The organism is Micromonospora matsumotoense, assembly GCF_900091525.1.
GTDB lineage: Bacteria > Actinomycetota > Actinomycetes > Mycobacteriales > Micromonosporaceae > Micromonospora > Micromonospora matsumotoensis.
This window is the reverse complement of record NZ_FMCU01000005.1, coordinates 340,613-455,955: the sequence shown is the minus strand read 5'-3', so window position 1 is coordinate 455,955 and position 115,343 is coordinate 340,613. Positions and strand designations below refer to the sequence as shown.

Annotated in this window: 92 protein-coding genes, 1 tRNA gene and 3 pseudogenes (2 of these 96 running past the window's edge); 47 read left to right on the top strand and 49 right to left on the bottom strand. The window is 69.3% G+C overall.

Annotation, left to right across the window (positions count from 1 at the left end; all coding sequences use genetic code 11):
* The 4 genes from fxlM to GA0070216_RS13985 all read right to left on the bottom strand — a co-directional run.
* Positions 1-808 carry the start of a methyltransferase, FxLD system gene (fxlM, locus tag GA0070216_RS14000; protein WP_091245171.1) on the bottom strand. 1,277 nt of this gene lie to the left of the window's left edge, so 808 of the gene's 2,085 nt are visible here — the first part of the coding sequence; it begins with the start codon at positions 806-808; its stop codon lies beyond the left edge, outside the window.
* A 14-nt stretch (positions 809-822) separates the two neighbouring features.
* Complete coding sequence (locus tag GA0070216_RS13995; protein ID WP_091245166.1) at positions 823-2,085, bottom strand: lanthionine synthetase C family protein; 1,263 nt, start codon at positions 2,083-2,085, stop codon at positions 823-825.
* On the bottom strand, positions 2,082-5,111 hold the full coding sequence (locus GA0070216_RS13990) for a lantibiotic dehydratase (protein ID WP_091245162.1): 3,030 nt from the start codon (positions 5,109-5,111) through the stop codon (positions 2,082-2,084). The genes GA0070216_RS13995 and GA0070216_RS13990 overlap by 4 nt, the downstream gene beginning before the upstream one ends.
* 112 nt (positions 5,112-5,223) lie before the next feature.
* Positions 5,224-5,358, bottom strand: coding sequence for an FxLD family lanthipeptide (locus tag GA0070216_RS13985; RefSeq protein WP_091245159.1), 135 nt, complete (start codon positions 5,356-5,358; stop codon positions 5,224-5,226).
* Between the two features lie 523 nt (positions 5,359-5,881).
* Here GA0070216_RS13985 and GA0070216_RS13980 point away from each other — a divergent pair.
* Together GA0070216_RS13980 and GA0070216_RS13975 are read left to right on the top strand one after the other, a co-directional pair.
* Positions 5,882-6,757, top strand: coding sequence for a helix-turn-helix domain-containing protein (locus GA0070216_RS13980; protein WP_141723091.1), 876 nt, complete (start codon positions 5,882-5,884; stop codon positions 6,755-6,757).
* A complete protein-coding gene (locus tag GA0070216_RS13975) occupies positions 6,754-6,963 on the top strand; it encodes a DUF397 domain-containing protein (protein ID WP_091245154.1) in 210 nt (69 codons plus the stop codon). Before GA0070216_RS13980 ends, GA0070216_RS13975 begins: the two co-directional genes overlap by 4 nt.
* A 192-nt stretch (positions 6,964-7,155) precedes the next feature.
* Here GA0070216_RS13975 and GA0070216_RS13970 read toward each other — a convergent pair whose 3' ends face one another.
* A complete protein-coding gene (locus GA0070216_RS13970) occupies positions 7,156-7,551 on the bottom strand; it encodes a hypothetical protein (RefSeq protein WP_091245152.1) in 396 nt (131 codons plus the stop codon).
* A 1-nt stretch (position 7,552) separates the two neighbouring features.
* Complete coding sequence (locus tag GA0070216_RS13965; RefSeq protein WP_091245150.1) at positions 7,553-8,887, bottom strand: NsdA family TPR-like regulatory protein; 1,335 nt, start codon at positions 8,885-8,887, stop codon at positions 7,553-7,555.
* 1,081 nt (positions 8,888-9,968) lie between these two features.
* Here GA0070216_RS13965 and GA0070216_RS34530 point away from each other — a divergent pair.
* The 4 genes from GA0070216_RS34530 to GA0070216_RS13955 all read left to right on the top strand — a co-directional run bounded on the left by GA0070216_RS34530 (position 9,969) and on the right by GA0070216_RS13955 (position 13,996).
* On the top strand, positions 9,969-10,133 hold the full coding sequence (locus GA0070216_RS34530; protein WP_176738961.1) for a hypothetical protein: 165 nt from the start codon (positions 9,969-9,971) through the stop codon (positions 10,131-10,133).
* A 139-nt stretch (positions 10,134-10,272) separates the two neighbouring features.
* Positions 10,273-11,478 carry an ABC-three component system protein gene (locus GA0070216_RS33795; protein WP_141723090.1) on the top strand — a complete coding sequence of 402 codons (1,206 nt, stop codon included), beginning with the start codon at positions 10,273-10,275 and terminating at the stop codon, positions 11,476-11,478.
* Between the two features lie 11 nt (positions 11,479-11,489).
* A complete protein-coding gene (locus GA0070216_RS13960; protein WP_218108200.1) occupies positions 11,490-12,002 on the top strand; it encodes a three component ABC system middle component in 513 nt (170 codons plus the stop codon).
* Between the two features lie 14 nt (positions 12,003-12,016).
* Positions 12,017-13,996 carry a DUF3732 domain-containing protein gene (locus GA0070216_RS13955; RefSeq protein WP_245722495.1) on the top strand — a complete coding sequence of 660 codons (1,980 nt, stop codon included), beginning with the start codon at positions 12,017-12,019 and terminating at the stop codon, positions 13,994-13,996.
* A gap of 268 nt (positions 13,997-14,264) precedes the next feature.
* Here the strand turns inward: GA0070216_RS13955 and GA0070216_RS34525 are convergent, their stop codons facing one another.
* Positions 14,265-14,441, bottom strand: coding sequence for a hypothetical protein (locus GA0070216_RS34525; protein ID WP_176738960.1), 177 nt, complete (start codon positions 14,439-14,441; stop codon positions 14,265-14,267).
* Between the two features lie 29 nt (positions 14,442-14,470).
* Positions 14,471-15,730, bottom strand: coding sequence for a sigma-70 family RNA polymerase sigma factor (locus GA0070216_RS13950; protein WP_218108199.1), 1,260 nt, complete (start codon positions 15,728-15,730; stop codon positions 14,471-14,473).
* A gap of 963 nt (positions 15,731-16,693) precedes the next feature.
* Here GA0070216_RS13950 and GA0070216_RS33790 point away from each other — a divergent pair.
* The 3 genes and pseudogenes from GA0070216_RS33790 to GA0070216_RS13940 all read left to right on the top strand — a co-directional run.
* The gene (locus GA0070216_RS33790) at positions 16,694-17,044 is read left to right on the top strand and encodes a CU044_2847 family protein (RefSeq protein WP_141723089.1); all 351 of its coding nucleotides are present in this window, start codon (positions 16,694-16,696) and stop codon (positions 17,042-17,044) included.
* A 145-nt stretch (positions 17,045-17,189) separates the two neighbouring features.
* Positions 17,190-21,443 carry an nSTAND1 domain-containing NTPase gene (locus GA0070216_RS13945; RefSeq protein WP_091245140.1) on the top strand — a complete coding sequence of 1,418 codons (4,254 nt, stop codon included), beginning with the start codon at positions 17,190-17,192 and terminating at the stop codon, positions 21,441-21,443.
* An 82-nt stretch (positions 21,444-21,525) separates the two neighbouring features.
* Positions 21,526-22,564, top strand: a pseudogene (locus GA0070216_RS13940) (IS701 family transposase); the annotation flags it as partial.
* Positions 22,565-22,697: 133 nt separating this feature from the next.
* On the opposite strand, the gene GA0070216_RS13935 reads toward GA0070216_RS13940, so the two are convergent.
* A tRNA-Arg gene (locus GA0070216_RS13935) sits at positions 22,698-22,773 on the bottom strand.
* Between the two features lie 406 nt (positions 22,774-23,179).
* Here GA0070216_RS13935 and GA0070216_RS13930 point away from each other — a divergent pair.
* A pseudogene (locus tag GA0070216_RS13930) lies at positions 23,180-24,425 on the top strand (IS256 family transposase).
* 373 nt (positions 24,426-24,798) lie between these two features.
* On the opposite strand, the gene GA0070216_RS13925 reads toward GA0070216_RS13930, so the two are convergent.
* Complete coding sequence (locus GA0070216_RS13925; RefSeq protein ID WP_091245133.1) at positions 24,799-24,999, bottom strand: hypothetical protein; 201 nt, start codon at positions 24,997-24,999, stop codon at positions 24,799-24,801.
* A 170-nt stretch (positions 25,000-25,169) separates the two neighbouring features.
* Between GA0070216_RS13925 and GA0070216_RS13920 the strand changes: the two genes are divergently transcribed.
* The 4 genes from GA0070216_RS13920 to GA0070216_RS13910 all read left to right on the top strand — a co-directional run bounded on the left by GA0070216_RS13920 (position 25,170) and on the right by GA0070216_RS13910 (position 28,847).
* Positions 25,170-25,697, top strand: coding sequence for a ribosomal protein L7/L12 (locus GA0070216_RS13920; protein ID WP_176738957.1), 528 nt, complete (start codon positions 25,170-25,172; stop codon positions 25,695-25,697).
* Positions 25,694-28,195 (top strand): NACHT domain-containing protein, encoded by a 2,502-nt coding sequence (locus tag GA0070216_RS13915; protein ID WP_091245127.1) that lies wholly within the window; start codon positions 25,694-25,696, stop codon positions 28,193-28,195. Before GA0070216_RS13920 ends, GA0070216_RS13915 begins: the two co-directional genes overlap by 4 nt.
* Complete coding sequence (locus GA0070216_RS36595) at positions 28,126-28,350, top strand: IS3 family transposase (RefSeq protein WP_141723085.1); 225 nt, start codon at positions 28,126-28,128, stop codon at positions 28,348-28,350. The genes GA0070216_RS13915 and GA0070216_RS36595 overlap by 70 nt, the downstream gene beginning before the upstream one ends.
* Positions 28,351-28,445: 95 nt before the next feature.
* Positions 28,446-28,847, top strand: a complete 402-nt coding sequence (locus tag GA0070216_RS13910; RefSeq protein WP_176738955.1) for a DDE-type integrase/transposase/recombinase — start codon at positions 28,446-28,448, stop codon at positions 28,845-28,847.
* A gap of 672 nt (positions 28,848-29,519) precedes the next feature.
* Here the strand turns inward: GA0070216_RS13910 and GA0070216_RS33770 are convergent.
* Entirely contained in the window at positions 29,520-31,376 is a 1,857-nt protein-coding gene (locus tag GA0070216_RS33770; protein WP_141723083.1) for an ATP-dependent nuclease, read from the bottom strand.
* Between the two features lie 346 nt (positions 31,377-31,722).
* Here GA0070216_RS33770 and GA0070216_RS33765 point away from each other — a divergent pair, with 346 nt between their 5' ends.
* Both GA0070216_RS33765 and GA0070216_RS33760 read left to right on the top strand, forming a co-directional pair.
* The gene (locus tag GA0070216_RS33765; protein WP_141723082.1) at positions 31,723-32,244 is read left to right on the top strand and encodes a hypothetical protein; all 522 of its coding nucleotides are present in this window, start codon (positions 31,723-31,725) and stop codon (positions 32,242-32,244) included.
* Between the two features lie 51 nt (positions 32,245-32,295).
* Positions 32,296-32,511: a hypothetical protein gene (locus tag GA0070216_RS33760; RefSeq protein WP_141723081.1), complete on the top strand. Its 216-nt coding sequence runs from the start codon at positions 32,296-32,298 to the stop codon at positions 32,509-32,511.
* Between the two features lie 366 nt (positions 32,512-32,877).
* Here GA0070216_RS33760 and GA0070216_RS13900 read toward each other — a convergent pair whose 3' ends face one another.
* A complete protein-coding gene (locus tag GA0070216_RS13900; protein WP_091245116.1) occupies positions 32,878-33,759 on the bottom strand; it encodes a PfkB family carbohydrate kinase in 882 nt (293 codons plus the stop codon).
* On the bottom strand, positions 33,756-35,315 hold the full coding sequence (locus tag GA0070216_RS13895) for a helix-turn-helix domain-containing protein (RefSeq protein ID WP_091245113.1): 1,560 nt from the start codon (positions 35,313-35,315) through the stop codon (positions 33,756-33,758). The genes GA0070216_RS13900 and GA0070216_RS13895 overlap by 4 nt, the downstream gene beginning before the upstream one ends.
* Positions 35,316-35,981: 666 nt before the next feature.
* Here GA0070216_RS13895 and murC point away from each other — a divergent pair.
* Positions 35,982-37,427, top strand: a complete 1,446-nt coding sequence (gene murC, locus GA0070216_RS13890; RefSeq protein ID WP_091245111.1) for a UDP-N-acetylmuramate--L-alanine ligase — start codon at positions 35,982-35,984, stop codon at positions 37,425-37,427.
* A gap of 3 nt (positions 37,428-37,430) precedes the next feature.
* On the opposite strand, the gene GA0070216_RS13885 is transcribed toward murC, so the two are convergent.
* Entirely contained in the window at positions 37,431-38,816 is a 1,386-nt protein-coding gene (locus tag GA0070216_RS13885; protein WP_091245108.1) for a UDP-N-acetylmuramoyl-tripeptide--D-alanyl-D-alanine ligase, read from the bottom strand.
* An 874-nt stretch (positions 38,817-39,690) separates the two neighbouring features.
* On the opposite strand from GA0070216_RS13885, the gene GA0070216_RS13880 reads away from it, so the two are divergent.
* Positions 39,691-40,533 (top strand): hypothetical protein, encoded by an 843-nt coding sequence (locus tag GA0070216_RS13880; protein WP_141723079.1) that lies wholly within the window; start codon positions 39,691-39,693, stop codon positions 40,531-40,533.
* Positions 40,534-40,584: 51 nt separating this feature from the next.
* On the opposite strand, the gene GA0070216_RS13875 is transcribed toward GA0070216_RS13880, so the two are convergent.
* From GA0070216_RS13875 to GA0070216_RS13855, 5 genes are all read right to left on the bottom strand, one after another.
* Positions 40,585-41,679: an XRE family transcriptional regulator gene (locus tag GA0070216_RS13875; RefSeq protein WP_218108198.1), complete on the bottom strand. Its 1,095-nt coding sequence runs from the start codon at positions 41,677-41,679 to the stop codon at positions 40,585-40,587.
* A 20-nt stretch (positions 41,680-41,699) separates the two neighbouring features.
* Entirely contained in the window at positions 41,700-42,398 is a 699-nt protein-coding gene (locus GA0070216_RS13870; RefSeq protein WP_091245100.1) for a hypothetical protein, read from the bottom strand.
* A gap of 156 nt (positions 42,399-42,554) precedes the next feature.
* Complete coding sequence (locus GA0070216_RS13865) at positions 42,555-43,250, bottom strand: pentapeptide repeat-containing protein (RefSeq protein WP_091245097.1); 696 nt, start codon at positions 43,248-43,250, stop codon at positions 42,555-42,557.
* 54 nt (positions 43,251-43,304) lie between these two features.
* Positions 43,305-44,765, bottom strand: a complete 1,461-nt coding sequence (locus GA0070216_RS13860) for a tyrosine-type recombinase/integrase (RefSeq protein WP_091245094.1) — start codon at positions 44,763-44,765, stop codon at positions 43,305-43,307.
* Positions 44,766-44,940: 175 nt separating this feature from the next.
* Positions 44,941-45,264 carry a MerR family transcriptional regulator gene (locus tag GA0070216_RS13855; protein WP_245722485.1) on the bottom strand — a complete coding sequence of 108 codons (324 nt, stop codon included), beginning with the start codon at positions 45,262-45,264 and terminating at the stop codon, positions 44,941-44,943.
* 150 nt (positions 45,265-45,414) lie between these two features.
* Between GA0070216_RS13855 and GA0070216_RS35460 the strand changes: the two genes are divergently transcribed.
* The 4 genes from GA0070216_RS35460 (at position 45,415) to GA0070216_RS13840 (ending at position 48,804) form a co-directional block, all read left to right on the top strand.
* The gene (locus GA0070216_RS35460; RefSeq protein WP_245722484.1) at positions 45,415-45,693 is read left to right on the top strand and encodes a hypothetical protein; all 279 of its coding nucleotides are present in this window, start codon (positions 45,415-45,417) and stop codon (positions 45,691-45,693) included.
* Positions 45,694-45,715: 22 nt separating this feature from the next.
* Positions 45,716-45,949: a hypothetical protein gene (locus tag GA0070216_RS35455; RefSeq protein ID WP_245722483.1), complete on the top strand. Its 234-nt coding sequence runs from the start codon at positions 45,716-45,718 to the stop codon at positions 45,947-45,949.
* Positions 45,950-47,051: 1,102 nt separating this feature from the next.
* Entirely contained in the window at positions 47,052-48,353 is a 1,302-nt protein-coding gene (locus GA0070216_RS13845; RefSeq protein WP_091245327.1) for a DNA cytosine methyltransferase, read from the top strand.
* Positions 48,343-48,804 carry a very short patch repair endonuclease gene (locus tag GA0070216_RS13840; RefSeq protein ID WP_281190419.1) on the top strand — a complete coding sequence of 154 codons (462 nt, stop codon included), beginning with the start codon at positions 48,343-48,345 and terminating at the stop codon, positions 48,802-48,804. The genes GA0070216_RS13845 and GA0070216_RS13840 overlap by 11 nt, the downstream gene beginning before the upstream one ends.
* Here the strand turns inward: GA0070216_RS13840 and GA0070216_RS13835 are convergent.
* From GA0070216_RS13835 to GA0070216_RS13825, 3 genes are read right to left on the bottom strand one after another with little or no spacing between them, the layout of a single operon-like run.
* On the bottom strand, positions 48,794-50,518 hold the full coding sequence (locus GA0070216_RS13835) for a DUF1998 domain-containing protein (protein WP_091245088.1): 1,725 nt from the start codon (positions 50,516-50,518) through the stop codon (positions 48,794-48,796). The genes GA0070216_RS13840 and GA0070216_RS13835 overlap by 11 nt on opposite strands.
* A 10-nt stretch (positions 50,519-50,528) precedes the next feature.
* Positions 50,529-53,594 carry a helicase-related protein gene (locus GA0070216_RS13830; protein ID WP_091245085.1) on the bottom strand — a complete coding sequence of 1,022 codons (3,066 nt, stop codon included), beginning with the start codon at positions 53,592-53,594 and terminating at the stop codon, positions 50,529-50,531.
* Positions 53,591-54,802 carry a sigma-70 family RNA polymerase sigma factor gene (locus GA0070216_RS13825; RefSeq protein WP_141723078.1) on the bottom strand — a complete coding sequence of 404 codons (1,212 nt, stop codon included), beginning with the start codon at positions 54,800-54,802 and terminating at the stop codon, positions 53,591-53,593. The genes GA0070216_RS13830 and GA0070216_RS13825 overlap by 4 nt, the downstream gene beginning before the upstream one ends.
* A gap of 405 nt (positions 54,803-55,207) precedes the next feature.
* On the opposite strand from GA0070216_RS13825, the gene GA0070216_RS13815 reads away from it, so the two are divergent.
* The 3 genes from GA0070216_RS13815 to GA0070216_RS13805 are packed head-to-tail and all read left to right on the top strand — an operon-like array spanning position 55,208 to position 59,821.
* Positions 55,208-57,559, top strand: a complete 2,352-nt coding sequence (locus GA0070216_RS13815) for an ATP-binding protein (RefSeq protein ID WP_091245075.1) — start codon at positions 55,208-55,210, stop codon at positions 57,557-57,559.
* A gap of 17 nt (positions 57,560-57,576) precedes the next feature.
* Positions 57,577-59,223: a DEAD/DEAH box helicase family protein gene (locus GA0070216_RS13810; protein ID WP_245722482.1), complete on the top strand. Its 1,647-nt coding sequence runs from the start codon at positions 57,577-57,579 to the stop codon at positions 59,221-59,223.
* Position 59,224: 1 nt separating this feature from the next.
* The gene (locus GA0070216_RS13805; RefSeq protein ID WP_091245067.1) at positions 59,225-59,821 is read left to right on the top strand and encodes a hypothetical protein; all 597 of its coding nucleotides are present in this window, start codon (positions 59,225-59,227) and stop codon (positions 59,819-59,821) included.
* Positions 59,822-60,668: 847 nt separating this feature from the next.
* Here GA0070216_RS13805 and GA0070216_RS13800 read toward each other — a convergent pair.
* A complete protein-coding gene (locus GA0070216_RS13800) occupies positions 60,669-61,304 on the bottom strand; it encodes an EcsC family protein (protein WP_091245064.1) in 636 nt (211 codons plus the stop codon).
* A 370-nt stretch (positions 61,305-61,674) separates the two neighbouring features.
* Here GA0070216_RS13800 and GA0070216_RS13795 point away from each other — a divergent pair, with 370 nt between their 5' ends.
* The gene (locus GA0070216_RS13795) at positions 61,675-62,937 is read left to right on the top strand and encodes an ATP-binding protein (protein WP_091245061.1); all 1,263 of its coding nucleotides are present in this window, start codon (positions 61,675-61,677) and stop codon (positions 62,935-62,937) included.
* 271 nt (positions 62,938-63,208) lie between these two features.
* Here GA0070216_RS13795 and GA0070216_RS13790 read toward each other — a convergent pair whose 3' ends face one another.
* Together GA0070216_RS13790 and GA0070216_RS33755 are read right to left on the bottom strand one after the other, a co-directional pair.
* Entirely contained in the window at positions 63,209-64,384 is a 1,176-nt protein-coding gene (locus GA0070216_RS13790; RefSeq protein ID WP_091245058.1) for a metallophosphoesterase, read from the bottom strand.
* A gap of 88 nt (positions 64,385-64,472) precedes the next feature.
* Positions 64,473-64,565 (bottom strand): annotated as a pseudogene (locus GA0070216_RS33755) (IS5/IS1182 family transposase); the annotation flags it as partial.
* A 162-nt stretch (positions 64,566-64,727) separates the two neighbouring features.
* On the opposite strand from GA0070216_RS33755, the gene GA0070216_RS13785 reads away from it, so the two are divergent.
* Positions 64,728-65,402 carry a pyridoxamine 5'-phosphate oxidase family protein gene (locus GA0070216_RS13785; RefSeq protein WP_091245055.1) on the top strand — a complete coding sequence of 225 codons (675 nt, stop codon included), beginning with the start codon at positions 64,728-64,730 and terminating at the stop codon, positions 65,400-65,402.
* A gap of 35 nt (positions 65,403-65,437) precedes the next feature.
* Here GA0070216_RS13785 and GA0070216_RS13780 read toward each other — a convergent pair whose 3' ends face one another.
* Positions 65,438-66,340 carry a helix-turn-helix domain-containing protein gene (locus GA0070216_RS13780; RefSeq protein WP_245722481.1) on the bottom strand — a complete coding sequence of 301 codons (903 nt, stop codon included), beginning with the start codon at positions 66,338-66,340 and terminating at the stop codon, positions 65,438-65,440.
* 547 nt (positions 66,341-66,887) lie between these two features.
* On the opposite strand from GA0070216_RS13780, the gene GA0070216_RS13775 reads away from it, so the two are divergent.
* From GA0070216_RS13775 to GA0070216_RS34520, 8 genes are all read left to right on the top strand, one after another.
* Complete coding sequence (locus GA0070216_RS13775; protein WP_091245048.1) at positions 66,888-67,277, top strand: cupin domain-containing protein; 390 nt, start codon at positions 66,888-66,890, stop codon at positions 67,275-67,277.
* Complete coding sequence (locus GA0070216_RS13770) at positions 67,270-68,634, top strand: class I tRNA ligase family protein (protein WP_091245045.1); 1,365 nt, start codon at positions 67,270-67,272, stop codon at positions 68,632-68,634. Before GA0070216_RS13775 ends, GA0070216_RS13770 begins: the two co-directional genes overlap by 8 nt.
* Complete coding sequence (locus GA0070216_RS13765; protein ID WP_091245042.1) at positions 68,627-69,685, top strand: NAD(P)/FAD-dependent oxidoreductase; 1,059 nt, start codon at positions 68,627-68,629, stop codon at positions 69,683-69,685. Before GA0070216_RS13770 ends, GA0070216_RS13765 begins: the two co-directional genes overlap by 8 nt.
* Positions 69,686-69,699: 14 nt before the next feature.
* On the top strand, positions 69,700-70,959 hold the full coding sequence (locus GA0070216_RS13760; protein ID WP_091245037.1) for a lysine N(6)-hydroxylase/L-ornithine N(5)-oxygenase family protein: 1,260 nt from the start codon (positions 69,700-69,702) through the stop codon (positions 70,957-70,959).
* Between the two features lie 5 nt (positions 70,960-70,964).
* Positions 70,965-71,363, top strand: coding sequence for an avidin-fold protein (locus GA0070216_RS13755; RefSeq protein WP_245722493.1), 399 nt, complete (start codon positions 70,965-70,967; stop codon positions 71,361-71,363).
* Positions 71,356-72,045, top strand: a complete 690-nt coding sequence (locus tag GA0070216_RS13750) for a LysE family translocator (protein ID WP_091245031.1) — start codon at positions 71,356-71,358, stop codon at positions 72,043-72,045. Before GA0070216_RS13755 ends, GA0070216_RS13750 begins: the two co-directional genes overlap by 8 nt.
* Before the next feature lie 280 nt (positions 72,046-72,325).
* On the top strand, positions 72,326-73,189 hold the full coding sequence (locus GA0070216_RS13745; protein WP_141723077.1) for a hypothetical protein: 864 nt from the start codon (positions 72,326-72,328) through the stop codon (positions 73,187-73,189).
* A 227-nt stretch (positions 73,190-73,416) separates the two neighbouring features.
* On the top strand, positions 73,417-73,977 hold the full coding sequence (locus GA0070216_RS34520; RefSeq protein WP_176738953.1) for a hypothetical protein: 561 nt from the start codon (positions 73,417-73,419) through the stop codon (positions 73,975-73,977).
* Between the two features lie 137 nt (positions 73,978-74,114).
* Here GA0070216_RS34520 and GA0070216_RS13735 read toward each other — a convergent pair whose 3' ends face one another.
* Positions 74,115-76,544 (bottom strand): ABC transporter permease, encoded by a 2,430-nt coding sequence (locus GA0070216_RS13735; RefSeq protein WP_091245024.1) that lies wholly within the window; start codon positions 76,542-76,544, stop codon positions 74,115-74,117.
* Positions 76,538-77,302, bottom strand: a complete 765-nt coding sequence (locus GA0070216_RS13730) for an ABC transporter ATP-binding protein (RefSeq protein ID WP_176738952.1) — start codon at positions 77,300-77,302, stop codon at positions 76,538-76,540. Before GA0070216_RS13730 ends, GA0070216_RS13735 begins: the two co-directional genes overlap by 7 nt.
* Positions 77,303-77,470: 168 nt before the next feature.
* Here GA0070216_RS13730 and GA0070216_RS13725 point away from each other — a divergent pair, with 168 nt between their 5' ends.
* The 4 genes from GA0070216_RS13725 (at position 77,471) to GA0070216_RS13710 (ending at position 81,360) form a co-directional block, all read left to right on the top strand.
* Positions 77,471-78,628 carry a sensor histidine kinase gene (locus tag GA0070216_RS13725; RefSeq protein ID WP_245722480.1) on the top strand — a complete coding sequence of 386 codons (1,158 nt, stop codon included), beginning with the start codon at positions 77,471-77,473 and terminating at the stop codon, positions 78,626-78,628.
* Entirely contained in the window at positions 78,625-79,293 is a 669-nt protein-coding gene (locus GA0070216_RS13720) for a response regulator (RefSeq protein ID WP_091245012.1), read from the top strand. Before GA0070216_RS13725 ends, GA0070216_RS13720 begins: the two co-directional genes overlap by 4 nt.
* Before the next feature lie 84 nt (positions 79,294-79,377).
* Positions 79,378-80,232, top strand: coding sequence for a helix-turn-helix domain-containing protein (locus GA0070216_RS13715; protein ID WP_091245009.1), 855 nt, complete (start codon positions 79,378-79,380; stop codon positions 80,230-80,232).
* 183 nt (positions 80,233-80,415) lie between these two features.
* Positions 80,416-81,360, top strand: coding sequence for an NADP-dependent oxidoreductase (locus GA0070216_RS13710; RefSeq protein ID WP_091245006.1), 945 nt, complete (start codon positions 80,416-80,418; stop codon positions 81,358-81,360).
* A 342-nt stretch (positions 81,361-81,702) separates the two neighbouring features.
* Here GA0070216_RS13710 and GA0070216_RS13705 read toward each other — a convergent pair whose 3' ends face one another.
* The 3 genes from GA0070216_RS13705 to GA0070216_RS13695 form a co-directional block, all read right to left on the bottom strand.
* Positions 81,703-83,076: a glycoside hydrolase family 6 protein gene (locus GA0070216_RS13705; protein ID WP_091245002.1), complete on the bottom strand. Its 1,374-nt coding sequence runs from the start codon at positions 83,074-83,076 to the stop codon at positions 81,703-81,705.
* Between the two features lie 261 nt (positions 83,077-83,337).
* Positions 83,338-84,564 (bottom strand): hypothetical protein, encoded by a 1,227-nt coding sequence (locus GA0070216_RS13700; protein ID WP_091244998.1) that lies wholly within the window; start codon positions 84,562-84,564, stop codon positions 83,338-83,340.
* The gene (locus GA0070216_RS13695; protein ID WP_091245320.1) at positions 84,551-85,084 is read right to left on the bottom strand and encodes a SigE family RNA polymerase sigma factor; all 534 of its coding nucleotides are present in this window, start codon (positions 85,082-85,084) and stop codon (positions 84,551-84,553) included. The genes GA0070216_RS13700 and GA0070216_RS13695 overlap by 14 nt, the downstream gene beginning before the upstream one ends.
* Before the next feature lie 260 nt (positions 85,085-85,344).
* Here GA0070216_RS13695 and GA0070216_RS13690 point away from each other — a divergent pair, with 260 nt between their 5' ends.
* Positions 85,345-86,634 carry a sensor histidine kinase gene (locus tag GA0070216_RS13690; protein WP_091244995.1) on the top strand — a complete coding sequence of 430 codons (1,290 nt, stop codon included), beginning with the start codon at positions 85,345-85,347 and terminating at the stop codon, positions 86,632-86,634.
* A complete protein-coding gene (locus GA0070216_RS13685; protein ID WP_091244992.1) occupies positions 86,622-87,287 on the top strand; it encodes a response regulator transcription factor in 666 nt (221 codons plus the stop codon). Before GA0070216_RS13690 ends, GA0070216_RS13685 begins: the two co-directional genes overlap by 13 nt.
* Before the next feature lie 22 nt (positions 87,288-87,309).
* On the opposite strand, the gene GA0070216_RS13680 is transcribed toward GA0070216_RS13685, so the two are convergent.
* The 12 genes from GA0070216_RS13680 to GA0070216_RS13625 form a co-directional block, all read right to left on the bottom strand.
* The gene (locus GA0070216_RS13680; protein ID WP_091244987.1) at positions 87,310-88,053 is read right to left on the bottom strand and encodes an ABC transporter ATP-binding protein; all 744 of its coding nucleotides are present in this window, start codon (positions 88,051-88,053) and stop codon (positions 87,310-87,312) included.
* Positions 88,050-89,057, bottom strand: a complete 1,008-nt coding sequence (locus GA0070216_RS13675) for an ABC transporter ATP-binding protein (protein ID WP_091244985.1) — start codon at positions 89,055-89,057, stop codon at positions 88,050-88,052. The genes GA0070216_RS13680 and GA0070216_RS13675 overlap by 4 nt, the downstream gene beginning before the upstream one ends.
* Positions 89,054-89,941 (bottom strand): ABC transporter permease, encoded by an 888-nt coding sequence (locus GA0070216_RS13670; RefSeq protein ID WP_091244982.1) that lies wholly within the window; start codon positions 89,939-89,941, stop codon positions 89,054-89,056. The genes GA0070216_RS13675 and GA0070216_RS13670 overlap by 4 nt, the downstream gene beginning before the upstream one ends.
* Complete coding sequence (locus tag GA0070216_RS13665; protein WP_245722479.1) at positions 89,934-90,947, bottom strand: ABC transporter permease; 1,014 nt, start codon at positions 90,945-90,947, stop codon at positions 89,934-89,936. Before GA0070216_RS13665 ends, GA0070216_RS13670 begins: the two co-directional genes overlap by 8 nt.
* On the bottom strand, positions 90,944-92,539 hold the full coding sequence (locus GA0070216_RS13660) for an ABC transporter substrate-binding protein (protein WP_091244979.1): 1,596 nt from the start codon (positions 92,537-92,539) through the stop codon (positions 90,944-90,946). The genes GA0070216_RS13665 and GA0070216_RS13660 overlap by 4 nt, the downstream gene beginning before the upstream one ends.
* A gap of 91 nt (positions 92,540-92,630) precedes the next feature.
* Complete coding sequence (locus GA0070216_RS13655) at positions 92,631-92,885, bottom strand: hypothetical protein (protein ID WP_091244976.1); 255 nt, start codon at positions 92,883-92,885, stop codon at positions 92,631-92,633.
* A gap of 5 nt (positions 92,886-92,890) precedes the next feature.
* Positions 92,891-93,547: a superoxide dismutase gene (locus GA0070216_RS13650; protein WP_245722478.1), complete on the bottom strand. Its 657-nt coding sequence runs from the start codon at positions 93,545-93,547 to the stop codon at positions 92,891-92,893.
* 258 nt (positions 93,548-93,805) lie between these two features.
* Complete coding sequence (locus GA0070216_RS13645; protein WP_245722477.1) at positions 93,806-95,125, bottom strand: cellulose binding domain-containing protein; 1,320 nt, start codon at positions 95,123-95,125, stop codon at positions 93,806-93,808.
* 824 nt (positions 95,126-95,949) lie between these two features.
* On the bottom strand, positions 95,950-96,255 hold the full coding sequence (locus tag GA0070216_RS13640; RefSeq protein ID WP_091244970.1) for a helix-turn-helix domain-containing protein: 306 nt from the start codon (positions 96,253-96,255) through the stop codon (positions 95,950-95,952).
* 696 nt (positions 96,256-96,951) lie between these two features.
* On the bottom strand, positions 96,952-98,211 hold the full coding sequence (locus GA0070216_RS13635) for an ABC transporter permease (protein ID WP_091244965.1): 1,260 nt from the start codon (positions 98,209-98,211) through the stop codon (positions 96,952-96,954).
* A complete protein-coding gene (locus tag GA0070216_RS13630) occupies positions 98,208-98,864 on the bottom strand; it encodes an ABC transporter ATP-binding protein (RefSeq protein WP_091245303.1) in 657 nt (218 codons plus the stop codon). The genes GA0070216_RS13635 and GA0070216_RS13630 overlap by 4 nt, the downstream gene beginning before the upstream one ends.
* Before the next feature lie 26 nt (positions 98,865-98,890).
* Positions 98,891-100,189 carry an HlyD family efflux transporter periplasmic adaptor subunit gene (locus GA0070216_RS13625; protein WP_218108196.1) on the bottom strand — a complete coding sequence of 433 codons (1,299 nt, stop codon included), beginning with the start codon at positions 100,187-100,189 and terminating at the stop codon, positions 98,891-98,893.
* 519 nt (positions 100,190-100,708) lie between these two features.
* Here GA0070216_RS13625 and GA0070216_RS13615 point away from each other — a divergent pair.
* Both GA0070216_RS13615 and GA0070216_RS13610 read left to right on the top strand, forming a co-directional pair.
* Positions 100,709-101,509, top strand: a complete 801-nt coding sequence (locus GA0070216_RS13615; protein ID WP_091244957.1) for a SigB/SigF/SigG family RNA polymerase sigma factor — start codon at positions 100,709-100,711, stop codon at positions 101,507-101,509.
* Positions 101,510-101,541: 32 nt separating this feature from the next.
* Entirely contained in the window at positions 101,542-102,093 is a 552-nt protein-coding gene (locus tag GA0070216_RS13610; protein ID WP_091244954.1) for a hypothetical protein, read from the top strand.
* Between the two features lie 57 nt (positions 102,094-102,150).
* Here the strand turns inward: GA0070216_RS13610 and GA0070216_RS13605 are convergent, their stop codons facing one another.
* The 3 genes from GA0070216_RS13605 to GA0070216_RS13595 are packed head-to-tail and all read right to left on the bottom strand — an operon-like array spanning position 102,151 to position 103,750.
* Complete coding sequence (locus GA0070216_RS13605) at positions 102,151-102,534, bottom strand: hypothetical protein (RefSeq protein ID WP_141723075.1); 384 nt, start codon at positions 102,532-102,534, stop codon at positions 102,151-102,153.
* Positions 102,531-103,457 carry a class I SAM-dependent methyltransferase gene (locus tag GA0070216_RS13600; protein ID WP_091244944.1) on the bottom strand — a complete coding sequence of 309 codons (927 nt, stop codon included), beginning with the start codon at positions 103,455-103,457 and terminating at the stop codon, positions 102,531-102,533. Before GA0070216_RS13600 ends, GA0070216_RS13605 begins: the two co-directional genes overlap by 4 nt.
* On the bottom strand, positions 103,457-103,750 hold the full coding sequence (locus tag GA0070216_RS13595; protein WP_141723074.1) for a hypothetical protein: 294 nt from the start codon (positions 103,748-103,750) through the stop codon (positions 103,457-103,459). The genes GA0070216_RS13600 and GA0070216_RS13595 overlap by 1 nt, the downstream gene beginning before the upstream one ends.
* A gap of 55 nt (positions 103,751-103,805) precedes the next feature.
* Here GA0070216_RS13595 and GA0070216_RS13590 point away from each other — a divergent pair, with 55 nt between their 5' ends.
* Both GA0070216_RS13590 and GA0070216_RS13585 read left to right on the top strand, forming a co-directional pair.
* Positions 103,806-104,456 carry a TetR/AcrR family transcriptional regulator gene (locus GA0070216_RS13590; protein ID WP_245722476.1) on the top strand — a complete coding sequence of 217 codons (651 nt, stop codon included), beginning with the start codon at positions 103,806-103,808 and terminating at the stop codon, positions 104,454-104,456.
* A gap of 89 nt (positions 104,457-104,545) precedes the next feature.
* Positions 104,546-105,793, top strand: a complete 1,248-nt coding sequence (locus GA0070216_RS13585; RefSeq protein WP_091244931.1) for a PP2C family protein-serine/threonine phosphatase — start codon at positions 104,546-104,548, stop codon at positions 105,791-105,793.
* A gap of 6 nt (positions 105,794-105,799) precedes the next feature.
* Here GA0070216_RS13585 and GA0070216_RS13580 read toward each other — a convergent pair whose 3' ends face one another.
* On the bottom strand, positions 105,800-106,147 hold the full coding sequence (locus GA0070216_RS13580; RefSeq protein WP_245722475.1) for an STAS domain-containing protein: 348 nt from the start codon (positions 106,145-106,147) through the stop codon (positions 105,800-105,802).
* A 400-nt stretch (positions 106,148-106,547) separates the two neighbouring features.
* On the opposite strand from GA0070216_RS13580, the gene GA0070216_RS13575 reads away from it, so the two are divergent.
* On the top strand, positions 106,548-109,055 hold the full coding sequence (locus GA0070216_RS13575) for an LVIVD repeat-containing protein (RefSeq protein ID WP_245722474.1): 2,508 nt from the start codon (positions 106,548-106,550) through the stop codon (positions 109,053-109,055).
* Positions 109,056-109,340: 285 nt separating this feature from the next.
* Here the strand turns inward: GA0070216_RS13575 and GA0070216_RS13570 are convergent, their stop codons facing one another.
* Positions 109,341-110,012, bottom strand: a complete 672-nt coding sequence (locus GA0070216_RS13570) for a DUF305 domain-containing protein (RefSeq protein WP_141723073.1) — start codon at positions 110,010-110,012, stop codon at positions 109,341-109,343.
* Between the two features lie 262 nt (positions 110,013-110,274).
* Here GA0070216_RS13570 and GA0070216_RS13565 point away from each other — a divergent pair, with 262 nt between their 5' ends.
* Positions 110,275-113,277 (top strand): 3-keto-alpha-glucoside-1,2-lyase-like domain-containing protein, encoded by a 3,003-nt coding sequence (locus GA0070216_RS13565; protein ID WP_091244926.1) that lies wholly within the window; start codon positions 110,275-110,277, stop codon positions 113,275-113,277.
* A 69-nt stretch (positions 113,278-113,346) separates the two neighbouring features.
* Here the strand turns inward: GA0070216_RS13565 and GA0070216_RS13560 are convergent, their stop codons facing one another.
* Positions 113,347-115,343, bottom strand: the 3' portion of a protein-coding gene (locus GA0070216_RS13560) for an AfsR/SARP family transcriptional regulator (RefSeq protein ID WP_141723072.1). The gene runs 901 nt beyond the window's last position; only the last 1,997 of its 2,898 coding nucleotides appear in the window; the start codon falls outside the window, past its right edge — the gene reads right to left on this strand; its stop codon occupies positions 113,347-113,349.

The window sequence follows — 115,343 nt, the reverse complement described above, 5'->3', positions numbered from 1 at the left end:
GGTGGTGGAAGGTGACGGTCACGGCCGCCGTCGCGAGTAGCCAGGTGTCAGCGGCGGAGATGCCGAGCCGGTTGAACAGGAACAAAAGGTGGTGGGTCAGCACCTCGCGTAGGTCGCGAGTCAGCGCGCCGTGTCGGTCGAGGAAGCCGAGGTCCGCGCCCGCCTGCTCCTGGGCTCTCGGCCATTGCGGGGTGATGACCAGAGGGCTTGCGGCCGTGTCGTCGGCCGCGGTTTGTAGGCGCTGCACCGCCGCGATGAGCCGTGGGCTCGGCGCGGGGGCGTTTGGCTGGTGCCGGCGCGAGGCGAGAAGTCGCCAGACGTCGCCCTGCTCGGAGAACTCCAGTCCGGCGGCGCGTAGGAGGCGAGTGGCGAGCAGGACGCCGAGTTCACGCCGGTGGGTGCCGCCGGTGGTGGCGAGATGGCCGAGGATGTGGCGGCTGTCCGCGTGGAAGAGGGTGTGGGCGATCGTCATGGCCTGGTCACCGCCGAAGGCGTACGCCTCGGGGCGGTAGACGGGCTCGGTGACACCGCGGATGCGGTCGTCGTCGGTGATGGAGGCGAGGAGGGCGTAGACCTGGGCGAGCCGGTCGCCGGGCAGTAGCCGCAACCGCCACGTCTCGCTCTTGCGGATGAACCAGAAGGCGGTGATCGTCCGGTGGTCTTCCGCAGCGGCGAGCTCAGGGGCGAGCCGGGTTGCGGCGAAATCCTCAGCGCTCTGCCAGTCCGAGAGGGTCAGGTTGATCTGGCGCCATCGGCTCGCCGGCGCCACGCCTGGTGGCTCGGTGTCGGGTTCGGAGTCGAGATCCACGACGCTCTCCTCGTCTAGTTGATCAGCAGGCTGGTGGCCCAGCGGACGTCGGTGCCGGTCGCGATGGTGTGCAGGGTGAGGGCTATTCCGGCGGCGCCTGTGATCAAGCCGGATCGTGCCGGGGTGGTGTCCGTGGCGTGTTGGATCAGCAGGCGCACGACTTGGGGAAGCTGTTTCTGGAGGTCGGCGGTGCGGGCGTCGGCGGCGGCGTACCAGGCCGTAGCGGCGAGCCCTGCCCAGCCGTGGCACAGCGACGGATCGACGATCCGGCTGAGTTGGAGGGGGTCGGCCAGGCAGCGGGTCAGGGCCTCTTCTGCCGCCTCTTGGCGGGCGGCGTCGTCGAGAGCGATGCCGGCCAACTGTTGGGCGCGGGCGACTCCAGGGGTGCCGTAGCACCAGGACGGCCGCGCCGGTCCGCTCATGGAGGGTTTTCCGGCGCGCAACTCCGCGACGGTGATCTTCTCCGGCCACCACGGTCCCGCAGGGCTTGTCTGCTGCCAGCGGTCGAGCCACGTGCAGATCCGGCGGATCGCCTCCGCGTGCCTCGGCACCCGGATGTTCTGCCGCATGGCCAGGGCCAGGAGAGCCAGAGGGCCGGTGATGCGGTGCGCCATGCCGACGTTGGCGTGCCCGCCCTGCTCCGGACCTTCGCGGTCGGTGGGGTCTGCGCTCCACCAACCCGGCGCGAGTCGGCCCGCCTCATCGTCGGTGTGCACCGGCTCGGTGAGTTGGACCAGGTACGCCAGCACCCGCCGGAGCAGAGGTCCGTGCGAGGCGCGGCACAGCAGGTGGGCTCCCAGGCCGGTCAGCCCGCGTACGAGGTCGAACTCCGACAGCGAGGGCCGGGCACGCGCCGCGAGGCGTGCCGTAGCAGCGGCCAGGCGGCGTTCCACCTGGTCATCGAGGGCATGATCAAGCGTGTCCAGGGCTGCTGGGCGGGCGTGGGGCATGGCCGTGGTCAGCGCGTGGGTGACAGCGGGTGCGCCGAACCAGAGTCCGGCTCCGCTGCCGCTGTTCAGCGTGTCAGCGGTCGCGCGTCGCAGCCAGGCATGAACCGGTTCCCACCCACCGTGTCCTGTCTGCGCTCGCACCCCGTGCAGGAGTGCCACCCCGGCGGCACCCCGGGACAGCGACTGGGCGTACCAGCGGGAACTGCGTGGCCCGTAGTCGTCCGCTGCGAAATCCGGGGGCGGCGGCTCGGTCAGGGTGTCGGTGATGCACGCGGCCATCGCCTCAGCCGCCCGGAGCAATGGTGTCCTCAGCGGTGCTTCGGTCATCGGGATGCTCCTTTGGCGCGAACCCGGCGACGCACCGCCGCCAGCGCGACATGGCGAGCCAACCGGTAGGTGAGCTGTTCGGCGTCTTCGTCGGGACCGAGAGCGCGAACGACGTGCAGGTGCATCAGCGACGCGAGCACCGAGGCTGGGGTGAGCGGGCCGGCGACGGCGGACAGTTCGGCTACGTACCGGGCGGCGGCCCTGGAGCGCTCCCGCCATGCATGCTGGATGGGCTCGGGAAGTTCGCTCGGGTCGAGGGTGACCGCTTGGCGCAGCACGTCTCGCTGGACCGGTGCCTGCCCGGTCTGCTCGGGGCGCGCCACCAGCCACTCGCATCCGTCGGTGCGGCTGCCGAGCATCGAGGCGGTCAGGTCGACCATGCTCAGGGCGGTCAGCGCCTGCCGATTGATCCCAGACTCGGGCAGCGCTACCAGCTGTGCCAGGGCTGCGGTGGAGTCGGCGGCGAAGAGTTTCTCGGCCGCTGCCAGCGCGGTGCCGCAGCCGTACCGACCGGACTCGGGCTGGTAGGTGTCCAGGCTCCAATCGCCGGCAAGGCGCTGCTGTCGGAGCCCGCCGACCCATCGCCCGACCCGTACCGCCGCGTCGCCGTAGTCATCGGTGTGCAGTCGTAGTCGAAGCTGCGGGGTGGGGCGTCGCATGCGCACGAACCACCACAGCGGTGGCTCGGGCCAGTCGGCGAACAGCGCGGGCAGCTCTCGGGCCAAGACCAGCTCCATCGTCGAAGGGTCGACGGCCACCGAAGCGGACAGCAGGCCACTGGCACCCGGCATGATCGGCTCGGGGGGAGCGGGTGGCGGCCATGCGCCTCGCGCGGTAACCGCAGCCGGCGCGGCAGCGGGCGCAACCGTCGAGGCGACTGGCACGACGATCTCGTGGGCGCGGCCGGAGAGCCAACCGAAGTCCTTCGGACTCGCCGCGTCCACTACGGTGACCGGTCCGGCGCTGGCGTCCAGGTGGGCACGCAGCAGGGCACGATCCATGGACTGATCGAGGCGGAGCCGAAGCCGCTGGTCACCGTTGCCGACCTGCACCCATGCCGGCAGCCGCAGCCTCGTCCGCAGCGCCTCCCAGGCCGTCAACCATTCGCCATCGCTGGCGTCCGCACCGGGCAGGGCCGCCGGATCGACCCGCCACCGGGCCGCCGCCAAGAGGACGCGCCCGTACCTCAGCGCGGGTCGAAACGGCAAGCAGGAAGCCGCACCCCAGTCGAACGGTTTCAGCCGGGCATCCGTGGCTCGCGGCAGCTCCAGGAGGAACCGGCCGAGCAGCGGCATCGTGTGTACGGCGGCAGCGTGCGCCACCGTCGGCTCCACCACCCGCCGCCGCGACATCGACACCAACACCAGCCGATCCCGGCCGGCGGTCACACCGAGGTCGTCGAGGCCAATCACGTTCTCAGCCACGGGCCGGTGCTCAGCCAGGCTGACCAGCCACGGAAGTACCTGCCGGGAGCTGAGCACGTTTTGGCTGTGTAGCTTGCGCGGCGGGAAGCTCAGTTGCACTGGCATGGCCCCGTCCACCGCGACTGGAAGGCGGGCGAACTCCCGGCACATCAACTCCCGGTCGGCGTAGGGCAGCCCGTCGAGGAAACGCCCGCTCGTCGCCATCGCCGAGCGGCCCATGCCGGTCAGCGCGACAGTGAACCGTCCCTGTGTCAGCGCCTCCAGCGAGACCGCGCGTACCTCTGCCGAGACGTCGACGTGAGGGCTAACAGGCCCGATGACTCGGCCAGCGCCGGCGAGCCATTCGACGGCCGCGTCATCGAGAACCACCTCACGAACACCATCGATCACCGCCTGCTGAGCCATCGCGAGCAGACGCTCGTCACGGCCGGACAGTGGTGCCGCAGGCGCGTTGCCCAAAGCGCCGAAGTGTTCTGGGACGCCCAACCCGACGAGCGGATCTACCAGTCGAGCGAGCGGCACCACAGCCGTCATCCCGTAGCGGTCGACGAACCGGGCACGGTACACACGCCACTCGGGCCGCCCCGCCGGATCTGGCGTCAGCCGTCGCAGCACCTCCACCGATGCGGCGATCTCGGCGGCGACCTGCTCCGGCAGGGCGACCTGATCCGCGAGCTGAAGATCCACCGCGAGCGGCTGGTTGGCCGGTGCGACGCTGCGCATGCGGTCGGCGAGCCCACGAAGGTACGTCGCGCTCGCTGGCCTAGTACCACCGAGACGACCATGCAGCGAGCGCAGCTCGACCCGAAGGGCTCGCTGCCCCTCCGGATCACCGTCGAACGCCGCATCGAGGGTGTCCAGGACATGCCTGATCGGGTCCGTGCACGTCGATGGTGGTCGGAGAGCGGAGATCAACACGCCGTGGTCCACCAGGCCGGCAACCATCGTGTCAGCGGACGCGCGTGGGAAGCCGGGAAACGCAGCAGCGACCGCGTCGAGCAGCTCAGCCCACGGCAACGGGGAACGGGCGAGCGACACCGCCAGCCGTACCGCTGCGGTGCTCCTGACCGAGGTCGACTCCGTACGTGCAGAGGCGTGCGGCCGGCGCGCCACGACTATCCGAGGCCCGTTCACCAGCGCCAGGTTGTTCGCCTGCACAGGCAGACGGCGGCGCACGTCGGGCTCAACTTCAAGGCGCGCAATCAGGGACGCGAGCCAACTCGCGTCCGGCCGTACCCGAATCGCCGACTGCCCCGCCGGCACCACCGCAGCCACCGTGTCGAACCGCAGAGTCGCCACCCCCGAGAACAACCCGAAGGGCGTCGCACGCCGCTGCGCACGGACCAAGTACCGCGCCAACGCCAACGCCATCCGCCACCCTCGGTCTGGAGTCGCGCTTCCTGTGGCGAGGACCGCTTCTACGCGAGCAGCGAACTCAGGGCTGGCGGCCCAGACAGCCTCGGCCAAGCCGACCTTCCGCCACGTTGCTTGCAACCAGTCCGCGACACCGGAGGTGTCGCTCCGGTCCGGCCAAGGAGCCGGGCCGTCGGGCCATGAGTGAGCGGCAATGCGGATCGTCGCGGCATCGACCGACCGAAACATGAATCGTCCTCCTTCCGTCACGAGGCGCTCCTCCGGGGGCACGGCTGGATGTGGGGTGCTGGTTCCGGCAGGCATCGGGGGATCGCCTGCCGGAACCAGCGAGGGTGTTCGATCAGCAGTCGCTGCCCTTCACGGTGTCGCAGCCGTCGTCCGTGTCGGCCAGCAGCGCGGCGGCGACCGGACCGTCCGTGACGATCTGCACGTCGAGCTCGAACGGGTCGTTGCTGACGGCGAGCAGGCTGTTCATGGAAGCCTCCAATGGGACTGGGATGTTGGGTGGGCAGGTAGCCCCCGCAGCTACCGGCACGTTGGCAGGCGGATCGATCCGCCTTTCTAAAACGGCGTCCATGAGAACTCGCGACGTTCGGCCTGCCCGCCGCCACGCCCTCCCCGGCAGCGACAGCGGGCAGGGGCCTCAGGTATACCGAACGGCTATCAGCGTTGCGCTCGTGGCGTCCATGCCGTTCCTCCCGCACCTCGGATCGTCGGGACTCCGCCGCGAACCTGTCGCCGCGCGCCCCCATTACAAGCCGTAGACACATTGCTTGTGGTGCTTCCACGATCGCGGTTCTTGCGTAACCCCGGGAACACCGACAAATGGGGAAAGCTAGGGGGAGACTTACCGGTCGTCGTGCGCTTGAACTGGGGTTTCTTTGCGGAAAGCATGGTCGGCGCTAGCGATGATCGGTAAAACAGGCGTTACGCTCTCGTCGCCGGGGTCCAGGCAGGATGGATCACCGGGCTATTCGCGTCTCTCGCCGGAGGTATCGGTGATCAGTCCATATGTCCGTCGTCGCCGGCTCGCTACCGAACTCGTGCGACTACGGGAGGAACACGGCTACTCCGCTGAGAGGCTCTGCAAAGAGACAAAAATCGCCAAGCAAAAGCTGAGCCGTTTGGAAAACGCGAGAGTCCGACCAGATCAAGACGAGATCATGCGAGTCCTCGACCACTTTCGGGTTGGCGAAAAGCGGTGGGAAGAGATCATGGCCATCGCTCGTGAGTCCCAGGAGAACGGATGGTGGGAGAATTTCCGCGTCGAGATGGGACCACGCCAGGCCCTCTACGCGGACCTGGAAGCCGGTGCGGAGCACATCGCCGAGTACCACATCACCCTGCTGCCGGGTTTGTTGCAGATCCCGGCGTACACCGAGGTCCGCGCGGTGGCAGATCGTGCTGCCTACCCCCGGAGATTCACGGTGGAGCGAGCACTGGAAGCCCGAGCTGCCCGGCAACGGGTCCTGGACAGACCCGGCGGACCCACCTACGAAGTGATCATCGATGAGCTCGCGATCCGTCGGCACGCCGCACCGCCGGAGGTCGTCCGCGCGCAGCTCGACCACTTGATCAACGTCGGTCACGAGAAGCAGAAGACCACGATCCGGGTACTGCGGCTGACCGCGCGAATCGCTGGCAACGCGGTACCCCGGTCGTCGTACTTCAGCTACCGATACCCCGACCCGAGCGATCCGGTGGTCGTCGCGGTCGACACCATCACCAGCGACCTCGTCCTCACCGACCCGGACGAGGTTGCCAACTACGCCTCCCTGTACGAGCGCCTGCGTTCCGCGGCCCTCAGCCCCGCCGACAGCCTCGACTTCCTCGCCAGCGTGGCGGAGGAACTGCCCGACTACACCAGGAGATGACCATGCACCCCGAGAAGTTCACCAACTGGCGGAAGTCCAGCCGCTCCGGCGGTGGCGACAACTGCATCGAGGTCGCCTTCGCGCTCGACGGCACCGTGGGAATGCGGGACTCGAAGGACCGGAGAGGACCAGTGCTGGGGTTCACCCGAGGTGAGTGGACGGCGTTCACTGACGGCATCCGCGACGGTGACCTTGACGCACACTGAACTGCTGTCTCGTCGGCGCGCCCGGGAAGCCGGGCGCGCCGCGCTGACCTCGGCCGACATGAGTGTCACCGCTTGCATGTACTGATCATGCTGGTCGGTGCGCCCCGCCCGCCGACCTCGCGCCGACTCAGAAGCACCCGGACGGCGGGCATGGGAGTGAGAAGTGCGCGTTCCTGTCGACTTGTCTTCCGCTCAGCGCGTTGAGACGAGCGTCTGCTCGATGTGTTCGAAGATGTCCGAGTCCGTCTCTCGCTGCCACTCCGGCATGTCTGACCAGTCGGCCACGTAGGAAGCCTTCGGGTTCGGGAAGTGCTTGAATATCTGCGCGATCCAGGACAGGGCAACGAAGCGTCCTTTTTGTTCACGGGTCAGCTTCGCCGTCGCGCCGTCGGCTGCCTCGATGAACTGGCGGACCAGCTCATACACGGCAGCGGCACTCTCCCGTTCCCATTCGGGCGTATCTTGCCAGGGCGTGACGTAGCCCGGTTTCGGTTCGCCGGGGTAGTGCTTGCGGACTCCCGCGATCCATGCCTCGCGGAACACGCGCCCCGGTTCTTCGACCTGCACGCTGGTCCTCCCTCTGGTCATGTCAGTTCCCTGCCCTTACCAGGGCGCTGATCTGGCGGTTGAGATGCCGCACGTGAGTGTCGGCAAGGAACGGCCGCAAGCGGTGGTGAAGTTGGTTAAGTTTGGAGCCGACCACGCCCGAGCCGCTTTGGCGGGCAGTATCGAGGGCGGCGCTGCCGTAGAGCACGATCTGGTGTACGTCGCTCCGTTGAACTCCGACCAAGGCGAGGTCTGTCAGGACGGTTCCGCGTCGTCGTGTGGAGAGGCTTTGCGACAGAGCACCGGACAGCACCGGCTCGGCCAGGTCTGGGCGCCTCAACTCGACGTAGCAGGCTCCGCGTTCCTCGGCGAGCCGGGAGCCGTCGAAGCGTAACCATCCGCCGTTGTGCACCTGGCCGGGCAGGTGGTTGACCTCTTCGGCTTGGTCGAGCGCCTGCCGGCATCCGCTGAGGTCGCCGAGGCCCGCGAGAGCCTGTGCCCGCACAGTGTGTGCCCAGTGCCGGGTCGACAGCGCGCTGTCCCCGTTCTGAGCCAGGCTGGCGGCAACGTCCAGCATCGGTGCGGCGTGCCGGAAGTCGCGCTCGAAGACGCTGATGAAGGCGTGACGGATCATCGCGCACGCCCAGAGGTCGTAGGCAGCGGCTTCTCGGGCGGCGGTCGCTGCCAGGGTGTAGCAGTGCGCGGCCTCGCTGTACGCGTTCGCGTCGAAGGCGACCTCGCCAGCGAGCTGGAGCAGGTCGGCGGTGACCCCGCAGAGCCTGCGGTGCACGGGTGTCGTGTGGGAGCGGCGTAGGTTCGCCGTGAGCGTCGTCAGCTGACGGTTGACCAGCGGTGATACTGCTGCCTTGGACTCGGCCGCGCCGAAGGCCGCCCACAGCTGGGCGTTCAGCCCCTCGTACTCGTCGAGGGCCGCTGGGTCTAGTCGCCTGTTCCCGTCACCGGATGACTCGATGCGCGCCCAGTCGAGCTGGCTGGCCGGGACGGGCGCGGCCAACAGCGCACCTGTCAGGCTCAGCAGGCGTAGCAACTCGCGGCGGTTCATATCGCCAGTGTCCGTGATCTCCCCGCCGATCAGCGACTCGCCAGCGTGATCATCACCAGCGGTGAGCATCTCGCCAGGGGGTATCTGGTGCGCAACGGGATCAGAATGGCATTGGCCACGGGTGATGTAGAAGCCCAGGTCAGCGTCCCGTGGTGCCTTTAGCACCGCACGAAATGCCTCCCGGGTCGTGGGCTTGGGCCAGCGGTGCTCTCCTCGCTCAAGCTTCCCGACGTGGTTGGCGTCCATGCTGGTTCTCGTGCCGTAGGTGTCCCACAGGTAGTTGTTGACCGCCTCGGCGACCTCCTGCCTAGACATCCGTCGGCCTGAACCGCTCGGGGACAGAAGCCGGCGGCGGGCGTCACTGAGCAGGGTGTTGGGGCCATCTGGCGCACCCGACCTCGGTGCCAACCCCTCACCGCCCGTCGAAACTCGCTGGTAGCCCTCTCGGGCGGCTCTGCAAGATCGCTGCCACCCTCATCCCTCATCTTTGGTCCGCCGGACCTCGGCCTCCATTCGGCCGAACGAGGCGACCCGACGGTCCGGTTTGCCGGAATGCCACGCCAGCATGCCAGTGTGACTTCCTGATCACAAGACGAACTATCAACGGAACGTCAGGCTGACCGCAACCGTCCGGGTGGCCTGCTCGCCCCTGACGAGCACGGCAGCGCCAACAGGAGCTGCCGCAACCAAACGGGTCTACTAATCTGCCGCCGAGCGAGCGTCACGGTGAGCGATGGAGTTCGACGCGCGGTCATGTTTGATATGCAGGTTATCGCAGCGGGGCATGGAGGTGAAGAAGAAGTTCTGGAAATTCCAGAGGTGACGCAGCCACCCTTATACCCTGCCCCTGTGGGCGACCTCCGGGCGAACAGCAAACTGAGGCATCCTGCTACTCACCGACGCGGTATTGCCGGAATAGCTGGACGCCAGTTGACCACCTTCAAGTTGGGCCAGACTTACCAAGGAGTTCGAAAGTTCCTGGACTGTCCATGTTAGGCGTGGACGAATGACCGAATGGCGAGGAATGTCCGTAGATCGATTCATGAGGAACGTGTCCGTGCGGTCCAGTTAGGTGGAGTCCACCAACGGCAACTCAAGCTGTTCTTCCTGCCCGGGTACTCCCCGGAATCAACCCCGACGAGTAGGTATGGAAGAACGTGAAGCACGACCGGATCAAACGCGCCGCCCCATGAGCCAGGCGGACATGAAACGCCTCACTATCGGCGCGCTAAGACGCCTACAGAAGATGCCCTAGATCGTGCGTGGGTTCTTCGCTGCCCCACACCTCGCCTACATCAAGGCATAACACCCTAACCGCATCGACAGCCAAGAAACTAACGCTCGCCTTGGTAAGCTCCTAACGAGATCTGGTGAATCGACGCTGATCAGGACGGGGGTGAAGATCGGTCTCGTTCGGTCGGGCGTGAGCATGGCGTGGATCGTCGATGACGAGTTGTGGAAGCTGATCGAGCCGGTGCTGCCGAGCAGCTTTGGAACCCTCAACATTGGCCGGCGACGGCGCGGATCGCTGCTTCCGAAGCAACATCCAGCATGCGCCTGACGTCTTGCTGTTAGCTGGGCTGCGTGACGGCCGTCCCGCAGGTGACGCCCACCAAACCTGACCGGACCAAGATCGCGACGACATGCTGCGGGCATCAGGTTCTGGACCTGTCCGGTCGTCAGGGTGCAGACTAGGTGACATGTCGTCCGGGGAGCACAACGCCTCTGGAAGCATGGTGGGCTACCTCTACCAGGCGGATTGGTGCCTGCTTGAGTTGATCAGGCGTGGCCCTGATCGACCGGATCTCGCAATCAGCCTCGAAATGCACGACGACGTTGCTTGGGACGAAGGCGGGACGCCTCGCGAGCTTCTACAGACCAAGCATCACCTGAACTCCAATGCGGGCCTGGGCGATAAAGACAAAGACCTTTGGAAGACGGTTCTTGTTTGGATCAATGCCGGTAGCCCTGGGGATTCACACGGGCCAAGGCTCGGCCTGGTGTCGACAAGTGTTGCGGCAGATGATAGCGCTGCTGGCCTCCTTCGCCCTGATGAGCGTAGGAAAACTGACGAAGCGCTGCGCAGACTCGATAAGGCTGCGGCGGAATCGACCAACGAGGTCACCAAAAAAGCTCGGGAAAAGTACCTAGCTCTGACCCCTGCAGAACGCGGCGCATTCGTGGAAAGAATTTTCGTTCTTGACAGGGCTCCTCGAATCGGCGATGTTGAGTCGGAGCTTCGTAAGGCGCTGTGGAACGCCCTACCTACTGACCATGAGGACATGTTCATGGGGTTGGTATGGAAATGGTGGCACGGAGTTTCCTTAGACATGCTTCAGGGGAGGCGCTCGGGGATCACTGCGGCGGCCGCGAGGGCCGAAATTGCCGGCATTCGCAACCGCTTCGGAGATGATGATCTGCCAACTACGGTGGAGTTGGCAGATGTTGACACAAAGGGCGTCCTTCTCGCGCACGAAAATAGTCCGTTCGTGCACCAATTACGCTGGGTTCGGTGCAACTCGGTCAATCTCCGTAAAGCAATAATCGACTATTATCGAGCTGTTGAGCAAACCGTTGCCTGGGTGGACGACGACCTAATTGGACTGCATGAACTCAAACGATTCGAGGAGGAATTGCGCGACGAGTGGGAGCGCCACTTCGCAGACATGGTTGAGGACCTCGGCGAAAGTGCTAGCGATGACGAAAAGATTGCAGTGGGCAAGAACCTGCTCCGTCAGTTGAGAGACTCGACGTCCGTGAGCGTTCGCCCGAAGTACAATGATGCTTTCTTCGCGCGTGGCAAAAGGCATGAACTAGCTGACCGCGGCAGTGTTGGATGGCATCCTGACTTCCAGGCTTTGATGGAAAACCTAATGATCTCGACGGCTCGTCAATCGCAGGCTTAGCGCTAGGTATAATGGTGACGCATTCGGAGGTTAATGCGCTGGCGTCGGCTCTGCGACCCTCTATACCCGCAGTAATGCTAAATCCTGCCCTATTCGCCGCACTTGCGGCGGCGGCCGCAGAGGAGTACCAGCGTCGGTCTGGGCACTACATGCCTTGGTACATGTCCTTCTTGGTTGCCCCTTTGGTGCTTCACCGGAGCACTCGGGAGGTATTACCGCGAGATACCCGAACCCACATGGCCAACTGGGTGAACAGTCATGCCGTGATCATCGCTGGTTTCCCGGCCAGGGCGCGCGAGCTGGTTGGCCCGGTGCAGGAGGGCATCCGGTTCGGCCTGCGGCATGAGGTCTTCGAGATTGATCAAGATGGTGGGCTCAGAGGAGCGCTGTCGGAGAGCGCACGACCGGAGCGCGCTAGCGGTGACTTGTCCGCGTTGATCCGTGCCGCTGGACTCGTCGGCAGGTGGCTGACCAAATTGGACCAGCCGGCTACAGCCTTTGCGCTGTTGGGTGTGACACCCTAGTCACCGTGCAGCTCATGGCGATTGTTCTCTACAGCAGACGGGGTCAGAAGAGGGTCGTCGGCTTCAAGCCGGGTGCTCTCAACATCGTTACAGGGGAGTCGCAGACTGGTAAGAGCGCTCTAGTAGCGATCACGGACTACTGCCTGGGGCGCGACGAGATCATGGTTCCCATCGGCCGCGAGTTCGCGACGGTGGCTTGGTACGGGGCGCTGTGGCAACTCGACGGGGGGAGAGCTTTCGTCGGCCGCCCGGCTCCTGCTCCTGGAAGGGCTTCCTCAACGGTCGCCATGCTTGAGTTCGGAAGCGATCTCGATGTTCCCGACTTTGAGGATCTTGCGCCCAACACGGATTCGACCTCTCTCCGGCAGCAGCTCAGCCGGAGGATCGGAATCGAGGAGCATCTTGCGGAGCCTCCGCCGGGCTCCCTTCGTCGAGCTTTCGAAGTCGGCATGGGGCAAGCAGCTTTGCTTTGCCTTCAAGATCAAGATGAGATTGACAGCTCGCAAGCGCTCTTTCATCGAGCCAGTGACAGGGCGATCGCGGACTCGATTCGCGACGCTTTTCCCTACTTCCTAGGGGCGGTTCCTCAGGATCAGGCGCTCAAGCATGCTCAGCTGAGGGACGCGCGCCGCGCATTGAGCCGGCTGGAAGCTCAGGTCCGGGCAGCTGAACTCAGAAGCGCGAACCTCGATGCTGAGCTCCGGGCACTACTCAATGAGGCTTCAAGCGTGGGCTTGGTGGGTGAGTCCACGCTGCCTGACGACCGCGCCGCGATGATCCTCTTGCTCCAGCAGGCGCGCGTTCGTCCTGTTGCCGAGCCTGCGCCATTGCCTGATACGGTGCAACAGGATCGTCGTTTGGGACTCGAACGGCGTAGCCGTGAATTGCACCGACTGCTGAAGAAGGTGATGTCTGATCGAGCCCTCCTTCTCGACCAGCAAGATGGGCAAAGCGGCTATCGTAATGCCATAGAGTTGCAGGTGGGGCGCCTGCAGAGTTTAGGTCTCCTCGACCTTTTGCCGCCTGATGACGAGGCTGGTGAACACTCTGCATCGGAGCAGGCAAGCATTTGCCCTGCGTGCAACAGTTCCTTGATAGATGGCCGAGATCGTACGAATGTGGATCTCGGACGCAGCCTTCGTTTCCTGCGGAGTCAGCTTGGTGATCTAAGAGCTGCTCCGCCTGCACGGCGGGGCGCTATTGAAGGCTTGGAAGCGGAGGTTAGTCGTCTGAGGGACGAGATCTCCGCTGTCGACGGCGCGCTGGAAGGACTTCTAAACTCCGCCAGAATCAACGAAGATGTTCCGGTCAGTGCCGTCGACTTTACGCGAGGGCGTATTGATGCTTCGCTGGCTAGGATCGAAGCACTCGATGAGCGAGAGGTGATCATCCTCCGTTCCAGATTGCTTGACGCTGAGCGTAGGGTGCTGGCACTTGAAGCTGAACTGGATGATGATCAAGACCGTGAAGAGCTAACGTCAAGGTTGTTGGCTATCAGTCGAGACATGACTTCCTACGCTAGGTATCTAGGTCTGGAGCACTCAAGTGAGAACGTTCGCTTAGAGCTGTCCCGGCTCACGGTCGTCGCGGATACTGAGGAGGGTCCCGCGCCGCTGTTTAGGATCGGCAGTGGGGCAAACTGGGTCGGCTACCACCTTGTTACGCATCTTGCTTTGCATAAGTACTTCGTGCGTCAGAACCGTCCGCTGCCGAGATTTTTGATTCTCGATCAACCGAGTCAAGCTTATTACCCGTCGGCCGCACGGGCTGGAGCGCAAACACGGGACGCGGATCCAGAAGCCGTAAAGCGACTGTTTAAGTTGATCTTTGATGTGGTGGAATCTCTTGAGGGTAGACTTCAGGTGATTGTCATAGACCATGCCGACGAACCTGAAGAGTGGTTTGGGCGTTCCATTGTGCACAACTGGCGTGACGGTGAAAAGCTGATTCCCGTGGGATGGCTTGAGGCGGTCGCGGATGAAAGTTCCTCGTAGAAATGATCCTTTCCTGCGGCGCAGGACGCATCCGGACTTGCCGCGATACGGTGCGTTCAGCGCCCGTGCATCGAGCCAACGTCCGATGCCCCGGCCGCTCGGCCGGGGCATCCTTGATCGTCTACTCCAACACGAACCTGGCTTCCACGACCAATGATCGACTGGCCGCGTTGTGTGTTTGCAGTTCTGTGACGTGCCCCCGGATAGAGATGCACCTGCGCCTGTCGAGGAGGCCGTCAAGCCTGTTGAACTTCGGCTACGTAGCATGTTAGGAAAGAAAGTAAAAGCCGGTGATACCGACGCCGAAAGCAGCGGCGCAGGCGCTGCCGCCGGCTTTGAAAGTCTCCAGAATTGTCGCCCCGGACCTGGACCAAATCCAGGCGGTCACGGTGCCGACCAAGAGCGCGAACAAAATGATCACCAGCAGCCAGGGTGCCTTCGTCATCGGGTCACCGCCTGGATTCCCCATAGCGATCACGAGTCCAAGGTCTGAGCGAAGCGGGCCGCCCGCTTGAGGATGTGATCCATCCGCTTTGAGACGGCACTATGGGTCCGGTATCCCATGGTCTCGGCAACTTCGGTCAGCTTGGTGAAGCCGCTACGAAGCAGCACGACGATGGTGCGGTCACGCGTGTCCAAGAGTGCAAGGAAGTTCCCGATCAGGAGTTGGTCGACGACCTCCGTTTCCGGGCCGTGCACGGGGATCGTGTCAGACAGCTCGACAAACCGGACCTGAAGCTTGGCGCGCTTGTGGTAGAGCTTGCGCTCGAAGTCCTCCCGGGCACCGCTCCAGAGGGGTGAGAAGTCGTCCTCGCAGCGGTGCGATCGAACTGCGTCGAGGATGCCGCGTAGCCGTCCGGTGGCATCGGCTGCCCCCACGGTGCGCCGTACCGCCTCGGCCGCCTCCTCCTCACCACACCAAAGGTCCCCGCCTGTCCGCGGGTTAGCGGTCGTTGCCCCGGACAGCACCGAGCCGTCCTCCAGTGGCACCGGGCCCGGGACGATGTCATTGTTCACCACCGGGAACTCACGCAGGTAGTCCTCGAGTACCTGGGTCACGGGTGGGAGCCAGAAGTCCAGTTCGTGGGCCAGGATCCGGATCGGGTCGTCCTTGGTGAACTTGGTGATCCCGGATTGCGGCTGCGGCATGAGGTGACGCCAGACGGTACCGGCCCAGGCCCGCGCCAGCCGATCTCGGAAATCACTTGGAAGGTAGTCGTCGATGTTCTCGAGCTGAGTGACGAACGGCCACTGGCCGCGCTTCAGCAGCGGAAGGCCATGCCGTTGGACGGCGGCCCGGGACAGTAGGTGGAACAGCGGCGCGTACTCGTGGTACCGCGACTCCGTACGGGGAACGAAGATGACGTTGACATCGCCCTGATCGGCGATCTTGTTCAGGGACGGCGGCAGCTCCTCATCGTCAAAGAACCGGCGGCGGAACTGCGACGCCTCCCACAGCAGGTTCCACTTGGTGACCGCGAGCGATACCTTGGTATTCGCCTCATCCCAGAGTCCTGGTCGCATGGGCACAGCGACGTACTCCGGCCGTGACGGAGCGTCAGCCCGGACCACGCCCCTGACCATGTGCCCGGCAGACAAGTTCCACAGCCGGGGATAGACCTCCGGTGCCGCAGCTTCACACTCCGGGTCGATGAGCGGCCCGAAATCGTCGTCGCCAACATGGTTGGCCTCGTCTGTCATGGTCATACCCGTTGCGTCGATGTCGTTGTTCATGTCTACCTCACGACGCTTACTTGCCGATCTGTTCCAACAACTTTCTGACGATAGCTGCCGGACCCACGGGGGCGACTCCCGGCGCTACTGGCAACCCGGTCAGCGGTTACGCCGATGGTTGACACTCGGCCGGTGACCTCGGCGGCAGGGGCGACTCGACAGCCGAGGGCGACGATCCCGAGCCGTCGACCTTGACTCTGGACGCGGATCGGCGACCTCAACTGCTGTCGCGAGCCCAGGGATGTGGACGCGGCCATCGACCGCAGGGGAAGCCACGATCCGGAAGCGTTCGGCGCTCGTATATCGAGCCAACGTGCGATGCCCCGGCCGAGCGGCCGGGGCATCATTGAATCGTCTACTCGAGCCCGAAACTGGCTTCCACGATCAGTGACTGACCGGTCGCGTTGCGCGTTTGCAGTTCTGTGACGTGCCCCCGGTAGGATTCGAACCTGCGACACACGGGTTGTCGACCCCTACGGCACCGAGCTTGTCACTGATGGCCAATGTCTTGCGCTGAGCTGCGCCAACGCCGCTGCGTGCTGATCACCACTTGTCGCTGACGGTCAGCCTTTAGCGGGGGTTTCCGGGGGTAAACGGGGGTCTTTCCGTGTCTGGTGACCGGGCCTCAGCTGGCAGAGGTCCGTCGCCCGGTCGAACTCCAGCCTCGTGTCCGCGATGATGACCTCGGTTGGCGTGGCGGCGGGACGTGTGGCCCGCCTTCGGCGAAGCCGCTTGGGAACGAGCGGTTCGCGCGAACTCGGAGGACCTCCGGAAACAGTTTCCTGGTCCGATATTACAGGAACCAATGTGGCGGTGAGTGATGTCGGGGTGGGGTCTGCTCCGTGATGGCGTGTCGCTCGTGGGCGCGGCGGTCGGCTTCGCATCGAGGTCAGCCGTCAGTTGACGGTCCCTCGTATCGTTGGATTTTTGGGCACTGGGTGACCATCGGAGGGACTTGATCAGATGTCGTTTTATGTCGAAGTGCCGCTTCCGGACGGTTCGGTTGTGCTCGCTGAAGTGACCGAGCAGGTGGAGGGGATCGTTTCGGCAGGTCGAGCAAGCGACGTGGTAGGTCGCTTGACCGATTCATTCGAGGAATCCCTTGCTCAGTTTCGCATGATTGCCGCTGCGGTTGCCCGGCAGGCATTGAATCAGGCGCACCCGCCCGATCGGGTGGCTATCGAGTTGGGTGTCAAAGTTACTGCCAAGGGCAAGTTGGTGTTGGCTGAGACCGGAGTCGAGGGACAAATAAAGGTTCTGTTCGAGTGGCAACGGAACGAGGTCGCACCGTTGGGATCGGCCGATGGCGAGTGAGCTGGCTGGTAGCAATCGCTCCGGTCAGTTCGGTGAGCGCGGCGGGCACTCGCCGGCGACTGGGCGTTGAGTGCGGGTTTGTATGTCGTTGTGGCAGGGAGAGTCGGATGCATTGTGTGAAAACGGGAGGAAGGAAGGCGGGGCCGTGGCCGTAGAGCGGCGGAGCGATAGCCTGCAGGCTTCGCAGGTGCGGATACGCCTGGCCAAGGGCGAGGTGATCGGTGCAGGTTTCCTCATAGCTGCGGACGTGGTGTGTACCTGCGCTCACGTCGTTGCGCAGGTGTTCGGCCTTCCGGCTTCCGTGGAAGAGGCACCCCGTGGGTGGGTGGACCTCGACTTCCCGTTGCTTCCTGCCCGTCCCTCGGCGCGTGCGAGTGTGGTCTCGTGGCGTCACGGGGGAGCTGATGTCGCCCTACTGCGGCTCGATGCGCCCGTCGACGGTGCGCGGCCGGCGGGGCTCGTCGATGGGACCGGCGTCTGGGATCATTCGTTCCGGGTGTTCGGCTACCCGGTTGGTGCTGATCATGGCATGTGGGTGTCGGGCACGTTGCGGGCTGAGGACGGCCTGGGCTTGCTGCAGATGGAGGCGAACCCGCCCGGGCCGCGTGTCGCGGAAGGGTTCAGCGGATCCCCGGTGTGGGACGACGTGCAGGGCGGGGTCGTCGGGATGACGGTCGCCGTACACCGAGGCGCGAGCACCGCCTATCTGCTGCCGTCGGCTGACCTGATTGACGAGCAGATGATGCCCTCGCGTTGCCCATTCCAGGGGCTGTCGGCATTCGCCGAGGAAGATGCGGAGTTCTTCCACGGTCGCGAGAACGACACCACCCGTCTACACGAGGCCGTTCGTCGGGGATCGATGACGCTGGTGGTGGGGCCATCGGGATGCGGGAAGTCCTCCCTCGTACGGGCCGGCGTGCTGCCCCGGCTACGAGGCGAAGGCATGAGTGCGTCCGAGCTGCGGCCCGTTCCGGGCGCTCGCGCGACCGCCATTCTCGCCCGGGCGTTGACCGACATCCTGGAACCGGGGCTCGGCGAGATCGAACGGCTTACCAGAGCCGAGGAACTGGCGCGACTTCTTGCAGGTGCCGAGGACATCCTCGCCGAACTGCGTGGCAGAGTCCTAGCACGCGGCCAGGGCGCCGATCACCTTATCTTTGTCGACCAGCTTGAGGAGTACGCGCGCAACACACCAGCGGACGCAGCCGAGCTCTTCCGGCTGCTCTCCGGTCTGGCGGGCCGGGCCGGTGCGGCAGTGCTACGGGTCATCGCCACCGCGCGACCCGACTCTCTGAACGTGCTGGTGACGGCCGGCACGTCCCACCTCGTCAGCGACGCTGTGCAGTTTCTCGCACCGCTGGCCGCCGACGACTTGAAACGCGCGGTGACCGCGCCCGTTGACGCCGTGCCGGGGCTATGGTTCGAACCGGGACTGCCAGAGAGGATCGTCGCGGACGCGGGCGATGAGCCTGGGCGGATGCCGTTGGTCCAGTTCGCCCTCACCGAGTTGTGGCAGCGTCGCAGCCGCTCGATGCTCACCCATGCCGCCTACGACGACCTGGGTGGCGTCGCGGGGGCACTCGTCACATATGCGGACGGCGTCTACGCGGCGCTGACGCGCGAACAGCAGGCTCTCGCCCCACGGCTGTTCGTGCAGTTGGCCCGGCCCGGCGACAACTACACCTTCGTCCGCAGGCCTGCCCGTACTGCAGATCTCGCCCCCGAGCTGCTTGGACTGGTCCGGGAGCTGACACCCGGGAAACTCCTTGTCCTCTCGCACACGTCGGGAGGTGCCGGACAGGAGGAGATCGTCGACCTGGCGCACGAAGCACTGACCGAGCTCTGGCCGCTCCTGCGAAGATGGCTCGTGGAATCCCGGGACTTCCGGGCATGGCAGGAGCAATTACGCGCCGACCTCCACCGCTGGCAGGCTCAGAAGGACGACCCCGCGCGCCTCCTCAGCGGCGTCGACCTAGCGGAGGCAGACCGCAAGCTGGACCAGCACCGGAAGGACGTCTCCGACGAGGAGCACGCCTACATACAGCTGAGCCACCGGAACTCCCGGCGCAGGACTCGCGTGCGCAGGGCGGCGATCGGAGCGCTTGCCGTGCTCACGGTGATTTCCCTCGTCCTGGCGTTCTCCACCTGGCAGGGACTGCAACGTGCCGAACAGCAACTCCGCCTCCAAGCCGCAGGCCTGCTTGCCCAGGCATCCGAGGACCACCCAGCCGATGACCCCAGCACCGCACTGCAGCTCGCGTTGGCCGCCTGGAATGCCTGGCAGACTCCCGCGAGCCGGCAGGCCCTGCTGACCCAGTACGTACGCGGGCAGTACCTGCTGGGCAGCTATCCGTCGGTCTGGCAGGGGCGAGTCACCGATCTGAGGGCCACCCCGGACGGTCGTGTCCTGGTGGTGCGGTCGACGCAGGATGGTGGCCTTTCCAGGTACACAGTGATTACCGGAGCGGTGCAAGGCAAGCCCCAAGCGCGCGAGCTGAGCGGCGTCCCGGAGGGGCTGGTCCAGTGGAACGCGCTCAGCCCGGACGGCCGCTTCTTCGCCGTGACGGATGGCGGCGCGGTGCGGTTGTGGCGACTGGACGAGCCCACCCGCCCCCTGCTTCTGCCCTTGGCCCACGAAATTGCCGGAGTCTCGAAGGCCAATCTGGATTTCAGCAGCGACAGCCAGCGGTTGCTGTTAACGATGAAGAACAACTCTAGGGTCGCCTTCGCAGAAGCCTGGGAGGCCGAGTCCGGTTCCCGAATCCGTGTACCGGACGGGCTCGTCCCGGTGAGAGGAGCAAACGAGGCGGCGTTCACTGCTGACGCGAACTTTGTCGTGACGATCAGTTACACCTCCGACCACAACAAGCGGGTCGAGATCAGGGACTTCCGCACCGCCCAGTTGCGATACACCTCCACCACCAAGACCAACTTGATTAGCGAGGTCTGGCTGGGGGCTGGTGGCGAGCTCCTTGTTCGGAAGAACGGTGACACCAACTACTCACAGTTCCTCGGAGCTACCCCCGGCCATCGAACCGAACTCCCTGACGCTGGTTTCTCCATAGACACCACCTCCCGTTACTACCTGTTGCCACGCGACTCTGGCAATACCTCTGCCGCGGGGCACTACGATGAGCACACCCTGATCGACCTGAGCACGGGGGAGGCCTATCACGCCCGAGTCCCCAGCGCGCCTGACCTTTCCCAGCCCATCCTCGCGGCCGCACCACACCAGGGCGGTGGTCTGGTCGTCCTTGCGTCGCTCGGCACCGCGCTGATGGTGGTGCGCGCCGAACCATACGACAGCAGACACCTCGCCACCACGAACACGGGGGATGACATCATCAGCGTCTCCCCGGATCGGCGTTTCACGGCGATAGCCGGCGAGCGAAGCTTGGATGTCGTCGACTCTGTCGACACTCGCCGCCAGTCGGTGCCGCTTTCGCCGACCGGCGGGTGGACGCCCTGGAAGCTCACCTGGACTGCGGACTCGCAGCGGGTCGTGGTGTGGACCATGACGGGCAACCTCGTCGGGGCCTACCCGGTACGGGATCTGCGCGACAAGGTGCCACTCGATGACGTGCTACCTGAGGCGAAGGCGCTGGCGAGTGACGATAACCCGAGCCTCGGAGGTGGTGAGGTGGAGATGATTGTCGCCTTGGAGGGCAGCGAGATAGCTTTGTCGACCGTTGACGGCCGCCTCGCCCGGGTCGATGCCGCCGACGCAGCTCTGCTCACCCGGCCATTCCTCGCCCAGTCCGCGCCCTGGACCGGCCCCCGCGAGAACGGTGCGGTCTTCGACAGTGGTCGACTCATTGCCCGACCGCAACACCCAGGTCAGGTCGCGCTGGTCACCCGCAGCGGTGCCGCCCCCGGCGAGATCCTGCTGTGGGACCTCCAGATCCCCCAGCACATCGCGACCCTGTCGGGGCTCGCGATCAGCGTGGCGTTCTCCGTCAAGAACCCGATGGTGTTTGATGAGGGCGGTTCACGTCTTGCGGTGCAGACCAGCCGCGGAGGGGTACGGGTGTGGGACGTCGATGGCCGAAAGCAACTGGCCGGCAGTGCGCCCGTCCCAGGGGGTGACACCCTGATTGGCATCAGCAAGGGAGACCGCGTCGTCACTTATCGCGAAGGCACATCTATTAGCGGAGGCGAGGTGACGGTCCACGACCTGGCCGATGCCAGCAACTCCGACACCCTGCATCTAACTGGCTGGGAAGGAGGGTACTTGCGAGGAGACCACCTGACCGTCGTCATCAGTGGAGTGGAACAGACCCTCGACCTGCGCCCCGAAATCCAGTTCCGTGCCCTGTGTGCCGCTGCCGACCGCGACTACACAAGAGCTGAGCGTGAACTGCTGCCGGACGGAACCCCGACGCAGCCGCCCTGCGGCTGACAGGACAAACGCGCCGCGCACGTGGCGCGGCTACTGCGCACGGAGCGCCGAGCGGTGGGCACCCGACCGGCAACCCGGGGGCGGTGGCCCGGACGCGGTTCTGGCCGTCGACGAGACCGGTGACCTGAAGAAGGGCGTGCACACGGTCGGGGTGCAGCGCCAATACACCGGCACGGCGGGGCGGATTGAGAACAGCCAGGTGGGGTGTTCCTGGGGTACGCCGGCGCCGATGGGCACACGCTGATTGACCGGCGGGTGTATCTGCCGGCGTCGTGGACCGCTGACCGGGATCGCTGCCAGGCTGCCGGCGTGCCCGACGCGGTCGAGTTCGCTACCAGCCGGAGTTGGCCGCTGACATGGTCACCGCAGCGCTGGACGCCGGGGTGCCAGCGGCGTGGGTGGCCGCGGACGAGGCTTACGGCAACAGCAGTGTCTTCCGTGCTGGCCTGCGTGAACACGAGATCGGCTACGTCTTGGCGGTGTCCCGCAGCCACCTGGTGCCGATCGACGGCGGCAAGACCCGCATCCGCGCCGACCAGATCGCCGCTGACCTGCCCGCCTCGGCGTGGCAGCGCCGCTCAGCCGGCGCCGGGTCGAAAGGGCCGCGTTTCTACGACTGGGCCTGGCTCGATGACGTGTGCACCGACGCCGACCCCGACGACGGCGGCCGGCACAGCCTCCTGATCCGCCGCAACATCACCACCGGTGAGCTGGCCTTCTACCGCTGCTGGACCCCGAGACCGGCCACCCTCGCCCAGTTGGTGCGGGTCGCCGGGATCCGCTGGAGCATCGAGGAGAGCTTCCAGGCCGCCAAGAGTCAGGTCGGCCTGGACCAGCACCAGGTCCGCCGCTGGGACTCCTGGCACCGGTTCACCACTCTCGCCCTGGCCGCCCTCGCCGTCCTGGCGATCTGCGCCGCTGATGCCGCCGAGAATCCGGCCGACACCGGACTGATCAAGCTGACCGTCAACGAGGTCCGCCGGCTGATCAACGTCTGCATCATTCGCACGATCAACGACCTCGCCCATCGTTTGCACTGGTCAGGCTGGCGGCGACGGCATCAAGCCCGAGCCCGACGAGCCCATCACACACGCCGCCTCAACCTCGAACTTCAGCCATGATCCCGAACGGCGGCTGCCGTACTAGAACCCGATCGCCCACCAGCGTTACCGAGGGGTTTGCGGGGGGCGATTCAAAACTGCATTGATAAACATCAACGCCCTGGTCAGCTTCTTGCTGGTCAGGGCCTTGTGTTGGTGCCCCCGGCAGGATTCGAACCTGCGACACACGGTTTAGGAAACCGATGCTCTATCCCCTGAGCTACGAGGGCGCGAGCGCCTAGTCTAGCGACCTGCGGGTTCACCTGGGGTGGCAGGGAGCAGCCCACGTTCACCCGCAGCACCCGGACCCGTGTTCGCCCAGCCCAGGACCACAGCCCGAGCACACGAACCCCCGTTTGCGACCACGAGCGGCTGCGGTGGCCCGCGTCGGCACCGGGTGACCCGGGTTGGCATCCGCTGGCGAGCACACGCCGAGCACATCATCGGAGATCAACTAGGCCTCGCCTATATACCCACTCCGGCTGTCGCCACGAGGGGAGCACGGAGCACTCACCCCGGGTTGCATCCGCTGGAGCGATGTACGACTTGCCCGTTTTGGGGGTGTTGCGTAGATGAGAGACGGCCATCGCGTCGATCCTTCAAGACGACCAAGTCAGAGAAGGAGATGAGGACGCAATGGCCGCTTCAGAGAGCGTGAGCCCTGTTGACCTGCTGCGCGAGCAGATCGAGGGCGCGTCGCCGGACGTGTTGCAGGCGATGATCAAGGCGTTCGCGCAGGCGGTGATGTCCGCTGAGGCGGACGCGATCTGCGGCGCCGGTTACGGGCAGCGCAATGAGGAGCGGGTCAACTCCCGCAACGGTTACCGGTCTCGGGAGTGGGACACCCGCGCAGGCACGATCGACCTGGCGATCCCGAAGCTGCGGCAGGGTTCCTACTTTCCCGACTGGTTGCTGACGCATCGGCGGCGGGCCGAGCAGGCCCTGGTGTCGGTGGTCGCGACGTCTTATCTGCTGGGGGTGTCGACCCGGCGGGTGGAGAAGCTGGTCGAGCAGCTCGGGATCCGGCAGCTGTCGAAGTCGCAGGTCTCGGAGATGGCCGCCCACCTCGACGCGCAGGTGGAGGCGTTCCGCAACCGGCCCCTGGACGCCGCCCACTACACGTTCGTGTGGACCGACGCCCTGACCATGAAGGTCCGCGAGGCTGGCCGGACCGTCAACGTCCATGCCCTGGTCGCGGTCGGGGTCAACGCCGACGGCGGGCGTGAAGTCTTGGGCGTGGACGTCGCCTCGGACGAGGACGGCGCGGGATGGCTGGCGTTCCTGCGGTCACTGACGGCCCGCGGACTGTCCGGCGTCCAGTTGGTCATCTCCGACGCCCACGCCGGCCTCGTCGCCGCGATCGGCGCCGCCCTTCCGGGCGCGACCTGGCAGCGGTGCCGCACCCACTACCTGCGCAACCTGCTCACGAAGGTGCCGAAGTCGGCGTAGCCGTGGATCGCCACCCTGGTCCGCACGATCTTCGACCAGCCCGACGCCGACGCCGTCCACGCCCAGTTCCGGCGGGTCGTGACCACGATCGAGGCGAAGTTCCCGGCCGCCGCCGAGCACCTCGACACCGCCCGCGACGACCTCCTCGCCTTCACCGGCTTCCCGCGTGAGATCTGGCGTCAGATCTGGTCGAACAACCCGCAGGAACGCCTGAACAAGGAGATCCGCCACCGCACTGACGTCGTCGGAATCTTCCCCAACCGGGCGGCGATCATCCGCCTCGTCGGCGCCATCCTGGCCGAACAAACCGACGAATGGGCCGAGGGACGCCGCTACATGGGCCTGGAAACTCCTCACCAAAGCCCGCACTATCACGATCAACACCGGCCAACACGCCACCGACCAGCCCGACCCGACACCGATCGCCGCATAACATCAGACCGGATCACGCGATGGCCGTCTCTCACACCACCAGCGCGGACATGACCGAGAGTCTTGGAACTCGCATCAGTCCAAATACGCGAGGCTGCCAGTTCTCTCGGGCCCGGCAGCGAGCGGAGGTTCAGGCCAGGACCGCAGGCAGGGCTGTGACGGTAACGGTGCTCGAATAGAGCGGGCCCGCCGTACACCCTGTAAGGGAGGTCAAGTCGCGGTCACCCGCGACCTGGCCTCCCTTCTGGCAACAGGGTTACCCACAGGTCCGAGCGGAGCTATGCGGGCTGCTACCCCGCGCGACCCATCGCCAGAGAACCCGACAACAGCCGAGCCACCTGACGCATGAATCCCCACCCCTGGCGATCTTCCGCCTACTCCTTGTCGTCGATGAGATTGTTGAGCTTGTCGAAGACCCAGATCGCGATCACGGCGGCCGCCGCGTGACCGGCCGCGCCGGTCTCGTAGTGGAAATGTGTGGCAACCGCCTCCGCGACGCTGCCCACCGCCGAGGCGACCGAGAGCGAGGCGGTGGTGATGAACGCGAGGCGGGTGGTGACGGGTCTGCGCCGCATGGTTTCTCCTGACTCTGGATGACGGCTCTCTGCCGCCCGGAGTCCACCGTCCAGCCCTCTTCCGCACCCGGGACAACCTCCGTCGATCAGGGACTATCGACGCCGGGAAAGGACATGATTTCATGAGGTCCGGTCATCGACGGACAGATTCGGACGGGCGGGCTGCGGTCATGACGCTGAGGAAGCCAGAGCTGCCGGCCGGGGCGCACCGCGACCTCTCGCTGGCCCTGCACGAGCTGCATCGCAAGGCCGGCTGGCCGTCCGTACGCGATCTCGAGCGAGCCATTAACGTCGACCTCGTCCGGCGCACTCGCATCTACGACGCCTTCACCTCGCCGCGGCTTCCGGCGTGGGGCGTACTCAGTGTCCTGGTACCGGAACTCGCCAGCCGGGTACCCCAAATGGACGCCGACGAGCAGGTCAACCGCTTCCATCAGCTATGGGACATGGCCGCGCAGGCCGAGGACGCCCGCACGCCGGCCTGGTCGGTCGTGCTCACCGACGCCGGCGGCCGGAAGATCCCGCTGGTAGTGCTGATCCGCTCGGTCACCGGTGCCGGTCTGGCCGAGGTGACCGAGATGCTCGTCCACTGCCCCGCGACGCTGGCCGCCGGCCTCACCCAGGAAGGCGCCGAGCGCCTCGTCTCCCGGATTGAGGCGCTCGGCGCGCTCGCCGAGGCCAGGGAGGGAGAGCGATGACCGACTTCGACAAGCAGGTGAGCCAGGCGTTGCGGGCGAGCGGCTGGACCGTTGAGCACACCGGGACCGACGGCGAGCTGCTGGCCACCGAACGCCGACTCGACGACGACCGGCGGATGGCGGTCATCTGCCGTGACGGCTCCGAGCCCGTGACGGCGGCCGGCCTCTGGTCGACGCTGGCGACCCCGCTCGACTTGCTTGAACGCCGCGAGATCGACTCGGTGTACGTGATCACGGCTGTAGACGCTGCCGACGACCTCAAGGAGTATGCGGTCGGCATCCGTCACCTCAAGGTGCTTCGGCTCGATGAGCTGCTCGCCGCAGCCCTCGACTTCGGCGAATACCTCCAGGACCTGCTCGACACGTTCGCCACCTCGCCGGACGGCCTGCCGGACTACTACATCCAGCCGCGCACCCGCGTCGATGAGGATCTCGAGACGGTGGTGCGGCGGTGGATCCGCGGAACACGGGAGCCGGACGAGCCGGACGGCCCGGAACCGGATCAGCCCATCGCGGTGCTCGGCGCGTACGGAATGGGCAAAAGCTCCTTCTCTAGCCACCTCGCCGCCGTTCTCGCAGAGGCCGCCAAGGACGATCCGCACGCCCGCATCCCCATCCTGATCCGCCTCGGCGATCTGGCCGGAGAGCAGACTCTCGAAGGCCTGCTGGGCAAGCAGTTCACCGCCACCTACCACGTGCCGGGCTACTCGTTCGCGGCCTTTCAGAGCCTCAACCAGGCTGGGCGCTTCGTCGTCATCCTCGACGGCTTCGACGAGATGAAGCAGCTGCTGTCCTGGAACGATTTCGAGTACAACCTGGGCCAGCTCTACCGGCTGCACGACGGGGACTCGCGGCTGATCGTGCTCGGCCGGCCCACCGCGTTCGAGACCGACGAGGAACAGGAGATGGCGTTGCATGCCGGCGGCGGGCGCGCCGACGCGGGCTGGCCCAACTGCTTCGAAGTCGAGCTCTCGCCGTTCAACAACGACGAGATCCGGTTGTTCCTCGGCCGCTATGTCCGGTACCGCCGCCCGGACTTGGCCGACCCGGACGCCGAGGTGGCGGCCCTGTGGGACAAGGTCGGCTCGCGGCACCTGCGGGACGTGGCCCGGCGCCCGGTCCAGCTGCGGATGCTGGCCGAGATCCTCCCCGAGTACGCCGGCGAGATCAGCGAGCTCGACCTAGCCCGCATCTACGACATCTTCATCGGGCACCTCATCGACACCATAATCCAGCGCGAGGACGACAAGAACAGCCGAGCCGCGTTCGACTCGACCGAACGGCGCGCCTTCCTCACTTCGCTTGCGTTCTGGCTGTGGAAGGAGCAGAAGGCAACCTTCGTCGCGAGCGAGACCGTCCCGCTGGAACTGGTCGAGCCGTATGCGAAGGGTCGTGATCTGCTTGCAGTCCGCCGGGACCTGTTCGCTGGGTCACCGCTCGACCGCCGCATCGGCGAGCGATTCGGGTTCCCGCACCGGTCGTTCCAGGAGTTCCTGGTGGCCGAGACGATCTGGAGTCGGCTGCGTACCGGCACCCTGACCCTGGCCGAGGCCGACCCGCTGGTCAGCCAGGAGATTTCGTCCTTCATGAGCTTGCAGCGCGGGCGGCAGGAAACGGCGGCGGCCACCCGTCTGGTGAAGGCGCTGAAGCCGGGCACGACGCTCTGCTGGCGCTTGGTAACCGCAGTGTTTATGGCCGAGGAGGTCATGCTCACCATCCGGGAGCGATTGGACGCGCACCTCTCCGTTCGTACCGGCCGGGCCAATCGCCGCAACCAGGGAAAGATCACCTCGTGGGAGCTGCTCTTGCTTACCACCTGGACGAGGAAGCATCCGCAGAGCGACGCCGGCGTCACCATCCAGGAGGTCCTCAAGCTGGCCCAGGCCGAGGACTTCACGCTCACTGCGCTCTTCTGCGTCCTGCGGCTGGGCGGCACCCCGCGAAGGGTCGAGGAGGCATTCCAGAAGCTGGTGGCGATGCTGGTCGACGGGGGCACTCCGCAGGCCGTAAGGTCGGCGCTCGTCACCGGCGGGCAGGCCCGGCCCAGCGGCGACTACGTGTACCTCAGCCGATTGAACGGCCCGTGGAGCTTCGGCCGCCGCACGGGCGAGGCTCGCGTGGAGACCGGGCGAAACGGTCGGCCGAGCCTGGTTGGCGGCAACGAGCTGCGTGTGCGCTGGCTGGCGATAGCCGGGATCCATCTCGCGCTGCGACTCGACATCGGCCGCGGCCGGACGGCGAACGCCCGGGCCATACTGCGCTCGCTCCGACCGGTGTTCGGCATGTGGCTCCCGACGGCCGGGTTCATCTCCGACTGGCTAGCACCCAGCGGTGACCTCGCCGCCGACGTGCAGTTGAACGAGGACTTCGAGATAACTCCGGCGGTCCGCGACCAGATCCTGGACGTTCTCGAGCCGGTCAGGACGGCATGCGCGGCGCTCGGTCTCGACGTCGCGTTCATGGAACGCGGTACGGATTCGCCCGAGTTGCTGGAATGAGCCGGGCAGGGCAGGGAGGGCCGGTTGTTTCAGGCGGCGCAGCGGGGCAGGCCGTCGAGATCGCCGAGATCCACGACGTGTCGGATGGAACCTACGGCAACCCAAGGGTGCACGCCATGCTCCGGCACCAAGGCCGGCACGTCGGCCGCAAGTAAGTGGAGCGGTTGATGCGTGACCAAGGTCTGCAGGGGGCATTCCTGCGCAAGAAGTGGCGCATTCCGCCACCCAGTCGAACCCGAAGGCGACACCGGTGCCGGATCTGGCCAACCGGCAGTTCACCGCTGCGGTGCCGAACCTGTTGTGGGTCGCTGACGCCACGCGAATCCCCTGCGGCGAGGACGTGTTCTGGCTCGCCGCCGTCCGAGACGTGTTCTCCAACCGCATCGTGGGCTGGCGCTGCTCCGATCGCTGCGACACCGACCTGATCGTCGGCGCCCTCGAATACAACATCTGGTCCCGCGACATCCGCGACGGCCAACTGATCCACCACTCAGACCGCAGGTCGAATCACACGTTGTTCCGCTTCGCGCGATGCCTGGCCGACAACGGCATCCTGCCCTCGATCGGATCGGTCGACGACAGCTATGACAACGCGCTCATGGAGCACTTCTGGGCCACCCTGAAGATCGAAGTGGTCTACCGCAACTTCTGACGAACCCGCGACGAAGCAGAGAACGCGGTCTTCACCATTACGGCTGGCACACCCGCCGCATCCAAAAGAACTCGGCTGGCGATCCCTAGACGGGTGCGAAACCGCTTGGCACACCCACCAGGCACGACAGAACGAGACGACTATCGTTCAGCCTGAGCCCACCGGAGCCAGGCAACAAACCCTCCGAACTGAGGAACCTCAGGAGTCGAGCTTCTCCTTCTTGGCGCTAGATGGCAAGCTCGACGCAACCGTCTTCAGCTCAGCCTCCGCCGGATTGATCACCAAGGACCGAAGTCGGATGATGCGCGGTTGCTGGACTCGCCACGCCCTTCGCTCCAACCGTTCACTGCGGTGAGAATATTGAGCCTATAGTCCGTTTACGCATAGTACTGCGGACAAGCAAACGACGCCCTGACCAGGTGTTTGACCAGGGTTGGGCTAGAAACTGTCGTACGTCCGTGCGATGGTAAGACCGTCGACGGAGGGAGGAGTACCGTGACGCCTGCCGCGCATCGCGTGCGCCATGCCGTGACGCCCCAGCCCAACTCCTGCCGTTGGTGTGGAATACCAGAGCGCGAACACGCACAACGGTGGACCCCTTCGAAGAGGTGGCACACCTGGGAGGCCCCGACTGCCACTCAGCGGCGCGCACGAATGCTCGCGCGAAGCACGTTACGAATCAAGGGCGGCTAGCTTCTCCAGCTGCAGAAATGCGTCGCGGAGTTCTGCAGGAACATCCGCCGCGCTCTTGAGGCTTCGCGTCATCTCATACATCATCGATGCTTTCGAGATGGGACCACTGTCGCTTCCCTCCTTGAATAAGTTCAGCAACGAGGTGCTGAACTTACCGGCGCGTAGCGATTCAACTGCCTCCGGCCCCCAGGGCTCCCCGTCGTTGCGGGGCCAAACCACGTTTGCTACATCGCACCACTGGTCATTCGTGAAGATAAACTCAAATTCCTTATTTGGCGTGCCCACGAATCGCACGTGGTTAACAATATCGATGCCCTCCTTCGCCAGGTTAGCATCGCTGAAAATCTTGTTATTCTTCCGGCTATCAGCATCGATGATCAGCATCACCTGCCGCCCTGATCGTGCCAAATATCCAACGAACTTCAGCGCACCCTCGTTGTTGTGGCATCCAACGATCACTATTCCTGCGGCGTGCACCGGTCGACCTGTGCTAAGACGAAAAAGTAGCGGGAACGACAGTTGCTCCGTTACGCCTTCCACCCCTACGAAGCATCGCTCATGGAGGAGAACCGTGTTGCGCAGCCCCAACGCGATGGCAATGTCGGCAAGGTACTGCCCGTTCGCGTCGTTATCGAGGTCGGACAGCAGTCGATTAATCCTCGTGCGTTCACCTTCGAGCCTAAGGTGAACGATGTCCTCGATAGCGGCACCGTCGATCAGGTTCATGGAGTGGGTCGCTATCACCATCGAGATACCCGGCACTGAGCATTGCTCGCGTATAAGCGCCATAACCCGTCGCTGCTGAAGGTAGTCAAGGTGGGTATCGGGCTCGTCGTATGCCAGAACGACGTGCTGTTGGTCGTCGGCAGCGGGGTGGCTCTCAGCATCGCGTCTGAGGAGCTCGCTTGCCCACTCCCAGACGGCAAGGCTGATCCGGCGATTGCGCCCCGCCCCCACAGTGCCGAGGCTAACGGTCTCACCGTTGGTGCGGGCCAGCAGCAGCTTGGTCGACCGAAGTCCGGAAGTGAAAGACACGTCTGGCTCGACGTCGACGCGGACTAGGTCCGGGCATCGCTGCTGAATATGTTCGACGAGTCCCTGCGCATCCTCGCGAACCCGTCGGCCGAGTTCCGCCTCCAAGTCCCGCACTCGCTGTTTAAGATCCTCGTCTTCAAGGTGGGATCTGTAGCGAGTGTTCAGCGCTGCCCTAATCGCGGCTTCGGCTGATTCGGCGTCGCCGAAAAGCAGGAACTTTGGCAGTGCTGCCCTGGCCTGCTTACTGACCGAAACCCACGCCTGCGTCCGCGGCCGAGTAGCGGCGAACTGGTCAAGTGCGGTCACCCAACTACTTTTGGACCTGGCATCAGCGCTAGCCGTAACGCCGAACCCGCCTGCGATGCGTTTTAAGTCGGCGAGTGGCCGCGCCTCAAGGTTGCGGAGGTTCTCGTCCTCCGGAGCGTCGACTAGCAATTCCAGGCGAACCCCTGACTCCTGGTCGCGGATGCGGCGAATCCGGACCGTGCCGGGAAGCGAAAAGTCTGCTTCCTCCTTCTTCGAGAGTCGAAATTCGCCCTCTACCCAGGTGGTTTCAACCCGCTCGACGGGATCGTGGTCGTCGACTTCGCGCCCTGCCGTGCCATCGCCGCCGGACGCCGTTGCGAAGGTCCGATCCTCGTCAGTGAGCGGATGGGCTCCGAGCAGAAAAGCAAGGGCGCTGATCGTCGCGGATTTCCCGCTGTCGTTAGGGCCCGTCAAGATCGTAGGACGACGCACTGGGATAGGGCCGACATCCTGCAAGCTTCGGAAACCGCACACCGAAATCGAAACGAGCTGCATGCATGTCCTTCCCGCTTCCGCCTCGCCTCCGCCAAACGCGACAGCGTCGCGCGTGCAGCTCGTGATGAGCGTCCCGCGCGAGAAGACAGGCTATACCAGGCCAGTCCCCGCACGTGGTAGGGCCGCAGGTCACTTGGCGCCCGACCCTAGCCGCGCTCGCGTTGCGCCCTAACGGACGCGTGTCAGACGTCCGCAGCCTCTCCATGACCCGGCAACCAAGGCAGTATTCGAGATTGTTTCGCATCTTGTCTCGACCCCGGGCCCTAGACCCCGCCAGTTATCGCGTTGCTCCACGGTCGGCATCCTCAGTAGAATCCGGCCCAAAACTCAAGATCAAGGATACGATGTGGATCTTCATGATCTGAACGACGCGACACGAGCAGCGATGATCGAGGAGGCTGAAGCGGACATCAAGGCGAGAGTCCTCTACATGAGTCGGCGCTTGAACGACCGTGGCACAAGCCGGTGGCCCCAGGTTTTGCTCGATGCCCTACGAAGTGGCGATCCGGCGTCGCTAGCAACCCGCATACAGGCCGAGGCCTTGCTTGTCAGCCGAGAGATCGCTTACCGAAACGGTAAACCATATGAAAGGAAGGTTCCGGCCAATGCGGCTGAAATCTTGGCCGAAGGAGAATTCGTGCGGTTCTACATGAGGGCAGTTTGCATCCAAGCTCTGGACCTAAGCGCGAAGATTCGCGTATATCGCGCCAAGCTCGTCACGAATCCCCGTCCAGAGTCGGGGGTCAAAATCGGGAGTATCGTCAACCCAGCCGAGTTACTTGAAGACCTCCGCCGAAACATCGGAGTCGACACGTTTCTCGGACTGCCATCCGGGCCTAATTCCGGCCTTTGTGTTCGCCTGACCTAATCGCAAGATGCAGCGGTTTCCTCAGCAGGTTTTAGTAGGTGCAATCGCCAGATGCAGGTGGGCGATGTCGGCGGCGATGCCGGTCAATGTATGGGCGGCACGTGGGTAGTCTGGTGGAATCTTGCAGCTCTTCATGCGGGCCAGAGCGTGTTCGGCCTGGGCGCGGATCGTGCGGTGCTGCTTGTTCAGGTCTTTCTTCTACTCGGGCGGTTCGTCGCCGTCGGAAGGTTGCGCTACGCGATGATCACCTCGGGGTTTCCCCGGTAGGCACAGTCGGCCATGACCGGCCACCCGGTGATTTTCTAAACGATGATGCCGTTGCGGTTGCAGGGCTGTGGATCCGAGGGGTCACGACCAAGCGGGTATGGGCGTCAATGCTGACCTGCAGGTTCCTCGAGCAGCGGTAGTTCTTGCTCGGTGCTGCCAGGCGGACGGACAGCCTCTAGTAGACACTGGCGCCACCCGCTACGCGTCGGCCACCTACTACGTAGACTTTCCCTAAGCGGTCTTTGGGCGGCGCCAGTCGCTCGTTTCGGCCGCGTCGGCGTCACTGAGACGGTTCCGCCTAGGACGACGTAGGCCTGCCGGCTACCTGGTGAACTGAAACTAGGCGATGGTTCCCTGCTAGCGGTATCAATCGCCACCTATCACTGCCGTCGCGACGGTGACCGCATCGACGATGGCTTGCCCCAGCGGAGTGTTCTGGGTGAGTCGGGCAGTGAGGGTGCCGAGGAAGTGGTCGCCTGCGCCGGTGGTGTCGGTGGCGTGGACGTGTGGTGCGGGGACCAGCTTGGTGCGTTCGGCGGTGCTGTAGGCGGCACCGCGAGCGCCTGCGGTTACCACGGCTGCCCGTGGTCCCAGCTTATGAAGCTCCTGAGCTGCGGTCGTCGGCTCGGCATGGTGACGGCCGAGGATCGCTGCGGCCTCGTGTTCGTTGCAGACGAAGAGGTCGAGGGCTGCGAGCACGGCTGACCCGAGCGTGGGGTGCGGTACGAGGTTGCCGATGAGTGTCTCGGCTCGGTGGTGCTGGAGGACGGCGTGGACGGCGTCGGGTGGAAGGTCGAGCTGGGTGAGCACGGTTGGTGCGTGCAGCCGCCGTAGCGCGTCGCGCACCTGGTCGGCGGTGAGTTCTGTGGCGGGAGACAGTGCGAGGACGATGTGGTTCTCGGCGTCGGGGGTGACTTCCACGATCGCCACGCCGGTCGGTGCCGACGGTATGAGCTGGAAGTACGACACGTCGACGCCCGCGTCGGTGAGGGCGCGTTGCAGGAAGGTGCCCCATTCGTCGGTGCCGGCGTTGGCGACCAGGGTGGTCCGGGCACCTGCGCCGGCAGCGGCCCTGGCCTGGTTGAGGCTCTTTCCGCCGGCTGTGGTGGTGGCGGGTGCCGAGGCGAATGTCGTGCGGCCCGGCTGGGGTCGCTGGGGGGTCCGGACGGTGATGTCGATGTTGGCGCGGCCGACGACGATCACCTGCGGTGACGATGGGGACGTCTCGTCGGGCTGGTAGTCGGTCATCCGGTGGCGGCGACCCGGTCGAGGAGTTCCCGGACCTGCTGGTGGTGGGAGAAGGGCTTGAGCTGTCGGGTCAGGGCGAGGATGTCCCGGTGGACGCGTGCTGAGCCGGTCGTGGTGGCCAGGGTCAGCGCTTCGTCGGCGGTGGTCGCGGCCTGCTCCGGTTCGGCGGCGGCCAGGTAGGCGTGTGCTGTCCGGGAGAGGTACATGCCGCGTTCCCGCCGGTAGCGGTCAGGCCACTGGTTGACGGCGGTGGTGAAGCTGGTGATGGCCCGGTGCGGTTGGTTGAGGCGGAGCCATCCCTCGCCCTCCTGGGCGGCCAGGTACGGCGGTGTGCAGAAGGACCCGAGCGCGTGCTCGTCGTCGGTGGCCGGGTCGGTCGCGACGAGCGTGTGGGCGCGCTCGATCGCGGTCTGGAAGCCGGTGGTGTCGTTGTCGAGGGTGCTGCCGTGTGCTTCCTGCACGGCGGCGAAGGCGTGGACGAGCGGCGGCACGTCGGGGTGGCGGGAGGCGGCGCGGGCCAGTCCGACGACGCGGTCGTCGTCACCGGTGCCGACCATGCGTTGCGCCCTGCGTGCCAGCACGTAGGAGCTGAATTCCCGGTCGTCGGCCTCCTGGGCCATGCCGGACGCGCGGTCGAGCCAGCGGTCCCCGGCTGCCCGGTCGCCGAGGTCGTCGCTGAGCCAGCCACCGAACTCGCTCCAGCGGGCCTCGGTGCTCAGAAGCCGGTCGCGAAGCTGCCCCCGGGCCTGTCGGCGGAGGGCGGCGATCTGCGTGATCTGCTGCTCGACGGTCGCCAGGATGGTGCGCCCGCCGAGCTTGTCGTCGGCCTGCACCAGGAGGGCGCGGAGTTCGGCGAAGTGGTCTACGACAGCGGGGTCGACGGCTGTCGGGCGGGACGCTCCAACAGGGCCTGCAGCCTTCAGGGCGGTGAGACCGGCGGCGAGTTCCAGCAGTGCCCGCCGGGTCACCCGGAATGACATCGCCTGCCCGTCGGACATGACCTCAAGGGTAGCCGTGGCGACGCCGTCACGGTGCTCCTCGTCAGGTGTGAGGGCGATGTCGGCAACAGCCGACATCGGTGCCACAGTGCAGGGCATGGTGTCCGCGATCGCGTCTACACCATCGCTCGGCGTTGCAGGGTGAGCGCGATCGCGCGGATCCGCAGTGCCGGCAGCGACCGCTGGCTGCCACGAGCTCGACAGTGGAAGGTCGTCATCGTGGGGTACCGGTGTCAGGGCAGCGGCGATCCGGGCCATCCGCGCCTGTTCACGGGCCAAGGCGCTCTGCGCTCGGTACCGTGCCTGCAGCTCAGCGACCTTCCGGTGCTGCGCGATGAGCGCGCCGTCTGCCGAGAGCGCCTGATCGGCAAGCTGCCAGAAGCTGGCGGGTGACTGGCTCCGGCCGATCTCGAGGTTGGCGACGGTGCTTCGGGAGTAGCGGATTCGCGCGGCCAGGCTGGCCTGTGTCAGCCCTGCGGCCGCCCGCCGCGCGGTCAACTGCGCGCCGAGCGCCTTCTGCGACTCGGTCACCTGCTCCGGCGTAATCAGCATCCACATCACCGACCAGTTGTGTGATCAGAATTGTCATTCGAAATGTCGGCAGTTTGTCAGAGCTGGCCGACACTCCCGCCGACCGGGTGTTCTGATCCTGCCACAGCGGATCGAGAGAAGCCACTGGCGGCACCGCGAATGGGTTGCTGTCCGATAACGAGCCCAGCGTGTTGACCCAGCGGGTGCCATCAGTTCGATCGGCGTCGTCAAGCGCTCGAAGTGGAGCTCTCGAATGTCAGAACTGGGAGGGCTGAATGCTCTGAATCGTGGCCGGTGGTGCCGGCATGTATCGCTCTCGGGTGTCGGAAGGGAAGGACCTTTAGTGGAGGCTCGATCACGGCGGCTCCCGGACACGGCGGTGGTGGATCGCACTCCGATTCACGCTGACGCGATCACCGACCCTCGCAATCCCTCGCCGACCTGCCGCAAGCAGTCGTCTGCTCACCTCGCGCGCCTTCGTCGCCAGAACGGGGTGCACAGGTAGCCGGAGCGCCCGTCACCACCGGGCCAATCGGCGACACACGGACAGAGGTCGCTCAGCCGAGTTGATGACCCGGGGCCGACCCCGACCGCACCGCAAGGAGGACCCCTCTCACGGAAGGACCGGACAGCCCAGCCCAACAGGTACGTGGCACCAGCCCGACACGCTTTCGCAGAAGGAGAAACGACACCATGACCGACACGATCACTGGTAACCCGACGATCGAGGCCTACACCGGCGAGGTGGATCTGTCCCGTGCCCACTTCGTGGGCATCGGCGGCAGCGCCATGTCCGGCCTGGCCCGCCTCCTGGCCGCGCTGGGACACGAGGTGAGCGGCAGCGACGTGCACGACTCGACCAACCTGGCAGGACTGCGCAGCATCGGCGTGCGGGTGCACGTCGGACACGACGCCGGGCACATCGCCGGGGCGAGCTGCGTCGTCTACACCACCGTGGCCCGCAACGCTCCGGAGATCGACGCCGCCCGCGCCGCAGGTATCCCGGTGGTGCACCGGGCACAGGTGCTCGACGCCCTCGCGGCGACCCGCCGGCTCATCGCGGTGTCCGGATCGCACGGCAAGTCCACCACGACGGCCATCGTGGCCCATCTCCTGCGCACCCTGGGCGAGGATCCCACGTACCTGATCGGGGCCGACCTGACAGGCCCGGGTTCCGGTGCCCACCTGGGCCGGTCACCGCTGCTGGTGGCCGAGGCCGACGAGTCCGACCGGTCGTTCCACTTCCTCACCCCGTCGATCGCCGTGATCACCAACGTCACCGACGACCACCCGGAGAACTTCGTCGACCACGCCGCGCTCCTGCGCGCCTACGTCGGCTTCGGTAGCCGGATCGCGCCCGCCGGCTTCCTCGTCGTCAACGCCGACTGCGTCGGCGCCACCGTCGCCGCCGACGTCATCCAGAGTGAGCGGCCTGACGTGACGGTGCTGCGGTACGGCCGGGACCGCTCCGCCGACGTGCGCCTGACCGACACCCGGGTCGACGGGTGGTCCGGCGTGGCCACGGTGCGGATGCCCGACGGCGGTGAAGTCACGTTGTCCCTGCCGACCCCGGCACCGCACCACCTGCACAACGCGGCAGCCGCCATGGCGTGCGCGTCCGTACTCGGCCTGGATCCCGTGGGCGCGGCCGCGGCGGCGGGCACCTTCCCGGGGGTACGTCGCCGCTTCGAGCACGTCGACACCCGTGCCGGGGTCACGGTGGTCGACTCGTACGCCGATCACCCGCACGAGATCGCCGCCGATCTCGACGCCGCTCGCGCCCTGGCCAGTGGACGGGTGATCGTGGCGTTCCAGCCGTCCGGTCACGCCCGGGTGCTGGCGTTCGGGGCGCGGATCGGCCAAGTGCTGGCCGACAAGGCCGACCATGTCCTGCTGCTCGACGTGCACGGCACCGTCCCACCGGGCCACTCGCGGGCGGACGTCTCGTCCATCGCCGCCCGGCTGCCGAAGGGTCGCTACCGCATGTCCGCCGGCCCGGATCAGGTGGGCCGGCTCGTGGGCGGGCTGGCGAGGCCGGGTGACGTGGTGCTGACGATGGGCACCGGGGACGTGACCGGCTACCAGCGGGTGATCATGGACAGCCTCGGCAGCCGGTCCGAGGTGCTGCTGTCCGCCTGACCCTCACGCCGTGACAGCGCCGGGCTCCTCGACAAGCTTGTCGGCAAGCGTCAGGAGCCCGGCGCTGTTGGCGGCCTTGACCAGTACGACGTCGCCCGGGCGCAGCCCGTCACGCAGCAACTCCCACGCCGCTGCCACGTCGGCCGCCCGGTCGACCACCGTCGCGCCGCCGTCGGCGCCGGCGGCGTAGTGGGCGGCGTCCGCCCCACCGATCGCGACCAGCCATCCCGCGCCGGCCTCGACGACCTGCCGGCCGATCTCCCGGTGTACCTGGGCGGCGTGTTCACCCAGTTCGGCCATCTCGCCCAGCACCGCGACCGCCCGCCGGTCCCCACCGGTCATCGTCGACAGGGCCCGCAGTGCCGCCCGCATGGCATCCGGTGCCGCGTTGTAGGCGTCGTTGATGATCGTCACCCCGTCCGGGCGGGTGGTGACCTGCATCCGTCCCGGTGACACCGCCTCGGCCTGCGACAGCGCCTCGGCCACTGCCTCGATCGGGTGCCCGAGGCCCAGGGCGACGGTGGCGGCGGCCAGCGCGTTGGACGCCTGGTGCAGCCCGTACAGGCGCAGCCGTACCCGCGCGGTCTTCCCCTCGTGGACGAGCCGGAACGCCGCGCGGCCCAGCTCGTCGACCGTCACGTCCTCGGCCCGTACGTCAGCCGGCCCGTCGATGCCGTAGGTGAGGACCCTCGCCCGGGTGCGGGTGGCCATGGCGGCCACGAGCGGATCGTCGCCGTTGAGCACCGCCAACCCGCCCTCGCCCGGCAGCGCCTCCACGATCTCGCCCTTGGCCAGCGCGATGTTCTCCACCGACCCGAACTCGCCCAGGTGCGCGTGTCCGACCCGCGTCACGACACTGACCGACGGCGGGGCGAGCCGGGTCAGGTAGGCCACGTGCCCGACACCCCGGGCGCCCATCTCCAGCACTAAATAGCGGGTGTCGGCGGTGGCGCGGGTGACCGTGTACGGCAGGCCGAGCTCGTTGTTGTTGGAAGCCCGGTTCGCGACCGTCTCCCCGAACGCCGACAACACCTGCGCCAGGATGTCCTTGGTCGACGTCTTCCCCACCGACCCGGTCACGCCGATCACCGTCGTGTCCGGCAGGCGGTCGACGACCATGCGGGCCAGCTGGCCGTACGCGGTCGACACGTCGTCGACGACGACAGCGGGGACACCGACCGGCCGGGACGCCAGGACCGCCACCGCGCCCGCCGCCACCGCCCGCGCGGCGTAGTCATGGCCGTCGACCCGCTCACCGGGCAGCGCGACGAACATCCCACCCGGCTCGACCCGCCGGCTGTCGAACACCACCGGCGCCGTGACCCTCACCTCGTCAGACCCGTCCCGCACCGTCCCGCCCACGGCGGCGGCGATCTCTCCCAGAGTCATCGCAAGCACACCGACGAACCTACCGCCCGACGTTATGGACCAGTCGCAGATCCGGACACAGGCCACCGACCGCAACTGGCACCCGAAACACCAGCTCCGGACGTCGGCACCACACCTCGCCATGCGCGGACCGACGACGAAGGGAGTTTGTCGGAGTTCGACTCCGACAAACTCCGACAGCACACCTCTTGACTGCCCTTGGTGTGGTCGTGCCGCAGTTCGGACTGGTGTGGCGGAATGCCGCCAGCCAACTTGGCCCACAGGCGACGATGAACGTGGCGGTACGGGCTCGATGTGGTGAGCAGCAAGGTCATGCCCGATGACGGGCGTACGCGAGGTATAGGGCCAAGGCCCCCGCGGCGTCGGCGACCTCGTCGAGAAGCTCCACTGCGGCCCGACGAATGCCGGTCCCGTCCGAGGACCGAGCGGCATTGAGGGCCTCACTGTCAGGCGGTGGCGTCGACCGGGTCGCGCACCGGCTCGTTCCCGGGATCGTCACCCGTGACCGCCGGACATGGCCGGCACAGTGCTGACCAGGGCTGTCAGTGCTGCACACACCCCCTGACAGGCCTCCGTGCCGTCCCTACCCGGTCCAGACACCCTCCCGATCGGGAGGGAACCTCTTCCTGCCCAGGAGCAACGTCGCGTAACTTCCTGTTTCCGCCACTCGGCTTGCCCATCGAGCCAAGACGCCAAGACCGCCGATGTGGGGACCCATGCGTCGAGCCGGGAATCCGGTCCACCTCCGTACCGGCTTCCCACACGGCGTTTTCATCGAGCCCGGTCGGCGGGTTCGTTCGCCTGCGTGGGTGGGGCGGCGGGGGTGGTCGGATCTCGCTCGACGCGCTTCCGAGCGGTCGGGAGACTGGCGGTCGTGAGAGCCGAGATGGTGTTCCCGGACGGCGCGTGGCAGGAGGTCAGGTTCGGCCTGTTCGAGCCGACCCTCGACTACAGCGGCAGCGCATGGGGACGGGACGTCCTCGACCCGTGGATTGCCGCCCACTCGTCGATCCTGGCAGCGTTGCGGCAGGTCGGCGAGCCGCAGATGGCCGCCGTCGCGTTGGCGCACGAGGACCTGTGGACGTTGTACGCGGTGAGCAGGGTGATGGAGTTGCTGATCCTGCCCGGCCAGCCACCCGCCACCGATCCCGGCGACCCCACGGACTGGCTTCCGCCCTCGGCGTACCGGCGGTTCGTCGCGGCGATCGGCGGCACGTTCCCGGCGGGGGAAGGGTTCCGTCCATTCCTGCACGAGATCGTCGAGGTCGAGCCGGCGGACGATCCGCAGGCGCCGCCGGTGCTGGCCGGGCAGTGGTGGCCGGGTTGCCTCGTCGGGTCGCTGCTGCTCATGCGCGGCGGCGCGAGTGTCCGCGCCGGCGCCGGCCACCTGGATCCCGCGCTCGCCGCGACCTCGACGTTGTACTGGGCATGGCGGCGGCGGTACCGGCAGGTGGCCGACCTGTCGCACGGCTGGGGCAGCAACTCGCAGTGGCGCACGGGATTCCGCCGTGACTACCGACTGGCCGACCGGCTCGTCTACAACGCCGACGCGGCGCTGGACCCGACACCTCCGCATCCCGGCGGCCCGGACCCGAGCACGGACGTGGACCTGCTGCGGTACCGGTGCAGCACCCTGGTCGACCACGGCGACGACCAGTGGGTGTGGGACAGCCACCACGTCGAACCGACGGCACCCACCGTCACACCGCCTGAGTAACTGATGCACCCCGATCGGGGATCGCCCTGGCCGGGAGGGCCCCGGCTCCGGTCAGGGGCCGGTGGGGGTGAGTCGTAGTTCGGGGAGGTGTTCGGTGGCGGCGTCGATCACGGTGCGGGCGAGGGCTGCCGGGAGGCCGGCCTGCGCGGCGAGGTCCTCGACGGTGGTGTGCTGCTGGTCGAGGAGGTCGACTGCCTTGCCGAGGAGGGAGGGTTGTTCGCGGGGGCCGAGGTCGCCGGGTTCGGGGTGGCCCCACTGGGCGAGCAGGCTCATCCCGCGCCGGTAGGTGTGGTCCCGGTAGATGCCGAGGTCGTGTCCCCGGTAGACGAGGGCTTTCAGGCTGATGCCCCAGCGGCGTTTCAGCTCGTGCAGCCGGTCGAAGTCCAGCCGGGCGGGAAGCTCGCCGGCCAGGGTGGTGCTGGGGGCGAGGAACTCGGAGGCGAAGGCGGTGGCCTCCCGTTCCAGGAGTTGGCTGCCCGGCTCGGCGTCGTGGTGCAGCAGCAGGTGGCCGAGTTCGTGGGCGGCGTCCATCCGGGAGCGCGCCTTGTCGTTCTTGGCCGGGTTGAGGAAGACGAACGGCCGCTGGCCGTACCAGTGCGAGAACGCGTCGACCCGTTCGGAGGCGTCCGGCAGGGACAACACGATCACCCCGTGCGCCTCCAGCAGCCGCACCATGTGCGGCACCGGCCCGTTGTCGAGGCCGAACTCCGCACGTGCCGCCGCGGCGACCGTACGGACGTCCTCGGCCCGCGCCGGTTCCGGCCAGTCGAGCTGCGGCAACCGCAACTGCGGCAGCCGCAACTGCCGACCCACGGCCTCGACCATGCGCCAGGCGACCTCACCGAACGCCTCCGCCTGGTCCCGCTCCGCCTGACTGGTGGCCCGCAGGCTACGGAAGTGCGCCCGCCCCGGCGACGCCGGAGCCGGGACACCGGCGGCGAAGAACTCCACCGGCATCGCCAACGCCAACGCCAACCGGGCCAGCACCGCCGCCGAGGGGCGGGCCTGCCCCAACTCGTACTGGCTGACCGCCGCCGCCGTCACCCCGACCTGCCGGGCCAACTCGTTCTTCCGCATCCGCCGCCACCGCCGGGCCAACCCGAGCGCGTGCGGCTCGAACCCCGCCACGGCGACGGTGACCGGCACCGGCGGGCGAATCCCGCCCGTCACGCCCGTCGGCCGGCGACACCGAGGGTACGACCGGCGCCGCCAGCGGGCCGCAACGTCCCGAGCGGCAGCTCCGGCACGGGCAGCTCGTCGTGCCGCTGCCCCGGCACCCCGACCGGGCCGGCGACGATCGGCAGCGGCGTCCCCACCGTGACGGCGTCACCGAACCAGAGCGTCACCTCGAACCACGGCGACCCGCCCTCACGGTTGTCACGGGGCAACCCGAGATACGCCGTCGCTTCACCCGTGCCGATGTCACCGGTGTGCGCGACCCGCAGGTGCCGCTTCGGGGGCACCACCCCGGCGAAGACCTCCGGGAACTGCTCGGCGTCGTCGAAGGCCAACTGCCCGTCGCGGCTGTTCTCCACCGCCCCACCGAGGCGGGCCTCGCTGCCCTCCCACCGGATCGACTCGATCCCACCCTGCAACGAGTACAACCGCACCACGTACCCGGCGCAGAGGATCTCCAGGGAGTTGTCCTCCACCCGCACCCGTACCCCGTCGACCCCGTCGAAGGACGCCTTGCCGAGGTTCGTCAGGTTCCGCCACACCGTGGTGCCGAAGCTCATCGCGTCGTCGCCGAGTTCCGGCTCGTGCCGGTCCGCGGCCCGCTGGTACACCTGCCGGATCAACCCGCCCAGCGGTTCCAGCACGCCCCGCCCGTCCAGCACCGCCACCGCGTCATCCAGCAACCCCATACCGCAGAATCTAGTCCATACCACAGTTGATGTTGCGGAAATCAAGCAGCCGACACGCCCGACGTCGAACACGGCGCTACCGGCGCGGCCTCACGGAATGAGGCCACGGATACGCCCAGGCAGCCCCCTCCCGAGGTGGCTTCGGGTGCGCCAGGCCTACTCCTCGTCGGGGTCCTCGATGCGGACGCTCAGTGCCCCGGCGAGGGCGTAGGACAGGGCGACGAGGTCCTGGTGGGCGAGGATCGCGCCGGTCATGCTGGTCACGCCGCCGATCCCGGTGAGGTCGCAGCGGGCGAAACGGGTGCCGTCCATGCCCGCCTGGGAGAACTGCGCGCCGGTCAGGTCGCAGTCGGTGAAGCGGGCACCGCGCAGGTCCGCGTGCTGGAAGTCGGCGCGGGTCAGGTTGCAGCCCTCGAACGCCACGTTCGCGAAGGTGGTGAACCGCCACGACGACAGGTCCAGTCGGCAGTCCGCGACCGTGACGTCCCGCAGCGCCCCGTTGACCCACTGCAGGCCCGTCATCCGCGCCGTCGACAGCCGCACCCGGAGCATCGACGACCTGTCCGTCCGCAGGTTCGCCAGGTTCGTACCCTCGAACACGCAGTCGGCGAACCGCGCCGCCTCCAGCCGGGTACCGCTGAGGTCGGTGCGGGTGAAGCGGCACCGGGTGAACTCGACCCCGTCCGCCGACCGCCCGGACAGGTCGAGATCGCCCAAGACCAGCCGCTCGAACGTCGCCTCGTCGCCGATGGTCAGGTCCCCGACGAAGGGCAGGTCCGGCGACGCCGGCAGTTTCGGTGCCGCCGGAGCCCGCCACCGGGCGGCACCACGAGCGGACGAACGGGCGACCATGCCGCGCACGCTAGCCGAGCCGGCAGCGATCCGCCGACGGCGGCACGCGGGCGGCTACGCGGTTCTGGGCCGCCGCTGCCGGATCTTCTCCGCGACGGCGTCGGCGGCATCGTGGTGCATCGCCCTGGTGACGCTCTGGTACGTGTCACGGGTCAGCGTGGTGGTGGAGTGACCGAGCTGTTCGGAGACGACCTTGATGTCCACACCGGCGGCCAGGGCGATGGTGGCCGCGCTGTGCCGCAGGTCGTGCAGACGGGTCGGCGGTAGCCCGGCCTGGCGTACGAGCCTGCGGAACCGCTGGGTGACCCCGCTGGGATGCCACGGCCGGCCGTCGGGGCGGACGAAGAACAGGCCCGTGTCGGGCCACGCCTCACCGGCGGCCAGGCGCCACTGGGCGCGGCGGGCCCGGTAGGCGGCGAGAACCCTGACCGTCTCGGCGTCGAGGGCGAGGTCACGGTTACCCGCCCTGCTCTTGGGCTTCTTGCGTACCGCGGTGTAGCCGTGGGTGGCGATCTGCTGGTTGATCGTCAACTCACGCCTGTCGAGGCGGACCTCGGCATCGAGCAGCCCACAGACCTCGCCACGCCGGGGACCCCGGTAGGCCATGAGGTGCCACATCGGGTACAGGTCGGGCGCGTGCACCCGGGCGTGGTCGAGGAACGCGACGATCTGCTCGTCGGTCCACACCATGACCGGCCCGGGAACCTGCCCGGTGGCCCTCCACCGCTCCACGCGTTCGGCCTCCCACACGATCGGCACCGGCCGGTCGCCGGGAACCTTGACCAACGCGGCCGGGTTGGAACCGACGATCACCTCCTCGGCGAGAGCGTCATTGATCGCCTTACGCAGGCAGGCGCGGATACGCTGCCGGGTCGACGCGCCGGTGGTCCGGACACCGACGACCGACGCGCGCACGTCAGGGTCACCGCTGGCCCTCGCCGCACGGATCTCCTGGTTGCGGCGTTCGATCGCCGCGAACATGGCCCTGATGTGGCCGGTACGCAGCCTGTCCAACGGGATCTCCCCGAGATGCGGAATCAGGTGCACCCGGACGAGCGACTCGTAACCACACACGGTGTTGTCATCGACGGTCAGGTGCGTGAGCCACTCGGTGAGGTACTCGCCGACGGTCACCATGTCAGCCAGCGAACCGTCACCGCGCAGCCGCTGCCGGATCCGATCCACCTCGGGCAGCGGCCGGCCCGACCGCACACAGGTCTGCAACAGGTCGGCGATCTCGGTACGACGGCCCCGGTCCCGGACCGCGAGGGCGAGCAGGGCCCGCGCGTGGTCCAACTCGGCGGCGGCGTCACGACGGGTCGACAGCCCGGACCGGCGCAACTGCCGACGCCGACCGTCACTGGTCGGCGGCAGTTCCAACTGGTAGGCCCAGTGACCGTGCTCGAAACTCCAGGACCGGTTGGGACGACGCAGCTTCGGGCACTCGTTGCCCCACGGCCTGCCGGTATCGGGATGGCGGCAGCCGCAGCGTTTGAAGATGCTCCCGTCTGGCATAGCTTGTGGTGCTCCTCGGGTTCGTGGTGCGGCATCGGTTTGTCGATCGACATCCACGCGTGACACGCCGCGACGATCAAGTCATCGACGGACACCGGCCATCGGCAGGGTCGACGCTGCGGCCGGCGGGGTCCGCCCGCCGGTCCCGGCGAACCGGAGGGCAGCGCGGAGGCGGTCAGGGCGGGTCCCCGACGCTGCCGGCGTCCCCTGCGTCCGGCCCGGGACCGGTCGGATGCGGCAGGTGCAGCATGGCCAGGATCGGCGCGGTCGGCACCCGGTAGCGGGCACCGACCCGGTACAGCGGCGTGGGAAACGCGTCACGGCGGGCCAACTTGTAGGCAGCCGACCGGGACATGCCCAGGACGGCGGCGGCCGTGGCGAGGTCCGTGCTCGGACCCAACGCGCGGATCCGCTCGGCGGTCCACGCCTGCCGCTCCTCACGGCGGGACGCCTCATCGGCGGCGGGTACAGCGGTTCGGGTTCGTCGTGGCGGTCGCATGGTCGGTCTCCCTGATGAAGGAACTCGCGGTGGCATGGTGATAGACCCGGCGACTAAGGACGCCGGGTCTGAATGGTGCGAGGCGTGTCCTGCGGTAAGGGCCGTGGTGCAGCGGTAGCGTGGTCGGCCGGCGGCAGCGGGAGGTGAACGGTGGCCAGGACGTGGCTGTCGATCCGGGTCGAACTCGTCTCCGGGCGGGGCGAGGACTACTGGCCCCGGCCGGGCCGGATCCTCGCCGCCGCCAGGTCGCACACGTTCGAGCAACTGGGCACGGCCATCGACCTGGCCTTCGCCCGCTGGGACCTCGCGCACCTACGGCTGTTCACCCTGGCCGACCAGACCCCGGTCTGCTCCTTCCGAACGTGGGAAGACACACCGGACGGCACGGTGGACAGCGACAGGACCGCACTGAGCCGACTCGCCAGGTGATCAGTTCGCCTACGTGTTCGACATGGGCGACGACTGGGCCCACCTGTGTACCGTCGCCGACCACCGCATCGACCCACTCGACGAACTCGGCCTGATGGCCGCCCAGCCCACCCCGTACCGGGGCTGGGGCGACATGCCGGACCAGTACGGCCGCCGCTGGGACGGCGACGACGGGTCCGCCGCGCTGAGACGACCCAGCAATCCCCTGGCCGAGCTGCCGCCCATCCTGCCGTGGTGGGGACCCCGACGGCGGTAGCCACAGCCGACAACCTTCGTCGCCGGCCACCACGTCCGCGCAGCGCCACGTGTCGTAGGTGACGCCGGCGGACGGCGGTGACGTGGCCGACCACTGTCTGCCCCCCTGACAGAGCGATGGGAACCCGGCACGAGACGTGGAGAAAATCGCTGCAGCGACTGGCCAGGCGGGCTGAGGTCATCCGCATCGACCGGCTGGCCGTCGGCCATGATCACCAGTCACGATGCGCTCACACCCCCAAACCGGGCTCTGTCAGCTCTGGCGAACACTTCCCGGACTCACAGCCCTCTGACAGCGGCTCACAAGGCCACGGCGACCTGACAGAACAGACAAAAGACGCTGGCCACTGCTGCTCACAGTCCACCCGCTGGGCTCGCGGTATTTCGGCCTGCCCGGCCGGCCGGGCAGGCCGAAATACCTCCTGTAGGGAGCCATGCCTCACCGCCTCCGGCCGCACAGAGAGCAGGACCGGCGGGATCGCCGGTTGGCCCGGCACTGTCAGCCCTCCGACTCGTCGACGTAGCCCTTGACAGTCGTCGTGGCGCTGTCACTGTCTTCCGGGGTCGACTTCTGTCAGAGGTCCGCCGTCATGGCGGAGCCCACGCTGACAGATGTCACCGCGCCGCGACGGCGGCTCTGACAGAGGCCGTCGGTCCGACAACTGCTCTCGGTGCTCTGACAAGCACGCTCACAGCCTGACGGGCCTCCGACAGTGGGCGCTGTCAGAGCCGCCCTGTCAGCGATCAGTCGGATGATCGTCGTTTACCGCTGAAGCGTCCGGTCCTGGCGCTGCGCCGTGCGCAGCATCGCCTTCGGTCCGTACCTGGTCGCCGGGGCGCTGACAGCCGCCTTGGTCACCCGCTGACCAGTGCCGAAAACACCATGTGTGCTATGTATGCCCCGGCGCCTAGGTGTCAGGCCGCTGCACGCAAGCGCATGCCACCTGGGCTAATCGTAGTCGCCGCGCACCACCTCGCAGGGCCGGTCGATCGCGTGGACGACTTGAATCCGTGCGAGATGGCCTGTTGGATGTGAGCGGCCAGCGCTGGAACTGGTCATGCGGGGGCTACATGATGGCTGAGGCGGCTGTAGGGTACCGGTGATGGTAGTGAACAAACGTTCTAATGGTTCAGGGCATCCTGAGAACGACGCCGAGCCTCTGACCAGTATAGAGCTGTTCACCGGCGCCGGAGGGCTCGCCGAGGGTCTGCATCGCGCTGGCTACCGCCACCGCCTAGCCGTCGAGCTTTACCAACGGGCCTGTGAGTCCCTGAGGAACAACCGCGCCAAGGACTGCCCCGACTTGGCTGCGGCAGCGCACGCGATACCAACAACAGGCGCCGAATGGCCTCTGATTGAGGGCAAGGTTCAAGATGTCAACTTCACCCTCTTTGAGGGGAAAGTGGATGTTCTTGCCGGGGGTGTCCCTTGTCAACCTTGGAGTATCGCGGGTAAAAAGCAGGACATCGAGGAGAAGATTGGCGGGGAACGCAATCTCTGGCCTGAGATGTTCCGCGTCACTCACCAAGTGCGGCCCAAGGTTGTCATCGCCGAGAACGTGGTGGGTCTGACACGCCCATCATTCAAGGACTACTACGACTACATCCTCGACGGCTTGCGCCTGCCCCATGAGGCCCGTAAGCCCGACGAGGATTGGCGGCGGCACCACCAGCGTCTGAAGAAGCGACTAGACGACGGAGACGTGCCGGACGGCGACCGCTACGTAGTCCGGACCGCGATCCTGAACGCCGCCGACTTCGGTGTTCCGCAGATCAGGAGGCGGCTGTTCATTGTCGCCTATCGGGCCAACCTTGGCATCGACGGCTGGAAGCCCCCCACTCCGTCGCACAGCAAAGCCAGCCTGGTGAACGACTTGATCGAGGGTGGGTATTGGGACAGGCATGGGATCACGCCTAGAGACGAGTTCACCGCGACGTTGACGCCAACGCTGCCCGACGATAGGCAACCGTGGCGGACCGTACGGGATGCGCTCCGCTTCCCGAACGAGCTTGTGGAGCCCGAACTCAACCGCAAACCCTCGCCCGGTCCGGAGCATCATGTCGGCTGGCCTGGTGCCCGACCATATCGCGGCCATCAGCCCAGCGACCTCGACTGGCCATCGAAGACGATCAAAGCGGGAGTTCATGGAGTAGCGGGTGGCGAACTAACGGTGAATGACAGCCTGGGGCGCTATCGCTACCTGACCGTCCGTGAGGTCGCTCGCTTGATGACCTTCCCCGACGACTGGACGTTCGACGGGACGCGTGGCCCGCAGATGCGACAGTTGGGCAACGCCGTGCCGGTGGACCTGGCGAAGGCCATCGGCGACTCGGTACGTGTTCAGCTGAGACCTGGTCAGGCGCCGGACGACTCCGCACAGGTCTCGGGCGACGGTGAGCTCTGACGCCGCAGCCGCGTCAAGACCTGCGGCCTCATCGGAGTCGATCGTCAGAGTCATGCGTGGCAATCGCGGCCGCGACACCCTCCCGGAGATGCGTATCCGCCGCGCGGTCTGGTCACTAGGACTGCGTTACCGCGTCGGTGCCCGGCCAGTTCCCTCCCTACGCCGCACGGCGGACCTCGTTTTCACCAAGGCGCGGGTCGCCGTGTTCGTCGACGGCTGTTACTGGCATGGCTGCCCCGAGCACTACCGGCCGGCACGTCAGAACGAGGCGTTCTGGTCAGCGAAGATCACCGGTAATCGGCGGCGTGATGACGAGACTGACACTCAGTTGCGGGCGGCGGGGTGGACGGTCGTTCGCATCTGGGAGCATGAGGACGCGGCGGCCGGCGCCCAGCGCGTCCGGGCCGCGGTACTCGAGGCCCGGACGCAGCAGCCTGGTCCTAGCGGGTGAGCCCGAGGTAACCAGCCGGGCCGAAGAGGGCGTCTCGGCGCAGGTACCGGTTGAAGTGGCCACATACCGGCTCCCCCAGATGCGAGCAGGCATGGCAGGCACCGCCGTTGCGCTCACAGGCAGGATCGAGGGGGCAGCGGTGCTCGGCGTCCACGACGGCATCGAGGAAGTCCCTCAGGTCATTCTCGAAGACCGCCTGCAGGCCGCCGAGCACGAAGTCACCGCGTGCCGCCGCGAAGACGAAGAAGGTGCCGTGGGTGGGGAGCAGATACTCGCCCAGGCTCTCGCGATCGACGCCAGCGAAGACGGAGAGCTGACGGATGACTCGGTGCGCGTAGGTGTGTACGAGGGTGAGCAGGTCCGCACCGACGGTCGTTTCGCCCGGTTGTTCGTTGAATCGGTCCGGCAAGTCGATCGCGCTGGCGATGGCGGCCCGGGTGCCCCGCAGGTCAGTCGCCTCCGGAAGGCGATGGTGGCGGTCGTTGAGCCAGCGGCGGATCAGTTCGGGGTCGAGGCGGAACATGAGCGCCTCGGACTGCTGAGGGTCGGCGTAGACGCGGCGACCTCGTTTGCCGCTAAAGAGATTGAGGCTCACTTCGCCAGGTGTGGTGCCGCCCCGGGTGAATCCGTAAACGGCGCGCATGACGGGAAATCGGTCAGCCAACTCGACGGTCTCAAGACCGGCACGGCGGATGGCGGCGGGGTAGCCGTTGGAGTATCGGTCTCGCATGGCTGGGGGAACGCCGTCGGTAAGCAGGTCCGTGACCCGGACGCGGCCGTCGAAGGTCGCCAGCGCGAGATCGGTCGCCTCGCGTTCGGCCCGCAGGAGTCGATCACTTGGCGCGGTTCCCAGCGGGCCGAGGTCGTCCTCGCTGGTGAGTTCGCCATGGTTGGCAGCGAGGCTGGCCATCTGCTCGGCGACAGCTCGGGAGACGCCGCTGGCGACGAGCTGATCGACCAGCGAACCGGTGGTGTGCCGACGTTCGCTAGGCCGGTCTTCGATCATGCCGTTTAGCAGCCAGGTGAGCGCGCGTCGCGGGCCGCCCGCCTCTGTGATCTCGATGAGTCGCCGTTTGTTGCCGGGATTAATGACGACGAAGCTCTGCGGCGAGTAGACGCTGGCGGAACGATGCACGGTGAAGGCGAGCGCGTGGGAGCCGCGTTTGCCCCATTGACGGCCGCAGGGGCAGCGCCGGAAGGGAAAGCCGCGATGCAGGTGCTTGTCACAGACGGGGCACCTAAAAAGGATCTTGCTGGCGTCGATTGTGGGCTGGTAATCCATGCTGACCTGGTTATGGCGGTCACAACGTGGTACACGGGGTTCCTCAAGCCGGCCACATTCGTGGTAGCCGACGAAGTGGCTCTGCTGCCATAGGTTGTGAGCGCCGCACGCACAGTCGCGGGCGCGGGTGCTTTCTACGCGTCGGCACCGGCGGCAGATGTATATCTCGGGGAAGCGTTCAACCTTGACCCCACGGCTCTCGTTGACCTTGACGACCTCAACGTCGAGTGCCCGGGAAGCGCGGACCGCGCCCTGGTCTTTGGTCCAGCCGAGGATCTCAGCCTCTAGACGTTGCCTGATGGCTGCCTCGTCCACGTCGACCGGGATCGGGTCGCGCCATTCGACGGTCTTCCAAATGCCGCCTTGCAGATCGGCCGTCTGCTCGGGAAGTAGGCCGTAGAGCACCTGGGTGCCGCTGCGCATGTCCTTCACCGGAGTGCTCCTAGTCGTCGCTGATGGGGATTTGGGTCTCGACGTCGCGCAGAGACGTCATCGGGCGGCGGTGCAAGAGGTCGTGGGGCCACTTGGCGCCCAACCCGAGATCGTTGAGCTTGGTGAAGTAGACCTCGACGACACGGCGCAGGTCATCGTCGAGCAGGTGCTCGTCATCGCGGATACCTAGCATCTCCCGTAATGCCTTGGTTTCGTCATCCACAGTGGTCAGGACAGTGCTGTGGTATTCGCGCAGAAGGTCGGTCGTCGTCAGCCGGGTGCGCTCGGACCGGGGTTCGTGGAAGAACAGGCGCCGAGCCTCGATAGCGGCGATACTGGTCAAGTCGAGTACCTTGCGGCTGCTACGGGTAACCGGGACCGGTTCGACAAGCCGGTCGCCGTGCTCTACGAACGCCTGAAAGTGGCTGTAGACGCCGGCGTCACGCTCACGGCCGATCTTGTGCAGCACGTAGACCAGCCCGGGGTGGCTCCGCCCCACGCGGGCTGTGGTTTGGATGAACTCCGCCGTAGTCAGGGGCACGCCGAGCACGGTCATAACGTTGAGCCGGTCGATGTCGACGCCGTGGGAGAACATCGACGAGGCGGTGACGACATGCACGCGCTCCCCGAAGTCCGCAGGGGGATCGGCGAGGGTGGCGATCGCCGAGCGGACCTCGTCGAACGGAGTCTGGCCGGTGAGCGAGACCGTGTTGAGGGGCTCGACGGGCACCTGGGCACCCATTGAACGGCGGGCGGCCTCGACGTCCTTGACGGTGTTGCCGTAGATCACGTTGGTGCCGTACAGACGCAGCAACTCGTCGGCGTGACTCGGATCGATGCCCGCTTGCGCGCACACCACCTCCGGCTCGGTGAGTAGCCGCCGTACGGACTGTTGCAGGACGGTGATGGTGCGGTCAGAGACCCATTCGAGAGTGACCCCTCGAGGCCAAACCGCGACATATCGACGTAGGGCCAAGTCCGTCGATTTGCTCCAGAAGCTCTCATGCACCGACGGTCCGAGGGCGGGAAAGACCCGCCCCTCCCGGCCGTACAGGGTCCTGGTCTGGCGCTCGTATCCCGCTAGTGTGGCCGACGAGGCGATGATCTTCGGAGCGTCCGTGCCGGTGTTCTTCACCTGCAGGTCATCGAGGATCGACTCGTAGTGCGAGTCGACCGCGCCTAGCGAGTCACGCAGTAGGTGCAGCTCATCCTGAAGCCGCAACGATGGCGCGAACATCGCCCGCTCGTGCGGCTTGACGATGTCGGCGCTTTCCTTACAGCCGGGGACGAGGCATCCCGACGGTCGGCTGCCGCGCTTAGCGTAGGTGAAGCCGTGACCGGACCGTCGGCAGCGGCCAGCGGGACCGTGGATGAATCCGCGCATCGCGGCCTGCATCGAGATGAGCGCGGCCTTGTCAAGCGTGCCGATCACCACGCTGGGCAGGAACCGGTAGATCTCGCTGTCGACCACGAATAGGGGCAGCGCCTCCCCGCCGGACGGGCAGTCGGCCTCCGCACAGACGTGCTCCAGACGCCAGAGCCGCCGGTTGAATCGTGTGGAGGTCCCGCCGGCCGCACAGAACGGGCAGCGGAGCAACACGTTATAGCGCTCTGGCATCGTGTCGTCCTCGATGTCGACCGGGTTATCCTTGGTGGGTTCGACCGGGATCTCGTTGGGCGTGCTCGCCTTCCCCACGTAGTAGCCCAACGCGATCGGATCGCCGGGAAGCCGATGCTCGCGGCGCACGAGCTCGGCCGTCCCCAGCGCGTCGGCGAACCGCTGGGTCTGTTGCAGCGACAGCAGACGCAACGGGAACCGCGACCATGCGGTGATCCCGGAGTGCTTGCCGCGCAGCCGGTCATAAAACACCGCCAGGACCAACAGCGCCAGGTAGGTCTCGGTCTTGCCGCCACCGGTTGCGAACCAGACGATCTCCACCATGTTCCAGTCCCGGCGCCCCTCGACGAGACTCGGTAGCACGCCGAGAAGGAATCCGACCTGGAACGGGCGCCATCGGGGGATCCCGCGGCGGGCGGCGGTACGACCCATGGCCTCGTTCATCAACCGGTATGCCCGCAACAGTTGCGGTGACGATTCCAAGGCCGCGACGCCGCGACGCAGCCGATCAAGTTCCGCCTCGTAGGCGGCACGGCCATCCTCGGCCGCTGTAAGCATCTCCGGCGTCCACGCCGGTCCAACCCCTCGCATCTCGCGCAATGCCTGTGGCGACCAGGCATGGGCGCCCCATTTGGCGAAGCCATCCACCAGTTGCCGCAGCCGCGGCAACGGGTCCTCGGAAAGCCCTTCGAAAGAGAGGTCCAGTCGATCGACCGCAGTGTGACCGAACCAGAATTCCGGCCTCCGCGTCGACACCACGATCGTGTCCCGGGTAATCAAGGCGCCTCGGCGGACCTCGACGCCGCAGTTGATGCCCAGCGCCGGCATCTCCCGCTCGTACCGGAAGCTGTCAGGCAGCGACTCGAGCACGAACGGGACCGTGCTGAGTCCCTGGACCGCCAGTTCTACCTCGAACAGGTGGCGCTCGCCGCGTGGGCCCTCGGACTTCGGCGTCGTGTTAACGACCGTGACGATCAGCTCAGGTGAGCCTCTCCACGACTCATCGACTACTTGGACCTCGGCGGTGGCTGTGCCGATACCGGCCCGGCGGAGTGCCGCCGTGAGGATATCGCTGCCGTCCTCACCTACCTTGGGCGGTCTTCCGTCGCGGTAGACGGTAACGTCGACACTGGCTCGAGCGACATCGGATTTCCGCCACTGCTCGGGCACGGCGCCGTCCTTGGAACCGGCGGTGACCAGGTTCCAGCCGTATGCTTTAACCCACACGCGGAATCGCCAAGGGCCAGCCCCCGCAGGTTTGATCCGCATACCCACCGAACAGGGGTCCATACGACGGTCGCGCCGGTTGTCGGACACGACCTCCTGCTCCGAGGCCAGCCGGCCGAGCCAGAACACGCCCGCCGGGTCGACCGAACTGTGGGTGTCATCCGTACCCAGTCCCGCATGGGTCACTCGCTTGTCCAACCAGCGGACGAATAGTTCCTTGTAGTCGCTCATCGGTTCTCCTGCGAGCTGGCCGCCACGGTCCCTGGCGTACGTCGGTGTGAGGTGGTGCCGGCCGCGTAGCGAGCGGCCGGCGATTTCGGTTGAGGCCGAAGGCCGAGCTGGCGCGCGAGCGCCTGGATCGCGTCGTCGCCCGACAATGCCATCAACAACTTCAGCTCGATCTGGCGCACGCGTTCGCGGCTGACTCCGTGGATGCGGCCGATCTCGTCGAGGGTGGCGGGCTCGTCGGTGCTCAGCCCGAACCTGCGTTCGAGGATGTCGATCGACCGGGGATCGAAACTACGCTGAAGGATCTTCCCCAGTTGTCGGGAGACGTGATCGTTGGCGACAGCGTCCTCAGGAGCGGGCAGCGAGGTATTGCCCAGCAGTTCTCCCAGCGTGCCGCCACCGGTCTCGTCGCCTATCGGCGCATCCAATCGGACGAGCGGACGGGAAATGTCGAGCAGGGCCTGCAGCTCGGCAACATCCATTTCCACACCCTCAGCGACCTCCCGCAATACCGGACTACGGCCATTGCGCAGTTCGAAGGATCGAGTATAGCGACCAATTTTCCGCAACTTCTCCCATACGTGGGTGGGCAGCTTGATGGCGAAACCATCCCTGTCAATACCACGGCCGATCGCCTGTCTCACCCACCAGGTGGCGTACGTGGAGAACTTATACCCCAACGTAGGATCGAATTTCTCGGCCGCCCGCTGGAGTCCCAGCACCCCCTCCTGAAGGAGATCCTCTAACTCCATGTCACCGGCGTTCTGGACCAGTCGTTGGGCAATGCTGACCACCAGCCGTAGATTCGACCGGACCAGTTCGTCCCGCGCGCGCAGACCATCCTCAATCAGAGCGCCGACCGACGTGGCGTCGGCGCCCGCCTGACGGCGTTCCATCGCGGCGAAGCCAAGTTGAATGCGCCGGCCCAGCGCGGCTTCCTCCTCCGCAGATAGAATCCGATGCCGCCGCATCTGGGCAGGTAGAGCGGGAAGGGATCGCCCCTTCGCATCGTGAGCGGCCGCACCGCCTCCGTCTTCACGCTCTACAGGTATCCCCAGTCGGGCCAGTTCGGCCACGACGGCACTGACCTCCTCGGGCTCGAGCCCTCGGCGGTTCAGGATCCCGATCACGTGATCCCACGGCAGGACATCCAAACGTTCGGCGTCCTCAGCGAGGACCGAGACCGCCCGCAGGACTAGCTCCTCACGCACGTTTGCCACCTAGACTCATCGCGCCGTTCTAAACCTTCAGGATTAGAGCACGCGGTTACGACATTCGTCGCCGGCGACCCGGCGAGAGAACCACGCCCCCAGGTCAATACGAGCGCTAGGGGGAAAAAATCGGCTTGGTGGTGGTCTGCCCCATTTATGGTGACTACTTGACGAGCACCTTCATCGCTTGTAATCTGTAGCCGCAGGCGCAATTCAATGCGGATAACGAACGCGCTAGATCGTCAAAGAAACTTGCTTCATCCGGCGCTCTATCGCCCTCTCGGGGATGCGAATCACGCTTGCCCTCGGTTACGCTCCCGCCATGAGTCGTCGATACCCGGTGATCGGTGGCTCGTTCACGAATCCGCTCCAAGGCGGACGCGGTCGACGTAGCGGGGAGCGAGAGTGGCGATCGAGACCATCGACGTGACACCGGATCCGAAGATCCTCACCATCCTGGGGGACATCGAGTTCAGCCCGTGGCAGTGTCTCGCCGAACTGATCGACAACTGCTGCGACAACTTCCTCTCCACCGGCGTTACGAACGGGGAGCGGCCGACGGTCCAGATCTCACTTCCATCAAAGGGCGCTGATCTCAGGAGCGCCGAGGTTGGGGTAGCCGACAACGGCCGCGGCATGGATCTCGCTACGTTGAACAACGCCATCCGCGCCGGCTGGTCCTCCAACGACGCTCACGGCGCACTCGGCTTGTTCGGGATGGGTTTCAACATCGCCACCGCGCGCCTCGGTCAGCGGACCCAGGTGCGCACGACCAGAGCGGGCGACCCACACTGGATCGTGGTGACCATCGATTTACCCAGTCTTCACGCCGGTGGCACCTTCGACGTCCCGGTCACGTACGAACCCAAGGAAGATCCCGAGGATCATGGCACGCGAGTGATCATTAGTGCCCTGCGGCCAGAACGGCTCAACCTGCTGCAGGGCCACCAGGCGATCAGGATCAAGCTCGGCGACGTCTACAGCTACCTGCTGCGAGAGCACGGTATCGAGATCATCGTCAACCTACGCAAGGTCGTCCCCCGTAGACCCTGCATCTGGGGTGACGACCGGTATGTCATGCGTAACGGCGCCGAGATCCGCGCTGTGCAGTACATCGACGAGAATCTGGGGGTAATGAAGGCCTGCGCCGTCTGCGGCAGGTGGCAGACCGTCGACCATGACTCCTGTGTCTTCTGCCCGGACGGCGGTCGGCTGGAGGTCCGCGAGCAGCGCATCCACGGCTGGCTCGGTGTCCAGCGCTACCTGCACACCAGCGACTTCGGGATCGATTTCCTCCGCAACGGACGTAAGATCCTTCTGCGTGACCACCGCATCTTCGACTGGGTCGACGAGACCGGCAACGAGGACCCGGAGAGGGAATACCCTATCGACAACCCCCGCAACGAGGGCCGCATTGTTGGCGAGATCCACTGCGACCACGTCGCCGTCAACTACCAGAAGACCGCCTTCGAATACGACACGCGGGAATGGAGGAAAGTCGTTCGTACCATCCGCGGTGAAGCGCCCCTGCGGCCCAATATCGCCAAGAAGCGTGGCTTCCTGGAGGAGAACCGCAGCCCGCTCGCCCGGCTGTTCACCGGCTTCCGCACCGACAAGCCCGGACTGAAGTACCTGATCCCGGGCAACGGCGAGACTGCCCTACGCGGTGAGCAAATCATGGACTGGGTGGATCGTTTCCGTAAGGGTGACGAGGCATATCAGAGCGACGATATCTGGTACCGGGCCGCCGAACAGCACGACAAGGGAGTTGTCACCCCCGTCACCCCGGGGGCGACAGACGATGTCCTCGACGAGATGGGCCTCACACAATCTGCGCCCACCGAGCCCGCGCCCGCCGATCCCTGGTCCACGAACGACCGTCCGGGGCCAGGTCGGGCGCCCAGCGGGACACCCGCCACCCCGACGCCCGCCAGGCCCGAGACAGTGGACGAGCGGCTCAGCCGCTATCGGGGAGCAGCCGTCCTCGCTCCCGCCTACGGGGGACGATTCGACGCCGCCGACCTCGGCAAGATCGATGTCTCGGTCTACGCCGTCGATGCCGCCGATCTGCTCGACCCCGCCGGAAGGACAGTGCCGATCTTCGCGCACCTCGCGCGGGCGCCACGGGTAGAGGTGTTCCTCGCCCGCCGGCACCCGATCTTGACTGACTTCGGCATCGACCTTACCGAAATGGTCCAGGTCGTCCTCGCTGAATTCCTCATCGCCAGAGCCCCCGGTACTAAGCAACCCCTGGTCACCGCACTGGAAAAACTCAAGGGAAGGGCATCCAACGACCGCCGTATCACCGTTGACTCCCTTGCCAAACGATCCCGTGAGCTGCTTGATCAAATCAGAAACCAGATGCTCCGCGAGATCAAGGGCTCACCGACCAGCCACTGGGAGACCCTGCTCCCTCATGAGAAAGGCGAGGCTGAGCGTCGCTTCGCGCTCGAACGCCTCGGCGACGAGTGGGTCGACGCCATCGAGAGCGGCAACTTCATCCACTATCTTCCCGCCACTGCGGTGGTGCGGCTCATCGAACGCCGGCCCGACGCCTTCCTTGACGGCCGCGTGTTCCGCCGCCGGTACAGCACACTGACCGACCAGACCGCCCGAACTCTCGGTCTGTCCCGGGTGACCAACCTGGTCAGCGAGATCGCCCTGATGGCCGACCACACGCCCCGGCTCGAGGCCGACGAGCTGCGCCGCATGCGGCTCAGCTGCGACCTGGTCGAACGCGAACTCGACGAGGCATAGGGCCAACCATGACATTCATGGACCCAACCTTCCTACGCGACCTGGGCCCGCGCCAGTTCCCCCGCCAGGTCGAACGGCTGCTGACCCACCTCGGATTCACCGACCTCGCGACCATCGACGGCGCCGGCGACGGCGGTGCCGACGTGATCGGCTGGCACAGCGGCATCTGCTGGGTGGTGCAATGCAAGTGGAAGCTCAACGGCCTGATCGGACCAGATGCCGTTGACGAGGTTCAACGCGCCCGTGAGCTCTACCACGCCGACGAGGCCGCCGTCGTAACCAACAGCGCGCCCGGCCCGAAGGCGATCCGCCGCGCGCAGGAACTAGCCGCCATCGCTAAACCCATCAAGTTCTGGACCGGCGACATCCTCCGCCGTGCCTACGACCGCGCACCCACCACCCTTGAACCAGTGCACCTTCGCCCCTACCAGAGCGAAGCCCTGACCGCCATCGAGGCCGCTCTGGCCCACCGCGGGCGCGCGATGCTCATCCTGGCCACGGGCCTCGGAAAGACCATCGTTGGCGGCTCGGTCATAGCGGAACACCTCCGCGACGCGCCCGGGGCAAACGTCCTGGTCGTCGCGCACACCCGAGACCTCGTGGCCCAACTCGAACGCGCCCTCTGGCGCTTCCTACCTAAACACGTTCGCACAAGGCTACTCACTGGCGACGACCGCCCCGACGACCTGGGCGGCGTCACCTTCGCCACGGTAGCCACCGCCCTCGCCGTCGTCAGGGTCGGTTACAAACCAGACCTCGTCATGGTTGATGAGGCTCACCACATCGGCGAGAACGGCCAGTTCGCGGAACTACTCGACCGCCTGCCAGCGGCGCGGCAATTTGGCGTCACCGCAACGCCCTGGCGCGGCGACCGATACGACCTCACGACCTATTTCGGCGAACCCACCTTCACTCTCGGTATCGAGGAAGGCATGCGACGCGGCTACCTCGCCAAGGTCAACTACCGACTATTCGTCGACAACATCGACTGGGACGCCGTCCGAGCCGCCAGCGAACACGGCTACAGCCTCAAGGAACTCAACGCCCGACTCTTCCTACCCGACCGCGACGAGGCCATCCGTGACGAGCTGTCCGCGGTCTGGAACAAGACCCCCCGTCCACGGGCCATCGTCTTCTGCCGCACCATCGAACACGCTGAGCGCATGGCCGACATGCTCAGCAACACGCCACCCTGGGGCAGCGTCCAAGCCGTCCACGCTGGTCTCGCCATGCGCGAACGTCAACGACGGCTGCTCGCCTTCCGCGCCGGAGAGACCGGTGTACTCACCGCGGTCGACATCCTCAATGAGGGCGTCGACATCCCCGACGTAAACATCCTTTGCTTCGCACGAGTCACCCACAGCAGACGAATCTTCGTTCAACAGCTCGGTCGAGGACTTCGCCTGCGCGAAGGCAAAGACCGCGTCTCCGTCCTGGACTTCGTCAGCGACCTGCGCCGCATCGCGGCCACCCTCAAACTCCGCCGCGAGATGGAGGAAGCCGACATCGAGACGTTGCCCTTGGGCGAAGAATCGACGATCACCTTCTCCGACCAACGTGTCGAATCCCTGATGGAAGAGTGGATTAAAGACGCCGCCAGCCTCGAGACCGCCTACGACGAACACCGCCTCCAGTTCCCTGCCACCCTCGAGACAGGCACCTGACATGCCCAACAACCAGCACGTCCCCACCAGCGTCCGCGACGAGGTTGCCAAGATCCTGTATGCCGAGGCGGACGCCCTCGATTGGGAACGTCTCACCCCTCAATTCAAAACCGGTCAATACAACCAATGGGCCGAGGACCCGCGCATCGGAGGGCTCCTGGCCCGTTTCATCCCTAACCCGATCGGATGGATCAAAGAGGTCCCACTCAAGGAATATGCCCGCGCCCTGGAGAACATGGGCAGGTTCGCCTCTTTCACCACCTTGCACTACGCCGCACCCGGCGACTTCGTCGGCCCGACCTTCGGCCGTCAGTGGGAGTATGTGCCAGACAGCCTGGCCGACAAACCTGCTCACTGTCTGGCCACCGATGGCGTGACCATCCGCTATATCTGCTGGGGACCGCCAGGTCAGTGCAAAGAACTCTTGTGGGCCGCTGTGACCGCCGGCCTCGAACACTCGGGAACGCCGGGCATCGCCCTATCGGTGCGCAGTGACGCCGAGATCGACCCCAGCCTCCAGCGCAAGCACAAACGCATCGGCGAACGATGCGGCATCGAGATCAAATATGTGGTGCGGCCGCTACGGCAACGCCCCTGACCCAGCCCTCCGCTCGACTTCTAGCCAATGACCGACGCAACCCACTTCGCGGCCGCGCACCGGAAAAACTCCCCACCATCACAACAACGGCCCATCGCGACCGGCGACGAGGGTCACAAATCGACGGACGGATGCCTCGTCTGACCAATCGATGCATAGGCCTGAGCAGGACTTATGCTTGCTCTGCAGTTCTCCGGCAAGCGAGCACAGCAACGGGGGTATGCGACCCGCTAATCTGAAATAGAAAATGAACCCGCAGGTCGTAAGCCCATAGGTCGGATAGATGACCGTCTTAGGAAACCGATGCTCTATCCCCTGAGCTACGAGGGCGCGAGCGCCTAGTCTAGCGACCTGCGGGTTCACCTGGGGTGGCAGGGAGTCGCCCACGTTCACCCACGGCACCCGGACCCCCGTTCGCCCAGCCCAGGACCACAGCTCGAGCACACGAACCCCCGTTTGCGACCACGAGCGGCTGCGGTGACCCGCGCTGGTACCGGTGCACCTGGGTTGGCATCCGCTGGCGAGCACACATCGCGCACATCATCGAAGATCAACGATACCCGCCTGTATACCCACCTTCGGCAGTCGCCACCAGAGGAGCACGGGGCGCTCACCCCCGCCGTCATATCAACTACGACGGCCTCCGTCGAGCATCCGATAATGCCGATATGCCCTAAGAACCTGACCGGCACCCATCCACATCCTGGCCGCGTACATGGCGCTCGCGGCTCTGCCGACGAGCGGATGCCACCGGCCTCGACCCTGAAGAACGCAGGGTTGATCCTCCAGATTGACGGGCTGATGACCGACATCGTCGAACCGCCACCTATGGCCGCCCGCTTTGGATTCAACGCAGGCCGGGCCCGCCCTCCACGGCGAGTTCGCCGAGCACGCTGAACCCGTCGTCGACCATGTCGTCCGAGTCCCCGACAACGAAGGCTCCGATCGGCTCCTCGTCCAGTAGCTGAGGGTACTTCTCCAGCAGGAACCGGCGCTGGTAGGCCATTCCGGCGGTATCGACAATCTCCTCCAGAGTGGTCCAGTTGAGGGCACCGCCGACCAGGATTCCGGCTACCGGCACGACCTTGCCAAGGCCCTTCTTGGTGAGGGTCAGACCGACTGCTTCCGCGAACCGCCCAGCGATACGGGCGACGATCGACTCGTTCAACACCTTCCACGTCTTACCGCGGACGAGTGCCTGGGTGAGACGCGAGATGTCGGCGAAGGCGGCACTCTTTGCGCTCATGGACGCGGCCGTCCCGGCGTTGACGACGGACAGCACGAAGAGCTTCTCGGCTGGTCCTTCGGGGTCGTAACCGTACAGCAGCGAGACATGGCCGACCGCGCGGGAAGCGAGCCCGATGACAATGGCGGCGTCGCCAGCGAAAGCACTGACGATGGCAGCTCCACCCGGTGCTGCCGCCGCACCGCCGGAGACCGTGGTAGCCAACTCGCCTCCCGAGATCACCAGCCCCGCACCCATCCCCGAGACTGGGTCTGCTGCACCGGTAGGTGACAGTTCAGTCACGCGACCTGACTGGCCGGTGGGGTCATGATGATCTCCTACTCGCTAGGGTCAACCGGGGACAGGGTTCGTTGGCGTCGGTGGCAGGTCCGTTCGATCCAGGTCACGATCGCGGTCCTGAGCTGCTGGCGGGTGGTCCAGCCCGGCGGTCGAGCTTTCCCGATCTCGCCGCCACCGGCAGCAACGCCGTATGACGGTGGGCCCTTCCAGGAGCGCCCTGGAGGTTCCGCAAATCGAACACCTCATAGCCCGCATTTCGAACATGAACTTGCCGCAGATCGAACGCAGATTCCCTCGCAGATCGAAACCACCCAGCTATCATGCTGTTGTGCCGACACCGCATCTGATTCCGCGTCGGGCCGCCGCGCAGGTCGACGCCGCTCTAGCCGACACCCGCGTCGTGCTGATCAGCGGAGCACGCCAGGCAGGCAAGAGCACGCTGGTCCGTATCGTCGCCGGCGATCGTCTCGCCGAGCGCCGCGATCTCGACCGGGCGCAGGACCGGGCAGCGGCGATCGCCGATCCGGTCGGGTTCGTGGACTCGCCCGAACTCCTGGTCATCGACGAGATCCAACGCGCTCCGGAGCTGCTGCTGGCCATCAAGGCAGCCGTCGACGAGGATCCCCGCCCGGGCCGCTATCTGCTCACCGGCTCGTCTCGCCTCTTCGGCATGGTCGCCGCCCCGGACGCGTTGCCCGGCCGGATGGAAACCGTCGAGCTCTGGCCGTTGTCCCAAGGTAAACTCGACGGAGCGCCGGACGGATTCGTCGATGCCCTGTTCACGCTCGGTCCGGGTCTGCGGCACGAGTCGGAGGTGACCCGCGCCGAGTACGCGGCCAGGATCGTGCGCGGCGGCCTACCCGAGGCCACCACCCGTACCGACCCCCGCCGTCGCCAACGGTTCTTCGACGCCTACGTCCAGGCGCTCGTCGACCGCGATGTCCGGCAGCTGTCCGACATCCAGCACAAGGGCGAACTCCGCAAGCTGGTACGCCTGCTAGCGGCCAGATCCGCGACCGTCATCACCGCCAACTCCCTGGAATCCGCCCTCGGACTGAGCCGGCCAACAATCGCCCGCTACCTCCAGGCCCTGGAAGAGATCTTCCTGATCAAGCGGATCCCTGGCTGGTCCCGTAACCTCGGCACCCGTGCCACCGCCGCCCCTAAGCTGATCTTCGTCGACTCCGGCGTCGCCGCCAACGAGACCGCGACCGACGCCCGGGCACTGCTCCGGCCCGGCGCACCGTTCGGCCTACTACTCGAGTCATTTGTCCTCTCCGAGTTGTCCCGCCAGCTCATGTGTTCCGAACAGTTCGTCGACCTGTACCACTACCGCGACCAGAGCAGGTACGAAGTCGACGCGGTGCTCGAGAACCGATCCGGTCACGTCGTCGGGATCGAGGTCAAAGCAGCCACCACCGTCGGGCCCGACGACTTCCGTGGGCTACGCCGACTCGCTGACCGTCTCGGCGACGACTTTATCGCCGGTGTCGTCCTCTACACCGGCACCTCGACGCTGCCGTTCGGCGACAAACTTCGCGCCCTACCAGTCAGTGCCTTGTGGCAGGTTCCCGCCCCGCCAGCAGACTGACCCCGCCCCCTCCGCAGGTCGCTCCCGCCGCGAGAGCACACCGAATGACCTGACGACCTGGTCTGCCGATCTTCGGCGCGCGAGCACAGTAAGGGGCGTGCGCGGCCCGCCAGCAAGAAACAGAACAGAAACCCACAGGTCATTGACCATTGGGATACGGATAGAGCCCCGCCTTAGGAGTCTCCAGGCGACTCGGTTGATCTTGGTGGGCAGGGGTCCGAGCAGCCGGCGGGACCGGTATTCCGTCGGCGGGGGTGACGGCCCGGTCGGGCTAACCCGTCCGGAGGGTGAGCAGGGTGATCTCGCTCGGCGCGAAGATCCGGAACGGCGGGCCCCAGAAACCGGTCCCCCGGCTCGTGTAGAGCTGGGTCCTGCCGTGCCGGCTGAGGCCCTGCACGACCGGCTGGTCGAGCCGGACAAGGTAGTGGAACGGCCACATCTGGCCGCCGTGGGTATGCCCGGACAGCTGCAGATCCACACCGGCCGCGACCGCGTCGCCGATCTGCTTCGGCTGGTGCGCCAGCAGCAGCACCGGCAGCCCCGGGTCGGCGCCGGCCAGCGCCGCAGCATGATCCGCGCGGTGACCGGCCACCCCGGACGAAGCGGCGGTCACGTCGTCGACCCCGGCCACCACGAGCCGGGCACCGCCCCGCTCCACCACGAGGTGCCGGTTGTGCAGGGGCTCCCAGCCCAGGGCCCGCATGTGGTCGACCCAGCCCTGCGCCTGGCCGTAGTACTCGTGGTTACCCGTCACGTACACCCGGGCCAGCCGCGCCTGCACGGTGCCCAGCGGCGCCGCCTGCGCCCGGCGCTGGTCGACCGTGCCGTCGGCGATGTCGCCGGTGTGGCAGACGATGTCGGGGGCCAGGCCGTTGACCACCTCGATCGTGCGGGCGGACCAGCGGGCCCGGTCGATCGGGCCGTAGTGGGTGTCCGTCAGCAGCACCACCCGGACCCCGTCGAGACCGGCACCCAGCCGGTCGACGGTGACGTCCACCCGCCGGACCCGGGGCACCCGCATCGCCTCGGCGTACCCCCAGACGGCCAGGACGACCGAGACGACCGCCGCACCGACCGCCACGGCCCGGGACCGGACCGGATCGGCGACCCCTGCGACGGCCAGCGGGAGCCGGGCCACGTTGCCGAGCAGCGCCCAGACGAAGAGGATCCAGACCAGGCCGAGGAGCGTGTCCCCCGCGCGGGCCGCCGGGTCCAGCCGCCGGCGGCCGTGCCCGAGATACATCAGAACGGGGAACGCGACCACCGCGACCACGAACACGGCCGTGCCGGCGGCCACCACCGGCGTCGGCCAGCGCGCCGCCACCGTCAACGTCCACCACGGCAGCCCGAACAGCAACGCCAGGACCGCGACCAACGTCGCCCCGGACACCAGCGGTCGCAGCAGCCCTCGCGCCGGCCGCACCTGTACGGCATCGCCAGCAGCCATCGTCGTCCTCCCGTCGGGGTCCGTGCAGCATGACACGGTCCGGGCCGGATCGACCACGCCGGAGAACCGGGACGGACCCGGCCCGTGGGCGGGTGCCGGCGTCGATGGCGACCTGTAGGTTCGTGGAGTACCGGTGGTTCTTGCTCCGGGCGGTCAGGCGGTGATCGCGGGTCGCAACCAGGGCGCTCGGCCGGCACGTCATGTTCGGCGGCGTCGCCCTGTTCCTGGCCGCCCACGCCGCGCTCCAGTGGCGGCTGAGCCGCGCCGACCGGGCGGTGGTGTGGCCCACCGACCGGTGAGTACGCTCGCGCCCTGGTCCGTTCCGACCGACGGGAGACGAGTCATGAGCGACGCCGACGCGCCGTTGTCCGCAACCCCCCGCACCCGGCTGCGCCGCATGAGCCAGAAGGGACGCGGCGACCGCGGTGCCCTTTTCGAGGTGCTGCGGGCCGGTCTCGTCTGCCACCTCGGCGCGCTGGTGGACGGCTGCCCGATGGTGGTGCCGACCGTCTACGGCTTCGATACCACGCACCTCTTCCTGCACGGCTCGGTGGCCAGCCGGAGCCTCACCACCGACGCCGAGGTCTGTGTCACGGTCACGGTCGTCGACGGGCTGGTCCTGGCGCGTTCGGTCTTCGAGCACGGGGTCAACTACCGCAGCGCGATGGTCTACGGGACACCGCGCAGGGTCGTCGATGCCGAGGAGAAGCTCTACGGCCTGCGGTTGCTGACCGAGCACGTCGCGCCGGGCCAGTGGGACTACACCCGCGCGCCGAACGGCAGGGAGCTCGCGGCCACGGCCCTGCTGGCGCTGCCGCTGGCCGAGGCGTCGGTCAAGACCCGCAGCGGCCCGCCCGACGACGGCGTCGGCCCGGACGCCGCGCTCGGCCTCTGGGCCGGCGAGCTTCCCCTGGTCGCGACGTGGCAACAGCCACTGACCGATCCCGCGCTGCCCGCGACCGTGGCGGTGCCGGCGCACGTCGCCGCCCGCGCCGGGACCCGCGCCGACCGGTCCTGAGCGCACCGGCGCGGGCCGGGCGCCGACCGGCACCGCTAGCGCAGTTGCCGCGCCAGCTCGGTGAGTGACACTCCAGGCTGGACGGCCGCGCGGGCCGCCACCATCGCCAGCGCCCGGGGTACGCCCTGGCAGTGGGCCACGATTCCGCCCACCGCCTCGGGTTCGGCCGCGAGGCGGTGCGCGCCGAGGCGGGCCCGCAGCAGTTCGTACGCCTCCTCCGGGGCGAGGCGGTCGAGCACGACGGGGTGCGCGACCTCCCCGGCGACCAGCCCGGTGAGCCAGTCGCGGCTGGTCACCAGCACCATGCACCCCGCCACGCCGGGCAGGAGCGGCCGGACCTGGTCGGCGTCCCACGCGTCGTCGAGCACGATGAGCATCCGCCGCCCGGCGAGCAGGCTGCGGTAGAGCCCGACCCGGGCGTCGAGGCCACGCGGGATGCCGCCGGCCGGCACGGCGAGCGCCTCGATGAGGCAGCCCAGCACGTCGGAGGGCGACGTCGGTGACCTCCGTGCCCGGTTGCCGCCCAGGTCGACGTGCAGCACCCCGTCGGCGAAGCGGGCCGCGAACCGGTGCGCCCAGTGCAGCGCCAGCGCGGTCTTGCCGATCCCGGGGCGACCGACGAGGGCGCAGACCACCACCGTGGACATCCGCCGGGGGCCACCGTCGAAGAGCCGGTCGAGCTGGGCGAGCTGGACGACGCGGCCGGTGAAGCCGGGCACGTCCAGCGGCAGTTGCATCGGCCGCGGCCGATGCGGTGGCGATGACGGGCCGGGCAGGCCGAGCGCGTCGCGGATCAGTCGGACGGTGGCGGGCCGGGGCCGCAGCACCCGCGCCGACTCCAGGTTGCGGATGCTGCGCACGCTCAGCCCCGTCCGGGCCGCCAACTCCTCCTGGGTGAGGTGGGCCCGTTGCCGGGCCGCGACAATCTCATCACCCAAGGTAACCTGGTAGTCGAGCACCGCGCCATCCCCACTCGCCTGCTCTGTGCGGGTCTGGCCGATTCGCGCCGACGGTACGCCGTAGCCGAGGCCACTGATCCGGGACTCAGCAGCGATGTTGCCGTTGAACTGCCGGTTGCCTGCCTGTTCGCAGGACGACCCTACGCCGACAGTGGCAGTGCCGCCATTCGTCGCGGCGAATCAGCCGGAGCCGGGGGAGACGGTGTCTCGAGCAGCGGTCCGCCGTGACTCATGTGGACTGGTCGCGCGCCGCGCGGCCCGGCGCGCGCCGGGCCCAGGGCCGTTCCTCGCCCCCGGCGACGCCCGTGCCGCCCCCACCGCCGGACCGTCGGCGCGGGCCGCGCCCCCCACGATCCCCACCGGCGGTGGCCCCGCCCCGGCCGGTGGCGCGCCGCCGACCGGCCCGCGCCACGACGCCGGCGGGACGCGAGCCCGCCGTCACGCCGACGACCGCCGCCCCCGGGCGGCCCGCCGGCGCCGACCCACGGCCCCTGCCGCTCAGGTCACCGCGATCAGGAGGACAACCATGCGGAAGTACGTCAGTGACACCGCGCAGCTCACCGACGAGTACGGCATCCAGATCGGCCGCTGGCAGCAGTACCGCGACCTGGGGCCGCTGCCGTTCGACGCGATGTGGTGCGTGATCCCGCCCGGTGCCAGCAGCGCCGAGGACGTGCACCCGGAGGTCGAGTTCGCGGTGGTGACCCGCGGCACCGCGATCTACGAGGCGGCCGGGGAGAAGGTCGAGGTGCCGACCGGCGGGGTGATCCTGCTCGACCCCGAGCGGCCCCACGTGATCCACAACCCCTCCCCGGAGGTGCCGCTGACCATCCTGAGCATCTACTGGATGCCCCGGACCGCCGACGCCGACGCCGACGTCGAGGGCGGCCGGGACGCCGGGGCGGGCCGTGGCTGACGGCGTCGCCCCCGCCGGGGTGGTCCTCGTGGTGACACCGCCGCCGACGCCGAACGGGCCGCTGCACGTCGGGCACCTCTCCGGCCCGTACGTCGCCGGGGACATCGCGGCCCGCGCGCTGCGCGCCGACGGCCGCCGGGTCCTGACCCAGTGCGGCCTGGACGCCCACCAGAACTACGTGCCGGCCCGGGCCGAGGCGCGGGGCGAGGCACCCGCGGACACCGCCGCGCACTACGGCTCGCTGGTGGGCGAGGCGCTGCGCGCGGCGCGCATCGGGTACGACGTGATGGTCGACCCGCTGGCCGACGCGGGTTACCGCGACGCCGTGGCCCGGTTGCTCACCGAGCTGGTCGAGGCGAAGGTCGTCGAGCTGGCCCCGATGTCGCTGCGCGCCTGCGCCGGCTGTCACCGGCTCCTGCACCACGCCCGGGTCGTCGGGGCCTGCCCGGCCTGCGGGGCCGGGGCGGCCGGCGGCACCTGCGAGGGGTGCGGCGGCTTCCTCGCCGCGGCGGACCTGGTCGACGCCCGCTCGACCTGCTGCTCGGCCGCCCCGGAGCCGGTGACCCACCAGGTGCCGGTCCTCCGGCTGGAGGAGCACCGGGAGCGGCTGTGCGAGTTCTGGTCCCGGGCGGTCCTGCCGCCCCGGCTGCGCCGGTTGGTCGCGGCGTACCTCGACACGGGGCTGCCGGACGTCGCGCTGGCCTACCCGAGCGACTGGGGCATCGAGTGGGGCGACGGCCTGCGGGTGGACGTCTGGGCCGAGATGGCCCTGGCCAACCTGGTGCTGCCGGCCCGCCATCTGCGCCCGGGGGCGGACACGCTGACCGGTTACCTCGACGCCTGGGGCGACGTCGACGAACAGTGGCTCTTCCTCGGCATCGACAACGCCTTCTACTATGCGGTGCTCATCCCCGCCCTGCACCTGGCCGCCGGGCTGCCCGAGCGGCCGACCCGGCTGGTGGTCAACGAGTTCTACCGGCTCACCGGGGCGAAGTTCTCCACCAGTCGCGGGCATGCCATCTGGGCGCACGAGTTCCTGTCCACCGAGGACCCGGCGGTGGTCCGGGCGTTCGTGAGCTGGGACCGGCCGGACAGCTACGAGTCCGACTTCCTGCCGGCGGCGTACGAGGCGTTCAAGGCGCGCTACGCCGCGGCGCTCGACGGCACCGGCCCCCACCTCGACGCGGCGCTGGCGGACATCGAGCTGACCCGGGGCGAGCAGGCGTTGCGCCCGGACGCCTTCGACCCGGCCGCCGCGGTCCGCGCGGCGCTGGCCGCCGCCGGCAGCCGCCCCGAACGGGCGGCCCGGCTGCTGGGTCTCGTCGGCGGCACCCTCCCGGCGGACGCCGGTGACTGAGCTGCGGGTACTCGTCGTCGGCGCCGGACTGGCCGGGGTCCTGCTGGCCCGGCGGTTGCAGGACGCGGGCGCCGAGGCGGTGCTCATCGGCACGGCGACCGACAGCCCGACCGGCGGGTACCGGGACGCCACCGCCGCCTCGGGCGGGCTGGTCCGGGCCTTCGAGCCGGAGCCGGCCGCCCGCGCCCTGGCCGCCGCCAGCCTCGCCGAGCTGCGGGGCGACCCCGGCCTGGCGGCGGAGGCCGGCTGGCGGCGCACCGGCTCGCTCTACCTGCTCGACCCGGACACCGTCGCCGGGGGCGGGGTCGGGGCTGGGGCCGGGGCCGCCGCGGTCGATGCCGAGGTGCTCACCGCTGCGGAGGCCGCCCGCCGCTTCGGCGTCGACGGGCTGCCCGAGCATGCCGTGGGGATCTGGGAGCGGCGGGCCGGCCACGTGGTGCCGGACCGGCTGCGGCGGGCCGTGCTGGCCGGGCTGACCCGGACCGAGGCCGTGCCGATGGCCCGGCTCGACGGCGACACGGTGGAGCTGCGCGACGGCCGGCGACTCGCCGGTGACCTCGTGGTCGTGGCCGCCGGGGCGTGGACCCCGGGACTGCTGCGCGCCGCCGGGCTGGCCACCTGCCTGCGTACCAAGCACATCCAGTACGCCCACCACGCCGTGCGCCGCGCCGACCTGCCGTCGTTCGTGGACGAGACCAGTGGCCTCTACGGCCGGCCCGCCGGCCCCGGGCGCTTCCTGCTCGGCCTGCCCAGCTCCCGTTGGGACGTCGACCCGGCCGCCCCCGCGCCCGACGCCGAACTCGCGGCGCGGGTCCGGGCGGTAGCCGCGCTGCGGCTGCCCGGCCTGGACCCGCGACCGGTGGGCCCGCCGGTCAGCGCGGCCGACTGCTACAGCGAGCCCCCCGGTCTCGCGCTGCGGGCCGTCTCCGGGACCGTGCACACCTTCACCGGCGGGAGCGGGGGCGCCGCCAAGACCGCCCTGGCCGCCAGCCGACGTGCAGCCAGCGCTCTGCTGGACCACCCATCGTCCGTCGGGGTTCCGACGGGTTAGCCGAAGGCAGAGAGATGACGCAGACATACCACACCGTGGGGATCGGCGCGGGACCCGCGAACCTGAGCCTCGCGGCGATGTACGGCGTGCTCGCGCCGCACGAGATCGCGCTGTTCGAGTCCCGGGACCAGCCGGGCTGGCACGACGGGATGCTGCACAGCGGCGTGCGGATGCAGACCGGCTGGGTCAAGGACCTGGTGTCGCTCTACGACCCGACCCACCCGCTGTCGTTCCTCAACTACCTGGTCACCACCGGGCGGGTCTACGCCCTGCTGGGTGCCGGTTTCGACACGATCCCCCGGATCGAGTACCAGCAGTACCTGGGCTGGGCGGCGGCCCAGTTGCCGAACATCGTCTACGGCACCCGGATCGACCGGGTCGACTTCGACGGCGAGTTGGTCAGCCGCAGCGGTGACGTGGCTGTCGCCCGCTCCCGGCACCTGGTGCTCGGCACCGGCACCGTGCCGTTCCTGCCGCACTTCCTCGCCGCCCTGGACCCCCGGCACGTCTTCGTCGCCGACGAGCTGCACCACCGCCTGTCGACCGTGGCCGACGAGCCGGACGCGCCGTGGATCGTGATGGGCAGCGGGCAGACCAGCGCGGAGTGCGTGGCGGCGCTGCTGGCCCGCGGGGTCCGGGACATCCGGTGGATCGGCCGGCGGTCGTGGTTCGCGCCGCTGGAGGACTCCCCCTCGGCCAACGACCTGTACCGGCCGGCCTACCAGGAGGCGTTCCTCAACCTCTCCCGCGACGTGCGGGAACGCCTGGTCTCCGGGCAGATCCTCACCAGCGACGGCATCTCCCCCGGCACGTTGCGCGGCATCTACCAGCACAACTACGAGGAGCGGCTGCGCACGGGCCGGTTCCCGGTGACCATCATGCCGAGCCGCACCGTCACCGCCGCCCGGCAGCTCGACGGGGAGATCGAGCTGGAGTGCCTCACCGCCGGCAGCGGGGAGGAGCGGCACCGGGCGGTGCACCTGGTGGTCGCCGCGGGGCGGCAGCAGGCCCCGCTGCCCTTCGACGAGGAACTGGCCGCGCTGGTCGACATCGACGAGCGGGGTCAGCCCGTCATCGAGTCGGACTACTCGATCCGGTGGAAGCACGCCGACCAGCACAAGATCTTCGTGCTGAACCGGGGGCGTTACGTGCAGGGGCTGGTCGACTCCAACCTGAGCATCCTGCCGGTGCGCAGCGCCATGGTGCTCAACTCGATCGCCGGCCGGGTGGTCTGCCCGTTCCGCGACGAGTTCGTCAGCACCCGGTGGGCGTGACCCCGATGGCCTCCTTCGACTACGACGGCCGGATCTTCGTCGCCGCCGACCCGGCCGGCACCGACCACGGCACGACCGGCGACGCCGGGCCGCTGACCGGGCACTACCACCAGCGCGGCGACCTGGTCTGGGCCGAGATCACCGGCGGCGCGGTACGGCACGGCTCGCTGGCCGGGACCTGCGACGCCGAGGGGGTGGTGCGCTTCGCCTACCTGGAGGTGCTCACCGACGGCACCATCGTCGTCGGCGAGTGCGTCTCCCGTCCCGAGCGGCTGCCGGACGGGCGGATCCGCCTGCGCGAGCAGTGGCGCCGGCACGGGCCACGCCGGGACAGCGGCGTGTCGGTCATCGAGGAGGCCGTCCCGGCCCCCGTCGCACAGGAAGAAGTCCACCAGCATGTCTGACATCCAGCTCGTCAGCTTCGTCGCCGCGAGCATCCTGATCATCGTCGTGCCCGGAGTGGACTTCGCCCTGGTCACCCGGCAGACCGTGCGGTACGGGCGGCGGGCCGGGTTCGTGGTGCTGGCCGGGCTCTTCGTGGCCGCCCTGGTGCACGCCACGCTCGCCACGGCCGGGCTCTCGGCCCTGCTGGTGTCCTCGCCCCGGCTGTACACCGTGCTGCGCATCGCCGGCGCCCTCTACCTGGTCTACCTGGGGGGCAGCATCCTCTGGGCCACCCGGCCCCGACGCCCCGCGCCGGCCGCGCAGCCGGTCCCGGTGGGCGCCGGCGGGGGCGGCGGCACCCCGGGCGCGCCGCCCGAGCCGGCCCCGGCGGCCGACGAGCCGCACGTGGCCCGCCGCTCGTTCGTCATGGGCATCACCAGCCAACTGCTGAACGTCAAGGTGGTCATCTTCTACGTCTCGTTCGTCCCGCAGTTCGTCAAACCCGGCGACGGCGCGGCGGCCCGCACGGCGGTGCTCGCCGCGACGTTCATCGGCCTCGCGGTGCTCTGGTGGGCGTGCTACATCCTGCTCATCGACCGGTTGCACGCCTGGTTGACCCGCCCGGCGGTGCTCCTGGTCATCGAGCGGCTGACCGGGGTGATCCTGATCGTCCTCGCCGTGCGGATCGCGCTGAGCCGGTGAGCACGGCGCGATCGTCGCAACGCGGACCCGCACCGACGGCGTGTGGCACGTCGACGTCACCGGCCAGCGTGCCGCGCGGACCGAATACCGCATCCGGACGCCTCGACGCCGTAGGAGACGCTCCCGGAGCCTTGGGCGGCGGAGACCGCGAACGCGGAGTCCAGGAGCAACTCCGTCACGCAGCGGAGAGTGAGCCGTATCTCCTTCGCAGCGCACGAACGCCGGCCGCAGCGGGTCGCATGGTTGTAGCATCGTGTCCCCGACCGGGAAGGTGGCGCAGGTGGATTTGTCGTCGGCGCCGACAACGTACGCCGATGCGTTGCTGTTCGCCGCCGAGGTGGTCGATGCGGCCACCCGTCCTCCCCACGGTGACCGCGGCGAGGAAATGCTGCGCGATCCCTACGCGCAGGAGATGCTGAGGCAGCAGAACAACTGGTCGTGGTGCGACAACCGGCAGGATGTCGACCTTGCCGCCGGCGGGGCGCTGCACGCCACCGTCGAGTACCTCGCTCGTCGTCACGCCACAGCGCTGCCCGACCACACCGGCCGCGCCGGTGAACACTGGCCCGACGTCGATGACCGCCTGGCCCGGCTGGCCTCGGCGCTGCGCTTCGCCGCGAAGGCCGCCGAGCAGGCCTGGCCGCACCGGCTGGGGGAGATCCTGGCCCCCTGGGTACGCCAGCGGTTCGCCGCCTTGCTGACCGCCACCGGACGGACGGAAGGGCTGGGCAGTCTGGACGCCCGCGTGCGGCGCGCGGTCGTGCTGGCCTGGCACTACCGCTCGATGCGGCACGAACTGTTCGGCGACCATCACTGGCGGGGGCGACCGCCGGCACCATGGTGGTGTCTCGACGGCACGCTCGCCGTCCGCTCGCCGTTCGACGACTACGCCACCGGTCAGGTGCCGTCCTACGCCCTGCGCCTGACCCACCTCGACCACGCCACGGGGCACGGCGAGGGTGAGCTGACCGTCGCCGGCTCCGGCACCGCCCCACTGACGTCATACCCGGTCACCATCACCCACAGTGCGCCGACGCTGGCCGGTGACGTGGAAGCCGTGCACCGGACGGCGGTGGTCGACGCGCTCGCAGCCCTCGGCCTCACCCACGCCGAAGACGGTGGACCATCCTCGTCGGACCGCTAGACCGTTGCTGATCTGAGCGCCGAGGCCCGCCGCGCACCCCGTCACCACGAGGTTGCTGCGTCCGGCCTGTGGAGACGGTGACATGCTGATGCCTACGGCGACGGCCCCCACCAGGTGTCCGTTCGTAGCCGAGTCGAGGGCACGCGGTCATGGTGGAGGCCGCCGACCGCCCTGCAAACCGGCCCGTTCTGCACGTCCGCCATCACCGCAACGGCTTGAATAGCGGTGTGCGGGTCAACAAGGACGGCCGGAACTGGCGCATCGGCACCGCCGCCGACGTGCAGTGGATCGCCGGGCACACCACCGCCGGCGTCTCGATCACCACCGCCGTCCCACCCGGGTTCGACGCCTACGCCACCACGTACCAGGCCGACGACGTCACCGCCGCCGCCTACGAGCACGCCCTGGTCGAAGACCTCAGCACGTACTCCCCCGGCCAGCCGTGGTGGTTGGCCTACCTCGACACCGGCGCCCACGACGTCGTCTTCCCCCACGCCCCGAGGGTGTCGCTCTACTGGGACTGGCCGTACGTGCTGGTCGAGGCCGGTCCCGAGCAGGCCCTCACCTGGCGCACCGGTGGTCACCTGCGCCATGCCCACGGGTCGCTACCCGACCTCTTCTTTCCCGCCGACCGGTCGTGGCTGGTCTCCGCGCTCTGGGACGACACCTGGACCTGCGTCGGCGGCCCGGCACCACTGATCCACACCCTCGAACGCGACCCCCTGGCCGCCGCCCGCCAGGTCCGGCCCGACGAAGACGCGCTACCACCGGGGCTGACCCGCGAGTGAGACCCGACGCCCACCCCGGTGGTGCGACCCGCTTCGCGCAAGGTGGTGACGATCAAGGGGCGAGCCGACCGGGTACGCGCATCACGTCCGTGGGTGGCGGCGGCCCGAGTGCCGCCCTGGGAAGCGAGGGTACGGGCTCACCCCATGCTGCCGACGGAAGATCGGGCGGAAGCCTGACGCAGTGACCGCAGGGTCGGCAGCGCGCTCGCCAGCACCGCCAGGAGCAGGCAGAGCGCCACCACCCCGCCGACCACCGACCACGGCACCACCAGGTCGACCGGTACGCCGGTCTGTTCCGTGAGGCCGGCCCGGACGCTCAGCAGACCGACGAACGCGACAGCCCCTCCGAGCAGCGCGCCGATCAGCACCACCAGGGCGGACTCGGCGGTGACCAGCCAGATGACCTGCCGGCGGGTCGCACCGGCCAGCCGGATCAGCCGCAGGTCGGCCACCCGGCCGGCGGCGGCCATCAGCAGCGTGTTCGCCACCGCGACCGCACCGTAGCCGGCTGAGACGCCGATCAGGAGCAGCGTGAACAGCCAGACGAGGCGATCCTCGGCGCGGTCCGCCTCGGCCGCCCATCCGGCCACGTCGACGATCCGCCCTCCGGACGGGGGATCGATCCGGTCCTGGACGTACACCGCGGAGGTGAGCGCCGAGGGGTCGTGCGCTCGCACCACTGATCTGGGCAGTAGCAGGTCGCCGGGGATCGAGTCGTCGGTGACGACCGCGACGACGCGCAGCGACACCAGCTCCCCATCGGCGAAGACCAGCGCGTACGGCTCGGACGGCCGCCGGTTCGCCGAAGCGGGAAGGACCACCGTATCGCCGCCGCTCAGGTCGTCCAGTGAGCCGGCGACGACGGTGAGCGCCCGGTTCGCGGCGGCGAAGCCCGCCGGGTCCACGCCCAGCGCGGTCAGTGGCCGGTTCTTCGGCGACGAGCCCGGGTCGGTCCCGAAGACCGTCGTCGGTAGCAGGGCGGTACCTCCGGTCGCCGCGACGGCCTGGTCCGACAGGCCCGGCGCACGGTCGGGCAGGACGACCCAGCCGGCGTTGACGTTGTCGGCCCGGCTCGCCGTGTAGGCGGCCGTGGTGGTGCGCACCATCCCGGAGACCAGCACCGCGAACGCGACCGTGAGCAGCACCGGGGCGGCGATCGAAGCCGTTCGTCGGGTCGCGGTCAACGCTCCGGCCCGGACCAGCATCCCGATCGCGCCACCCGCTCGACGCACCGGCGACCGCAGCACCCGCACCACCGGGCCGACGGCCGCCGGTGCCAGCACGGTGGCACCGGCCACCAGGGCCATCACCGCGTAGAGGGCGAACGTGGCGGCGTCGCGGGCTTCGTCGGCGGTCGCGGTGCCGAGGCTGAGGGCGAGCCCCACCGCGACGAGAAGCACACCGGTGGCGATCCGTAGCCGCCCGATCGGCCGCTGCTCCACCGCCGCCTCGCGCAGCGCCTCCAGCGGGCGGACGCGTGCCGCTCGTCGCGACGCCGACCAGACGGCCAGCAGCGCGATCACCGGGCCGGCGGCGATCGACACCGCGACCGGCCAGGGTTCGTACCGGACCTGGAAGGTCGCCGGCTCGAAGCCGACGTCGACCAGAAGTCGACCCGACACCGGGGCGAGCGCCGCGCCGGCCAGGAGGCCGGCGAGTCCGGCCGTGGCGCCGACGACGAGCGCCTCGCCGTGGACCATGCGGCGGACCTGACGGCCAGTGGCACCGACGGCGCGCAGTAAGCCCAACTCGCGCCGACGCTGCGCCACGGTGAACGCGAAGGTGGAGGCGACCACGAAGACCGTGACGAAGCCGGCGAGAGCCGCCGTGGCGGTGAGCACCTGCATGCCGATCCAACGGGTACGGGCGTCCCCCCGAGGCTCCAGAGCGCCGCGTCCGTCGCCGGTCAGCGCCCGTCCGTCGCCACCGACGACACCGCGGGCCGCCTCGGCGATCTTCCCGGGATCGGCACCCGACGCGACCAGTAGACCGATGGCCCGGACGCCGGGCGCGAGCGTGGCGGCAACCTCGTCCGCGACGTAGACGCCGGGCGCATCGACCAGACCGGTGACGGTGTACGGCTCCGGGCCCGCCGCCGTGAGCAGGGTGACCGGCCCGCCGGGACGCAGCCCGAGCGTGCGGTCGACGACCACCTCGCCGACCTGCCGGGGCGGCTCGCCGGCCGTGAGACGGAGTCCACCCAGCCGAATGCTGGACCAGCCATGCCCCTGGTAGGCGTCCTCCCGCTGCGCATCGGTGGCCGGGGGCCGGCCGTCGACGAGCGCCTGGGCGTAGAAGGTCCGGTCCGGCACTGCCGCCGTGACGCCCGGCACCTCGGCCAGCCTGCTCGTGAGTTCCGCCGCCCTGGCGGCGGACCAGGGCCGGGTGGGCGCGAACGAGTCGGCCGGTGCACCGGCCTCGGGGCTCTGCACCACGACTGCCGCGTACGCCAGCCGGTCGGGCACCTGTGGGCGGCCGGAGGCGAGCAGCAGGGTGGCCGCCGCGATCAGGGTGACGCCGATGGCGACGGCCACGAACGCGCCGGCCGACCGGCGGATGCTCAGCACGACGGCTCCCCGGCGTTCTCCGCCGGGACCGTCTCCCGCGCGGCGATCCGCGCGGCGACGGCCGCGGCGGTGATCCCGCCGGTCAGCTCGTCCACGACGCGACCGTCGGCGAGCAGGAGGACCCGATCGGCGTACGCGGCAGCGGTGGGATCGTGGGTCACCATCACGACGGTCTGCCGGTGGTCGTCGACGAGGGCACGAAGTAGCCGGAGGATCTGCCGGGACGCCGCGCTGTCCAGTGCCCCGGTCGGTTCGTCGGCGAAGACGACCGTGGGACGGGTGATCAACGCTCGGGCCACGGCGACGCGTTGCTGTTCGCCGCCGGACAGTTCGCTCGGCCGGTGCCGGGCCCGGTCGGCCAGGCCCACGGCGTCGAGCGCGGCAGTGACGTCCCGGGCCGGGGGACGACGCCCGGCCAGGCGCAGAGGCAGCTCGACGTTCTGTGCGGCGGTCAGCGTGGACACCAGGTTGAACGCCTGGAACACGAAGCCGATCCGATCGCGGCGCAGCCGGGTCAGGTCGTCCTCGCCCAGGTCGTCGAGGTGCCTGCCGTCGATCATGACGGTTCCCTCGACTGGCCTGTCCAGTCCGGCCGCGCAGTGCAGCAGGGTGGACTTCCCCGAGCCCGACGGGCCCATCACCGCCGTGAACGTGCCGCTCGCGAAGCTGGTCGTCACGCCGTCGAGCGCCGTCACCCGGCGGGCTCCGGTGCCGTACACCGCGCGCAGCCCTGTCAGCGTCACCGCCTGTGTGGTCATGACCGCCAGGGTGCCGGCTGCCGCAGGTGTCGCGCGTCGTGCCGGTGTGGACACTTTCCGGTCCACCGCTGGGCGGAGCCGGGGTCCGCGACGCGGCAGCCGTCATGCCTGAGGATGACCACCCGCAGGTGGACGCGGCTGGCCCCGCCGGCCGATACGCTTCGGCAGGTGACCGCCCTCCTGCTGACCCGGCGGCTACGGCCGGCGGAACTGGCCACCGTGGACGTCGTGCTCGCCGTGGCGGTCGGCGGGCTGCTCGGCCCGTACGCGGCGCTGGAGTCGCCGCTGCACGGTGGCGTGGACGAGCCGCTCTGGGTGTCGGTGCTCGTCGGGTTCGCCCTCGGGCTGCCGTTGGCCGTCCGGCGACGGTGGCCGATCACCGTCGCCGCCGTGATCAGCTCCGTCGCCACCGTCGCCCTGGTCACCGGCGTGGTTCCCCACTATGCCGCCGCCGCGCCAGGGCTCGCCATCGGCCTGTCCTTCTACACGGTGGCCGTGTCGACGGGCACGCGCCGGTCGCTGCGGTGCGCCGCCGGTTGTCTCGCTCTGGTGAGCGTCGCCCTGGTGCTGACCGCGAGTGACCTCTGGTCGCGCACCGGCGGGGTCCTCTACGCCACCGTCATGATCGCGCCCGCCTGGGTGCTCGGCTGGCTGGTCCGCGGGCGACGCGCTCTCGCCGCCCGTCAGGGCGAGCACCTGCTCCGCCAGGCCGCCGCCGAGGAGCGGTTACGGGTGGCGCGGGAACTGCACGACGTTCTCGCGCACACGCTGAGCCTCATCGTGGTGAAGGCGGCCGTCGCCAACCACGTCGCCGGGACCGACCCCCGCGAGGCGGGGGTCGCCCTGCGGGTGATCGAGGAGACCGGCCGCAACGCGCTGACCGACGTACGCCGGGTGCTCGGGGCACTGCGCGAGGACACCCCGTACGCCCCGACACCCGGGCTGGGCGAGTTGCCCGCGCTCGCCCGGCAGGCGGCGATCGGCGATGTCGACGTACGGCTCGACGTGCGGCGGGAGGAATCGCCCGGGGCGGTGCCGGAGTCGGTGGGCCTGGCGGTCTACCGGATCGTGCAGGAGGCGGTGACCAACGTGGTGAAGCACGCGGCGCCGGCCGTCTGCAGGGCAACGGTGACCGTCACGCCTCGCGAGGTCAGGATCGAGGTGACCGACGACGGCCGCCGCCCGGTCCGGACCGGCGGGGAGGGACACGGGCTGATCGGCATCCGGGAACGGGTGACGTTGCACGGGGGCGAGTTCCGCGCCGGGCCACGCTCGGGCGGCGGCTTCGCGGTGACTGCCAGCCTGCCCTACCGGGTGGCCGCGTGATCCGGGTGCTGATCGCGGACGACCAGGCGCTGCTGCGCGGCAGCTTTCGACTGCTGGTCGACTCGACCCCGGGGCTCACCGCGGTGGGCGAGGCGGGGACCGGCGTGGAGGCCGTGGCGCTGACCGCCGAGCACCGCCCGGACGTGGTGCTGATGGACGTGCGGATGCCAGCGATGGACGGCATCGAGGCGACCCGACGGATCTGTGGCGACCCCGCCACGGCCGGCACCAGGGTCGTCATCCTGACCACGTTCGACCTGGACGAGTACGTCTTCGGGGCACTGCGCGCCGGAGCCAGCGGGTTCCTGCTCAAGGACACCCCACCGGCGGACCTGCTGGCCGGCATCCGGGTGGTGGCCGCCGGCGAAGGGCTGCTCGCGCCGACGGTGACCCGCCGGCTGATCGACGAGTTCGCGCGTCGGCCGGAGCCGGCTCGGCCGCTGCCACGACGGCTGACGGGGGTCACCGAACGGGAACGGGAAGTACTCACACTGATCGGCCGGGGCCTGTCCAACGCGGAGTTGGCCGAGCATCTCAATCTCAGCCTGGCCACCGTGAAGACGCACGTCGGGCGGTTGCTGACCAAGCTGACGGTACGTGACCGGGCACAACTGGTCATCGTCGCCTACGAAACGGGCTTGGTCGGGCCGGGCGGCCTGCGCTGAAAGTACCGCCGATGCGCTTGGCGTGGCACTGAATGCCGAGGCCACCCGCTACCTGCTGCGGGCTGCCGGGGCACACTGGGGCGCGTGGAGCGTCACGAGTTCGGCGTCGCAGTGCGCCAGTTGCGGGAGAGCACGGCCCCGGCGACGGTCGGGCTACCGGTCGGCCGGCGGCGGGTGCAGGGGTTGCGGCGGGAGGAACTCGGCGACCTGGCGGGGATGTCGGCGGACTACGTACGCCGGCTGGAGCAGGGGCGCAGCCACCCGTCGGCCGGGGTGGTGCACGCCATCGCCCGTGCGTTACGGATCGGGCGGGCGGAGTACGAGCGGCTCTGCGCGCTGGCCGGGTACGCCGCCGCGGACGGGCAGGTGCCGAACGAGATCGGTCCGGGCGCGCTGCGGCTGCTGGAGCGGTTCACGGACACGCCGATGTTCGTCTCCGACGCGGCGATGAACCTGGTCGCCGTGAACAGCGCGTTCCTGGCCTTGGGGCACTGGAATCTCACCGGGAACCCCTGGGAGTGGAACATCGCCTGGCGTACGTTCTGCGATCCGTTCAGCGGTTTCCAGCAGTCTGCGGCCGACGCGACCGATCATGAGGCGGTCCTCGCCGCCCGTCTGAGGAGTGCGCTGTTGCGCTACCCCGCCGACGCCTCGCTCGCCGCGCTGGTGGACGAGATGCGGAGCCGAAGCGGCCTGTTCGACACCCTGTGGCGCACCCCGCGACCGGTGGCGGCCTACGAGAGCAGTGCCGCGTTCCTTCATCCGGACGGTGCCGCCGTCACGCTTGTCGGCAGCCTTCTCACCATCCCGGGCGACGACCTGTCGGCGCTGATGCTCACGGCGGCACCACGCTCGGCCGATGCGGCGCGTCTCGCGGAGATCGTCGATGCCGCCGGCGAACCGACCATCATCAGGGTGGGCCAACCCGGCCCAGGCTAACCGCGCCGGACCCTGCCAGATTGGGTGACGTATCCAGCGACCGCAGATCCGGCGGATGCCTCCGGGCGACCCTGGTGACACCGGGCTGGATGCCTTCGCGACGCGAAGCGATGCCGCACCTGCACGCCGGCACCGCTGCACGTACGAAGCACATCGACGGCGCCCACGGAAGCAGGTTCCGCAATGAAGGCAGTGCGTTTTCACGAGTTCGGTGGTCCCGAGGTGCTGCGCTACGAGGACGTCGCGCAGCCCACCCCCGGCGTGGGTCAGGTGCGGATCCGCGTCGCCGCGACATCGTTCAACGGTGTCGACGGCAACATCCGCGCGGGCTACATGCAGGGCCCGATCCCGGTGGAGTTGCCACACACTCCCGGCCTCGACGTCGCCGGCACGGTCGACGCGGTCGGTGACGACGTGGTCGACGTCGCGGTCGGCGACCAGGTCATCGGCTTCCTGCCGATGACGGGCACCGGGGCCGCCGCGGAGTACGTGATCGCGCCGGCGGAGATCCTGACGGGGGCACCCAGGAACATCCCGTTGGCCGACGCGGCGGCGCTCCCGCTGGTGGGCCTGACCGCGTGGCAGGCGCTGTTCGACCACGGCAACCTGACCGCCGGTCAGCGGGTGCTGGTCAACGGGGCCGGCGGAGCGGTCGGCGGATACGCCGTGCAGTTGGCGAAGGAGGCCGGTGCCCGGGTGATCGCCACGGCCAGCCCGCACAGCGTCGACCGGGTCCGGGCCGCAGGCGCCGACGAGGTCATCGACCACACCACCACCGACGTGACGGCGGCGGTGACCGCGCCGGTCGACCTGGTGCTCAACCTCGCGCCGGTCGCCCCGGAACAGCTCGCCGCGCTGGTCCCGCTGATCCGTGACGGCGGGGCCCTGGTCAACACCACCGTCTGGATGCCCGCCCCCTCCGACGAGGAGCGCCGCGTACGCGGCATCGACCTGTTCGTGCGCAGCGACGCCGACCAGCTCGCCGATCTGGTCGCGCGGGTCGGCACCGGTGAGTTACGGGTCGGGGTCGCCCGGCGGGTGGCGCTGGCCGAGCTGCCCGTACTGCACGCTCAGGCCGGCGCGGGTGAGTTGTCCGGCAAGACCGTCGTCCTCGTGACCACCGCCTGACTGGTGGTACGCGCTGGTCCCGGCCCGGATCGCGGCCCGGCCGACCAGGCGGCCGGGTAGCGGATGACCGTCGGGAGCCAGCGGTGCGTCGTACACGCCCTCCTCGGTGAACAGGGCGGCGATCGCATCCGGGTCCCGGGTGACCGCACCGGCGTAGACGTACCGTTCGAAGATTTCCTGGTGTGTGAGCGCCACTCTCCAGTTTAGCCCGATTGCAGTCGCGGACGGGTGCCGCACGGTGACGGTCGCTCGTCGGCGACCGGTCCGGCGCGTACCGCAGAACGGGGACGGGCCCGGTGCGGAGGGTGTCCTCCGCACCGGGCCTGTCGGCGTCGGGTGGGGTCAGCTGGCCGCGCAGGTGGCGGTGGAACCCTGGCCGGTCCCGTTGCCCTGGAAGCCGAAGCTGGTCGACTGCCGGGCACCGACCTGCCCGTTGTAGCTCACGTTGGTGAACCGGACGGTCCCGCTGGTGCCACTGGCCTGTGCGCTCCAGGTGCTGGTGACGGCGGCACCGCCGGGCAGGGCGATGCTGACGTTCCAGCCGTTGAGGGCCGTGTCCCCGGCGGTGACCGTCACGCTCGCCGTGAAGCCACCGTTCCACTGGTTGACCACCACCGACGCGGTGCAGCCGTTACCCGTCGGCGGCGGCGTGGTGGGGGGAGCGGTGGTCGGCGGCGGGGTCGTCGGCGGCGCGGTGGTCGGGGGCGCGGTGGTCGGCGGGGTCGTGGTGGGCGGGTTGGGCGCGCCGTTGGCCAGGCTGAAGGCCAGGTCCGGCTGGAACGAGCCGGCGGTGTAGCGGCAGCCGTCCGCCTCGCCCGGCGGCTTCACCCAGAGGTACGCGTCGATGTTGTTGTCGCCGGTGTTGGTCGTCGGGTACTGCCCGATGCGCCGGTCGGTGTTGTCGTCACCGCACCAGTCCCCGCTGGCACCGCCGTTGCGGCTGGTGTCGATGACCTGGCGCTTGCCCGACAGGCCCATGCCGTTGAGGGCGGAGATGACGTTCCGGCCGAAGTTCGCCTCGCCGGAGGTGGGGTTGTAGTTCGACACGTTGGTGAAGAAGCCGTCGGCGTACTGCACGCCGGCCGCCCGGAGGCGGTTGGCGGTCTCGTTCGCGCTGTTCCAGGTGGAGTGGCCGGCGTCGAGGTACACCTTGGCGTTGGGGTTGGCCGACTTCATGGTCCGGGTGGCCGTCGAGATCGCCTGGTTGCGGGCGTTGATCTCGTTACTGTTCAGGCAGGTCAGCAGGGCGAGGGAGTCGGTCTCCAGGATGATGATGACCGTCCGGTTGCCCAGCCCCCGGGAGAAGTTGGACACCCAGGTCTGGTACTGGTTGAGGTCCGGCGCCCCACCGGCGCTGGCCCCGCCGCAGTCCCGGTTGGTGATCTGGTAGACGGCCATCACCGGGATCTGCTGCGCCGCGTTGGCCGCACCGATGAACGCGGCGGCCTCGGCCTGCGCGGTCGACGGGTTGAAGTTGGCGAACCAGCGGGCCTGCGGCTGGCTCGCGATCTTGTCGCGGATGGCGGCGGCCCGCGAGTCACCGGGGTTGGCGGCGACCCAGCGCACGACGGCCGAACTCGGGTCGCGGTAGAGCGGGCCGGAGATGGTGCCGGCGGAGGCGCCGCCGACGGCGAAGCAGACGGCAGCAGCGGTGGCGCTCGCGACGGCGGCCACACTGACGGCCACCGATCTGCGACGCCGGGAGAGGATAGCCACGACGTGTTTCCTCCTGATCACATAGACGTATCTAAGTTCATGGGAGCGTTTCCATGGACGGTAGCCGAGGCATACGCTGCTGCCAAGATGTGCGGACTCGTCAATAGGTGGGCGATGTGTGCCGGTCGGACTTCCGGAACCGGCCGACACCCACGGGCGGAGACAGCGGCGGCCACGGCGACGGCGGCACTGCCGGAACGCACAGTGCCGCCGTCGCCGTGGCCGCCAGGCGATCCCGGCCCCCTGCCCGGGGCTCCGGTGTTACGGCCGCAGAGCCTGCGCGGCCGGGGTCCAGGTCGACTCGTTCCGGACGTCGGCGACCCGGATCCCCCTGGCGATCTTCTCCAGCTCGGCCAGCGGCAGCGCGTTGCCCAGGCCCATGCCGCTGACCTGGAGGGAGACGGTGCCGTCGGCGCTCCAGATGTTGCAGAAGCCGCCGCCCGCAAGACGCCGGTCGGCACCGGGGTGGCACTTCGTCGCGCCGGGCTCCGGCGACTGGTTGGCGCTACTGCTCGGCGTGACGAAGATGTGGAACCCGTCCTTGATGGCACCGTCGACGGCGTCGTACGGCGCGGTCAGGCCCGAGGTGGGCGCGGCGGGCCGGGTGTACGTCGCGCCGCCGTAGTCACCGGCGCGGGCCGTGGCGATGCCGCTGAGGCCGGGCATCGCGTGCGTGCCGGTCTGCAACGGCAGGTAGCCGCTCGGCACGTACCCCACCGTGAACGGCACCAGGGCCGGCTTCGGCCTGCTCGGCTTCAGCCCTTCGACCAGACCGCCCAGGTCCCGGAAGCTCGGCGTGGCCATGTCGCCGGAGAACGACGTGACAGCCGCCCAGGCATTGTGGGCGTACTCCCAGGCGAACACCTTGTTGCCCGGGTAGACCGGGTTGCGCGGGTCGAGGCCGACCGGCAGCGTCGCCTGCACGGCCCTGCGCCCGGCCACGGTGACCTCCTCGCCGCCCTTGATCCCGGCGGGGTCGAAGACACCCGGTCGGTAGACGGTCAGGTAGGCCCACAGACTCGGCTTCCCCCCGGCGGCCTTCCTCTTCTGCGTGATGACGTCGCCCCGCGCCTCGGTCTCCTCACCGGTGACGGGCTTGTCGTTCGAGGTGTGGTTGTCCGAGTAGACGGAGGCGATCTGGTAGCCGGTGGACGTGACGATCGGGTTCTGCACGTGCAGCGTTCCGGCGTCGTACCCGGTGAAGGTGAAGGTGAACGGCGCGGCGTCGGGCCACCGGGCCCCGGTGGACCCGGACGTCGTCGCGCCGGCCGGGGCCGACGCGGCCGTGGTGTTCCGCTCGGCGCCCAGGGTCGGCAGCGTGAACGCGCCCGCCACCGCGACCACGACGAGACCGGCCACGCCGACCGACGCGAACCCGGCCCGACGACGCCGCTCGGCCCGCCGCCCGGCCGCGATGATGTCATCGGCGGTACGCGTCATCGGCGGCTCTTCGCCCGTCACGGCGTCCACGAGCTCATGCAGCTGCATTGGTCCACTCCTCTGTCGGCTTCCCGGTGAGATTGATGCGTTCGGCGGCGAGCGACTCGCGCAGCTTGGCCAAGCCACGGGAGACCTGGCTCTTGGCCGTGCCCACCGTGCAGTTGAGGACGCCGGCCGTGTCCTCCAGGCTCAGCCCCAGGTAGTGCCGCAGCACGACGGCGGCCCGTTGCCGGGCCGGCACGGCGTCGAGCGCCGCCCGCAGGCGCAGCCGCTCGTCGGCCGCCTCGGCCGGGTCGCGCAACGCGAGGTCCGGCATCGCGTCACCGGCCGACCGCTCGCGACGCCAGGGTCGCCGGGTCTCGTCGATCGCGGCCCGGTAGACCATGGTCTTGACGTAGAGATCGGGCCGGTCCAGCTTCCGCCAGCGGGGGTAGAGCTTGACCAGGGCGTTGGCCACCGCGTCCTCTGCGGCGTACCAGTCGCCGCAGGTCATGTACGCCAGCTTGCGCAGCGACGCCATCTGCGACGTCACGAACTCGCGGAACGCTTGTTCGTCTTCGGCTCTCAAGTCGACTGCCTCCTTGTGACGGAGGTAGAACGGAGCCACCGGCCCGGGGAGTTGCACCGCCGGGGGAAGTAGTTGCGCGATTACCCTGCGCAGTGGCACGGTCGACGGACCGCAGTCGCGAAGAGGGCTGCCCCACCCGCAGGGCCGCAGGCCGAAACCTGCCTGCGGCAGGCGGAGCCCGGTTCAGGTATGGCCAGGTATACCTGAACGCTACGGCCAGTGGGCTGGGTCGGGCGGCGCTGCCCTGACAGGGTTCCGGCATGACCTCGGACGTACCTCTGCACCTGGCGTCGGCGCTGCGCCGACGCGACTATCTGGTCTCCCGGTGGCCGTGGCGGTCGCTGGCCTACCTCGCCACCACCCTGCCGATCGCGGGCGTGCTGTCCATCGGGCTCCTCGTGGTCGGTGCGCCCCTGATGGCGGTCGTCAACGCCACGCGGCAGGGCCGCCCGGTGGAGCTGCCCATCCTCGTGTTCCTCACCGTCGTCGCCCTGACGGTGCTGGCGCTGGCCCCGGTCGTCAGCATCGCGGTGGCCGCGATCGAACGGTGGCGGCTGCGCCTGGTGGACCCGCGTCCGCTGCACCGGCAACGCTTCACGGGCCTGGTGGCGCGCTACCGCGATGCCGGGGCCTGGCGGGAGGTCGGCCACACCTTCCTGCTCGGCGGCCTCGTGCCGCTGGCGTACTGGCTGCTGTTCCTGATCGGCCTGCTCGACCTGACGCTGATCGCCAGCCCCTGGCTGGTCGGCGACGCCGACCCGGTGATCGTGGTCTGGACCACCGTCGACACCGCCCGCCAGGCGATCCCGTACGCGGCCGTGGGCATCCTGGGCGTCCCGGCGCTGGTGTACCTGGCCGGCCTGCTCGCCGCCGGTCAGGCGGCGGTGGCCCGCCGACTGCTCGACGGGGCGGCCGACTCGACGGCGCTACGGGAGGTCGCCCGTTCCCGGGCCCGCCTGGTCGACGCCTACGAGGCCGAACGCCGTCGCATCGAGCGGGACGTGCACGACGGCGCGCAGCCCCGGCTGACCAGCCTCACCCTCCAGCTCGGCCTGGCCCGGCTGGACGTGCCCGACGACTCGCCCGCGGCCCGGCCGTTGGCCGTCGCGCACGAGCAGGCCAAGGGGCTCATGATCACGCTGCGGCAGATCGTGCAGGGCATCCGCCCGCAGCACCTCACCGAACTCGGTCTGGCCGGCGCGGTCCGGGAGTTGGCCGGGGCGGCCACCATCCCGGTCGACGTCCACGCCGACCTCGGGCAGCCGCTGCCCGAGGTGGTCGAGACCACCGCCTACTTCGTGGTGTCCGAGGCCCTGGGCAACGTCGCCCGGCATGCCCGCGCGGGCCGGGCCGAAGTCCGGCTGACCCGGTCCGCCGGCAGTCTCGTGGTGGAGATCGAGGACGACGGGTGCGGCGACGCCGACCCGGCCCGGGGCAGCGGACTGACCGGGCTCGCCGACCGGGTCGCCGCCGTCGACGGGCGGTTGCTGCTGTCCAGCCCGCCCGGTGGTCCTACCCTGGTGCGGGTGGAGCTGCCGTGCCCCCGGTGACCCGGGTCGTGCTCGCCGAGGACGAGGTGCTCCTGCGGGAGGGCCTGATCGGCCTGCTGACCAGATTCGACTTCGAGGTGGTCGCCGCCGTCGGCTCCGCCCCGGCGCTGCTGGAGGCGGTCGACGCGTACGAGCCGGACCTGGTGGTGACGGATATCCGGATGCCGCCACAGCACCGCGACGACGGGCTGCGGGCCGCCGTCACCGCCCGCACCCGGCACCCGCACCTCGCGGTGGTGGTGCTGAGCCAGCACGTGCAGGCCGAGTACGCCGCGGCGCTGCTCGACAGCGGTGACCGCCGCCGGGTCGGCTACCTGCTCAAGGACCGGGTCGCCGACGTCGCCGAGTTCGCCGCGACCCTGCGGCGGGTCACCGGTGGCGGCACGGCCATCGACCCCGACGTGGTACGGCACCTGCTGCACCGCCCGCGCGACCCGCTCGCCACCCTGTCGGCCCGGGAGCGGGAGGTGCTGGTGCTGCTGGCCGAGGGCCATTCCAACGCGGCGATCGCGGCCCGGCTGCACGTCACCGAGGCGGCGATCGGCAAGCACGTCGGCAACATCCTGGCCAAGCTCGACCTGCCACCCAGCGACGACACCAACCGCCGGGTGCTCGCGGTCCTCACCTACCTGCGCACCGGCCCGGCCCGGTGACCACCGCCGCCGTACCCCGCCGTCAGCGGGTCGGCGGGCGCGCGGGCGGATCGACCGCCGCCCCGGGCAGGTCCACCACCCGGGTCGCCCAGCGGGCCAGCAGGGCCGGGTCGTGGGTGATCAGCAGCACGCCGGCGGAGTGCCGGCGCTGGTAGTCGGTGACGACGGCGGCGACGTGGGCCTGGGTGGAGGCGTCGAGCATCGCGGTGGCCTCGTCGCAGAGCAGGTGGTCGGGCCGGTGCGCGAGGGCGCGGGCCAGACAGGCCCGTTGCAGCTGCCCGTCGCTGACCGCGTGCGGACGCCGGGTGAGCAGGTCGGAGGTGAGCCCGACCAGGTCGGCCAGTTCGGCGGTACGGGCGGTCGTCTCCGCGGTCGGGGTGCCGGTCGCCCGCAGCGGTGCGGCGATGAGGTCGGCCAGGCTCAGCCGGGGGTCGCTGGCGGCGCGGGGGCTCTGGAACAGGATCGCGACGCGGGTCCGCACGGCGGCGGGCACCCGGTACCGGACACCCCCGACGGGTCGCCCGTCCAGGGCGACCCGGCCGCTGTCCGGGGCGTGCAGGAGGGCCAGGACGCGGGCCAGGGTGGACTTGCCGCTGCCGGAGGGCCCCCGCAACCCGACCGTCTCACCGGGGGCGATGTGCAGGTCGACGCGGTCGAGGACGCGCTGCCGGCCGAAGTGGACGGTGATCTGGTGCGCGGCGAGTCCGGTGGGCGTCACGGCTGCGGAGTCGGGTGGGCCCGTCGGGTCGTCGACAGTGGTCGTCATGCCGGTGCTCCCGGGGTGAGCGGGTGGTGGCAGGCGAGCCGCCCCCCGCCGTCGGCGGCGAGGCGGGGTGTGGTGTGGCAGGCGTCGGTGGTCCGGGGGCAGCGCGGGGTGAAGGCGCAACCGGCGGGCAGGTCGGTGAGCATCGGCGGATGGCCGGGCACGGGGGTGAACGCCCGGTCGGGCAGGGCGTCGAGCAGTCCGGCGGTGTAGGGGTGGCCGGGGTGGTCGAACAGATCCGGGGTGGGGCGGTGTTCGACGATGCGGCTGGCGTACATCACGGCGACGGTGTCGGCGACGCGGCGGGCGGCGGCGAGGTCGTGGGTGATGAGCAGGACGGCGGCCCCGGTATCGCAACGGCGGCGCAGCAGGTCCAGGGTGTGGTCGACCAGCGGGCGGTCGAGGCCGGTGGTGGGTTCGTCGGCGAGCAGCAGCGGCGGGTCGGGGGCCAGCGCCAGGGCGGTGGCCAGCCGTTGGGCCATCCCGCCGGACAGCTCGTGGGGGTAGCGGTCGAGGTCGACCGGGTGCAGGCCGACGTCGGCGGCGACCCGTTCGGCGGCGTCGGCGGCGGCCCGGCGGGGGTGGCCGTGGGCGCGCAGGGTCTCCTCCAGCAGCCGCCGGCCGGTGCGCACGGGGGTGAGGGCGGTGGCCGGGCTCTGCGGGACGAGACCGATGGCCCGACCCCGTACCTGTCGGGCGAGGTGGCGCTCCCCCACCGCGATCAGGTCGACCGGTTCACCCGCCGCAGGGTGCAGGCGGGCCCGCCCGGTGACGGTGGCGTTGCGGGGCAGCAGGCCGAGCAGGGCGTGCGCGAGGACGGACTTGCCGCAGCCCGACTCGCCGACCACGGCCAGCAACTCGCCGGGGTGCAGGTCGAGGCTCAGGTCGCTGACCGCGTGCACGACGGCGTCGCGGAGCCGGAAGCGGACGGTCAGCCCGTCGACCGCCAGCAGGGCGGGGCCCCGACCGGTGCCGGCGGGGACCGTGGTGGGGGCGGTGGTGGTCACAGCTGCAGCTCCGCGCGTACCCGGGGGTCGAGGCGGTCACGCCAGCGGCCGGTGAGCGCGGCGAGGGCGAGGGTGACGGTGACCAGGGCGAGGCCGGGGACGATGCTGGCCCACCAGGCGCCGGTCAGCAGGGAACGCTGACCGTCGTTGATCATGTTGCCGATGGAGGCGAGGTGCGGGGGCAGGCCCAGGCCGAGGAAGGACAGCGCGGTCTCGTGCCAGACGGCGTGCGGAACCATCAGCGTGGTGGCCAGCGCGAGACGCGGGAGCACGTGCGGCAGCAGGTGCCGGGTGAGCACCCGGGCGCGGCTCGCGCCGCCGGAGATCGCCGCGTCGATGAACGGGCGGCTGCGCAGACTGAGCAGTTCGGAGCGGACGATGCGGGCGGTGGACAGCCAGTGCGTCAGCGCGATGGAGGCGATGACCGCGCCGAGGCTGGGACGCAGCATCGCCACGATGAAGATGCCCAGCAGCAGGTGCGGCAGCGCGGCGATGGTGTCGACGACGCGCATCAGGGCCCGGTCGACCCGCCCGCCGACGGTGCCGGCGACAGCGCCCACGAGGCCGCCGATGACGGTGGCGACCAGGGCGGCGACCGCGCCGACGAGCAATGAGACGCGCAGCCCGTAGAGGCTGCGCAGCGCCACGTCACGGCCGAGGTCGTCGGTGCCCGCCAGGTGTTCGGGCGAGGGCGCGAGCCGGGTCCGGACGAGGTCGACCGCGCTCTGGTCGAGCGGCCAGAGCAGGGGGGCGAGCAGGCAGGCGACGACCGCGACGGCGAGCACACCGGCGGCCAGCACCACGCCGGGACGGCCGCCCCGCAACAGGGCCGACGGCCGGCGCGACGGCCGGGTCCGAGCCGGCGCGGGGGCGAGGTCAGTCATCGAGGCGTACCCGGGGGTCGGCGGCGGCGTAGCCGAGGTCGGTGGCCAGGTTCGCGGTCAGCACCACGACGGTGGTGGCCAGGGTGGTGGCGGCCAGCAGCGGGAAGTCCGCGCCCAGTGCGGCCTGCACGGTGACCGCGCCGAGGCCGGGCAGCGAGAACACGGTCTCCACCAGCACCGCGCCGCCGACCAGTTCGGGCAGGTGCGTGCCGACCAGGGTGAGGAAGGGCAGCAGCGCGGTCCGCAACGCGTGGCCGAACAGGACGGTACGGCCGGGCAGTCCCCGGGCGCGGGCGGCCAGCACGTGGTCGTCGCGCAGGCTCTCGGCGACGGCGTCCCGGACGAACAGCACGAACCACGGGGCCTGGGAGATCGCCAGCACCGTCACCGGGAGCACCAGGTGCCGGGCCACGTCGGCGGGGGCGGTGCCGGTGGCGGTGAGGTCGGTGAGCCCACCGGCGGGCAGCCAGCCGAGGGTGAGGGCGAACAGGGCGATCGCGGCGAGCCCGATCCAGAACACCGGCATCGACTGCACGGCGTACGCGGTGGCCCGCAGGGCGCGGTCGAACCAGCCACCCCGCCGGTACGCGGCGAGGGTGCCCAGCAGCACGCTGGCCACCAGGACCAGGGCGAGGGCGGCACCGACGAGCAGCAGGGTCCAGCCGGCGCGGGCGGCCAACACCGAGGTGACCGGTTCGTGCCGGCTGGTGGACCAGCCGAGGTCGCCGCGCAGCAGGTTGCCCACCCAGCGGGCGTACTGCACCGGCAGCGGGTCGTCGACACCCCAGTTGGCGCGCAACTGCGCGAGGTTCTCCTCGGTGGTGGTGAAGGCCGCCGCGCCCGCGTACTGCTGGGCGGGGTCGATCGGGGAGGCCGCGCCGAGCGCGAACATGCCCATGCTGGTCGCGGCGAGCACGGGTACGGCGACCAGCAGCCGGCGGCGGATCACCACCCCGGCCCCGGCCAGCCGCCGACGTCGCACCGGTGTCGGGGCCTTCGTCGTCACGATGTCTTCGTCCAGGTGTGCACGTTCCACCAGAGGCTGTTGGCGACGTCGTGCTCGTGCGGCTCGACCCGGGGCGTCACCCCCACCACGGTGTCCCGCACCACGTAGGTGTGTTGCAGGTAGGTGAGGAACACCCACGGCACGTCGGCGGCGAGCTGCCGCTGGAAGGTGGCGTACGCGGCCCGACGGGCGGCCGGGTCGGCGTTGTCCCGGCCGGCCTGCAACGCGGCGTCGACGGTGGCGGACCGGTAGGAGCCGGGGTTGAAGAAACCCTGCCCGGCGAAGGCCGAGCCGAACAGCTTGAACGACACGAAATCCGGGTCGTACGGGGTGCCGTACCCCATGATCAGCGCGTCGGTCTTCATCCGGGGGGTGATCGCGTCCCAGGTGAGGCCCTGCGGGTTGACCGCGATGCCGATCTTCCTGGCGTCGGCGGTGACCGCGAGGGCCAACTCCTTGCGCAGGCTGTCGGTGGCCGGGTACATCAGCGTGAAGGCGGCCTTGCGCCCGGCCCGGGCCCGGATGCCGTCCGGGCCCGGCGTCCAGCCGGCGGCGTCCAGGATCGCGGTGGCGGCGGCCGGGTCGGCGGCGGGCCGGCCGGTGATCGACGCCTCGGCGAACTCCGAGGAGGGTGGCACCGGCCCGAACGCCGGCTCCCCCGCCCCGCCGAGCACCCCGGTCACCATGGCCTGCCGGTCCACGGCCGCGTGCAGCGCCCGCCGGACCGCCAGGTCACCCAGGACCGGGTTGCCCATCGGGAGCATCACCCCCCGGTAGTCGGCGGTGGGGACCCGCTGCACCCGGTGACCGCCCGGCCCGTCGAACCCGACGGCCAGCTTCGGCGGCAGCTCGGCCGCGTCGAACTCCCCGGCCCGCATCCGTTGCGCGCGCACGTTGTCGTCGGCGACGAACGCCACCACCACGCCCGGGTTCGCCGGCCTGCCACCCCAGTACCGGTCGTTCGCCGCCAGCACCAGCCGGTCCCCCGGCGTCCACGACGTCATCCGGTACGGGCCGGTGCCGATCGGCCTGCGGTTGAACTCCGCCTTGTTGACGTCCTGCCCGGCGAACGCCTTCGCCGGTACGACGCCCAGCGCCAGCCGCTGCAGGAACGGCGCGTACGGGTGCTTCAGCGTGAACACCACGGTGGCCGGGTCGGGGGCGGCGACGGAGGCGAGCATGTCGAGGTCCGAGCGCAGCGTCGAGTCGACCTTGGGGTCCAGCACCGCCTGGTAGGTGAAGACCACGTCCTGTGCGGTGAGCGGGCTGCCGTCGTGGAACAGCACCCCCTCGCGCAGCTTCGCCGTCACGGTCCGGCCGTCCGCCGACACCTGCGGTAGTTCGCGCGCCAGGGCCGGCGTCAGCGCGTTGCGGGCGTCCCGGGCGACCAGCCCGTCGAAGATCAGCGACGCGCCGTCGGGGCCGAAGTTCAGCACCGGGTTGAGGGTGTCCGGCTCGCCCGCGGTGGCCACCACCACGGTGCCGCCACCGCTCGTGCCGCCGGCCGACGGGACCGGGGACGAACAGCCCACGGCGGCGAGCAGCGCGACGCCGACCACCGCCGACACGCGTACGGACCGGGGCTTGACCATGACGTACTCCTGGGTTGTGCGGTGTGGACCCGGCACCGCCCGAACGGTGTCACGGTGTCCCCGGGCGACGAGGAGGCGCCCGGGGCTCGAATCAGGGTGCTGGGGGCGTGTCGGCCACGAGCAGAGTGAGTTGCCGCACCAGGTCGTCCAGTGACTCGCCGGTGTGGGCGCGGACCAGCCCGAGGGCGAGGTCGGCCAGCAGGTAGAAGCCGAGGGTACGGGCCGGTTCGGAGTCGAAGGAGGCCAGCAGCGTCTCCGCGCCGGCGAGGTCACCGCGGTGGCGGGCGGCGATGACCCCGGCGGCGCGTTGGACGAGGTCGGCGGCGACCGGAACCGGACCGGTCACGCCGGTCAGCGCTTCGGCGGCTGAGCGCGGACCGCGGCGAAGCGGGCGGTGACGTCGGCCCAGTCGACCAACCCCCACAGCCGGTCGACGTAGTCCGGACGGACGTTGCGGTACTGGAGGTAGTACGCGTGTTCCCAGGCGTCGAAGACCAGCAGCGGCGTCGAGCCCTGCCCGACGTTGCCGTGGTGGTCGTAGACCTGCTCGACGATCAGCCGTTGCCCCAGCGGCTCCCAGGCCAGCACACCCCAGCCGGAGCCCTGCACGCTCTTGGTCGCCGCCGACAACTGCCCGGCGAAGCCGTCGAACGAGCCGAAGTGCTCGTCGATCGCCGCGGCCAGCTCCCCGCCGGGGCGGTCGCCGCCGTCCGGAGAGAGGTTGTTCCAGAAGATCGAGTGCAGCACGTGCCCGGAGAGGTTGAACGCGAACGTCTTCTCCAGCCCGACCAGGGCCGCGAAGTCACCCTTGTCGCGGGCCTCGGCGAGTTGCTCCAGAGCGTCGTTGCTGCCTTTGACGTACGCCGCGTGGTGCTTGCTGTGGTGCAGTTCCAGGATCTCGCCGGACATGGCCGGCTCCAGCGCACCGTAGTCGTACGGCATGTCGGGCAACGAGTAGAGGCCCACCAGCAGCTCCCCGGGATCGTCGGTCGGTGGCGGGGCGGGCACCCCGGCGAGGTGCGGATCATCGCGCCCGGGCGCCCACCACTGCTGCCACTATTCCGCAGTTGCCATATCTTGGCAATAAGACCCGCGCATGTCCGGTCGACGCCCCCAGCGGGGCGTCTTCCGCTCCGACGACACCGGCCGCAGTCTGGGTGTGGATCAATGACGACCCGCACCGGTACGGCGGTCTGGCGCTCACCGGCGGTCTGACGGCACGAGGGCCCGGAACCTGCCGGCTCCGGGCCCTCGTACTGTCTGCGGTCAGGAGATGGCGCAGGTGATACCGCCGGGCGGCGGGGTGCCGTTGCCGGTGGCGGTGAACCCGAAGGTGGTCGAGCCGTTGGCGGCCAGGGTGCCGTTGTAGGCGGCGTTGCGAACGGTGACGTTGCCGGTGCTGCCGGTGTTGACACCGTTCCAGACGCTGCTGATCGCCTGGCCGCTGGCGAGGCTCAGGCCGACGGCCCAGCCGTTGATGGTGCCGCTGGTGGTGTTGGCCACGGTGACCTCACCCTGGAAACCGCCGGGCCAGTTGTTGATCGCCTTGTAGGTGGCGGTGCAGTTGCCGGGGCCGGTGGTGGGCGGCGGGGTGGTGGGCGGAGGCGTGGTCGGCGGGGCGGTGGTGGGCGGCGGGGTCGTCGGCGGCGCGGTGGTCGGCGGAGGCGTGGTGGGCGGCGTGGTCGACTGGAACTGACTGAAGAAGCGCCAGATCTCCCCCGAGGTCCAGGTACGGGAGTCATTGGGGCTGCCCGACCCGTCGACCGGGCTGGGGGTGTGGTCCCCGTCGAAAGCGGCCCACTGCACCGGGTAACCGGAACGGCAACCCGAGTAGGTGGTGGTGATGTGGGTGAAGGTGTTCAGGCCGGGTTCCCGCGGGCTCTGCGCCGTGCAGCCGTTGTTCCGGACGAACGTGTCACGCAGCGACCGACCCAACGAGATGTTCAGCACGCTGTCGTGGGTGCCGTGGATGCCGAAGTAGGGCACCGGCTGGGTGCCGCCGTTGCAGCCGCTCAGCTGGGCGCCGGAGAGCACGGCGACCGCGCGGACGACGGTGGGCCGGGCGCAGGCCACCGCGTAGCTCATCGCGCCGCCGTAGCTCCAGCCCAGCACGAACCGCTGGCTCGTGTCGACACACAGGTCGTTCTCGACCTGCCGGGTGATGTCGTCGAAGAGGGTCAGGTCCCGGCCGTTGGTGTTGGCCCAACCGGCGTCGATGCCCTGCGGGGCGACGAAGATCGTGCTGTTGTTCGACAGCGGCAGCAGGCCGTAGTAACCGGCCGAGGAGACGTTCTGCGCCGAGCCGTTCAACCAGTGGAAGCCGACGACCAGCCGGTACTGGCGGTTGCGGTCGTACCCGTCCGGGATCCGCAGGATGTAGCTGCGGTTCTGTCCACTGCTGGTGATGGTGCGTGTCCCGTTGGTCAGCGTGGGCGCCTTGCCGCAGCCTGCGGTCGCCGCGAGGGTGCCGTTCGTCGCGGCCTCCGCCGTGGCGGGAAGCCCGCCGTTGAGCGCGCCGCCGACGGTCGCCGCGAGGAGAACGGCCGCAGCGGCGATGGTCGGGAGTAGGTGTCTGTGTTTCACCATTGCTTGGCTCCTTGCCATGGGTCTTCTGTCCCGGTGGTGATACGCGAAGTCGAACGGGCGAGCGCCGGCTGGCCCGACGGGGCCAGCACGATGCGGAGGACGGCTCGTACCCGCCGGCTCGCCGGGGGCGAGTCGACTCGGGTGGGCGGACGCGCCCGTTCGGCGCTGGCGGCACGACGGCTCGGTGGAGCGGCCCGGATTGTTCACCGACTGGCAGGGGGTGCGGAAGGGATGCCCTCGCGCACCGCCGCCGAGTGACGGGGATGACTGGGAACGTGCCCTTCGCTCCCGGCCGAAAGATAGCAGGTTATCGATAATATGCTCAACCGGTCACGCTCAAGAGCGGCCGGAGCGGCCCCACTGGCGCACCGTCGCCGGGCCCACGCCGGGCGGAGGTCCGACCCGGCACGCCCAGGCTCCGGCGCGCGGGGGAAGGCCGGCCTCCGCGCGTGCCGCCACGCCGTTCCCCCTGCCCAGACGGCTCTTCCGCAGGTCGGGTGACGCTCCGGCGTCGCCGGGCGAGGCGTCGGCCAAGCCGGCCACGAGCGGGGTCCGCCGCCGCCCAGCCAGGACCCGACGGCACCCGGGGCCGACAGATCTCCTCGAAACTATCGGTCGAGCTAATCGCAACTTTCCGGAAAGCTGGCCCCATCGATGAATGTGGCCACTAACACACGAGGCGCCCAGGGCGATCGACCGGGGGACACCGCTGGTAGCCACCACCATGCCTGCCGCGGCGGCTGGACCACCCCGCAAGCTCCACACCGAACACCTCCCCGGACCGGACGCCCGCCGGCCGCGACCCGGGGCGGCGGGCTCAGCGATCAACTCGGCCGCTGGTCCTGCTGGTTGCGCCGGAGGGCTTCTTCGAGCTGGTCTTCGAGAATGATGATCCGGCAGGCGGCTTCCAGGGGGGTGCCCTGGTCGACCAGTTCCCGGGCGCGCACGGCGAGGCGCAGCTGGTAACGGGAGTAGCGGCGGTGGCCGCCGGCGGACCGGACCGGGGTGATCAGCTTCGCCTCGTCGAGGCGACGCAGGAAGTCCTGTGAGGCGCCGGTCATCTCCGCGGCGCGGCCCATCGTGTAGGCGGGGTAGTCCTCGTCATCGAACATGTCGTCGGGTTGGGCCATCCACACACCTCTCCGTGACGAGGGCCCCGGCGCTTTCGCGCCGGGGCCCGGGGTTTACGGGTTAAAACACCATCTACCGACAGGTACGTCGGATTGTCGTATCCGCACCTGCCGCCATCGGCGGACCGGGGTGCGAGGATCGCATAAGCGTGACCGGAGACCACCTCTCGTTCGATGGAAACTGCGGTGTCCGGCTCCAGAACCACACTGCTTCCTGGAGGCGGGCGATCCAACGGTGTTCGGGCCCTCCCTTTCCTCTGCTTCATCTTTCGGGTACTGGTCGTGCTGCCCGCCGGTGCCGGAGCCCCACGCGACTTCATGGCCCCGCCCACGTACGACGGACTGTCCTACCGGGTAAGCCCCGAACCAGCCTCGGCCTACCCGTCTGCCCCGACCTGGAATGACGTCAGGGTCTTCACATGCCAATTCACTCTTGTCGTGCTTCGCGCGATGGCCAACGCTGCCACCGCTGTGCCGAGCGGGCCGCGACACGGGTCCCAGCCCTGGGTAAAGCTCGGTCACTTCGTCGGCGTCCTCGACGATCTCTGCTGTCAACGGAAAGAACGTTAGCCGACGCCAGAAAGAATGTCTAGCGCTTCGCGCGTAGATTTCCTCGGTCACCGGATGCATATCTTCGGTCACCCCACGCACCGGCACCCGGGTGGCACCGGACCCGACACCGGTCCCCCGCCGCGGTCAGACGCTGGCGAGCGCTTCGGTCGGCGACAGTGCGGCGGCGCGCAGCGATGGATAGACACCGGCCACCACGCCCACCACCACGGCACCGCCCAGCCCGGCCAGCGTCGACGACAGCGGGATCACCACCGGCCAGTGGTGGTACATGGCGTAACCGACGGTGACGGCCACTGCGAGCAGCGTCCCGGCGATCCCACCCAGCATCGCCAAGGCCACCGACTCGGTGAGGAACTGGCCCCGGATCTGGCCCCGGTTGGCCCCGAGCGCCCGACGCAGGCCGATCTCGGCCCGCCGTTCCAGCACCGAGATGACCATGGTGTTGGCCACCCCGACCCCGCCGACCAGCAACGCCACCGCGGCGAGGGCGAGAAACAGCGACGAGAAGGCGTTCTCCGTGGCACGCTTCGCAGCCAGCGCGTCCGACGGCCGGCTGACCAGCACGTCGGCGGGCCGCTCGGGGCTCACCGTCTCGGGCAGCACCGCCCGGACCTGCTCCACCGCCGGCTCCAGCGACCGGACGTAGAGCACCGTGGGGTGCCCGTCGAAGCCGAGTTCGGACTGCGCTGCCGGCCAGCCGACCAGCACGGACCGGTCGATCTCCGGCAGCAGCGGGACACCGGCCAGGATGCCGACGACGGTGAACCACCGGTCGCCGATCATCACCTGCTGGCCGGGGCCGCCTCCGGTGGACACGTCGACGACTCCCAGCCGGGTCGCGGCCACCGCGCCGAGCACCACGGTGGGAAACCGGGCGGTCGCCGGGGTGAGCCAGCTTCCGTACTGGACCCGGGCGTTGATGATCGGGAGCAGGTCGAGCTGGCTGGCCAGCACCGTCAGGCCGGAGCCGTCCCCGGGGTCGGCGCGGTCGGAGCGGCGTACCAGGGCGTGGGTGTTGGCCACCGCGCTGACGCCCGTCACCGGGCCGACCCGCCGTACCATGCCGGTCGACTCCTTCGGCAGCAGCGCCGGCGGGTCCTGGTCGGGCAGCGCTCTGGCCTCCAGCATGTTCGTGCCGAGCGCGGACAGCTCCCGCATCAGCTGGGCCTGGCTGGAGGCGGGGATGCCGGTGACCACGATCATCGTGGCGATCCCGATGGCGATGCCGAGCGCGGACAGCGCGGCCCGGGTCCGCCGGGTACGGATGCCGAGCAGCCCCAGACCGAGCAGGTCGGCCACGGCCAGCCGGACCGGCCGGGCGGCTTCGCGGGCGGTACGGGGGTGCGGCGTCTGCCGCGTACCCGTGCTGGTGGGTGTGGTCATCGGGCTGTCACCACCCGGCCGGAGTCGGCGACCAGCTGGCCGTCGCGCAGTTCGACCCGGCGGGGCAGGCGGGCGGCGATGTCCCGGTCGTGGGTGATGACGGCGATGGTGGTGCCCTCTGCGTGCAGCCGGTACAGCAGGTCCAGGACGGCCTGGCCGGTGCGGGTGTCCAGGGCGCCGGTGGGTTCGTCGGCGAGCAGCAGCGCAGGCTGGTGGACCAGCGCACGGGCGATCGCCACCCGCTGCCGTTCCCCGCCGGAGAGCTGGTGCGGCAGGTGGGTGACGCGGTGCGCCAGACCGACCCGGTCGAGCGCCGCGAGGGCCAACGACCGGCGGTGCCGGCGGGCCACCCCGGCATAGAGCAGCCCGGTGGCGACGTTCTCGGCCGCGCTCAGCCCTCCGGTGAGATGGAACTGCTGGAAGACGAAGCCCAGCCAGCGCCCGCGCAACGCGGACAACTGCCGGTCGGAGAGCCCGGCGACGTCGAGCCCGCCCAGGTGCACCGTGCCGGAGGTCGGCCGGTCCAGGGTGCCCATGATGTGCAGCAGGGTCGACTTGCCGGAACCCGACGGGCCGACGATGGCCAGCATCTCCCCCTCGGCGATGTCGAGCGAGACGCCCGCGAGGGCGGTGACCCCGCCGGGATAGCGCATGGCGGCGTCCCGTACGGCCAGCACGGTCACGAGGTGGTCACCACCTTCAGGTCCTCGGTGACACCGTCGCCGGTGACCTCGACCATCCCCTTGGCGAACATGCCGGTGGTGACGGCGACGAACCGGCCGCCATCGGCCAGTTGCAGGGCGTACCCGCCCTCGCTGAGCGCCACCAGCGCGCCCACCGGGACGGCGAGGACGTCCGGTCGGGTCTCGCCGACCAGGTCGACCTGGACGTCGGCCGCGTCGATCCCGGCCAGGTCGTCATCCACGGTCACCGTGACCGCGCGCGTGGGCTCGCCGGTCGGGCCCGCGTCGTCGTCCTGCGTGACGGTGGTGCCGATCGCCGAGATCGTGCCGTCGACCGTCTTGTCGCCCGGCAGGGTCACCGTCACCTGGTCGCCCCGGCGGATCGTGCCTGCCTCGGCCGCCTTGGCCAGGACGGTTATCACCTTCGTGGTCGGCGTGACGGTCACCAGCGGCGTCTCGGCGGCGTCGCCCCGCAGTGCGGTGACGGCGTCGACCCGGACCGCGCCGGGCAGCACGGCGACGTCGCCGACGCCGATCCGGCCGGTCACCGGCAACTCGGCGTCCTGCTGCCAACGCCTGATGGCCCGCATCAGCGACCCGGTCAGCACCCCGTCACCCTTGCGGACGACGACCCGGGTCGAGGTGGCGGCCGTGCCGCCCGCGGCCGGCGTGGGCGCCGCCGCGCCCTGCCCGGACGCCGCCTGCCCCGCCCCTGCCCGTTCCTGCCCCGAGGCGGCCTCCCCCTGCCCGGAGGCCGCCTCCCCCTGCCCGGGGGCCGGTGCGGTGGGACCCGCCTTCGCCGGCCGGGTGACCTTCTCCCCCGGCGCGGGCTGGCGGCCGATCTCGTAACCCAACGCCTTGAGGTTGGTGGCGACGATCCGCACGTCGCGGCCCACCGTGCCGGGCTCCGCCAGATCGCGGTACAGCGGCATGCCGCCGTAGAACAGGGGCACCGGCTGGTCGTCGACCCGGTAGAGCTGCTTGCCCCGGCTGATCGTCGCCCCCGCCGACGGCAGCCAGGTGACGGTCCCGCTCCGACCGCCCTTCACCGGTTCGGCCCGGCCGTAACCGAGGGTGCCGGTCAACGACACGGTGGTGGCGAGGTCGGTCCGGACGACGGCCACCGTCTCCACCGTGACCGGCGGGGCGGCGGCGGAGGTGGACGGGCCACGGTGGACCGACCAGGCGATGCCGGCCCCGATGGCCGACATCGCCAGGATCAGCACCGCCGGGACGATCGCGCGTCGGCTGAAGCGGCGCGGTGGACTCTGCGCTGGTAGCTGTTCTGCTGGCACACCGGGAGCATGGCGACGGTTCTTCAGGAACCTGTCAGGACCGCGGAACCAACGGCAGTTCCCGGGTCGCCTCGTTGCAGAGTCCGGAGCCGGGGTCGAGCGGCCCGGCGGGCTCCCCCGACGACCAGCGTCCGCTGATCCCCCTCGACGCGACCAACGACGAGATCGAGGCCCTGCGGAAGGTCTGGGGTGAGTGCGTGGCCAAGGAGGGCGGCCCCGGATACGAGGACGGCCGAGTTCGGCATCACCGAGGTCGGTCCGAACGGTGACTTCCAGTCACCCAAGATGACCGCGTGCCGGCGAGAGGCGTTCAGCCGGTGACCGGAATCGGCCGTTCGGCTGGTAATTCATCGATCATTCGGGTAACATTCGGTCCACTACATGGACGACATGACGCGGCGTCAGGCCCGTGATCGTGGCTTTGCGACAGCGCGCAGCCCGTCCGCGTGCTTCCGGCGTCAGCCGATGCGGAGAAGTCTCCGGTCGCTCCGATCAGCGGGCACGTGCGGAAGGCCCAGCATGCTCACCACGTCCGAACCGACCGCCGGCATCCACGTCGACCAGCACCTCGCCGCCAGCGCCGACGATCTCGTGGCCGCGATGGCCGCGATGCCGGCCGACGACCCGCGCCGCCCGGCCCTGCGGGCCCGCGCCATCGAGGCGTGGCTGCCGCTCGCCCGTCACCTGGCCCGCCGCTATGCGGGGCGCGGTGTGCACGACGACGATCTGACCCAGACCGCGGCGGTCGGGCTGATCAAGGCGGTCGACCACTTCGACCCGGAGCGGGGCGTCGCCTTCACCGGGTACGCCATCCCGACCGTCGTCGGCGAGATCAAGCGGTACTTCCGGGACCGCACCTGGTCGGTGCGGGTCCCCCGCCGGCTCCAGGAGCTACGCCTGTCGATCAGCGAGGCGAACAGCACGCTCACCCACACCCTGGGGCGCTCGCCGACCGTCGCCGACATCGCGGCCGACCTCGATGTGTCGGAGGAGACCGTCCTGGAAGGGCTGGAGGGGGCCCGCGCCTACCAGGCCACCTCGCTGTCCACCCCCGTCGGCACCGACAGCGGCATGGAACTCGCCGACACCCTCGGCGTCGAGGACCACGAACTCGAACTGGTCGAGATCCACGTCGCCCTCGGCCCCGCCCTCGCCACCCTGCCGGAACGCGAACGCCGGATCCTGACCCTGCGCTTCTACGGCAACCTGACCCAGGTGGAGATCGCCGACCGGATCGGTATATCCCAGATGCACGTCTCCCGGCTCCTCACCCGGGCGCTGGCCGCCCTCCGTGGCCAGCTCGTCGCCGACCGGGGGTGAGTACGGCGGTCGACCATGGGTACTCCGCACCCATGGCGCGGTACACGAAGCCCGAGCTGCGGGAGCAACTCAAGGACGAGATCAGGGCCGGTGACCGGGGTGGTCGGCCGGGGCAGTGGTCGGCGCGCAAGTCGCAGCTGTTGACCCGGGAGTACCAGAAGCGCGGCGGCGGCTACCAGGGCCCACGGGACGACCGGCAGCAGTCCCTGCGGCGCTGGGGCGACCAGAAGTGGCGGACCAGGCAGGGCACCACCCGGGCCCGGCACGACGGCGAGACCGACCGGTACCTGCCCGACCGGGCCTGGAAGCAGCTCTCCCCGCAGCAGCAACGCGCCACCGACGCCAGAAAGCGCAAGGCGTCGACGTCCGGCCGGCAGTACGTCGCCAACACCGGGCCGGCCCGACGCGCCCGGCGTGGCGTCACGTCGGCCGGGTCCCTCACCAAGCTGACCGTCGCCGAGGCGACCCGGCACGTCCGCGACCTCGACACCGCACAACTCAGGGCCGCGCTGCGCGCCGAACGCCGGGGCAAGGGACGCAAGACGCTCATCCGACGGCTGGAGTCGACACTCGACCGTCGCTGACCCCCGAGCGGGACATCGCGGGGGCACGAGATGCGCGGTGAGCCGGCATCGGACGACTTACAGCCGGTCGAAGCTCTCCATGCCGGCAAGGTCGAGCAACTCGGTCCGGACCGTCGGGCACTCCTGCCCGGTCTGGTCGTCGATCTGGCGGCCACTCGGCACCGCGCCCTGCTTCTCGTACCAGGAATAGAGGTTCACGGTGAGGTTGGCCATCGCGCCGGTCTCGGACCCGATCCCCCGCAGTGTCGGCAACTGCCCCTCCAGGTAGGCGCACACCTCCTTCGCCGACACCGGCGTCGAGTCGCCGGCCGCGGCGGAACCCGCCGCGCTGGACGCGGCGTCGGGTGGCGCGGCGGCGTCGGGTGGCGCGGCGGCGTCGGCGCACGCGGACAGGGTGAGCACGAGACAGAGGGTCGACACGAGCGTACGCACGGTTCTCATCGGTTCTTCGTCCTGTCAGGGGATGGGTGGGACGGGTCGCCCGCAGCGGACGGCTCGTCGGCCGCCCCGGCGGTCGCGGTGACGAGCCAGAGGCCGGCGGGCAGCCGGTAGCCGACGTCGGGTTCCCGGAACCGGTCGAGCAACCGGGCCGCTCCCGCGCGCGCCGCGGCCTGCCCGGCGGGCGGGGCCGCCCGGTACGCGGCACCGGCCGGGCCGATCTCGACGAGCCACTCGGCCACCGCCTCGGCGTCGTCGGGTGCCTGCATGACCACGTCACACGGCGTGGTCGTGACGGCGGTCCAGCCCGCAGCGGTGAGGATCCGGATGAGCCGCACCGGGTCGGCGAAGGCGAACGGACCGGGTTCGGCTCCCACCGGTAGCGGTGGCAGCGTTCCGAGGTGCGGTGCCGCGCCGAGCATCGCGGCGAACAGCCACGGGTTGACGGTGCCGTCGCGGAACACGGTCGCGGCCAGTCGGCCTGCCGGGCGCATCGACCGCCGGATCGCGGTGCAGCCGGCGACCGGGTCCGCCAGCAGCATCAGGGCCATTCGCGAGTACGCGGCGTCGAACGGCGCTCCCGGCATGGCATCAAGGGTGTCGATGTCCGCCGCGTGGAACCGGATTCCGGGGTACCGGTCCGGGGGGAATCGTCGCCGGGCGGCGGCCACCATCGCCTCGGCGATGTCGACGCCGACCGCCGCGCCGACCGCGCCCACGGCCGAGGCGAGTTCGGCCGTGCTGCCGCCGCAACCGCAGCCCACGTCGAGCACGCGTTCGGCGGGCCGCACGGCCAGGCGATCCATGGCCGCCGCACCCAACGGTCGACCGATCCCGTCCTGCCAGTCGGCGTGCCGGATCCAGCCGGCCGCCGCCCCTGCCCAGAAGGTGGCGCCTCGGGACCGCAGGGCGGCGGCGTCGGCCATCAGAACGGCATCTCGGTGCCGTCGACGCTCACCGCGCGGAAGCCGGCCGCCTTCGTCGGGTCGAAGCCGTCCTCCTGCGCCGCCAGGCCCGCCGCCCGGACCAGCCGTTCGGACTGGAACCGGCGGAACGCGGCCTCGTCCTGCCAGATGTTGATGATGCGCCAGCCGTCCTCGACCGGGCCGGCGACGTGGGCGACGAGCCCCGGCGGCCGGTCCGGTCCGAGGTGCCGTTCCACCTGGCGGTACTCCGCCTCGCTGACGCCGGGCATCTCCTGCAACACACCGAACGGCATGGCCACCACTTTCGATAGAGTCAACATCTATCGAATAGAGCACTACACTGGTGGCGTGGTTGTCAAGAGACGCTATGACTCCTCCCGGCGGAAGGAACAATCCCGACAGACCCGAGGGGCGATCCTCGAAGCGGCCGGTCGACTGTTCGTCGACCCCGGCTACGCGGCCACCCCGCTGACCGCCGTCGCCGCAACGGCCGGCGTCGCGGTCCAGACGGTGTACGCGCTGTTCGGCAGCAAGCGCCAACTGCTCTCCGACCTGGTCGACGTCACCCTGGCCGGCGACGACGAACCGGTGGCCCTGCCGGACCGGCCCTTCGTCGCCGAGATCCGGGCGCTCGCCGACCCCCGCGCCAAGCTCGTCCGCTACGCCCGCCACCTGGTCGAGGTGAACGCCCGACAGGCCCAGGTGATGCTCGCGCTGGCCGGGGCGGCCACCGCCGACCAGGACGCCGCCGAGATCTGGCGCAAGAACGTCGACGAGCGCCGCCGGGGCATGGCCATGTTCGCCGCGGAACTCGTCGGCACCGGAGCCCTCCGCCCCGACCTGGACGTCGACCAGGTCGCGGACATCCTCTGGCTGGCGCAGGACGTCCGCAACTTCGACTGGCTCGTCCGGCAACGGGGCTGGTCACCGGAGCAATACCAGCGGTGGTACGTGGACACGGTCGGTGGGGCCGTCATCCCCCGACCCCCGCCGGGTTGACCGACAGCGTGACCGGTCCTGCCGGGGTGCCCGCTGACCCACTGTCGACTCGTGAGGCGGACGGCACCGGGAGTGCCTATGCTCGACGGGTGGAGGACAGCGAGCAGATCGTGCTGGCCGAGATGCTGCAGTCTGCCGAGGACGCCGCGCCGGTCGAGGCCGTCGAGGCGGTCACCGGGGCCATCGCCTCCGCGTTGAACGCGCTCGGCGTCTCGCTGCTGATCGCCGATCTCAGCGGCCGGGCCCTGGTCCGGTTGACCCACCAATCGGGCACCGGCGGGCCGGGCCGCCTCCAGGACGAGGAGACGGCCGAGGTGCTGCCCTTCGACGGCGGGCCCTACGAACAGGCGGTACGCCACCAGGTCCCCCAGGTGCTGCCCGGGAACGGCCGGTGGCGGCTGCTCGCACCCGTCACCGAACGCGGCGAGGTCATCGGCCTGCTGGAGATCGACCTGCCCGACGAGCCGGACGCCGAGGTGATCGCCCGGGTCGCCCGGACCGCACACGCGTTGGCGTTCGTGATAATCGCCAACCGGCGGCACACCGACCTGTTCGAGTGGGGGCAGCGCAGCACCCCGTTCACCCTCTCGGCCGAGATCCAACGCCGTCTGCTGCCCGCCTCGTTCACCTGCGAGTCCGGCGCGTTCACCCTCTCCGGTTGGCTGGAGCCGGCCGCGAGCGTCGGCGGGGACACCTTCGACTACAGCGTGGCCCGGGACGTGCTGCACGTCAGCGTCACCGACGCGATGGGCCACGGGGTCGCCAGCGCGCTGACCGCCACCCTGGGGGTGGGCAGCCTGCGCAACACCCGCCGCCGGGGGATGCGCCTGACCGCACAGGCCGACGAGGCCAATCGCGCCATCGCCCAGCACGCCAACGTCCGTGGCGCCTACGTGACGGCGGTGCTGGGTCGGATCGACCTGCCCACCGGGCACTGCGAACTGCTCAACGCCGGGCACGTCCCGCCGATCCTGGTCCGCGACGGCCGGGCCACGGCACTGGAACTGCCCGGCAACTTTCCGCTGGGCATGTTCCCCGAGGCGGGCTTCCGCAGCGGGGAGATCGCCCTGCGGCCCGGTGACCGGCTGGTCGTGGTCACCGACGGGATGCGCGAACGCAACGCCGCCGACCTCGACCTGCCGGCCGCCCTGCTCGACATCACGCACCTGCACCCCCGCGAGGCGGTCCGGGCGCTGTCGGACGCGGTGCTGGCCACCGCCGGTCCGGCCCTGGCCGACGACGCGACCATGCTGATCATCGACTGGTACGACGGTCACGGGCCGCGCCGCAGCACCGCCGGCGCGGACACCCGCCGGGCCAGCGTCCCGCCCGGCTGAGGACGGTCACGACACCCGGGCCGCCGCCTCGGCGTCCCGCGCCGTGTCGAAGATGCCGATGACCTGATCGACCGAGGTGATCGACAACACCGTGCGGACCGACCGGCGGACCCCGGCCAGGCCGAGCCAGCCGTCGCGGTCCTGCAGGTCCCGGTAGGCGACCACGAGCGCGCCGAGGCCGCTGGAGTCCATGAACCCGACGCCGCTCAGGTCGACCACCACGACCCGGGCACCGCCCTCCGCCACCTCGCGTAACCGCTCCCGCAACCGGGGGGTGGTGCTCATGTCCAGGTCGCCGGCGACTTCGACCACCGTACCGGCACCCTCCTGGCGGGTCGACATCGTGAATTCCACGCGAACCCCCTTCGTCAAGGCGTACCGGACATCCGATGACGCAGTACGTCGTACCCACGGTGCCAGAAACCGAACGCGAGCGCTCGGGGACGTCCGCCGGGCGGACGGCCCGGGCGTGGCGGGCGGACGACCGGGCGGCGACTCGACGACTGGCGCAAGGACCGGGCCGGCGGCTCCTACGACTGTCGTGACCTGCGCCGTCGGCCCGAGGGCGATTGCGCACGCCTTGCCGCGCAAACATGTACATAACTCACATGAGCGTCTTGACCACCGACTGATCATCGGTACGGTCCTTACTCACGCGGCGCGTTTCTCCCTATAGGACGTCGCGGCTGGCCCTTCGATCGGAAGGCGATACATGACCACTCCCTCAACCCCCAGGGCACGCCGGGGTCGACGATTGCTCGGCCTGACAGCCGCAGGGCTGCTCCTGGTCGGCGTGATCCCCGGCACGGCGTCGGCGGCGGAGCCCGACCCGCGCGTCGGCCTCGGCGCGGGCTGGCTCGACGCACAGTCCGCGATCAGCAACCTCGAACAGGTGGCGCACCGCGACAAGCCGGCCGGATTCGTCGATCCGACCAACCCGGGCAACGGCGGGTACTACAACTCGGACCTCGCCTTCGGCGGCCGGTACGCCTTCCAGGGCAACTACAACGGGTTCACCATCACCGACGTCGCCAATCCGGCCGAGCCCACCCTGGTCACCAGCGTGGTGTGCCCCGGTGGGCAGGGTGACATCTCCGTCCAGGGCAACCTGCTCTTCATGTCGGTCGAGGAGACCCGGGGGCGGGTCGACTGCGGCACGAACCCCAACGTCGGCACCCGGTTCCAGGGCGTGCGGGTCTTCGACATCAGCGACGTGCGCAACCCGGTGCAGGTCGCGGGGGTGCAACTCTGCCGTGGCTCGCACACCCACACGGTGGTGACCGACCCCCGGGACGCCGACAACATCTACATCTACGTCTCCGGTACGGCATCCGTGCGCCCGGCGACCACGATGGAGGGTTGCAACAACAACGCCGCCGACGGGGAGAACCCGTCGCGGTGGCGGATCGACGTCATCAAGGTGCCGGTGGCCGCCCCCCAGAACGCCGCCGTGGTCAACCAGCCGAGGCTGTTCCAGGACCCGAACACGGGCCGGGTCGACGGCCTCCAGAACGGCCCGGTGACGCCCCGGCACCCGTCCGGGTCGACCTGGTCGCCCACGCCGAACACCAACGCCTGCCACGACATCACCGCCTATCCGGAGATCGGCTTGGCGGCCGGCGCGTGCCAGGGCAACGGCATCCTGATCGACATCTCGGACCCGGCGAACCCGAAGCGGATCGACGAGGTGGCCGACCCGAACTTCGCGTACTGGCACTCGGCGACGTTCAACAACGACGGCACCAAGGTGATCTTCACCGACGAGTGGGGTGGCGGCGGCGGGGCCCGTTGCCGCGACACCGACCAGCCGCAGTGGGGCGCCAACGCCATCTTCGACATCGTCGACCGGAAGATGACCTTCGCCAGCTACTACAAGCTGCCGGTGCCCCAGTCGCTCCAGGAGAACTGCGTCGCGCACAACGGCTCGCTGATCCCGGTGCCGGGTCGCGACATCATGATGCAGGCCTGGTACCAGGGCGGCATCTCGGTGTTCGACTTCACCGACTCGGCGCACCCGCGGGAGATCGCGTTCTTCGACCGGGGCCCGGTCAACGCGAACTCGCTCGTGCTGGGTGGCTACTGGTCGGCGTACTGGTACAACGGCAACCTCTACGGCAACGAGATCGCCCGCGGTTTCGACGTGTTCAAGCTGACCCCCAGCGCGCACCTGTCGGCGGCCGAGATCGAGGCCGCCGGCCAGGTGAAGCTGGCCGGGTTCAACGCCCAGGGCCAGCCGAAGATCAGCTGGACGCCGAGCTTCGCGCTCGTCCGCGCCTACCACGACCAACTGGTCCGGGCCGACGCGATCGACCAGTCGTTGAGCGCGGAGGTCGACACGGTCCTGAGCCGGGCCGGGGAGCTCGCCGCCGACGGCAAGCGGTTCGCCGCCGAGGCGCAGCTGCGGACGCTGGCCGACAAGCTCGACGCCGCACCGCACGGGACGCTCCGACAGGCCGTGGTGGACCTCGCGGACACCTTCAACCCCCGGGTCGCCGCGACGGTGGGCCCGGCCGAGCCGACCGGCAGCAACGGCTGGTACACCGGTGACGTCACGCTCACCCTCACCGGCCTGATCGCCGGCATGTGGACCGGCCAGTACTCCGTCGACGACGGTGTCACCTGGGTGGACGTGCCGGCCAGCGGCGCCGCGACGATCAGCGCCGACGTCAGGGGCCCGGTGCGCTACCGGGCCGTCGACGGTGCCGGCAACACCTCGCGGCAGGGCAGCCAGTGGCTCAAGATCGACCGGACCGCGCCCGCCGTGCAGGTGTCCGGGCTCACCGACGGCACGTCGTACGGTGACTCCGGCGCGGTGACGGTGGACTGGACGATCACCGACACCGGCTCCGGGCCCGGCATCAACCCCGACAGCGCGCTGCTGGACGGCAAGCGGGTGGCCCGGGGGGCGACGGTCGCCCTGTCCAGCCTCCCGCTGGGCAGCCACACCCTCGTGGTGACCGCGAAGGACAAGGCGGGTAACACCACCACCCGGTCCGTCACCTTCACCACCACGGCGTCCTTCGCCGACCTCCAGGCTCTCGTCGACGGCTACCGGTCCGCCGGCACCGTCAGCGCGGGCAACGCCGACAAGCTGACCACCAGCCTCGGCAAGGCCGGCGCGGCGGCCTCCGCCGGCCAGCCGGCGGAGGCGGTCACCCACCTGACCACCTTCCTCGACCAGGCCCGTGCCCTCAACGCCGTCGGCGCGCGCAACCTGCTGGTCCGCGACGCCCAGGCGCTGATCGACCAGCTCGACAGGTAACCCGCCCGGTCCGGCCGGACCGACGGGTTGCGCAGAACCGGGGCCTGCCCAGCAATGCTGGGCAGGCCCCGGCCTTCTCATGCACGAGCGGACGTCGCCCCTGGAGGCGGGCCCCGGCCCATGCGGGCCAGGCCGTTCTACGCGGGCCAGGCCGGGGGCGCAGCCCGGTCTGCGCGGGGGCGCGGGCCGGCCTGCACGGGGGCGGGCCGGCCTGCGCGGGGGCGGGCCGGCCTGCGCGGGCCAGGCCGGGGCCGCAGCCGGGCCTGCGCGGGACTGGGCGGTGGCTCAGCCGAGCTTGGCCAGCATCTGCTGCATGCGCTGGATCTCGATGCCCTGGTCGGCGTTCACCTCGCGGGCGAACTGGTCGCTCGCCGGCTCCAGCCCGCCGCCGCCCGCGTACAACTGCTCCACCATGGTCAGTGCGCCCTGGTGGTGGCGGATCATCGCGGTGAGGAAGAGCCGGTCGAACTCCGTACCGCGCGCCTGCTTGAGCTGGTCGAGTTGCGCGGCGGTGAGCATCCCCGGCATGAGCGCGTCGTGCCCCGCGCCGCCGTGCGGGCCGGCGGTCGGCACGTTCCGCTCCGCGAGCCAGCTCCGCATCCGGGCGATCTCGTCGCCCTGCGACACCTCGATCCGCTTGGCGAGCAGCGTCACGTCGGGGCTGGTGGTGCGCCCGGCCAGCAGCGCGGTCATCGCCAGGGCCTGGGTGTGGTGCGGGATCATCCCCTGGATGAACAGGCTGTCGGCGGCGGTGAACCCGGGCGGCGAGACCTGCGCCAGGTCGGTGCTGGACAGTTGCCGGCCCGGCTGGCCGGGCGCTCCCGGCTGCACCACGTGCGACGTCGGCGGTTGGTAGCCCGGGTCGTCCCGACCCGCCCAGAGGATCGCGCCCGCCGCCGTGCCCAGGACGACAGTGGCGACCACACCGGAAACGACCATGCGACGGGGCAGCGGCACGATTCACCTACCAGTCCGGGCTTGAGCTGCGCAGAGTCCATGGGCATAGTGCCTCAACTCCGGCACCCCCACCAGCCCACGAGCCGGTGGAATCAGGCCACCCGGAGCCACTTTTGCTCTTTCATCGAAAAGTTTCCCCGAATCGATCCAAAGTGCTAGCGTCTGCGATCAATCTTTGGTGTGACGAGTTCCATACCGACCCGCCATCGGGAGAAAGTGGCGCGGTCCCTCCCCGGCCGGGCCCACCACCACTGGAGGAACCATGACCACCCCGCACCGGCGTCGCTGGCGTCGCAGACCCGCGCTCGTGGCCGCCGGCACCGCCCTGGCGACCGTCCTCGCCACCGTCCCCGTCACCCCCGCCACCGCCGCGCCCGCCGCCGACCTCCCGCCGCAGGAACCCGGCGTCACCCTGCGCTCGTACGACATGGGCACCCCGCTGTCCGCGCTGTGCACCCTCAAGGCCGCGCAGACACCGAACGTCGACAAGCTGATGCCGCAGGTCAACTGGACCAGCACGGACGACTTCGGGCTCGCCGACCGGTTCATCAGCCACGTCACCGCCAACCTCGCCGCACCAGTCGACGGCACCTACGCCTTCCGCCTGACCAGTGACGACGGCTCCCGACTGTCCATCGGCGACACGGTCGTCGTCGACCACGACGGGTTGCACGGCGAAACCGCCAAGGAGGGGTCGGCCACCCTCACCGCCGGCCTGCACCCGTTGCGGATCGCGCACTTCGACGACGGCGGCGGGCAGGTGCTGCGGCTCGAATGGCGGCCACCGGGCGCCGCCGACTTCATTCTCGTCCCGAACTCCGCGTTGAGCACCGACGCCGGGGTGGTCCGGGTCACCGCGCCGGGCTGGAAGTACTGCGAGGGGGCCACCGACTCGGCCGGCGACGGCCTGCCACTCGACCGGGTGCACCCCGGCTACACCCTCACCGACCTGCGCCCCGACGGATTCCGGCCCCAGGTCACCGGGATGGCGTTCCGCCCCGACGGGGACCTGGTCATGAGCACCTGGGGTGGCACCGACAACGCGACCGGCGAGATCTACCTGGTCGAGGGCGCGACCGGTGCGACCGGCCCCGACCGGGTGACCTACCGCCGGTTCGCCGACGGGCTGCGCGAGCCGCAGGGCGTCGCGGTGGTCGACGACACCGTCTACGTCAGCCAGAAGCACGAGTTGACCGCGCTGCGGGACACCGACGGCGACGGCGTCGCCGACGACCGTCGTACGGTCGCCACCTGGCCCTGGGGCGGCAACTTCCACGAGTTCGCCTTCGGCCTGCTCCACCGGGACGGGTTCTTCCACCTCAACCTGTCGGTCGCGATCAACCAGGGCGGCGCCACCACCGTGCCGCAGCCCGCCCCCCACCGGGGCACCTCGATCAAGGTGAACGCCCGGACCGGCGAGATCACGTACGTCGCCGGTGGCCTGCGCACCCCGAACGGGATCGGCTGGGGGCCGCGCGGCGAGGTCCTCGTCACCGACAACCAGGGTGGCTGGCTGCCCGCGTCCAAGCTGGTCCAGATCCAGCAGGGGGCGTTCTTCAACCACTACACCAGCCCCGACGGGCCGTTCGACGACAAGCCGGTGACCCGGCCGATCGTCTGGCTGCCGCAGAACGAGGTCGGCAACTCACCGTCCACTCCGGTGCTGCTCGCGCAGGGCCCGTACGCCGGGCAGCTCGTCGTCGGTGACGTCACCTACGGCGGCCTGCAACGGGTGTACCTCGACGAGGTCGAGGGGCAGTACCAGGGGGCGGTGTTCCGGCACACGCAGGGCCTGGAGGCCGGCGTCAACGAGGTCGCCCTCGGCCCCGACGGCGCGGTCTACGTCGGCGGCGTGGGTGCCGGCGGCAACTGGGGCCAGGAGGGCAAGCTCAGCTACGGCCTGCAGAAGCTCACCCCCAACGGCACCTCGACGTTCGAGGTCAAGCAGATGCGGGCCACCGCCAACGGGTTCGACCTGGAGTACACCGAGCCGATCTCGGCCGAGACCGCCGGGCGGCTCGCCGAGGCGTACCAGGTGACGCAGTGGCGCTACGGGGCGACCAGCCAGTACGGCGGTCCCAAGCTCGACCTGGAGAAGCTCACCGTGACCCGGGCGGTGCTGGCGGCCAACGGTCGTACCGTCCGGCTGCGCATCCCGGGCCTGAAGGAGAACCGGGTGGTGCACGTCCGCTCCCCGCGCCCGTTCTCCGCCGCCGACGGCGAGCAACTGTGGAACACCGAGGCCTGGTACACGCTCAACGAGATCCCCGGCCGGGTGACCCAGCCGCAGACCTTCTTCGAGGCCGAGGAGGGTCGTACCGTCGGCGTCGGGATGGCCACCGACCACGCCGCCTACTCCGGTGCCGGCTTCGCCGCCGGATTCGCCGACGACGGCTCGTCGACCCGGATCTCCGTCGACGTGCCCGAGGCCGGCAACCACGACCTGGCGATGCGCTTCAGCAACGGCCCCAACCCGTTCTCCGGCCCCAAGCAGCTCAGCCTGTACGTCAACGGCAAGCGGATCGGGCAGACCGTCTTCCCGTCCACCGTCACCTGGGAGGAGTGGAGCACCGTCACCACCAGGGCGCACCTGCGGCGGGGCCGCAACATCGTCGAATACCGTAAGGAGAGCGCGGACTCCGGGCACGTGAACCTCGACGTGCTCGCCGTCCGGCCGCGCGGGGAACGGATCACCCTGTTCGACGGCGGCGACCTCACCGAGTGGCAGCACACCGACGGGCGCGAGCCGGAGTGGACACTCGCCGGCAACACCATGACCGTACGCGGCGGCGACCTGCGCACCGTGCAGGCGTTCGGCGACTTCCGGCTGCACGTGGAGTTCAACCTGCCGCTCTACCCGCCGGAGGTGACCGGGCAGCAGCGCGCCAACAGCGGGGTCTACCTCCAGGACCGTTACGAGATCCAGGTGCTGGACTCGTTCGGCGTCGACCCGCCGCAGAACAACGACTCCGCCGCCATCTACACCCAGAAGGCGCCCGACGTGAACGCGGCCCGACCGCCCCAGACCTGGCAGACGTACGACATCGAGTACCGGCAGGCCCGCTACGACGCGGCCGGCACCAAGGTGGCGAACCCCCGGGTCACCGTGGTGTGGAACGGCGTCACCGTGCACGACGACGTGGAGATCCTGGGACCGACCGGCGGCAGCCGGCCGGAGGGTCCGGCGGCCGGCGCGATCCGGCTCCAGGACCATGGCAACCCGGTCCAGTACCGCAAGATCTGGATCAAGCCGCTCGACGGGTGACCCCGCAGGAGACGCGGCCGGGACCGTTTCGGCGGCCCCGGCCGCGCCGCGTCGCAGGCACGGCTCGTCCTACCGCCCCCGGTGATCGTGGTACGCGGAGAGTCGGTCCCGAAGGGTCTGCCGCTGCGGATCGTTGGTGTCGTCAAGAATGTCGAGGGCCTCCCGACCCCGGCTGGCGGCACTCTCGTGGTCGCCTGTCGCGCTGAGAGCTTCCGCCAGGACAGCGAGGGCCCGCGCCGTACGCACCGGGTCAGCCAGCTCGTCACCGACGGCCCGAGCGAGGGTCGCTTCGGCCAACGCCTCGTGGTGCCGGCCCCGGCGCAGCTGGGCCTCGGCCGAGATGGTGAGGGCGTCACAGCGGATGCTCTCGTCGGTGACCCGGTTGTGCAGATCGAGAGCCATCCGGGTCTGTGCCAGCGCGGTCTCGGGTTGACCGGTGTCCAGCCCCAGCCCGGCGAGCCCGACGTGGTTGAGGCTCTGCCCCCGCAGTGAGCCGATCCGGTCACAGATGGCAAGAGCCTGCTGATAGAGACGGCGGGCCTGCTCGTAGTGCCCGAGCTGACGGTAGGCATCGCCGAGGTGGTACAGGGTTCTTGCTTCACCGGTCGCGTTCCTGGCCGCCCGGCAGTCGGTCAGGACCTGGCGGAAGGTCTCGATGGCGGTGCTGGTCGCGCCGGACCGCAGCTGAACCGAGGCGAGGTTGTGCCGGCAGACCATCTGCAACTCGGTGAAGCCCTTCTCACGGGCGAGTTGCAGCGCCTGCGCGAACAGGGCCCCGGCACGCTGGTGGTCGTGGCGGGTGAAGTAGGTGGTACCGAGGTTGGCGAGCGTCCCCAACCGGCCCAGGTCGTGCCCCTCGACGGTCGCGGCTTCGAGGGCGATCTCCAGCATCTCCCGCATGTCCTCCTGGCTGCCGGACCGGTCGAAGACCTCGTGGACCGTGTCGACGATCTGCCAGGCGTGCCGGTGGAAGCCCTCCGCGGCGGCGCTCCGGACCAGGGCGAGCAGGTTGGTCCGCTCCGCTTCACACCACCGCAGGGCGGCACCGTCGGAGGTGAAGGTCATCGGGGTCACCCCGCCGGGCTCGGGCAGGTCGGGGACGGGTGACCGGTCCGGTTCCAGCCGGCTGACGGCCTGGAAAGCCGTGAGCAGGTACCACTCCCACAGCCGGTGCAACGCCGCCCGCCGCTGTTCGGCCGGCTCGTCCACCCGGGCCCGGTCGGCGGCATACTTGCGCAACAGGTCGTGCATCCGATACCGGCGGACGGTGTCGTGGTTGACCAGGTGCGCCCGGGCCAGTCGGTCGAGGGCACGCTCAGCCTCGGCGGCGTCCACCGATAGCATCGCCGCCGCCGCCTCGACGCCGATGGTGCTGCTCGGGCAGAGGCCGAGGAGGAGGAAAAGTCTCGCGGGCAGCGGGGCGAGCGCGTTGACCGACCAGGCGAAGACCGTCCGCAGGGTCATCTCGTCGGTCTCGTCACCCTCGATGTCGAGCAGCCGGTTCGCCAGTTCGTCGGCCAGGTCGCTCAGTCGCGCCTCGGGCCGGGAGCCGACGTGCTCACCGATGACCCGTAACGCGAGCGGCAGCCCGCCCGACAGCCGGGCCAGCGTCTCCAACGCCGCAGGCTCCGCGTCGGCGCGCTCGGGCCCGATGATCCGGCTGAGCATCCGGTGGCGTTCCGGACCCGACAACGGTGTGACGGTGAGGCTCCGGATGCCGTGTCGGACGCCGAGGCCGCGAAGCCGGATACGGCTGGTCACGATCGTGAGGCTGGTATCGGAGCGGGGAAGGAGCTGCTGCGCCTGGTCGGAGTCGACGACGTTGTCCAGCACCACGAGCATCCGCCGCCCCGCCATCAGCCGGTGGTAGAGAGCGACGCGTCGGTCCGGGTCGTCGGGTACCCGGTCGGCCGGAACACCGAGGGCGACCAGAAAGCGGCGCAGCGCCTCCTGCGGACGTACCGGCGACACCGGGCCGTGCGCCTCCGCGTTGAGGCACAGCTGCCCCTCGGGAAACCAGCTCTGCCGGCGGTGTCCCCAGTGTCCGGCAAGGGTCGTCTTGCCCA

Excerpts from the sequence above, each read along its gene's own strand:
- GA0070216_RS13995 (WP_091245166.1), bottom strand. The coding sequence starts at position 2,085 with ATGACCGAAGCACCGCTGAGGACACCATTGCTCCGGGCGGCTGAGGCG.
- GA0070216_RS13990 (WP_091245162.1), bottom strand. The coding sequence starts at position 5,111 with ATGTTTCGGTCGGTCGATGCCGCGACGATCCGCATTGCCGCTCACTCA.
- GA0070216_RS13985 (WP_091245159.1), bottom strand. The coding sequence starts at position 5,358 with ATGAACAGCCTGCTCGCCGTCAGCAACGACCCGTTCGAGCTCGACGTG.
- GA0070216_RS13975 (WP_091245154.1), top strand. The coding sequence starts at position 6,754 with ATGACCATGCACCCCGAGAAGTTCACCAACTGGCGGAAGTCCAGCCGC.
- GA0070216_RS13970 (WP_091245152.1), bottom strand. The coding sequence starts at position 7,551 with ATGACCAGAGGGAGGACCAGCGTGCAGGTCGAAGAACCGGGGCGCGTG.
- GA0070216_RS13965 (WP_091245150.1), bottom strand. The coding sequence starts at position 8,887 with ATGTCTAGGCAGGAGGTCGCCGAGGCGGTCAACAACTACCTGTGGGAC.
- GA0070216_RS33795 (WP_141723090.1), top strand. The coding sequence starts at position 10,273 with ATGTCGTCCGGGGAGCACAACGCCTCTGGAAGCATGGTGGGCTACCTC.
- GA0070216_RS13960 (WP_218108200.1), top strand. The coding sequence starts at position 11,490 with ATGGTGACGCATTCGGAGGTTAATGCGCTGGCGTCGGCTCTGCGACCC.
- GA0070216_RS13955 (WP_245722495.1), top strand. The coding sequence starts at position 12,017 with ATGGCGATTGTTCTCTACAGCAGACGGGGTCAGAAGAGGGTCGTCGGC.
- GA0070216_RS34525 (WP_176738960.1), bottom strand. The coding sequence starts at position 14,441 with ATGACGAAGGCACCCTGGCTGCTGGTGATCATTTTGTTCGCGCTCTTG.
- GA0070216_RS13950 (WP_218108199.1), bottom strand. The coding sequence starts at position 15,730 with ATGAACAACGACATCGACGCAACGGGTATGACCATGACAGACGAGGCC.
- GA0070216_RS33790 (WP_141723089.1), top strand. The coding sequence starts at position 16,694 with ATGTCGTTTTATGTCGAAGTGCCGCTTCCGGACGGTTCGGTTGTGCTC.
- GA0070216_RS13925 (WP_091245133.1), bottom strand. The coding sequence starts at position 24,999 with ATGCGGCGCAGACCCGTCACCACCCGCCTCGCGTTCATCACCACCGCC.
- GA0070216_RS13920 (WP_176738957.1), top strand. The coding sequence starts at position 25,170 with ATGACGCTGAGGAAGCCAGAGCTGCCGGCCGGGGCGCACCGCGACCTC.
- GA0070216_RS13915 (WP_091245127.1), top strand. The coding sequence starts at position 25,694 with ATGACCGACTTCGACAAGCAGGTGAGCCAGGCGTTGCGGGCGAGCGGC.
- GA0070216_RS36595 (WP_141723085.1), top strand. The coding sequence starts at position 28,126 with ATGCGCGGCGCTCGGTCTCGACGTCGCGTTCATGGAACGCGGTACGGA.
- GA0070216_RS33770 (WP_141723083.1), bottom strand. The coding sequence starts at position 31,376 with ATGCAGCTCGTTTCGATTTCGGTGTGCGGTTTCCGAAGCTTGCAGGAT.
- GA0070216_RS33760 (WP_141723081.1), top strand. The coding sequence starts at position 32,296 with ATGCAGGTGGGCGATGTCGGCGGCGATGCCGGTCAATGTATGGGCGGC.
- GA0070216_RS13900 (WP_091245116.1), bottom strand. The coding sequence starts at position 33,759 with ATGACCGACTACCAGCCCGACGAGACGTCCCCATCGTCACCGCAGGTG.
- GA0070216_RS13895 (WP_091245113.1), bottom strand. The coding sequence starts at position 35,315 with ATGTGGATGCTGATTACGCCGGAGCAGGTGACCGAGTCGCAGAAGGCG.
- murC (WP_091245111.1), top strand. The coding sequence starts at position 35,982 with ATGACCGACACGATCACTGGTAACCCGACGATCGAGGCCTACACCGGC.
- GA0070216_RS13885 (WP_091245108.1), bottom strand. The coding sequence starts at position 38,816 with ATGACTCTGGGAGAGATCGCCGCCGCCGTGGGCGGGACGGTGCGGGAC.
- GA0070216_RS13870 (WP_091245100.1), bottom strand. The coding sequence starts at position 42,398 with ATGGGGTTGCTGGATGACGCGGTGGCGGTGCTGGACGGGCGGGGCGTG.
- GA0070216_RS13865 (WP_091245097.1), bottom strand. The coding sequence starts at position 43,250 with ATGGTCGCCCGTTCGTCCGCTCGTGGTGCCGCCCGGTGGCGGGCTCCG.
- GA0070216_RS13860 (WP_091245094.1), bottom strand. The coding sequence starts at position 44,765 with ATGCCAGACGGGAGCATCTTCAAACGCTGCGGCTGCCGCCATCCCGAT.
- GA0070216_RS13855 (WP_245722485.1), bottom strand. The coding sequence starts at position 45,264 with ATGCGACCGCCACGACGAACCCGAACCGCTGTACCCGCCGCCGATGAG.
- GA0070216_RS35455 (WP_245722483.1), top strand. The coding sequence starts at position 45,716 with ATGGGCGACGACTGGGCCCACCTGTGTACCGTCGCCGACCACCGCATC.
- GA0070216_RS13845 (WP_091245327.1), top strand. The coding sequence starts at position 47,052 with ATGGTAGTGAACAAACGTTCTAATGGTTCAGGGCATCCTGAGAACGAC.
- GA0070216_RS13830 (WP_091245085.1), bottom strand. The coding sequence starts at position 53,594 with ATGAGCGACTACAAGGAACTATTCGTCCGCTGGTTGGACAAGCGAGTG.
- GA0070216_RS13810 (WP_245722482.1), top strand. The coding sequence starts at position 57,577 with ATGGACCCAACCTTCCTACGCGACCTGGGCCCGCGCCAGTTCCCCCGC.
- GA0070216_RS13805 (WP_091245067.1), top strand. The coding sequence starts at position 59,225 with ATGCCCAACAACCAGCACGTCCCCACCAGCGTCCGCGACGAGGTTGCC.
- GA0070216_RS13800 (WP_091245064.1), bottom strand. The coding sequence starts at position 61,304 with ATGGGTGCGGGGCTGGTGATCTCGGGAGGCGAGTTGGCTACCACGGTC.
- GA0070216_RS13790 (WP_091245058.1), bottom strand. The coding sequence starts at position 64,384 with ATGGCTGCTGGCGATGCCGTACAGGTGCGGCCGGCGCGAGGGCTGCTG.
- GA0070216_RS13785 (WP_091245055.1), top strand. The coding sequence starts at position 64,728 with ATGAGCGACGCCGACGCGCCGTTGTCCGCAACCCCCCGCACCCGGCTG.
- GA0070216_RS13775 (WP_091245048.1), top strand. The coding sequence starts at position 66,888 with ATGCGGAAGTACGTCAGTGACACCGCGCAGCTCACCGACGAGTACGGC.
- GA0070216_RS13760 (WP_091245037.1), top strand. The coding sequence starts at position 69,700 with ATGACGCAGACATACCACACCGTGGGGATCGGCGCGGGACCCGCGAAC.
- GA0070216_RS13755 (WP_245722493.1), top strand. The coding sequence starts at position 70,965 with ATGGCCTCCTTCGACTACGACGGCCGGATCTTCGTCGCCGCCGACCCG.
- GA0070216_RS13750 (WP_091245031.1), top strand. The coding sequence starts at position 71,356 with ATGTCTGACATCCAGCTCGTCAGCTTCGTCGCCGCGAGCATCCTGATC.
- GA0070216_RS13730 (WP_176738952.1), bottom strand. The coding sequence starts at position 77,302 with ATGACCACACAGGCGGTGACGCTGACAGGGCTGCGCGCGGTGTACGGC.
- GA0070216_RS13710 (WP_091245006.1), top strand. The coding sequence starts at position 80,416 with ATGAAGGCAGTGCGTTTTCACGAGTTCGGTGGTCCCGAGGTGCTGCGC.
- GA0070216_RS13700 (WP_091244998.1), bottom strand. The coding sequence starts at position 84,564 with ATGCAGCTGCATGAGCTCGTGGACGCCGTGACGGGCGAAGAGCCGCCG.
- GA0070216_RS13690 (WP_091244995.1), top strand. The coding sequence starts at position 85,345 with ATGACCTCGGACGTACCTCTGCACCTGGCGTCGGCGCTGCGCCGACGC.
- GA0070216_RS13680 (WP_091244987.1), bottom strand. The coding sequence starts at position 88,053 with ATGACGACCACTGTCGACGACCCGACGGGCCCACCCGACTCCGCAGCC.
- GA0070216_RS13670 (WP_091244982.1), bottom strand. The coding sequence starts at position 89,941 with ATGACTGACCTCGCCCCCGCGCCGGCTCGGACCCGGCCGTCGCGCCGG.
- GA0070216_RS13660 (WP_091244979.1), bottom strand. The coding sequence starts at position 92,539 with ATGGTCAAGCCCCGGTCCGTACGCGTGTCGGCGGTGGTCGGCGTCGCG.
- GA0070216_RS13645 (WP_245722477.1), bottom strand. The coding sequence starts at position 95,125 with ATGGTGAAACACAGACACCTACTCCCGACCATCGCCGCTGCGGCCGTT.
- GA0070216_RS13640 (WP_091244970.1), bottom strand. The coding sequence starts at position 96,255 with ATGGCCCAACCCGACGACATGTTCGATGACGAGGACTACCCCGCCTAC.
- GA0070216_RS13635 (WP_091244965.1), bottom strand. The coding sequence starts at position 98,211 with ATGACCACACCCACCAGCACGGGTACGCGGCAGACGCCGCACCCCCGT.
- GA0070216_RS13630 (WP_091245303.1), bottom strand. The coding sequence starts at position 98,864 with ATGCGCTATCCCGGCGGGGTCACCGCCCTCGCGGGCGTCTCGCTCGAC.
- GA0070216_RS13615 (WP_091244957.1), top strand. The coding sequence starts at position 100,709 with ATGCTCACCACGTCCGAACCGACCGCCGGCATCCACGTCGACCAGCAC.
- GA0070216_RS13610 (WP_091244954.1), top strand. The coding sequence starts at position 101,542 with ATGGCGCGGTACACGAAGCCCGAGCTGCGGGAGCAACTCAAGGACGAG.
- GA0070216_RS13605 (WP_141723075.1), bottom strand. The coding sequence starts at position 102,534 with ATGAGAACCGTGCGTACGCTCGTGTCGACCCTCTGTCTCGTGCTCACC.
- GA0070216_RS13600 (WP_091244944.1), bottom strand. The coding sequence starts at position 103,457 with ATGGCCGACGCCGCCGCCCTGCGGTCCCGAGGCGCCACCTTCTGGGCA.
- GA0070216_RS13595 (WP_141723074.1), bottom strand. The coding sequence starts at position 103,750 with ATGCCGTTCGGTGTGTTGCAGGAGATGCCCGGCGTCAGCGAGGCGGAG.
- GA0070216_RS13565 (WP_091244926.1), top strand. The coding sequence starts at position 110,275 with ATGACCACCCCGCACCGGCGTCGCTGGCGTCGCAGACCCGCGCTCGTG.